This is a genomic window from Deinococcus sp. Arct2-2, from assembly GCF_004801315.1.
GTDB lineage: Bacteria > Deinococcota > Deinococci > Deinococcales > Deinococcaceae > Deinococcus.
The window spans coordinates 1-107656 of the sequence record NZ_SSNW01000010.1; the positions used below are offsets into that span (position 1 = coordinate 1).

98 protein-coding genes and 1 pseudogene are annotated in these 107656 nt (G+C 61.8%); 63 read left to right on the forward strand and 36 right to left on the reverse strand.

Annotation, left to right across the window (positions count from 1 at the left end; all coding sequences use genetic code 11):
• Positions 1 to 275: 275 nt before the first annotated feature.
• On the reverse strand, positions 276 to 1454 hold the full coding sequence (gene lysA, locus E7T06_RS06405) for a diaminopimelate decarboxylase (protein ID WP_240740884.1): 1179 nt from the start codon (positions 1452 to 1454) through the stop codon (positions 276 to 278).
• Between the two features lie 201 nt (positions 1455 to 1655).
• Here lysA and E7T06_RS06410 point away from each other — a divergent pair, with 201 nt between their 5' ends.
• On the forward strand, positions 1656 to 3482 hold the full coding sequence (locus E7T06_RS06410; protein ID WP_136365004.1) for an HD domain-containing phosphohydrolase: 1827 nt from the start codon (positions 1656 to 1658) through the stop codon (positions 3480 to 3482).
• A gap of 148 nt (positions 3483 to 3630) precedes the next feature.
• The gene (mnmA, locus tag E7T06_RS06415; RefSeq protein ID WP_276605560.1) at positions 3631 to 4848 is read left to right on the forward strand and encodes a tRNA 2-thiouridine(34) synthase MnmA; all 1218 of its coding nucleotides are present in this window, start codon (positions 3631 to 3633) and stop codon (positions 4846 to 4848) included.
• 369 nt (positions 4849 to 5217) lie between these two features.
• Here the strand turns inward: mnmA and E7T06_RS06420 are convergent, their stop codons facing one another.
• The 5 genes from E7T06_RS06420 to E7T06_RS06440 form a co-directional block, all read right to left on the reverse strand.
• A complete protein-coding gene (locus tag E7T06_RS06420) occupies positions 5218 to 6141 on the reverse strand; it encodes an NAD(P)-dependent oxidoreductase (RefSeq protein WP_136365005.1) in 924 nt (307 codons plus the stop codon).
• A gap of 35 nt (positions 6142 to 6176) precedes the next feature.
• Positions 6177 to 6785 carry a GNAT family protein gene (locus tag E7T06_RS06425; protein ID WP_240740885.1) on the reverse strand — a complete coding sequence of 203 codons (609 nt, stop codon included), beginning with the start codon at positions 6783 to 6785 and terminating at the stop codon, positions 6177 to 6179.
• 10 nt (positions 6786 to 6795) lie between these two features.
• Positions 6796 to 7878, reverse strand: a complete 1083-nt coding sequence (locus E7T06_RS06430; RefSeq protein ID WP_136365006.1) for a 3'(2'),5'-bisphosphate nucleotidase CysQ — start codon at positions 7876 to 7878, stop codon at positions 6796 to 6798.
• A 192-nt stretch (positions 7879 to 8070) separates the two neighbouring features.
• Complete coding sequence (locus E7T06_RS06435; RefSeq protein WP_240740886.1) at positions 8071 to 9381, reverse strand: MFS transporter; 1311 nt, start codon at positions 9379 to 9381, stop codon at positions 8071 to 8073.
• A complete protein-coding gene (locus E7T06_RS06440) occupies positions 9369 to 9902 on the reverse strand; it encodes a TetR/AcrR family transcriptional regulator (RefSeq protein ID WP_136365007.1) in 534 nt (177 codons plus the stop codon). Before E7T06_RS06440 ends, E7T06_RS06435 begins: the two co-directional genes overlap by 13 nt.
• Positions 9903 to 10192: 290 nt before the next feature.
• Here E7T06_RS06440 and aspS point away from each other — a divergent pair, with 290 nt between their 5' ends.
• The 7 genes and pseudogenes from aspS to E7T06_RS06475 all read left to right on the forward strand — a co-directional run bounded on the left by aspS (position 10193) and on the right by E7T06_RS06475 (position 17291).
• Positions 10193 to 11530 carry an aspartate--tRNA(Asn) ligase gene (aspS, locus tag E7T06_RS06445; protein ID WP_136365008.1) on the forward strand — a complete coding sequence of 446 codons (1338 nt, stop codon included), beginning with the start codon at positions 10193 to 10195 and terminating at the stop codon, positions 11528 to 11530.
• 309 nt (positions 11531 to 11839) lie between these two features.
• On the forward strand, positions 11840 to 13030 hold the full coding sequence (locus tag E7T06_RS06450; RefSeq protein WP_136365009.1) for a sensor domain-containing diguanylate cyclase: 1191 nt from the start codon (positions 11840 to 11842) through the stop codon (positions 13028 to 13030).
• Positions 13031 to 13048: 18 nt separating this feature from the next.
• Positions 13049 to 13549 (forward strand): hypothetical protein, encoded by a 501-nt coding sequence (locus E7T06_RS06455; RefSeq protein ID WP_136365010.1) that lies wholly within the window; start codon positions 13049 to 13051, stop codon positions 13547 to 13549.
• Between the two features lie 50 nt (positions 13550 to 13599).
• Positions 13600 to 14082: a winged helix-turn-helix domain-containing protein gene (locus tag E7T06_RS06460; protein ID WP_136365011.1), complete on the forward strand. Its 483-nt coding sequence runs from the start codon at positions 13600 to 13602 to the stop codon at positions 14080 to 14082.
• 35 nt (positions 14083 to 14117) lie between these two features.
• Positions 14118 to 14645 (forward strand): annotated as a pseudogene (locus E7T06_RS06465) (IS630 family transposase); the annotation flags it as partial.
• A gap of 425 nt (positions 14646 to 15070) precedes the next feature.
• Positions 15071 to 15853 carry an alpha/beta fold hydrolase gene (locus E7T06_RS06470; RefSeq protein ID WP_136365013.1) on the forward strand — a complete coding sequence of 261 codons (783 nt, stop codon included), beginning with the start codon at positions 15071 to 15073 and terminating at the stop codon, positions 15851 to 15853.
• A gap of 85 nt (positions 15854 to 15938) precedes the next feature.
• Positions 15939 to 17291 carry a transposase gene (locus E7T06_RS06475; protein WP_136365014.1) on the forward strand — a complete coding sequence of 451 codons (1353 nt, stop codon included), beginning with the start codon at positions 15939 to 15941 and terminating at the stop codon, positions 17289 to 17291.
• A 222-nt stretch (positions 17292 to 17513) separates the two neighbouring features.
• Here the strand turns inward: E7T06_RS06475 and E7T06_RS06480 are convergent, their stop codons facing one another.
• The 3 genes from E7T06_RS06480 to E7T06_RS06490 form a co-directional block, all read right to left on the reverse strand.
• Positions 17514 to 18191, reverse strand: coding sequence for a hypothetical protein (locus E7T06_RS06480; protein ID WP_136365015.1), 678 nt, complete (start codon positions 18189 to 18191; stop codon positions 17514 to 17516).
• A 153-nt stretch (positions 18192 to 18344) separates the two neighbouring features.
• Positions 18345 to 18869: a chromate transporter gene (locus tag E7T06_RS06485; RefSeq protein ID WP_136365016.1), complete on the reverse strand. Its 525-nt coding sequence runs from the start codon at positions 18867 to 18869 to the stop codon at positions 18345 to 18347.
• Positions 18856 to 19470 carry a chromate transporter gene (locus E7T06_RS06490; RefSeq protein ID WP_240740887.1) on the reverse strand — a complete coding sequence of 205 codons (615 nt, stop codon included), beginning with the start codon at positions 19468 to 19470 and terminating at the stop codon, positions 18856 to 18858. Before E7T06_RS06490 ends, E7T06_RS06485 begins: the two co-directional genes overlap by 14 nt.
• Positions 19471 to 19640: 170 nt before the next feature.
• Between E7T06_RS06490 and E7T06_RS06495 the strand changes: the two genes are divergently transcribed.
• The 3 genes from E7T06_RS06495 (at position 19641) to E7T06_RS06505 (ending at position 22488) form a co-directional block, all read left to right on the forward strand.
• Entirely contained in the window at positions 19641 to 20663 is a 1023-nt protein-coding gene (locus E7T06_RS06495; protein ID WP_136365017.1) for an ATP-binding cassette domain-containing protein, read from the forward strand.
• A gap of 96 nt (positions 20664 to 20759) precedes the next feature.
• Positions 20760 to 21563 (forward strand): ABC-2 family transporter protein, encoded by an 804-nt coding sequence (locus tag E7T06_RS06500; protein WP_136365018.1) that lies wholly within the window; start codon positions 20760 to 20762, stop codon positions 21561 to 21563.
• A 136-nt stretch (positions 21564 to 21699) separates the two neighbouring features.
• Entirely contained in the window at positions 21700 to 22488 is a 789-nt protein-coding gene (locus E7T06_RS06505; RefSeq protein WP_136365019.1) for an ABC transporter permease, read from the forward strand.
• Positions 22489 to 22579: 91 nt separating this feature from the next.
• Here E7T06_RS06505 and E7T06_RS06510 read toward each other — a convergent pair whose 3' ends face one another.
• The 3 genes from E7T06_RS06510 to E7T06_RS06520 form a co-directional block, all read right to left on the reverse strand.
• Positions 22580 to 22852 (reverse strand): hypothetical protein, encoded by a 273-nt coding sequence (locus E7T06_RS06510; protein WP_240740888.1) that lies wholly within the window; start codon positions 22850 to 22852, stop codon positions 22580 to 22582.
• Between the two features lie 7 nt (positions 22853 to 22859).
• The gene (locus E7T06_RS21680; RefSeq protein WP_240740889.1) at positions 22860 to 23843 is read right to left on the reverse strand and encodes an excalibur calcium-binding domain-containing protein; all 984 of its coding nucleotides are present in this window, start codon (positions 23841 to 23843) and stop codon (positions 22860 to 22862) included.
• 116 nt (positions 23844 to 23959) lie between these two features.
• On the reverse strand, positions 23960 to 24358 hold the full coding sequence (locus E7T06_RS06520; RefSeq protein WP_136365020.1) for a GNAT family N-acetyltransferase: 399 nt from the start codon (positions 24356 to 24358) through the stop codon (positions 23960 to 23962).
• Positions 24359 to 24462: 104 nt separating this feature from the next.
• Here E7T06_RS06520 and E7T06_RS06525 point away from each other — a divergent pair, with 104 nt between their 5' ends.
• Positions 24463 to 25545: an NADH:flavin oxidoreductase/NADH oxidase gene (locus tag E7T06_RS06525; RefSeq protein ID WP_136365021.1), complete on the forward strand. Its 1083-nt coding sequence runs from the start codon at positions 24463 to 24465 to the stop codon at positions 25543 to 25545.
• A gap of 149 nt (positions 25546 to 25694) precedes the next feature.
• Here the strand turns inward: E7T06_RS06525 and E7T06_RS06530 are convergent, their stop codons facing one another.
• A complete protein-coding gene (locus E7T06_RS06530; protein WP_136365022.1) occupies positions 25695 to 26402 on the reverse strand; it encodes an ABC transporter ATP-binding protein in 708 nt (235 codons plus the stop codon).
• Positions 26403 to 26549: 147 nt separating this feature from the next.
• Between E7T06_RS06530 and E7T06_RS06535 the strand changes: the two genes are divergently transcribed.
• Complete coding sequence (locus E7T06_RS06535) at positions 26550 to 27242, forward strand: Crp/Fnr family transcriptional regulator (protein ID WP_136365023.1); 693 nt, start codon at positions 26550 to 26552, stop codon at positions 27240 to 27242.
• A 206-nt stretch (positions 27243 to 27448) separates the two neighbouring features.
• Here the strand turns inward: E7T06_RS06535 and E7T06_RS06540 are convergent, their stop codons facing one another.
• Entirely contained in the window at positions 27449 to 28627 is a 1179-nt protein-coding gene (locus tag E7T06_RS06540; protein WP_136365024.1) for a class I SAM-dependent rRNA methyltransferase, read from the reverse strand.
• A gap of 94 nt (positions 28628 to 28721) precedes the next feature.
• On the opposite strand from E7T06_RS06540, the gene E7T06_RS06545 reads away from it, so the two are divergent.
• Positions 28722 to 29255: a hypothetical protein gene (locus E7T06_RS06545; protein WP_136365025.1), complete on the forward strand. Its 534-nt coding sequence runs from the start codon at positions 28722 to 28724 to the stop codon at positions 29253 to 29255.
• Positions 29256 to 29491: 236 nt separating this feature from the next.
• Here the strand turns inward: E7T06_RS06545 and E7T06_RS06550 are convergent, their stop codons facing one another.
• The gene (locus tag E7T06_RS06550; RefSeq protein WP_136365026.1) at positions 29492 to 29986 is read right to left on the reverse strand and encodes a peroxiredoxin; all 495 of its coding nucleotides are present in this window, start codon (positions 29984 to 29986) and stop codon (positions 29492 to 29494) included.
• Positions 29987 to 30020: 34 nt separating this feature from the next.
• Between E7T06_RS06550 and tilS the strand changes: the two genes are divergently transcribed.
• Entirely contained in the window at positions 30021 to 31634 is a 1614-nt protein-coding gene (gene tilS, locus E7T06_RS06555) for a tRNA lysidine(34) synthetase TilS (RefSeq protein ID WP_136365027.1), read from the forward strand.
• Between the two features lie 115 nt (positions 31635 to 31749).
• Here the strand turns inward: tilS and E7T06_RS06560 are convergent, their stop codons facing one another.
• The 5 genes from E7T06_RS06560 to E7T06_RS06580 all read right to left on the reverse strand — a co-directional run bounded on the left by E7T06_RS06560 (position 31750) and on the right by E7T06_RS06580 (position 38769).
• Positions 31750 to 32520: a hypothetical protein gene (locus tag E7T06_RS06560; RefSeq protein ID WP_136365028.1), complete on the reverse strand. Its 771-nt coding sequence runs from the start codon at positions 32518 to 32520 to the stop codon at positions 31750 to 31752.
• A 459-nt stretch (positions 32521 to 32979) separates the two neighbouring features.
• The gene (gene pckA, locus E7T06_RS06565) at positions 32980 to 34614 is read right to left on the reverse strand and encodes a phosphoenolpyruvate carboxykinase (ATP) (RefSeq protein WP_136365029.1); all 1635 of its coding nucleotides are present in this window, start codon (positions 34612 to 34614) and stop codon (positions 32980 to 32982) included.
• Between the two features lie 238 nt (positions 34615 to 34852).
• Positions 34853 to 35956, reverse strand: coding sequence for a protease complex subunit PrcB family protein (locus E7T06_RS06570; RefSeq protein WP_136365030.1), 1104 nt, complete (start codon positions 35954 to 35956; stop codon positions 34853 to 34855).
• Between the two features lie 291 nt (positions 35957 to 36247).
• A complete protein-coding gene (gene recN, locus E7T06_RS06575; protein ID WP_168733414.1) occupies positions 36248 to 37837 on the reverse strand; it encodes a DNA repair protein RecN in 1590 nt (529 codons plus the stop codon).
• A gap of 185 nt (positions 37838 to 38022) precedes the next feature.
• A complete protein-coding gene (locus E7T06_RS06580) occupies positions 38023 to 38769 on the reverse strand; it encodes an SDR family oxidoreductase (RefSeq protein ID WP_136365032.1) in 747 nt (248 codons plus the stop codon).
• A 203-nt stretch (positions 38770 to 38972) separates the two neighbouring features.
• On the opposite strand from E7T06_RS06580, the gene E7T06_RS06585 reads away from it, so the two are divergent.
• Positions 38973 to 40277, forward strand: coding sequence for a hypothetical protein (locus E7T06_RS06585; RefSeq protein ID WP_136365033.1), 1305 nt, complete (start codon positions 38973 to 38975; stop codon positions 40275 to 40277).
• 146 nt (positions 40278 to 40423) lie between these two features.
• On the opposite strand, the gene E7T06_RS06590 is transcribed toward E7T06_RS06585, so the two are convergent.
• A complete protein-coding gene (locus E7T06_RS06590; RefSeq protein WP_136365034.1) occupies positions 40424 to 41218 on the reverse strand; it encodes an alpha/beta family hydrolase in 795 nt (264 codons plus the stop codon).
• Between the two features lie 144 nt (positions 41219 to 41362).
• On the opposite strand from E7T06_RS06590, the gene E7T06_RS06595 reads away from it, so the two are divergent.
• The 11 genes from E7T06_RS06595 (at position 41363) to E7T06_RS21160 (ending at position 57240) form a co-directional block, all read left to right on the forward strand.
• Complete coding sequence (locus E7T06_RS06595; RefSeq protein WP_240740891.1) at positions 41363 to 42052, forward strand: DUF4397 domain-containing protein; 690 nt, start codon at positions 41363 to 41365, stop codon at positions 42050 to 42052.
• Positions 42053 to 42399: 347 nt separating this feature from the next.
• Positions 42400 to 43881, forward strand: coding sequence for a molybdopterin-dependent oxidoreductase (locus E7T06_RS06600; RefSeq protein WP_136365035.1), 1482 nt, complete (start codon positions 42400 to 42402; stop codon positions 43879 to 43881).
• Positions 43882 to 44085: 204 nt separating this feature from the next.
• Entirely contained in the window at positions 44086 to 44913 is an 828-nt protein-coding gene (locus E7T06_RS06605) for an undecaprenyl-diphosphate phosphatase (RefSeq protein ID WP_136365036.1), read from the forward strand.
• Between the two features lie 298 nt (positions 44914 to 45211).
• Complete coding sequence (locus E7T06_RS06610; RefSeq protein WP_136365037.1) at positions 45212 to 46294, forward strand: heme-dependent oxidative N-demethylase subunit alpha family protein; 1083 nt, start codon at positions 45212 to 45214, stop codon at positions 46292 to 46294.
• Between the two features lie 10 nt (positions 46295 to 46304).
• Positions 46305 to 46775: a ribonuclease gene (locus E7T06_RS06615; RefSeq protein ID WP_240740892.1), complete on the forward strand. Its 471-nt coding sequence runs from the start codon at positions 46305 to 46307 to the stop codon at positions 46773 to 46775.
• A complete protein-coding gene (locus E7T06_RS06620) occupies positions 46772 to 47170 on the forward strand; it encodes a barstar family protein (RefSeq protein ID WP_136365039.1) in 399 nt (132 codons plus the stop codon). The genes E7T06_RS06615 and E7T06_RS06620 overlap by 4 nt, the downstream gene beginning before the upstream one ends.
• A gap of 69 nt (positions 47171 to 47239) precedes the next feature.
• On the forward strand, positions 47240 to 48307 hold the full coding sequence (gene tsaD / locus E7T06_RS06625; protein ID WP_168733405.1) for a tRNA (adenosine(37)-N6)-threonylcarbamoyltransferase complex transferase subunit TsaD: 1068 nt from the start codon (positions 47240 to 47242) through the stop codon (positions 48305 to 48307).
• 560 nt (positions 48308 to 48867) lie between these two features.
• Positions 48868 to 51183 (forward strand): Ig-like domain-containing protein, encoded by a 2316-nt coding sequence (locus tag E7T06_RS06630; protein WP_136365040.1) that lies wholly within the window; start codon positions 48868 to 48870, stop codon positions 51181 to 51183.
• A gap of 145 nt (positions 51184 to 51328) precedes the next feature.
• Positions 51329 to 53470, forward strand: coding sequence for a S8 family serine peptidase (locus E7T06_RS06635; protein WP_136365041.1), 2142 nt, complete (start codon positions 51329 to 51331; stop codon positions 53468 to 53470).
• A gap of 469 nt (positions 53471 to 53939) precedes the next feature.
• The gene (secA, locus tag E7T06_RS06640) at positions 53940 to 56549 is read left to right on the forward strand and encodes a preprotein translocase subunit SecA (RefSeq protein ID WP_136365042.1); all 2610 of its coding nucleotides are present in this window, start codon (positions 53940 to 53942) and stop codon (positions 56547 to 56549) included.
• A 532-nt stretch (positions 56550 to 57081) separates the two neighbouring features.
• Complete coding sequence (locus E7T06_RS21160; RefSeq protein WP_168733406.1) at positions 57082 to 57240, forward strand: hypothetical protein; 159 nt, start codon at positions 57082 to 57084, stop codon at positions 57238 to 57240.
• Positions 57241 to 57305: 65 nt separating this feature from the next.
• Here E7T06_RS21160 and E7T06_RS21165 read toward each other — a convergent pair whose 3' ends face one another.
• Positions 57306 to 57521, reverse strand: a complete 216-nt coding sequence (locus E7T06_RS21165; RefSeq protein WP_168733407.1) for a hypothetical protein — start codon at positions 57519 to 57521, stop codon at positions 57306 to 57308.
• Positions 57522 to 57627: 106 nt separating this feature from the next.
• On the opposite strand from E7T06_RS21165, the gene E7T06_RS06650 reads away from it, so the two are divergent.
• The gene (locus E7T06_RS06650; RefSeq protein WP_168733408.1) at positions 57628 to 58068 is read left to right on the forward strand and encodes an META domain-containing protein; all 441 of its coding nucleotides are present in this window, start codon (positions 57628 to 57630) and stop codon (positions 58066 to 58068) included.
• A 45-nt stretch (positions 58069 to 58113) separates the two neighbouring features.
• Positions 58114 to 58398, forward strand: a complete 285-nt coding sequence (locus tag E7T06_RS06655; protein ID WP_136365045.1) for a DUF1905 domain-containing protein — start codon at positions 58114 to 58116, stop codon at positions 58396 to 58398.
• A gap of 123 nt (positions 58399 to 58521) precedes the next feature.
• On the opposite strand, the gene E7T06_RS06660 is transcribed toward E7T06_RS06655, so the two are convergent.
• The 4 genes from E7T06_RS06660 to E7T06_RS06675 all read right to left on the reverse strand — a co-directional run bounded on the left by E7T06_RS06660 (position 58522) and on the right by E7T06_RS06675 (position 63344).
• A complete protein-coding gene (locus E7T06_RS06660; protein WP_240740893.1) occupies positions 58522 to 60051 on the reverse strand; it encodes a hypothetical protein in 1530 nt (509 codons plus the stop codon).
• 1 nt (position 60052) lies between these two features.
• Complete coding sequence (locus tag E7T06_RS06665) at positions 60053 to 60754, reverse strand: VWA domain-containing protein (protein ID WP_136365046.1); 702 nt, start codon at positions 60752 to 60754, stop codon at positions 60053 to 60055.
• Between the two features lie 99 nt (positions 60755 to 60853).
• Positions 60854 to 62941 carry a transglycosylase domain-containing protein gene (locus E7T06_RS06670; RefSeq protein ID WP_136365047.1) on the reverse strand — a complete coding sequence of 696 codons (2088 nt, stop codon included), beginning with the start codon at positions 62939 to 62941 and terminating at the stop codon, positions 60854 to 60856.
• A 79-nt stretch (positions 62942 to 63020) separates the two neighbouring features.
• Entirely contained in the window at positions 63021 to 63344 is a 324-nt protein-coding gene (locus tag E7T06_RS06675) for a hypothetical protein (RefSeq protein WP_136365048.1), read from the reverse strand.
• 99 nt (positions 63345 to 63443) lie between these two features.
• Here E7T06_RS06675 and E7T06_RS06680 point away from each other — a divergent pair, with 99 nt between their 5' ends.
• The 4 genes from E7T06_RS06680 to E7T06_RS06695 all read left to right on the forward strand — a co-directional run bounded on the left by E7T06_RS06680 (position 63444) and on the right by E7T06_RS06695 (position 68097).
• Positions 63444 to 64382, forward strand: coding sequence for a hypothetical protein (locus tag E7T06_RS06680; protein WP_136365049.1), 939 nt, complete (start codon positions 63444 to 63446; stop codon positions 64380 to 64382).
• A gap of 527 nt (positions 64383 to 64909) precedes the next feature.
• Entirely contained in the window at positions 64910 to 66115 is a 1206-nt protein-coding gene (locus E7T06_RS06685; RefSeq protein WP_136365050.1) for an ABC transporter ATP-binding protein, read from the forward strand.
• A 213-nt stretch (positions 66116 to 66328) separates the two neighbouring features.
• Complete coding sequence (locus E7T06_RS06690) at positions 66329 to 67099, forward strand: ABC transporter substrate-binding protein (protein WP_136365051.1); 771 nt, start codon at positions 66329 to 66331, stop codon at positions 67097 to 67099.
• Between the two features lie 203 nt (positions 67100 to 67302).
• On the forward strand, positions 67303 to 68097 hold the full coding sequence (locus E7T06_RS06695; protein WP_168733409.1) for an amino acid ABC transporter permease: 795 nt from the start codon (positions 67303 to 67305) through the stop codon (positions 68095 to 68097).
• 145 nt (positions 68098 to 68242) lie between these two features.
• Here E7T06_RS06695 and E7T06_RS06700 read toward each other — a convergent pair whose 3' ends face one another.
• Positions 68243 to 69343 (reverse strand): BMP family ABC transporter substrate-binding protein, encoded by a 1101-nt coding sequence (locus E7T06_RS06700; protein WP_168733416.1) that lies wholly within the window; start codon positions 69341 to 69343, stop codon positions 68243 to 68245.
• 268 nt (positions 69344 to 69611) lie between these two features.
• Here E7T06_RS06700 and ligA point away from each other — a divergent pair, with 268 nt between their 5' ends.
• From ligA to E7T06_RS06725, 5 genes are all read left to right on the forward strand, one after another.
• Complete coding sequence (gene ligA / locus E7T06_RS06705; RefSeq protein WP_240740894.1) at positions 69612 to 71684, forward strand: NAD-dependent DNA ligase LigA; 2073 nt, start codon at positions 69612 to 69614, stop codon at positions 71682 to 71684.
• 223 nt (positions 71685 to 71907) lie between these two features.
• Entirely contained in the window at positions 71908 to 72282 is a 375-nt protein-coding gene (locus E7T06_RS06710; RefSeq protein ID WP_136365053.1) for an Asp23/Gls24 family envelope stress response protein, read from the forward strand.
• Positions 72279 to 72779: a transcription antitermination factor NusB gene (nusB, locus tag E7T06_RS06715; RefSeq protein WP_136365054.1), complete on the forward strand. Its 501-nt coding sequence runs from the start codon at positions 72279 to 72281 to the stop codon at positions 72777 to 72779. The genes E7T06_RS06710 and nusB overlap by 4 nt, the downstream gene beginning before the upstream one ends.
• Entirely contained in the window at positions 72776 to 73675 is a 900-nt protein-coding gene (locus E7T06_RS06720) for a tetrahydrofolate dehydrogenase/cyclohydrolase catalytic domain-containing protein (RefSeq protein WP_136365055.1), read from the forward strand. Before nusB ends, E7T06_RS06720 begins: the two co-directional genes overlap by 4 nt.
• A gap of 61 nt (positions 73676 to 73736) precedes the next feature.
• Positions 73737 to 74195 (forward strand): divergent PAP2 family protein, encoded by a 459-nt coding sequence (locus E7T06_RS06725; protein ID WP_136365056.1) that lies wholly within the window; start codon positions 73737 to 73739, stop codon positions 74193 to 74195.
• 105 nt (positions 74196 to 74300) lie between these two features.
• Here E7T06_RS06725 and E7T06_RS06730 read toward each other — a convergent pair whose 3' ends face one another.
• The gene (locus E7T06_RS06730; RefSeq protein ID WP_064014232.1) at positions 74301 to 74681 is read right to left on the reverse strand and encodes an NADH-quinone oxidoreductase subunit 15; all 381 of its coding nucleotides are present in this window, start codon (positions 74679 to 74681) and stop codon (positions 74301 to 74303) included.
• A gap of 235 nt (positions 74682 to 74916) precedes the next feature.
• Here E7T06_RS06730 and E7T06_RS06735 point away from each other — a divergent pair, with 235 nt between their 5' ends.
• On the forward strand, positions 74917 to 75507 hold the full coding sequence (locus tag E7T06_RS06735) for an adenylate kinase (RefSeq protein ID WP_240740895.1): 591 nt from the start codon (positions 74917 to 74919) through the stop codon (positions 75505 to 75507).
• Positions 75508 to 75538: 31 nt separating this feature from the next.
• Here the strand turns inward: E7T06_RS06735 and E7T06_RS06740 are convergent, their stop codons facing one another.
• Positions 75539 to 77386 (reverse strand): alpha-amylase family glycosyl hydrolase, encoded by a 1848-nt coding sequence (locus E7T06_RS06740; RefSeq protein WP_136365057.1) that lies wholly within the window; start codon positions 77384 to 77386, stop codon positions 75539 to 75541.
• Positions 77387 to 77698: 312 nt separating this feature from the next.
• Between E7T06_RS06740 and E7T06_RS06745 the strand changes: the two genes are divergently transcribed.
• The 5 genes from E7T06_RS06745 to E7T06_RS06765 all read left to right on the forward strand — a co-directional run bounded on the left by E7T06_RS06745 (position 77699) and on the right by E7T06_RS06765 (position 82840).
• Positions 77699 to 78904 carry a BMP family ABC transporter substrate-binding protein gene (locus E7T06_RS06745; RefSeq protein WP_346763191.1) on the forward strand — a complete coding sequence of 402 codons (1206 nt, stop codon included), beginning with the start codon at positions 77699 to 77701 and terminating at the stop codon, positions 78902 to 78904.
• A 166-nt stretch (positions 78905 to 79070) separates the two neighbouring features.
• A complete protein-coding gene (locus E7T06_RS06750; protein ID WP_136365058.1) occupies positions 79071 to 80183 on the forward strand; it encodes a BMP family ABC transporter substrate-binding protein in 1113 nt (370 codons plus the stop codon).
• 375 nt (positions 80184 to 80558) lie between these two features.
• Positions 80559 to 81788, forward strand: coding sequence for a flavodoxin-dependent (E)-4-hydroxy-3-methylbut-2-enyl-diphosphate synthase (ispG, locus tag E7T06_RS06755; protein WP_136365059.1), 1230 nt, complete (start codon positions 80559 to 80561; stop codon positions 81786 to 81788).
• A gap of 116 nt (positions 81789 to 81904) precedes the next feature.
• Entirely contained in the window at positions 81905 to 82306 is a 402-nt protein-coding gene (locus E7T06_RS06760) for a DUF4259 domain-containing protein (RefSeq protein ID WP_136365060.1), read from the forward strand.
• Between the two features lie 30 nt (positions 82307 to 82336).
• On the forward strand, positions 82337 to 82840 hold the full coding sequence (locus tag E7T06_RS06765; protein ID WP_136365061.1) for a hypothetical protein: 504 nt from the start codon (positions 82337 to 82339) through the stop codon (positions 82838 to 82840).
• A gap of 15 nt (positions 82841 to 82855) precedes the next feature.
• Here the strand turns inward: E7T06_RS06765 and E7T06_RS06770 are convergent, their stop codons facing one another.
• On the reverse strand, positions 82856 to 83281 hold the full coding sequence (locus tag E7T06_RS06770) for a hypothetical protein (protein WP_136365062.1): 426 nt from the start codon (positions 83279 to 83281) through the stop codon (positions 82856 to 82858).
• Positions 83282 to 83346: 65 nt separating this feature from the next.
• Positions 83347 to 84204: a M55 family metallopeptidase gene (locus E7T06_RS06775; protein WP_136365063.1), complete on the reverse strand. Its 858-nt coding sequence runs from the start codon at positions 84202 to 84204 to the stop codon at positions 83347 to 83349.
• A gap of 397 nt (positions 84205 to 84601) precedes the next feature.
• Here E7T06_RS06775 and map point away from each other — a divergent pair, with 397 nt between their 5' ends.
• The 12 genes from map to E7T06_RS06835 all read left to right on the forward strand — a co-directional run bounded on the left by map (position 84602) and on the right by E7T06_RS06835 (position 96103).
• Positions 84602 to 85363 (forward strand): type I methionyl aminopeptidase, encoded by a 762-nt coding sequence (gene map, locus E7T06_RS06780; protein WP_136365064.1) that lies wholly within the window; start codon positions 84602 to 84604, stop codon positions 85361 to 85363.
• A 329-nt stretch (positions 85364 to 85692) separates the two neighbouring features.
• Positions 85693 to 86775, forward strand: a complete 1083-nt coding sequence (locus E7T06_RS06785) for an ABC transporter ATP-binding protein (protein ID WP_136365065.1) — start codon at positions 85693 to 85695, stop codon at positions 86773 to 86775.
• Positions 86776 to 86920: 145 nt separating this feature from the next.
• Complete coding sequence (locus E7T06_RS06790) at positions 86921 to 87748, forward strand: ABC transporter permease (protein WP_136365066.1); 828 nt, start codon at positions 86921 to 86923, stop codon at positions 87746 to 87748.
• Positions 87749 to 87866: 118 nt separating this feature from the next.
• Positions 87867 to 88688 (forward strand): ABC transporter permease, encoded by an 822-nt coding sequence (locus E7T06_RS06795; protein WP_136365067.1) that lies wholly within the window; start codon positions 87867 to 87869, stop codon positions 88686 to 88688.
• The gene (locus E7T06_RS06800) at positions 88685 to 89794 is read left to right on the forward strand and encodes a spermidine/putrescine ABC transporter substrate-binding protein (RefSeq protein WP_136365068.1); all 1110 of its coding nucleotides are present in this window, start codon (positions 88685 to 88687) and stop codon (positions 89792 to 89794) included. The genes E7T06_RS06795 and E7T06_RS06800 overlap by 4 nt, the downstream gene beginning before the upstream one ends.
• 138 nt (positions 89795 to 89932) lie before the next feature.
• On the forward strand, positions 89933 to 91702 hold the full coding sequence (locus tag E7T06_RS06805) for a hypothetical protein (RefSeq protein WP_136365069.1): 1770 nt from the start codon (positions 89933 to 89935) through the stop codon (positions 91700 to 91702).
• 228 nt (positions 91703 to 91930) lie between these two features.
• A complete protein-coding gene (locus tag E7T06_RS06810; protein ID WP_136365070.1) occupies positions 91931 to 93481 on the forward strand; it encodes a 2-isopropylmalate synthase in 1551 nt (516 codons plus the stop codon).
• 136 nt (positions 93482 to 93617) lie between these two features.
• Positions 93618 to 93929, forward strand: coding sequence for an antibiotic biosynthesis monooxygenase (locus E7T06_RS06815; protein WP_136365071.1), 312 nt, complete (start codon positions 93618 to 93620; stop codon positions 93927 to 93929).
• Positions 93930 to 93957: 28 nt separating this feature from the next.
• A complete protein-coding gene (locus tag E7T06_RS06820; protein WP_346763192.1) occupies positions 93958 to 94329 on the forward strand; it encodes a hypothetical protein in 372 nt (123 codons plus the stop codon).
• A gap of 12 nt (positions 94330 to 94341) precedes the next feature.
• Positions 94342 to 95049 carry a metallophosphoesterase family protein gene (locus E7T06_RS06825; RefSeq protein ID WP_136365073.1) on the forward strand — a complete coding sequence of 236 codons (708 nt, stop codon included), beginning with the start codon at positions 94342 to 94344 and terminating at the stop codon, positions 95047 to 95049.
• Positions 95046 to 95411 carry a phosphotyrosine protein phosphatase gene (locus tag E7T06_RS06830; protein ID WP_136365074.1) on the forward strand — a complete coding sequence of 122 codons (366 nt, stop codon included), beginning with the start codon at positions 95046 to 95048 and terminating at the stop codon, positions 95409 to 95411. Before E7T06_RS06825 ends, E7T06_RS06830 begins: the two co-directional genes overlap by 4 nt.
• Complete coding sequence (locus tag E7T06_RS06835; RefSeq protein WP_136365075.1) at positions 95408 to 96103, forward strand: aspartate/glutamate racemase family protein; 696 nt, start codon at positions 95408 to 95410, stop codon at positions 96101 to 96103. The genes E7T06_RS06830 and E7T06_RS06835 overlap by 4 nt, the downstream gene beginning before the upstream one ends.
• A gap of 13 nt (positions 96104 to 96116) precedes the next feature.
• Here E7T06_RS06835 and E7T06_RS06840 read toward each other — a convergent pair whose 3' ends face one another.
• The 3 genes from E7T06_RS06840 to E7T06_RS06850 form a co-directional block, all read right to left on the reverse strand.
• A complete protein-coding gene (locus tag E7T06_RS06840; protein WP_136365076.1) occupies positions 96117 to 96554 on the reverse strand; it encodes an META domain-containing protein in 438 nt (145 codons plus the stop codon).
• Between the two features lie 92 nt (positions 96555 to 96646).
• Positions 96647 to 97789 carry an META domain-containing protein gene (locus E7T06_RS06845; RefSeq protein ID WP_168733410.1) on the reverse strand — a complete coding sequence of 381 codons (1143 nt, stop codon included), beginning with the start codon at positions 97787 to 97789 and terminating at the stop codon, positions 96647 to 96649.
• 237 nt (positions 97790 to 98026) lie between these two features.
• On the reverse strand, positions 98027 to 99724 hold the full coding sequence (locus E7T06_RS06850; protein ID WP_168733411.1) for a VanW family protein: 1698 nt from the start codon (positions 99722 to 99724) through the stop codon (positions 98027 to 98029).
• A 143-nt stretch (positions 99725 to 99867) separates the two neighbouring features.
• On the opposite strand from E7T06_RS06850, the gene E7T06_RS06855 reads away from it, so the two are divergent.
• Complete coding sequence (locus E7T06_RS06855) at positions 99868 to 100284, forward strand: ACT domain-containing protein (protein WP_240740896.1); 417 nt, start codon at positions 99868 to 99870, stop codon at positions 100282 to 100284.
• Between the two features lie 126 nt (positions 100285 to 100410).
• On the opposite strand, the gene E7T06_RS06860 is transcribed toward E7T06_RS06855, so the two are convergent.
• A complete protein-coding gene (locus E7T06_RS06860; RefSeq protein ID WP_168733412.1) occupies positions 100411 to 100839 on the reverse strand; it encodes a TlpA disulfide reductase family protein in 429 nt (142 codons plus the stop codon).
• A gap of 253 nt (positions 100840 to 101092) precedes the next feature.
• Between E7T06_RS06860 and E7T06_RS06865 the strand changes: the two genes are divergently transcribed.
• The 5 genes from E7T06_RS06865 (at position 101093) to E7T06_RS06885 (ending at position 106042) form a co-directional block, all read left to right on the forward strand.
• Positions 101093 to 102835, forward strand: a complete 1743-nt coding sequence (locus E7T06_RS06865) for an alkaline phosphatase (RefSeq protein WP_136365079.1) — start codon at positions 101093 to 101095, stop codon at positions 102833 to 102835.
• A 454-nt stretch (positions 102836 to 103289) separates the two neighbouring features.
• Positions 103290 to 103730 (forward strand): hypothetical protein, encoded by a 441-nt coding sequence (locus E7T06_RS06870; protein WP_136365080.1) that lies wholly within the window; start codon positions 103290 to 103292, stop codon positions 103728 to 103730.
• The gene (locus E7T06_RS06875) at positions 103730 to 104434 is read left to right on the forward strand and encodes an ATP-binding cassette domain-containing protein (RefSeq protein ID WP_136365081.1); all 705 of its coding nucleotides are present in this window, start codon (positions 103730 to 103732) and stop codon (positions 104432 to 104434) included. The genes E7T06_RS06870 and E7T06_RS06875 overlap by 1 nt, the downstream gene beginning before the upstream one ends.
• Entirely contained in the window at positions 104431 to 105639 is a 1209-nt protein-coding gene (locus tag E7T06_RS06880) for an ABC transporter permease (RefSeq protein WP_136365082.1), read from the forward strand. Before E7T06_RS06875 ends, E7T06_RS06880 begins: the two co-directional genes overlap by 4 nt.
• A gap of 55 nt (positions 105640 to 105694) precedes the next feature.
• Positions 105695 to 106042 (forward strand): hypothetical protein, encoded by a 348-nt coding sequence (locus E7T06_RS06885; protein WP_136365083.1) that lies wholly within the window; start codon positions 105695 to 105697, stop codon positions 106040 to 106042.
• A gap of 206 nt (positions 106043 to 106248) precedes the next feature.
• On the opposite strand, the gene E7T06_RS06890 is transcribed toward E7T06_RS06885, so the two are convergent.
• Positions 106249 to 107556, reverse strand: a complete 1308-nt coding sequence (locus E7T06_RS06890) for a DUF11 domain-containing protein (protein WP_168733413.1) — start codon at positions 107554 to 107556, stop codon at positions 106249 to 106251.
• Between the last annotated feature and the right edge of the window lie 100 nt (positions 107557 to 107656).

The window sequence follows — 107656 nt, forward strand, 5'->3', positions numbered from 1 at the left end:
GCCCTCCAGGCCCTTGGAGCCACCATGATCTAAAACTTAACAAGGATGTACTTAGAAGATGAATCGCCAGTTCATTCCCATATGAAATTGGCCCGCGCGTTGCACGCACGACGGCCTCACACGGATGGGGCAGGGACGTGGTGAGGTGGCGGTGTGGTGGTTTTAGCTCCTCACCCTTGAGGGGGGGAGGTTGGGAGGGGGTGAGTGAGCGCAGCGATTGCCCTTCCTCAGACCCTCAAACCCTAGACCCTTAGACGCCTTTGCGACACGAACGCCTAACTCCCCACTTCCTCCGCTGCCCACACCTCTTCCGGAGTCTCGCGCCTTCTCATCAGCTTTAGCTCTCCGCCCTCCCACAGCACCTCGGCGGGGCGGGAGCGGGTCAGGTAATTACTGCTCATGCCCGCGCCATACGCTCCGGCTTCGTGAATCGCCAAGAGGTCGCCGCGCTTGGGGGTGGGCAAAGTCACGTCCCGCGCCAACAGGTCGCCACTTTCGCAGGCTGGCCCGGCAACGTCCCATACCGCGTTTTCTGACCCTTCCCACAAGGCCGACACCGGATGCGCCGCGCCGTACAGCATGGGCCGCAGCAGCTCGGTCATTCCTGCGTCTACCAGCACAAAATTCCGCCCGGTTCGCTTGGTTCCCACCACCCGCGTCAGCAGCGTTCCGGCCTGCGCCGTCAGGTAGCGGCCCGGTTCTACCCACAGTTCTGCGCCAAACACGCCCGCTACCGCCCACGCTTCCCGCGCAATGCCGGGCAAGTCGGCGTTCAGACCCCAGCCGCCGCCCGCGTCCAGCACGGCCAGCGGGCCAGTGTGGGGCCTGAGATCGGCCAGCCGTGCAAACGCCGCCGTAAAATCCTGCGCGTTGCGAATGGCGCTGCCGATATGCACATGCAGCCCCAGCGCCGTGTGGCCCGCGTCCCGCAAGGCTTGCAGCACCGCCGGAGCCTGCGCCAGTGTCACGCCAAATTTGCTATTTGCCGCCCCTGTAGCAAGGTGATCGTGCGTGCTGATCTCCAGCGCCGGATTCACCCGCACCAGCGCCCGCGAGTGGGGCGGCAGCAAGTCCACTTCTTCGGCCCGGTCGACAATAAAAGTGCCTCCCAGCCGCGCTCCTGCCGCGTATTCGGCCTCACTTTTGGCAGGCCCATTGACCAACACATTCTCGCCGCCCGCGCCCACCCGTTCGGCCCGCGCAATCTCGCCTGCGCTGACGCATTCAAAGCCCACGCCCGCTGCGTGCAAGCGCCGCAGCAAGGTCAGATTGGGATTGGCTTTCATGGCGTAGTACACCCGCGCCGCGCCAAACGCAAAGCGCACCCGCTCCAGCGCGGCGTCTAGTTCGGCGGCGTCGTACAGGTACAGCGGCGTACCGTACTGGGCGGCGGCGCGGTGCAGGTGTTCGGGGGCCGGGGCGTGTTGGGGGAACTCGGTGGGGGAGAGGCTCACAGGTTCCCAGTGTAGACCGCCAGTGCAAACCGTGCGTGGGGCGGCCTTCAGCATAAGCCGGAAGGGACAGTCCGGTCAGCTTGGCCCAGCTTCGGGGCTGCTCTGCCACGACAAGCGCACTGCGGCCTTCTTGTGGCATACTGAAGCTAGTAAGACAAATGTTCAGTTAAGTTGGTACGGTACATCAGGAACCTCATTCAGATGCCTAAAGATGCGTTTTCATCTGGCCCCGTGCCACTGCCTGCCACACCCCTCATCGACTTGGCGATTCAGCTGAGCGAGCGGCAACCGGAATCCTCGTTTCAGCTGGCGCAACTGGCCTATGTAGAGGCGCGGAGAACGGCTGACGAGGCGGCGCAGTGGGCGGCACTGGCCCAGCAGATTCCGCTGGCAGGCTTTTTGGGCATGAACACTTGGCTGGCCGAACATGCCCCAGAAGCGGTGCGCTTGGGCCAGATATACGCGCCCCCACGTCAATTGCGGCGCATTCACGGTATTTTGGGCATCGCGTATTTGTGCTTGGGCCAACTGACCCAGTCTGCCGAACAACACGAGCAGGCCTGTGCGCTGGCCCAACACCTCGACGCCGCTGAACTGGCTTTTGCGCTGTACAACTCCAGTATCGGTTTCAATGAATTTCACCGCCCAGAGCGGGTGCTAGAGCTGGGGCGAGACATGTTGGCCCTCGATTTGGCCGGGTTGCCGCCCGATGTTCAGAACAAAGTCTGTTCGTATGGACACCTGACCTATGCGGCAGGCTCGGCGCATTTGGCAGAACACGCCCTCCTAAGCGGCTACGACACGGACGTGAGTGCTCATGCCCGTCTGGGCCTTGTGGCCCTCAGCCGCCTCCTTCAGTTGCCGCCGATTACCGACAATGCCGCTTTTCAGCAGCGCATGTTGCATGTGCATGTGCGCCTGCTGGAATTTATGGAGCCTGTAGGGGTGCAGGTGGGGTATGTGGGCCAAGCAGACCCGCTGCGGCAGGCGCTGGAGCGGTGGCGGGTTTGGACGGACGCCCACGAACTCAGAATCAACCCGCGTACCGAGCACCGCTGGCTGTGTGCGCTGGGCCGCGAGGCCGGACTGCGGGGCAACGCGGCAGGCGTTCATTCCTATTTTCAACAGGCGTTAACCCTGACCCAGTCCATTCCTTTCGAGGACACGGCTTGGTTGCGCCTGCACAGTCAGTACGGCCATGCCGCGCGGCAAGTCGGAGACCTTGAAACGGCGCTGCTTCAGTTGGAAGCGTACAACCGGCTCCTGTTTGCCCGCTTGCAACATGAGGCCAGAAGGACGCTGGAAGAAATGACCGCCCGCTTTCAGGTGGCGCAGGCGCAGCAGACCAGCAAAGTGGCGCGGCGGCGGGCCGACACCCTCAGTCAACTGGTGCAGCAGCAGGAACACGCGCTCCAAAGCGAGCAACTGCATACGCTGGAGCGGCTGGCAACAGTGGCCGAATACCGCGATCAGGATTCGCGGGCGCACATTCATTGGGTCGGAGACGCGGCGGCCTGCATAACGCAGGAATTGGGGCAGACGCCAGAATTCGTGCAGAGCTTGCAGGTGGCCGCCCGCTTGCACGATATCGGCAAAATTGCCCTGCCAGACGCTATTTTGCAGAAGCCCGGACGCCTGACGCCTCTCGAATTCGAGATCGTCAAAACCCATGCCTTGATTGGCGCAGACATCTTGGAAGGCCCGCAGCATCCTTTTTTGCCGTTAGCAGCGGCGGCGGCCCGCACCCACCACGAGCGTTGGGATGGCGGCGGCTATCCGCTGGGCCTGCGTGGCAGAGCCATTCCGCTGGTGGGCCGAATCGTGAGCGTGGTCGACGTGTACGACGCGTTGCGAGCGGCGCGGCCTTACAAAGAAGCGTGGACGGAAGACGACGCCCTGAACTACCTCAAGCACGGCGCGGCCAGTCAGTTTGATCCGCAAGTTATCCATGCATTTTTGATGGCCCACGCTGCCGGGCGCTTGCCTGAGAGGAAAAGCGTGGGCGGCAGCGTGCTGCGGAGTGCCTAGAGCGGTTCCGTTGAAATGTGTCCCTGTCTTCCCCCGATAAAGTGAGGTGTTCGCAGCCTAGAAGTTATTGCCCAGAATTCGCAGCGCATGGCGATTGCTTCCCCCGTTACCGCGCCGCGCCGCGCCCTCTGCTAAGCTCGCGGGCGGTATGACGGCAGCGGCAAATTCCACCCCCACCACCCCCCTGATAGACGCCCCAGCGGTGCAGAACTCCGGGGTTCAACCCTTTGTGGTTCAGAACTATTTGGGCAACAATTCGGGCGTCGCTCCGGCGGGCGAGCGTGTGCTTTGCGCCATGTCGGGCGGCGTAGACAGCAGCGTCACGGCGGCCCTCCTGAAAGACGCGGGCTATTCGGTGGTGGGCGCGATGATGCGCTTTTGGCCCGATGACAAGCGTGTGGATACCTTCGACACCTGTTGCTCGCCCGACGCGGCCTATGAAGCGCGGCGCGTGGCCGAACAAGTGGGCGTGCCATTTTATCTGCTGGATTACCGTGAGCAGTTTCAGCGCCACATCGTCGGCCCTTTTCTGGACGAGTACGCCAAGGGCCGCACGCCCAACCCCTGCGTGAACTGCAACACCAAAGTCAAATTTGACGAACTGGTGAAGAAAGCCAAGATGCTGGGCTGCCGCTACGTTGCCACCGGGCATTACGTGAAGCGCGTGGAACTGGGCAGCGGCGAGGTGCAGTTTCACCGAGGCGACGATCCCCGCAAAGACCAGACCTATTTCCTATGGGGCACGCCCCGCGACGCGTTGCCGTTCATCTTGTTCCCGGTAGGCGAACTGGAAAAACCCCGCGTGCGCGAGATTGCCGAAGAACGCGGCCTGCTTACCGCCCGCAAGCCCGAAAGCCAGAACATCTGCTTTGTGCCCGGTAAGGTGCAAGACTTTGTGGCCGAACACATTCCGCAGGCCACCGGGTTTATCCGCGAAATCAGCAGCGGCGAAGTGGTGGGCGACCACATGGGTACGCAGTTTTATACGCTGGGCCAGAAGAAGGGCATGGGCCTGTATCAGTCTCACCGGGTACGGCACATCGTGCACCTTGACCCGGCTACCAATACCGTCTGGGTGGGCGACTACGAAGATTGCCTGTGGACTGATCTGAAGGCTGAAACGCCCAATTACCTGCTGGATTTGGCCGACTTGCCCACCGAACTTGATGTGCAGGTGCGCTACCGCACCAAGCCAGTCCGGGCCACCGTTATCCGTGCTGATGAAACGGGCTTCGAGCTGCGCTTTGCCGAACCGCAGTTTGCAGTTGCGCCGGGCCAAAGCGCTGTGCTGTACAACGGTTCTCACTTGCTGGGTGGTGGCCTGATTGCTGACCATACGCGGGTGTTGCCTGTACTGCCTGCTTAAAATTGAAGTTTAGGGTTTTCTCCTACTCTTCGCCCCACCCCCCAGCCCCTACCCCACCGGATAAGGGGAGCGACGCTCCGCTCAGGAGGATTGATCTTGTCGTATGTGGACTCGGCGGTCTAGCTCACTTGAAGCGGAATCGCCAGTTGTCTTGACTCTGGAATTGGCCCGCCCACTGCGTGGACGACGGCCTCACACGGACTTGAGCGGGGCCGAGGTGAGGTGGCGGTGTCAGCGCTGCTGTTGCCCTCGCCCCGTGTGGGAGAGGGGCGCTGTGAAACAGCGGGGTGAGGGGGCCACCCAGAAAGCGCCCCCGCCCAAGCACCTTAGTCCCTTGACCCTTAGACCAACCCCCAGAAAACTTAGCCTCTAATACCGCCGCCCCGCCGTAACCTTGCCTTCCGGCTCGCGCCCGTTCAGCATGTCCAGCAAAAAGTCCCGTGTCAGACGTGCGCCGCGTGGCACGAGGTCTTCGGTGGTGCTGGCAATATGCGGCGTGAGAATCAGGTTGGGCTGCCCCCACAGCGGGTGGTCTTTGGGCAGCGGTTCGGGGTCGGTCACGTCCAGCACCGCGCCGCCCAAGTGCCCGGACTGGAGGGCCGCCAGCAAGTCATCCGAGACGATCAGATTGCCGCGCCCTAGATTGTTGATCCATGCCCCAGGTTTTAGGCGGGCCAGCAAGTCGGCGTTCACGATGCCGCGAGTGTCGGGTGTGCTGGGCAGCAAGAGCACCACCCAGTCGGCCTTGGCCAAAGCTGCATCCCGTTCTGCTGGCGGGGTAGCGCTGCGAATCCCTGTCACCTGTGCGCCAAACGGTTCCAGCATTCCTTCCAAAATCCGCCCGATGTGGCCGTGACCCCAGATGGCCACATTCAGGCCATCCAGCGTGGTCAGGCCAGAGTTGTCGGGCAAGGCAGGCGAGGCCCACTCGCGGCGGGCCTGTGCATCGCGGAAACGGTGGAAACCGCGTGCAGCACCCAGCATTCCGGCCACCGCATGCACCGCTACAGCCCGGTCGTGCAGGCGGTTGGCGTTGTACAGTTGCACCCCTTTCGGTAGGTGGGCCTGCACATGTTCGATGCCCGCCGTGAGGGTCAGCGCCCACGCCAGCCCCGGCGTTGCCAGCAAGCGGGCGCGGGTGTGCGGGCCAGTGAGCCACAACACCACGCCGTCAGCATGGCCGTCCGGCACATGGGCGGTGGAATAAAAGTCGAGGTCTATGCCCGGTACGCCGTGTTCATTGTGCAGGGCGAGGGCGCGGAAGGCGGGCAGATCGGGCAAGAGAACGCGCATGGGGCAACCTCAGGGGCAAAGAGAAAGGAAGGCGGTCATTGGGGCAATGGCGGATTTTCGGGCAGATTCAGCCATTCTGGACGGGTAATCTCCATATGAACATCGGTACGCTCCGGGCGTTCGCTGCGGCCTACTTCGCGGAAGCCGCACGCCAAAAAAGCACGCTGGGCGCGGCGGTTGTGCCCAAAAGTGGTGAGGCGAATGCGCGACAGCGGAATGGTGCGTTCCTCGAAAGCCCAGCGCAGGAGCGCCGCCACCGCTTCCCGCCCGTAGCCTTGCCCCCACAGTGCTTGCACGCCGATCATGACGCCCAACGTGGCGACGCTGGGAATGCTGGGCGGGTGCGGGCGCAGATCGTACAGTTCCGCGCTGCCTATAAGTGCGCCGCGTTCGTCCAGCACGCCGAAGCCCGCGCGTTCGCCTGTTTTTTCTTCGTCTTGCATTACTCGCCGAAACAACCATTCGGGCATTTTGATGGGCTTGGCATCGTTCCAGTCGGCCAGTTCCCGGTCTCTGAAAAAGCCGTGCAGCGTGCGCCACTCGCCCGCGCCAAAGTCCAGCAGGGGCCGCAGCGTCACGCGCCTGCTGACGTGCTGCTGCGCCTGCCCGGATTGTTCCGGCTCTGGTGGGTCTTGCTCTGGCATGATCGGTAGTTTAGCCCCCGTGTGGCCCGTGAGGTTGCTCATTCAGTGCGCCGATGGCCCGCACCACGTCCCGCGTCAGGCGCGACAGGTGGAAGGCGTCGCCCTCGGCCCGCTCTACGGTGCGCGTGGCTGGGTCAACCACCAACAGGGCCAAGGTTTGCCCGCCGCCATGCCGCACGTTCACGCCCAGATGCCCCGCCAACGCCGCCTGATCTGCACCCGGCAATGTGGCCCAAGCCAGTGCCGATTCTTCCAGCCCCAGATGCGCGGTGGGCAGGGCGCGGGCGGCCAGTTCTGCCGTGAGCCATGCCAACGCCTCAGGCCGTCCGCCCACGATGCCCTGCTCTATGTGCGGGCTGGGTTGGTTGTAGCGAATCGGGAGGCCGTCGCGCCGCAGCAAGTCTCCACCCGATGCCCGTAGCAGCGCGTGGCCCGCCGCGATGTCCCATTCACTACGCGGCGACATGGTAAACGTGGCGTCTGCCTCGCCCGCCGCGATCCGGGCCAGCTTCAGCGCGATGCTGCCGCTGGGTTTCATGCCGGGAAGATCGTGCAGATGCAGTTCGCGCTTATATTCCGTGCCCGAAATTGCCACGATGAAGGGGTCATTCGTGCCGCCGCTGCGGGTGCTGACGCTGATGCGTTCGCCATTTTTCGTTACACCCGCGCCCACCATGCCCGCAAACAGTTCACCGCTTGCCGGTGCGAACACCACGCCCAATACAGGCTCGCCGCCCACCGCTAGGCCGATGCTGACGCTAAAATCGGCAGTGCCTTTCACAAAGTCGTTGGTGCCGTCTATCGGGTCAACGATCCACACCCGCTCTCGCCCCAGCCGCTCGGCTTTGTTTTCGGGACTGTCTGTTTCTTCTTCACTCAGCAGGCCGTCGCCCGGAAACGCTGCTTTCAGGCCCGCCACGATCAGCGCCGAGGCTTCCCGGTCTGCCGCCGTTACCGTGTCTTCTGCCGAGGTCTTGTATTCCACGATGAGGCCGCGTGCCAGATGCGAAAGCAGCAGTGCCCCCGCTTCCCGCGCCAGTTGGATGGCGGTGTCTAATTCTTGTTGGAGTTTGGCGGGTGGGAGGGGGGGCATGGGGGCAGGATAGCGGGGGGCGGGGTTGAGTTGATGCCGCGTGTAAACCCCCCAGTCTGCTTCGCAGCCAGCCCCCCTTAAAGGGGAGCGCAAAAGCTGTTGTCCTCCCCTCTCCTGCGGAGCTTTTCAAGTCTAAGGGGGGGCGTTGCGGAGCAACGGGGGGGTTCATCCATAACCTCAGATAACAATCCCTCAGTCATCCCCGCCCACCATCTCCCCAGTCCCCGTCCCCTTTCCCCCATCTAGCGGCGTACTTTCCAGCCGCATCAGGGCGGGCGAGAGGAATCCGGCGAGGCTGGCGAGCGTAGCCAACACACCCGCCACCACGAAGACCCAGCGTACGCCGATGGCCGATCCCAGCGGCCCCACCAGCGCGAGGCCCACCGGCGCGGCAAGCCCCATGACCGTAGACAGCAGCGACAGGGCGCGGCCTTGTAGTTGGTTGGGAATGATGGTTTGCAGGGCGGCGGTCATGGGCGCGTTGCCGTACACGAAGGTTGCGCCGCTGATGACCCACCACACGATGGCCAGCCAGAAGGCGTCGGCGGGGGCAAGGGCCGTAAACGCCACCGTAAGGCACGACAGCGCAAAGGCGATCAGCACGGTGGCGATCCGCCGTTTGGGGTTCAGGGCGGCCACCAAGAGTCCGCCCGCGATCATGCCGATGCCCGACAATCCTTCCATCAGGGCCACCTGACCTGCGCCGCCGCCAAAATATTGTTTGACCAGCAGGGGCGTGAGGGTAAACGTGGGCATAATCGCCAGCACGACGACGGCCAGCAGCGCGTACAGGCGGCGCAACCCCGGATGATTCCACACCAACGACACGCCCTCGCGGAATTCCTTCCAGACACCTAACCGCTGATCTTTGGGGGTGCGAATCTGCGGAATCTTGTAAATCAGCAGCGGCACGATGCCCAGCAGGGCGGTGAAGACGTCGATCAAGAGTGCGCCCTGAAGCGGCATCACGCTGATGGCGAGTGCGCCCAGCGGCGCGGCGGCCACCGTCATGATGCCCATGAGCGACTGGTTGAGGCCCGCTGCACGCGGCAAAAAGTCGCCCGGCACCAGCATGGAACTGCTGGCCGCCGAGGCTGGCCCCTGAAACGCCTGCATACTGCTGCGAACAAACATCATGGTGTAGACGTGCCAGAGTTCTATGCGCCCGGTGGCAAACAGAAAAATCAGCACCAGCATGCACAGGGCGCTGACGGTATCGGCGACGATCATGATCAGGCGGCGGCTGTAGCGGTCTGCAAAAGTGCCGCCGAGTGGCCCCAGCAAGGCTTGCGGCAGCAGCGCGGCCATGCCTGCTGTAGCTAGGGCCGACGCGCTGCCGGTGGTATCGGTGATCCACCACAGCAGCACGAACTGGGTCAGGGCCGAGCCGATCATGGAGAGGGCTTGGCCGCCAAAAATGGCCCAGAACCGCCGCTGCCAGCCGGGGCCGGGGTCTGGGTGCTGTGCGGCTGAATTCAGTGCGGCTGAATTCAGCGTGTCCACCGAATCAACTCCTCGCGTACAGCATCAAGGTAGGCGGCGGGCGCGTGGCTGAGGCACAGGCCGTCGCAGGCCAGCCGGATGGCATGGGCGCGGCCCAGTGGCAGTCCATCGGCTTCGGCAGCGGCCATCAACTCGGCTTCGGTGGCCTGCCATGCGGCAAGCACGTCGGCTTGCACCGCCAAGGTCTGCATCACCGCGTAAATGGCCTCTTCTTCGGCGCTGGGGTCAAAGCTGACGGCGATGTAGGCCCGCGCCCATGCTCCCGGTTGTTGCCCATGCGCGGTCAATTCGGCCTCCAGCGCCGCTGCCACACGCCCCCGAAACTGCTCCAGTAGCCTCAGCGCCAGTGCATTCAGCAGCGCCTCACGCGAAGGAAAATGATGCAGCAGCCCGCCTTTGCTGACGCCTGCTTCTTTGGCAACAGCATCGAGCGACAGGCCCGCGCCAAGGTCTTTGAGGGCGGCGGCGGCGGCGTCGAGCAGGGTAACGCGGGTCAGTTCGGGGTTACGTGTCCGGGTCATGTGGAATACCTCTGGACTAGACTAGCATACCGTCTGGACGGTTTGTAGACGTGACCTCTGCCCTCGCCTGCCTAGCCCCCGCATTGACCCCCGGCCCCCGCGCCCGCTATGCTCCCCCCTATGACCCGTGCCCGCTTTGTTCGCCAGAACAACGTGAATGACGATCCCCAGTAGGGGACGCCTCGCCGCACGCCGCGCCCCCGTACTCCCCAGCCGGAGTCGGGGGTTTCTTTTAGAGACACAGCCTTTAGAGCCAGAAGCCAACCAGAACCACTTAAGGAGCCGCGCCCATGACCACCGAATCAGCCCAGTCCACTGCTGCCCCCACCCGTCTGCCCCGCACCCTCACCCGTGACCTGTCCAAATTCGACGGCCAAACGGTGCGGTTGCAGGGCTTCGTTCACGCCCGGCGCGATCTCGGCGGCGTGCAATTCGTGGTGCTGCGCGACGTGTCGGGCATTACGCAGTGCGTGGGCAGCGGCCTGAGCCTGCCCCTCCCCGAAAGTTCGGTGGAAGTGGTGGGCAGGGTGAAGGCGCACCCCAAAGCCCCCGGCGGATTCGAGGTTCAGGTAGAAACGTTCGCGGTCATTACGGCGGCTATAGAAGCCTCGCCGCTGGAAATTCCCAAGATGGAATGGAACGTGAACCCCGAAACGATGCTGGATTACCGCTACGTGTCGGTGCGTGGGCTGCGCGAACGGGCGGCGCTGAAGGTGCAGGCGGAATTGGTGTTCGCCTTTCACAGCCACCTGCGCGAACAGGGCTTTACCGAGATCAGCACGCCCAAAATCGTGTCGGCGGGAGCAGAAGGCGGCGCAAACCTGTTTAAGCTGGACTACTTTGGCGAGCAGGCGTATTTGGCCCAAAGCCCGCAGCTGTATAAGCAGATCATGGTGGGCGTCTTCGAGCGCGTGTACGAGGTTGCGCCCGTGTACCGTGCTGAAGAACATGCCACGAGCCGCCATCTGAACGAGTACCTCAGCCTCGATGTAGAAATGGGCTTCATCGACTCGGAAGAAGACGTGATGAACCTAGAAAACAGCGTGCTGACAGCCATGATGGAGCGCCTGAAAACCACATGCGCCGCTGAATTCGCGCTGTTGGGGGCCACCATTCCCGAAGTGCCTGCCCACATTCCGCGCATTCCCCTGATGGAAGCCCGCGCCCTCGTCACCGAAAAGTACGGCCACGCGGTGGGCGGCAAAGACCTTGACCCCGAAGCCGAGCGCCTGTTGTGCCAGCATTACGCCGAGACGGAAGGCAGCGATTTCGTGTTTGTGACCAAGTACCCCCGCGCCGCCCGTCCCTTTTACGCGCACGCCGAGATCAACCCCGATGGCAGCCTCAGCCCCGACATCACACGCGGCTTCGACTTGCTGTTCCGGGGCATCGAAATCACGTCGGGTGGGCAGCGCATCCACGATCACGCCATGCTGATGGACTCGATTCGCGCCTACAAGATGAACCCCGAAGCCATGACTGGCTATTCCGAGGTGTTCAAATTTGGCATGCCCCCGCACGGCGGCTTTGCGATTGGGGCCGAACGCCTGACCGCCAAACTGCTGGGCATTAGCAACGTGCGCTACGCCCGCGCCTTCCCCCGCGACCGTAACCGCCTGACGCCTTAAGAGCCGACAGTTAAGAAGTGCCAGCCCGGCTACTTGCAATTTGAAATAAAACGAGTGTAAAAGTATTCAAACGTTTCTAAGTCGATCGACTTTTAAACACGCCCCGTTCATATCAGACGAACAGGAAAAGTTGGACAACTGGCTTGCGAAGAAGGACGGGGGTTTTCTTTGCCTCTGTCCTTCTGTTCATTTGCTGATAAAATTAACTGCTGAGCCATCAACATGCAATTTTAGCTACACCAATTGGATACAAAAGCGGTGTGTTTCCATACAGCGGGTCTGGTTTTATGCGTGTAATCTAAATTCTGGATGACCACACCCGGTGAGCGTCGTCAAAACCTGCGTCTGCCTGCCTTGCCAGAGCAGGTACAAGAAAATGGTGTGTCTTGGTCTCAACTCTTGCGGCGGCGGGTCTACTTGGTGGCCTTGGCGTTTGGCGTTCCAGTGTTACTGATGGTCTGGGTGCTGGAATTTGGTCAGCCCACGCCCGATCCATATATCTTGTACGCCCACCCCTTGCTGCTGATCATGTGCGCGTGGGCCACAGGCTGGCTGCTACGCGGAAGGCCGTTGCGGGTGGCCGAGCAGGTGGTCTTTGGGTGCAATGTGGTGGCGGTGCTGGCCCAGTCCCTGATTACGGCGCTGACTCCCGGTGCGCCGATTCTGGATTTGTCCAGCAGCACGTACTGGATGTTGGTGGCCCTCTCTATTTTGGCTTTTTTGATGTTCGGCACGCGCCGCGCCGGAGTCCTGACCGCCGCGAATTACTTGGTATGCGTGGCGCTCCCTTGGGCCGCATTGGTGGCACGTGGAGAAGGCAGCCTGAGTGCCAACACCAGTTTGTTGCGCGTGCAACTGACTTGCGGCGCGATTCTTATCTTGCTGTTTGGGCTGGCATGGTACCGGGCACGCTTTTTGCAGGAGCGCCATGAGCGCCTTACCCTGTTTCATCTGGCACACACCGACCCGCTGACCGGGCTGCCCAACCGCCGCGCCCTCTATCCCGCCGTAGACGCCTTGTTGCTGGCTCTCCCTCAAGGCACTCCCAGCAGCGTCATTTTGCTGGATTTGGACTACTTCAAGCGCATCAACGACACTTACGGCCACAACGTAGGCGACGACGTGCTGATGTACACCGCCGCCCTGCTGCGCTCGGCCCTGCGCGACGGCGAAACGGTGGGCCGCTGGGGGGGCGAGGAGTTTCTGATCACCTTGCCCGATACCGACACGGCAGCCGCCACCAAAGTGGCCGAACGCCTGCGCCGACTGATGCAAAACACGCCCCAACCGCCCGCCGGACAGGTCACCGCCAGCTTGGGCGTAGCCACCTGCGAACCCGGAGACGACCTGCGGGTGCTGACGGCCCGCGCCGACGCCGCCATGTACGAAGCCAAGCAAAAAGGCCGCAACCGCGTTGTCGTCGCGCAGCGGTCTGCTTTGGCCGAACCCGGCACGCTCTCGCCGCCCACCTTGACCTTGTGGGGCGAAGAAGTGGGCTAGGAGGGCATAAGCTGGAGCATGAACAGCGACTGGGCCGCACTTCTAGACTTGCTGCTGGCCCCGCTTTCTGATGAAGATGGCTGGCAGGTACGCCGCGCCTTTGTACAGGCCTTGGAAACGTTGCTCCTAGATTCGGGTTCGCTGCCCTATGCCCCCGAACAACTGCGCTGGGCGCGGGCTGATGCACTGATGGCCGCCCTGACCGCTCATGCCGAAGATCAGGCCATTCCGGCTTGGTGGTTGGTGCTGCAAGTGGACTGGAAGGCCGCCGATGAGGTGGAGTGGCAAGCCCAGTTAATTGCCAAGACACAAGGCCTGACCAAACCGTATGAATGGCAGGCCAACCCCGGTGACGGTGTGCCAGAAGGTTTGGCTGCCTTTGCCGCTTGGCTGGAACCGCAGGGCTTTTGCTACCGCCCTTGGCTGCGTGACGAAGATGCTTACGCTGGATTTGTCGTGCCGCACGCGCTGGCTGAGGCTGTTGAAGTGGTGGCCTTGCGTGTGGGGCTGGATGGGTGATACGGGCTCCGAATAAAAAGCTTTAGAATAGGGGGATCAAACAGACCCTCTTGACGGCCCCCCTGGCACACGATGCCGAAGTCTTCTGGCAGCTCTACACCGCGAGCACCTGTGCCGTGGAACGGCGCAGGGCGCACTTCTTCGCGCTGCTGGCCGAAGGGCGGCGACCGAGCGAGGTCTTGCACGTGACCCGCTACAGTCAGTTCACCGCCTACGAACTCATGGCGCGGTATCGCGAGTTGGGTCTGGCCGGACTGCGCGATGGGCGGCAGAGCAACCGGGGCGCACCCCGCGTGCTCACCGCAGAGGAGCAACAAGCTCTGGCCGCTCAATTGCAGGCAGATGTTGAGCAGGGCATCGTGTGGTCGGGCAAAGACGTGCAGACGTGGGTGCACGAACAGTGTGGCAAGACCGTGTACTTGGGCCGCACCTCTGAATTCATGCGGGCGGCGGGGTTCTCCCCGCAACAACCCCGACCCCGTCACGTCAAAGGTGATGAGGCCGCCAAGACCGACTTCAACACAAAGGGCTAACGGAGGCGCTCCGCACGGCGGAGCGTCTCCATCCTCGGGTGTCGCTGTGGTGTCTGGACGAACACCGGCTGGGGCTCAAACCGATTCGCCGACGGGTCTGGGCGCCCACAGGTCAACCCTTCACTTGTCCAGTGAAGCCCGCCTACGAATGGCTGTATCTGTACGCATTTGTCAATCCAGAAACCGGCGAGAGCCGATTCTGGCTGGTGCCCGTTCTGAACAAACAGGCGTACACCGCCGTCATGACGGCGTTTGCCCACAGTGTCGGCGCGGGTGCCGACCATCACGTGCTGGTGGTCCAGGACGGCGCCGGTTTCCATGTCCCTGCTGGGCAGGGACAGCCTCCGGGGATTCAGACGATCACCCTGCCACCCTATGCTCCAGAGTTGCAGCCCGCTGAGCGGCTCTGGGCGCTCACCGACGCCACCGTGGCTCATCGGGCATTCGACACGCTGGACGATTTCTCTGAGGTGCTGGGCCAACGTTGCGCCTGGCTCGAAACACAGCCCGACCTCCTCACCCAGCACACCCTCTTCCACTGGTGGCTTTTATCAACCAACTAATCGGAGTCCGTATGAGAGGGATGCTTTGGCTTTTGCGCTGAAGGACGGAAAGGATTTGGGTTTCTCGCCTGCTCCCACGCTTTCCCCCACCCCCCAGCCCCCACAGGGGTCAGGGGAGTTTGTCGCTCCGCTGAGGAGGATTGATCTTGTCGCGTTCAGATTGGGCTAGATCGTTCATCTGAAGCGGAATTGCCAGTCGTCTTGGAGATGGGATTGGCCCGCGCGTTGCACGCACGACGGCCTTGTACGGATGGGGTGGGAAGGCTGTGTGTGTTTTGTCCCTCTCCCCTTGCGGGGGAGGGCGCTGCGCAGCAGCGGGAGGGGGGAAATGAGCGATAGGGATTGCCCTTGACCTGCCCTTAAACCCTTAGACTTCCCGCAACCCAGCCGCCCCAGCCCACGCCAAATGCTCTAGCATCTGCCCCATGCTTCCCGCTCAAGAGCAGTTTGCACAGTTTTCGGTCGACGGTCAGCGCCTCTACGGTTTGCTTCATATCCCTAGTGAACACAGTCCCAGTGGCGAGCGGCCCGCGCAGGGGTGGCCCTCGGTGGTGCTGGTTCACGGGTTTACAGGCAATCAGGGCGGCGATCACCGCTTGCTGCCTGTGCTGGCGCGGCATTTGGCGGCGCGGGGCGTGGCCTGCCTGCATTTCGATTGCCGGGGCAGCGGTATCTCTCAGGGCGACTTTTCTGAAATGACTGTGACCCGCGAGGTGCAGGACACGGCGGCGGCCTTCGAGTACATGCGCCACCAACCCGGCCTAGACCCCGAACGGGTGATGCTGCTGGGCTTCAGCATGGGCGGTATCGTGGTTTCCTTGGCCGCCGCGCAAGTTAAGCCGCACCGTTTGGCACTGTGGGCACCCGCCCTGCCCGAACTGTGGCTGCCCCTGCTGCGCGGCGGATTCGTGCCGCCTGTGGTCAGCGATCATGGGGGCTGGCCCGTCAGCCGGGAATTTTTGCTGGAAGTGACGCGCCTGAAGCCCCTAGAGGCAGCGGCAGCATGGGGACAGAGCATGGGCGGCGGCGTGGCCCGCGTGTTTCACGGCGACGCCGACCAGACCTGCCCACCCGAATATGGCGTGCGCTATGCACAGGCTCTAGGCTGCGACGCAGTGGCGATTCCCGGCGGCACGCACACCTTCGAGAGCTTTAGCAGCACCGAAATGTTGTACACGGAAACGGTGCGCTTTTTGACGGGTGGGTGAGGGGGAAGTCTAAAGGTCTAGGGTCTAAGCTCGACTTTGGCCATTAACAGGGGAGCAGCTTGCTGCTCCCCTGTCAGACTTGAGCATGTCACCGCTTCCGGAGTGGTTCACTGGCATCGTCCAAGGCTTCGCTCCTCTCTTTTCGACGAGAATTTGGCCGCAGATCCAACTGCTCGTGGTCGGGGCGCTCCTCTCGCCTGGCAAACGAACCGTGACCGCAGCGCTGCGGGTGCTCGGTCTGGCGGATGATCCAGGGTTCGGCACGTTTCACCGCTTGTTAAATCGAGCGCGCTGGTCGAGTCTTCAGGCGAGTCGGGTGCTGCTTGAGCTGCTCACCGCCTTTGTTCCCTCTGGCCCACTGCTTCTCGGCTTGGACGACACCACCTTCCGACGTACTGGAGCGAAGATCAGTGCCAAAGGGATTTACCCTGACCCGGTGCGGTCGAGCCACGGGCCCTTCGTGAAAGCCAGCGGGCTCCGCTGGCTGAGCCTGATGCTGCTGACCCCCATTCCCTGGGCCCAGCGCACTTGGGCGCTGCCGTTCCTGACGGCACTGGTGCCGTCACAGCCGTATAACGCAGAACGCGGTCACCAGCACAAGAGCCTGATGCACTGGGCCCGGCAGATGCTACGTGTGGTGCAGCGCTGGTGTCCTGGACGGCCGCTGATCGTGGTGGCGGACAGCGCGTATGCCAGTATTGCTTGGCTCCATAACCTCCAGCAGGGCCAGCCGATCACGGTCATCACCCGTCTTCGCCTAGATGCCGCCCTCTACGCCCCCGCACCCGAACGCAGGGCCGGCCAGCTGGGCCGGCCCCGGCTGAAAGGCAACCGCCTCCCGACCCTGGCCTCCTTGGTTCACGACGCAGAGACGCATTGGGAACGCCTCCAGGTAGGCCGCTGGTACGGGGAAACGAACCGCGAGGTCGAGATCGTTTCTCAGACCGCGGTTTGGTATCACAACGGCCTCCCACCCCTTCCGGTGCGCTGGGTGCTGATCCGTGATCCCAAGGGCAAGTTCTCCACTCAGGCCTTGCTCTGTACGGACCTGTTGCAGACCCCCATCCAGATCTTGGAGGACTTCGTGCAGCGTTGGCAGTTCGAGGTCACCTTTGAAGAGGTTCGGGCACATTTGGGCGTGGAAACACAGCGGCAGTGGACTGATCTGGCCATGGCCAGAACAACCCCAGCGTTGCTGGGGCTGTTCTCACTTGTCACCCTGATGGCTCACGAACGCTGGAAGAGCCATGACGTCTGGGTTCGTCGGGCCGCTTGGTACGACAAGACCCTGCCCACCTTCGTTGACGCGCTCGCCGAGGTTCGGCGAGCCTTGTGGAAGGTGCCGACTTTTCGCACATCTGCACCAGAACGCGAAATGGTTCAAGTCCCGCTTGAGTTTATCGACCGTCTCGCAGACGCACTCTGCTACGCCGCCTGATGGTATTCAATGGCCAAAGTCGAGCTAAGAGCCTGTTTATAAGGTTCCGTTGAGCTTTTTCAGCATTGCGAAAACGCCGTATCTATGGTGTGTTGCTCCCTCTCCCCTTGCGGGGGAGGGCTGGGGAGGGGGGAAGTGAGCGCAGCGAATGCTGTTCCACACGCGATTTGCCGAAACTGGCCACCCTTCATAAACACGCTCTAGGAAAAAGGGCACCGCCCTCTATGGCCGCACCGCCAGCCAGATCGTATGTTTCGCGCCTTTGCCGGGGCGTTCGCGGGCTATCCGGGTTTCTACGTTGTAGCCCGCTTTGATTAGGCGGGCGGTGAATTTGGGGTCTGGGTCGACCGACCAAATTGCCAACACGCCGCCGGGGGTCAGGGCAGCCGAAATTGCCTTCAGTCCCTTCATGCTGTACAGCCAGTCGTTTTCCTTGTGGGTCATTCCGTCCGGGCCGTTGTCTACGTCCAGAAGAAGAGCGTCCCACACAGCGCGGCTGCCCCGAATCAGTTCAGCCACATCGCCCACATGCACGCGGGTTCGGGGGTTGTCGAGCGGACGGCCCGCGCACTCGCCCAGCGGCCCCCGGTTCCAGTCCACCACTTGCGGCACCAGTTCGGCCACCGTAACAAGCGCATCTGGCCCAGTAGATCGCAGCGCCGCCGCCAGCGTAAAGCCCATACCGAGGCCGCCCACCAGCACCCGCACGCCTGCCCGCCCCGACACTATTGGGCAGGCATATTCGGCCAGCGCGTCTTCGGAACCGTGCATGCGGCTGTTCATCAGTTCGCTGACGTAGCCGCTGATCCGGATCGTAAATTCGTCGTCCCGCTGATACAAAATCAGGTCTTCGGAACTGCCCGGAATTGGGGCGCGGCTGAGGACGGTGTAACCACTCACGCGGCCAAGTGTAGCTGGGGTTAAGGGCTAAGAGTGGCTCATGAACATTTATTTTTGCTCCCTCACCCTTGAGGGGGGAGGGTTGGGGAGGGGGTGAATGAGCGCAGCGAATGCTTTTCTCAGACCCTTCGACCAAGCCCCAGAAATCGTCCCCTACAGCCCAATCAGCGCCCCCACAACCGCCGCCCCCACCACCACCAACGCCGAATTGAGGCGGCTGCGGCGCAAGATGACGAACGTAATGGCCGCCAACGCCGCCGCTGCCCACGAATGAATGCTGGTTTGGCCCAGCACCAGCACGCCCGCCAGCATCACGCCGCCGCCGAAGGGGAGCAGGGCGTCCCGAAAAGTCAGGCTCCACGGGTGGGCGCTGTGCCGCTTCCAGAGTAGGGCCGCCGCTGCACTGAGTACCGCTGTAGGGCCATAAAACCCGATGGTGGCGGCTGCCGCGCCCCAGCCCCCGGCGATCACGAGGCCGTAATGCGTGACGGCCAACAGGTTCGGCCCCGGCATCAGTTGGCCCAGGGCAAAGCCGTTGGCAAAGGTGCGGGCGTCTATCCAGCCACGTTGTCCCACCAGCAGGCGTTCCATTTCGGCCAAATTGGTGCCACCAAACCCAGTCAGGCCGAGGCGCACGAAAGTCAGAAAGAGGTCTAGGAGAAGTTCAGGCGTTGCCATGCGTTTCCTTGGTTGGACGGTGTGCCACCAAGCCCACCCCCACCAATACCGCCAGCACGGGCAGCAAATCCAGTCGGAGCACGCCCAGCGCCACAAAAGTCAGCACCGTGACCGCCGCGCCAACGGGCAGGCGTCCGGCCTTCACGCTCCAGCCCACGCGCACGATTGGGCCAACCATCGTCAGCATCACGGCCAACGCTGCACAGGCCGCGCCCCGCAGCGCACTTTGCAGCACAGGAGGCAGGCCACCGGGCAGGCCCAGCAGCAGGATGGTGACGGCGGTCATGGCGATCAGCCCCGGCGTCAGCACACCCAACGTACTGGCGAGTGCGCCGCGTTTGCCGCCCAGCCGCGCCCCCACCATCGCCGCCAAATTCACGCCGTTCGGCCCCGGCGTCAGTTGGGCCAGCGTAAAGGCCTCGGCAAATTCGGCGTCGCTGAGCCAGCCCCGGCCCAGCATGGCGCGGCGCGTATGGGCCGGAATGCCCCCGCCGATGCCCGCCAGCGCCACGCCCACAAAAGCGCGGGCCAGTTGGAAGGTCGTGGGTGCGTCTAGCTGGATCGGATCATCCTCCAAAGGGGGCGGCAGAGTGGCAGTCACCCCCGCAGCCTACCCCCGTCAGGCACGCCAAGAGGCCAAAAACAGCGTGACCGTGCAGGGAACACAGGCACACACAATGCACAATATTCATCCCGTGTGAAGTCTGTAAATTCTGCCCCGCCATTTCGCCTATTTGGAACTCTGGCCTCTGGCTTATGCTGTGAGGCAACATGACATCCCCGCCGCCCAACGTTGCCGTGCAGGTGCGCGACCTCCGCAAAAGTTACACCGTCCACGAAAAAGACCCCGGCTTCGTCGGCAGCGTCAAGTCGTTTTTCAACCGCAAATCGCATGAAGTGGGGGCCGTCAAGGGCGTCTCGTTCGACCTTGCACCCGGCGAAGTGGTGGGGTTTTTGGGGCCGAACGGGGCAGGGAAGACCACCACCCTAAAGATGTTGTCGGGCCTGCTGCACCCTACGGGCGGCACGGCGCGGGTGGCAGGCTTCGAGCCACGCAAGCGCGAAACCCCGTTCCTGAAGCAAATTACGCTGGTCATGGGCCAAAAACAACAACTGATCTGGGATTTGCCCGCCCTCGATTCCTTCCTCGTGAATCAAGCCATCTACGAAATTCCCGAGGCGCAGTACCGCGCCACCATGCGTGAATTTACCGAGGTGCTGGGGCTGGAAGGCATCCTGAAAAAGCAGGTACGCAAGCTGAGTTTGGGCGAGCGCATGAAGTGTGAACTGGCCGCCGCGCTGCTGCACCGCCCCAGAGTGTTGTTTCTCGATGAACCGACGATTGGCCTTGACGTGAATATGCAGGAAAGCGTGCGGGCCTTCGTGCGCGACTACAACCAGCGGTTCGAGGCCACCGTGATCCTGACCAGTCACTACATGGCCGATGTAACGGCGCTGGCCCGCCGAATTTTGGTCATCGACGCGGGCGTGCTGGTCTTTGACGGCGACCTTGCCAGCCTTGCTGAACAGAGCAGCGGCGGCAAAACGGTGCGGTTGCAACTGCGTCAGCCAATCTCGCTGGCCGAGTTGTCGCGCTACGGCTTTGACGCCAAAGTGGACGGCCTCAGCGCCGAACTGAGCGTGCCCCGTTCAGAAGTGAGCGCCCGCGCCGCCCGCCTGTTGGCCGATTTGGATGTGGCGGATTTGACGGTAGAAGACCCACCGATTGAAGCGGTGATGGCGGAGTTGTTTGGGGCCGGGAAGGAAAAGGCGGTGGCTGAAGGTGTGGGGTAAAGCGAACGTGGAACGTAGATCGTGGATCGTAGTTTGGTGCTTTTGCCTTTCCCACGATCCACAATTCACACCCCACTTCCCCCGCCGGGGGCGCACATGACTCCCTTCCTCCGCAAGTTCCGCGTCCTCTTTTCTACCCAATTCGCTCTGATGACCGAATACCGGGCCGAAATCGTTATCTGGATGCTGTCTGGCACGCTATCCCTCGTCATGATGCTGGTTTGGATGGGACAGGCCGCCGCCGCGCCGGGGGGCCAGATTCGCGGGTTCTCGGCGTCCGACTTCGCGTCGTACTTCCTTGCCACTTGGTTTGTGGGGCAACTGTTGGTGGTCTGGGTGGCGTGGGAACTGGATTTCGAGGTCAGGCAAGGCACGCTGTCGCCCAAGCTGCTGCGCCCGATGGATCCCATGTGGGGTCACTACAGCGGGCATGTGGCCGAAAAAATCGTGCGTTTTCCGATCATGCTGGTGCTGGTTGGCCTGTTCGCATGGCTGGCCGAGGCGCGGTTCAGCCTCGATTGGCGTGTGTACGCCGCCGTCTTGGGTCTGGTCATCTTGGGCTTCACGGTGCGCTTTTTATGGGAATACTCGCTGGGCCTGCTGGCCTTCTGGACAGAATCCAGCACCAGTTTTCAGGAAGTGGTCTGGCTCGTGTACGCCGCGCTGGGCGGCCTGTTTGCGCCGCTGGCCTTCTATCCACAGTGGGTGCAGGACATCGCCGTCTGGACACCGTTTCCGTACATGCTGGGCCTGCCCGCCAGCCTGATCGCCGGAAAAGCCACGCTGGAACAGGCCGGACAGGGAATGCTGGTGCTGCTGGGCTGGCTAGCCGTGTTCGTGCTGGTGCGCGTGTGGGTGTGGCGCGTGGGTCTGAGGAAATATGGGGCGGTGGGGGCGTGAGCGCCGTTGGCAGGATCGTGGATCGTGGGGGGTGGATCGTAGAAAAATCCCAATCACGTTACACGATCCACGTTCCGCACTCCATTTTTTCCCACACCCGACAACCCACGTTCCACTCCACGCGCAAAGGGCGCACATGACCCGCTACCTGCGCCTCATCCGTATTTTTACTGGGGCCACCATTTCGGCGCAACTGGAATACCGGGCCAACTTTTTGGGCGCGGTACTCGCCAGCCTCGGCGAAGTGGGTGTGGCGTTGCTGGGCATCGCGGTGCTGTTTGGGCAACCGGGAACCGTCAGCGTGGGCGGCTACTCGTTTCATCAGGCCTTGTTAGTAGTCGGGTTTTTCATGCTCACAGAAGGCTTTATCAGTGTGTTCGTGCAGCCCAACATGAGCAAAATCGCCGAAGCCGTTCGCACGGGCAGTATGGATTTCACGTTGCTTAAGCCCATCGACGCGCAGTTCAACGTGTCCACGCGCAACCTGAACGTGTTGCGCGTCACTGACATCCTGATCGGCCTCGGCCTGATCTTCTATGCTGCCTCGTTTCTCACGGTCACGCTGGGGGGCGTGCTGGCCGCCGCCGTCATGTATCTGTCGGCCCTAGTCATCGTGTACTGCATTTGGTTGGCGCTCAGCACCACCGCGTTTTGGTTCGTCAAAACCCAAAACATGTCCGAATTGTTCAACGGCGTGTTCGGCGCAGGCCGTTTTCCGGTCACGGCGTTTCCCGTTCCGGTGCGGGCCTTCCTGACTTTTGTCGTGCCCATCGCGTTTATTACTACCGTGCCCGCACAGGCGCTCACAGGCGGATTGTCCACCCTGCTGGCGCTGGCCTCGCCGCTGGTGGCCGCCGTGCTGTTTGTCGGCAGCCGCCTGTTTTGGAAGAAAGCGGTGGGCAGTTATACGAGTGCGAGCAGTTGAGGGGAAGAGAAGGGTAATCGCTGGCGCTCACTCACCCCCTCCCTGCGGGCTGTACCAGTCAAGGGGGAGGAGCAAAGCCTCTAGCCCTTCGTTAGACCGCCCCGCCCCCTCCCTGTACCCGCGCCCACACGCTTTCCAACGTTTCCTCGCCCCCAGCCCAATAAAACTGCGTCACATAGGCCGTGTCGCCCTCAAAGCGCACGCCAGCCCTGTCCTGAAACTCGGCCAATGTCCAGCCCCACGCGCTGCTCTGGTCAATTAGGCCGCGCAATTCCTCGGTACTGGCAATGGCCTGCTGGCCCGTCACCACACGGTTTTGGGCAAACGACATGAACGTTTCGTAGCCTGAGTCATAGTCCGTCATTCGGAGTCTATTCGCACGCCACGCCGTCCCCGTCACCGTCCATCTCGGGGCGGTAGCCGGGTTGCCCACGCCGAATTGGGGCGGCTCCGGCAGCGCGGGCAGCGGCGCAACTGGCAAAATAGACCGGGCCAGAAGCTGAACCAGAGGCCGAAGCTTCGGCGTCTTCGCGTGCGCCTTCCTTGTCGGTGGGGCAGCCCTTCAGCGGCAAGGTGTATCGGTTTCCGGCGGCCCGATTCACGCGGTAGCCCAAGTCTTCCAGCGCCCCCAGCGTCAGCGGACTCACCGGATTCACGCGGCCCGTGTAGTCTCCAGCGTCGCCCGACAAGATTTCGGAGCAGACCGCGCCGCCCGCCCAGTGCCCCGCGTCGGCGTCCAGCGGAATGCCCGTGCTGACCTTGCCGCCCAAGTTCTGATAGGCCGCCAACGCTTTGGCCCCCGTGTAGAAATACCTCCCGTTTACCTTGCGGATCAGGTTTTGGTCGTCCGAATCGCCGCTGAGAGACACCCGGTAATCGGCTTCCCATAAGGTGCCTACGCCGAGCGCGTGCAGCATTTCGTGAATCATGGTGTCCAGCAGGTCTACTTTGGGCAAGTCGCTGAGGCCATTGGAATTCAGGTCGACGACGCCGTAAATTGGCAGGTAGGAGCCGTCGTGCAGGTCGCAGGGCGCGGCTTCGGCGTATTTGTCTTCGCCCAAATCGCTGACCCGCACAAAAACAAAGAATTGCTGCACCCTTTCCTTGATTTTCGGCAAGTTGGAATCGCAGGAATTGGCGGGCAAATTCAGCGTGACGGGGGCAAACGGAGAGGCGATCAGGGCCGAGACCCGCGCCGCCGCCTCGCGCACGGTGGCCTGCTGCGCGGCGTTCAGGGTCTTGCCCAAAAACCGGAGTTCCACAGCGAAGGGAGCTGCGGCTTGTGCGCTGGCGGCGGGCGCACACATTAGGCCTATGCCGAGGCACAGCAGGCGGAACCAAGGGGATCGTTTCACGGTGGATTGAGATTAAAACATTGACTTGTTCAAAGTTCTGTCAGAGGCCTTGCTTTACGGCGCGGTGCTTAAAGAGGCGCTGTGTTTAAAGAGGCGCGGTGCTTAGAGAACGGTGCCTAAAGACTTGCCCCGCTTTGCCGCGCATAGTTTCGGCGGATCATCGCATTGCCGCGCTGCATTCCCAGCCGCTCGTAAAACGGCACCAATTCATCGTCGCAGCAGAGGTCTACGGCGTACAGGTGGGCCAGTTGCCCAAAGAGGGCGTCCATCAGGCGCGAGGCCAAGCCCTGCCCACGCCATTCCGGGCGTACCTCCAACAGAGGAATAAAGGCGGTGAGCACGCCGTCACTGATGGCCTGTGCAAAGCCCACCACTTGCTCATCCTCTACGGCCAGCGCGATGCGGTAGGAGCCGGAGAGCATCTGGTGCAGCGTTTCGGGCGAGGGCGGAGTGGGCCAGCCTTCAAAAAAGCCGCCGAGTTGGGTGGATGTGATTCCTTCTAACGAGGTGACGATCTGGGGGACATAGCGTCATTTTCGCCCCTCCACAGCACATTAACCCCAGCACCTTAAGCATCTGCCTGCTGGCCTAACCCGCGCCCGCGCCCTAGATTTGGCGCATGACTGACGCCGCCGCGCCCCTGCTGTTTCAACCCTTCAAATTGGCTGGCCTCACGCTGCCCAACCGCGCCGTCGTGTCTCCGATGTGCATGTATTCCTCGCAAAATGGCCTAGCCAACGAGTTCCATCTGGTGCATCTGGGCCAGTTTGCGCTGGCGGGCGCGGGCCTGATTTTTACCGAAGCCGCTGCCGTGTCGCCCGAAGGCCGCATCAGCCCCGAGGATTTGGGCCTGTGGTCTGACCAACACATCGTGCCGCTGGGCCGCGTGACCGATTTTGTTCACGCGCAGGGCGGGCGCATCGGCATTCAGTTGGCGCACGCCGGACGAAAAGCCAGCACCTATGCGCCTTGGCGGGGGCGCGGGGCGGTGCTGCCGGAACAGGGCGGCTGGACAGTGATCGGGCCGGACGATCAGCCGTTCAGCGACACCTTTCCTGTGCCCAGCGCCATGACTGAAGCCGATATTCACCGTGTCACCGCCGATTTTGTGGCCGCCACCAAGCGGGCGGTGATGGCCGGATTCGATGCCGTAGAGGTTCACGCCGCGCACGGCTATTTGCTGCATCAATTCCTCTCGCCGCTCGCCAATTCGCGCACCGACAACTACGGCGGCAGCTTCGAAAACCGCACTCGTTTTCTGTTAGGAGTGGTACGTGGAGTGCGGGCCGCGTGGCCGATCCATCTGCCACTGTTCGTGCGGATCAGCGGCACCGATTGGGCCGATGGCGGCTGGGACACAGCCCAAAGCACGCAACTGGCAAGTTTGCTGGACAAAGAAGGCGTGAACGCGATGGACATCAGCAGTAGCGGCCTGACCACCGCTCAGCAAATCCCCGTCGGCCCCGCCTTTCAAACGCCGATGGCCGCTCAGATCAAGCAGGCCGCTCCCGACTTGGCCGTGATGACAGTGGGCCTGATCGACACGCCCGAATTGGCCGAAAGGATTTTGCAGGCCGGAGACGCCGACCTGATCGCGCTGGGCCGCCCGTTTTTGCGTGACCCGCATTGGGTACATACGGCGGCGGCGGCGCTAAATGTGGCCCCCCAACAGGTGAACCAATATGCCCGCAGTGGGCGTTGATGTGTCTAAGGGTCTAAAAGTCTAGGGTCTAAGGTGCTGGGGCGGTGGGGTTTTGAGGTGGGCAGAGCGTTCAAACAGACCTCTACCACAGCCTTTGCCCTTCTTAGACCCTAGACCCTTAGACGCTTTTCGCCCCTCAGCCCAGTCTCCTAACTCCCCTCCACCATCCGGCCATCCAGCAGATGCAGCGTGCGGTCAGCGCGGGCCGCAAGCCGTTCATCGTGCGTGACCAGCAGCACCCCCGCCTGATTTTCCCGTGCCAGATCAATGAGGAGGGCGGCCACCAAGTCGGCGTTCACGCGGTCTAGGCTGCCGGTGGGTTCGTCGGCCAGCACCACAGCGGGGCGCGAGGCGAGGGCGCGGGCCACCGCTACCCGTTGGCGTTCGCCGCCGCTCAGCACGCCGGGCAAGGCTTTTTCGCGTCCGCCTAGGCCTACGCGGGCCAGCAGTTCGCGGGCGCGTTCTGTGCCGTCTTGCCCCGACAGCAACGCCGGAACCCGCACGTTGTCCAGCACATTCAAATCTTCCAACAAATAATGGTGTTGAAATACCAGCCCGACCCGTCCTGCACGGCGCGTGGCGCGGGCCTGCGTGTCCAGCGTATCGGCCCGCTCGCCTGCCCACCACACCTCGCCCTCCTGCGGCACATCCAGCCCGCCCAGCAGATGCAGCAAGGTGCTTTTGCCGCTGCCACTCGGCCCGGTCACGGCCACCACTTCGCCCGCCCCCACACTGAGCGATACGCCGTGCAGCACGGTCAATTCCCCAAAGCTGTGGCGCACGTTCACGGCAGCGAGGGCCGCAGCCAAAACGGTGGGGATGAGGGCGGTGGGCGCGGGCAAGGTCACGCGGGGCATGCTAGCTCATGTGAGGCCGCTCAAAGCATCTCAAGACGGCACCTCGCCCCGGCTTAACTTTGTTGCAGATCATCAATCATTGTGAAGTTTCTTACTTAAATGTGCGGCTTTCTTGTTGTTGACGGTTGTCACGCTAAACTGCTGCCGATGTCTCGTTTGGAAGTTCTGCGCCGCTCGCCCCTCTTTCAGAATGTGCCCGAAGAAGCCATGCGGGACGCCCTGCAAATTCTGACTCCGCGCACCTTCCGCCCCGGCGAGGTGGTGCTGTCGCAAGACGTCTCGGGCGACGCGCTGCACCTGATTACTGGCGGCGTGGTGCGGGTCAGCCGAGTCAGCCTCGGCCACCGCGAGCGCGTGATGGGTGACATCTACGCTCCCGGCGTGGTGGGAGAAACCTCGGTGCTGTCGCATCAGCAGCGCAGCGCCACCGTCACGGCCCTCACCGATGTGACCACGCTGATACTGTACCGCGAGCATTTCAAGGTGTTGCTGAACCGCCATCCCGAGGTGCTGTGGAACTTGGCGGCCATGCTGGTGCAGCGCGTGACCAACCTCAACGATGAGCTGATCGCCTTTGGCCTGAATACCGAAGCCGCACTCGCCCATGTGTTTACCACCCAGTACCGTCAGCGCCTCGCGGCGGGCGTGCCAGACCCCGAAGTGTTGCCGCTAGGCACGCAAGACATCATGCAGCGCATCAGCGCCAGCCGCGAAACGGTGGCCCGCGTCATGAAAAAACTGGAAGCGCAAGGCCTGCTGGAAATAACGCCCCGCACGGTGCATCTGCTGGACTTGGAAGGGCTGGGAGCCGTGCCGCTTGATGATGAAGACGGGGAGTAGGGGGCGAGAGGCAACAACTGGACAGTCGCGCTGATATACACGCCAACGCTGCTTACACCCTTATCCACAAAAGTAGAGTCCAACTCACCGACATCTTCGGTAAGTTGGACTTGAATAGTTTGGATTTTGCCTAAAGTTTAGCCGCCGTCAGCGTAAGTCCAGCGCCTCAACACTTTTTTGCTTTTCCCCTGCACCATACTGCAGAGCTACCCTTCTTTCCGGAGCAAAATACTCTTCAAGTACAGGCTTTCCGGCACGCTCAGCAAGTGGGGATGGTCGGCGGGCTGATAGGTGATGGCGGTCACTTCGGCGTCGCAGTTGGCCTCGCCACTGGCTACCCGCGCCGCGTCCAGCAGGTCGTCTACGCGGATGTAATGGGCACAGGTACTGATCAGCAGATGCCCGCCGGGAGTCAGCATTCGCAGGGCGCGGGCGGCTCCATCGGTAAAAATCCGTTTGGCGCGGGGCACGTCGTCTTTGCGCTTAGCCAACGTGGGCGGGTCAAGCACAGCGGCGCTGAAGGTGCGTTTTTCCTTTTCCAGCCGGGTCAGTTGCTCTATCGCGTCGCCCCAGCGCACGCCCACGCGCACTTCGTTCAGGCCAGCTTCGCGCTCCAGTACGGCCAGCGCCACATTATCCTTGTCGATGGCTACGGCTTTGGCCCCGGCCCGCGCCGCGTGCAAAGAGAATCCGCCCGTGTAGCTGTACACATCCAAAAAGTTTTCACCGGGTTTCACGAGGCCGCGCATCATGCGGCGGTTGTCGCGTTGATCCAGAAAAAACCCAGTTTTCTGCGCGTCCATCGGCGCAAAGTGCAGGTTCAGATCGTCCTCGAAAAAAGTCACGCGCTCCGGCACGTCGCCCCACAGGATGCTGGTGTGCAGGCCCAGCCCTTCGCGTCGGCGCTCGCCCGTGTCGCTGCGCTCGAAAGCACTGGCCGCGCCCGTTTCTTCACGCAGGGCACGCAAAATCAGGTCGCGGTGACGCTCTACGCCCGCGTTGCGAAACTGCACGCTCAGCACGCTGCCAAACTGGTCGGCAATAATTCCGGGCATGCCATCTGCTTCGGCGTGCAGCACGCGCATGGCGTCGGTGTTCAGAATTCTTCCGGCCCGCCGTGCCAGCGCGGCACGAATCCGGGTGCGGTAAAACTTCTGGTCAATGTCTTCTTTTTGCCACGTCAACATTCGCAGTGGCGTCGCACCTTCGGGGTTAAAGTAACCGCGCCCCACAAACGGCCCGCCGGGGTCGCGCACATCCACCACTTCGCCGGGGGCAATGCCCGCATCGGAGGCCGCAATATCGCCGGAATGCCCGAACGGATAGCGCCCCGCGATGCGCCGAACGGCAGCAGGGCTGAGGGTCACAGACAAACTCTTCTTCATGTGACTAGGCTAGCAGGCAACGGCGGGGCGGCGAGCGTCAGCATAAAAAATTCGCTGTTGCAGGAGGAGAGGAGGGGCGCAAAATAAGGCCACCATGAAACAGACCTTGCTTACTGCTGCGGCTTTGGCTTCGCTGGCGTTCTCGTCCTGCGGCGTCATTCCCACGCCCGCCGTGCCCATTCCCGACGCCGAAATCAGCCTGCCGCCCAGCAGCGCGGTAGCTGGCCGCGTCATCTACATGAAAACCGACGTGCTGGGCGGCGTGACTCTGCCCAGCGTGTTGCAACAGGTCAGCATCACGGGCTTGGCGACCTATTCCAGCGGCGGCGGCAACCTCAGCGGCGCAACCGTCTTTATTCGCAGCTCCATCGACCCCATGCCTGCCGGGTGCGCCACCACCACCCTCGCCCCCGTGCTGCTGTGCGACCCCGCCGGAGAAGTGGCCCGCCAAATTGGAAGCGTCAATTTGACTTCTGGCACAGCCAGCGCCTTTACCCTCAGCGGCCCAGAACTGGACGCGGCGGCCAAAGCGGGTCACGGCTACATCGGTGTGCTGATTACAGGCGGCAGCAGCGTGCTGACCGACAAGTTGAAGCTGACGGGCATGGAAGCGCGGGCCAAGTTTTAAGGCAGGAGTTTTGATTGGCGTGATAAGAATTGAGCGTTGACGATTCCGAGCAACCCCCCAGTCTGCTTTGCAGCCAGCCCCCCTCAAGGGGAGCGCAACAGCTTTTAGTCCCCACCTCTAAGGGGGGGCGTTGCGCCAGCAACGGGGGGTTCACCTTCCAAGCCAGCCAACAACAGCACAGAAAAACGGGCGGCAAGGCAAAACCAAATGCCTCGCCGCCCTCTTCCTGAAAGTCTTTACACTCCCTTCCAGTCGCAACTGCGCTTTTCCACTTCTTTCAGCACGTCTGCCGCGTGGGTGGCTGGGTTCACGGTGCGCCAGTGGCGGGCAATGCTGCCGTCTGGAGCGATCAGGAAGGTTTCGCGGGCGGCCATGCCCAAGAGTCCGCCTAGTCCACCGATGACGCCGTAAGCCTTAGACAGTGTGCGGTCTCCGTCTGGAATCAGGGGGTAGGACAGGCCGCAGGAGTCGCGGAATTTGGCTTGCCGGGCTTCGGTATCGAGGCTCACGCCGATCAGTTGGGCGTTTAGGGCATTGAAATCTTCCACTTTGGCTTCAAACCGACGCGCTTCGATGCTGCATCCGGGCGATCCGGCACGCGGATAGAAGAACAAAATCACCCACCCACCGCGCATTTCCGAGAGGCGCAGGGTGCGGCCATCGTCGCTGCGGGCCGAAAATTCGGGGGCCATGTTGGGTGCTTGGCTGGCAGAAGGCGTGAGGGTGGTCATGCGCCGATTGTACGGGGCCGACTAGAATCGAACGGTGTTGTCGCTGACCTCTCCACTCCTGCCCTACGCTGCCCAAACTGTGATTGTGGGCGTGTCGGGCGGGGCCGACAGTGTGGCGCTGTTGCTGGCGCTGCGGCTGGTGGGGGCGCGGGTGGTGGCGGCCCATCTCGATCATGCCCTGCGCCCCGAATCTGCCGAAGATGCCCGCTGGGTGCAAGAGTTATGCACCGAACTGGGCGTGCCCTGCGAAGTGGCGCGGGTGGATGTAGGGGCGGTGGCCGCCCGCCGAGGCTGGAATCTGGAAGACGCGGCGCGGCGGGTGCGCTACGACTTCCTCTCCAGAGTCGCCAAGAAAGCCGGAGCCTCGGCCATCCTCACGGCCCACACCCGGCGCGATCAGGCCGAAACGGTGCTGATGGCCCTGCTGCGTGGAGAAGCGGTGCTACACGGCATTCCTGCCGTGCGAGGGCGGGTGCGTCGGCCTTGGCTGGCGGTAGCGCGGGCCGACATCGAGGCCTTTTTGGTAGCCCAGAACCAGAGCTGGCGAGAAGACCCCAGCAACGCCAACACGGCTTTTACGCGGGCGTGGTTGCGTCTGGAAGTCCTGCCTGTGCTGACGGCCCGCTTTCCGGGCATAGAACTGGCGCTGGCCCGCATTGCCCGCCTGAGTGCCGAAGATGACATGGCCCTATCAGAATTGGCCGCCCGCCTGACCTTACATGCGTCGTTGCCTTCCCAAACGCCCGCCGTGCTGCGCCGCTGGGTACGACAGGAACTAGTAGGCGCGGGCTTCAGCTTTCATGCCGATCAACTAGAAGCTTTGGCGGCGGCATTGCGGCAGTCGGTCACACTACATCTGACGTTGCCGGGGGCGCGGCAAATCACCACCACCGGGGGCAAGCTGTACACCGTGCCGCAAACGTGGCCCCCGCCCGATTTTGTCATCCCAGACGGCTGGATTCTGCGAACTCGGCGGCCTGCCGACCGTATCCGGTTGTCTGCCGGAACCCGCAAACTCAGTGACCTCCTCACCGATGCTAAGGTGCCGCGTGAAAGCCGGGACGCCGTGCCCGTACTGGTTTCTGTCGCTGGGGTGCAGTGGGTGGGTTTGCGCCCGCCTGTGTGGGCCGAGGGTGCCCGCGCCGCAGCAGGCGCACCAGAAGACGTGCATCACGCGGCAATGGGCGAGGCGTTGGCACTGGCCCACGCCGCAGCCGAGGCCGGAGAGGTTCCGGTGGGCGCGGTGGTATTGCACGGCGGCGAGGTGGTGGGCCGGGGCCGCAACACTTCCCGGCAGGCGGGCGACATGACCCGGCACGCGGAATTGGCCGCCCTCAGGGAAGCCGCCGCCACGCTGGGCACGCCGTATCTCACCGAATGTACGCTGGTGGTTACGCTGGAACCCTGCCCGATGTGCTTGGGTGCGGCGCTGGAAGCAAGAATTGGGGGCATCGTGTACGGCGCGGCCAACCCCAAAGCTGGGGCGCTAGGCGGCGTCATGGATGTGTTGGCAGCCCACTGGGGCCACTCGCCAACGGTGCGGGGCGGCGTGCGTGCGGCAGAGGCGGCGCGACTTTTGAAGGACGCCTTCCGGCAAGTGCGACAAGCAAAATTACCCACCCAAACACACGAACGCGACCCCGTTTGAAGGGTCGCTGCTTGGCTGACATTCGGTTGATCTGCTTAATCTGAATTCAGTGGTCTAAAAATGCCGACGCTTGGCCGAAATGGCTTTCCCCACATCCCACTCCCTACAGCCCAACTCAGCTTCCGCACCCGCCGCCGCAGCCACCCCCGCAACTACTGCCGCCGTCGCTGCCCCCAGAATCGCCCCCGCCCGAATCGCAACTGTCGCCGCCTGCGGAGGCTCCGTAGCTCTCCCCGCCACCCGAACCGCCGTCGCTGTTGCGGTCTTTGCGTGGAGTCTCTGGACTGCCAGACGCCAGTGCTATGCCCACCACCACCAGCACACCCAGCGCGATGATGACCGCAAAACTGCTCCATGCAAAGGTGGCCCAAGCGATCATGGCAGCGGCCAGCGGAATCAGCCAGCGCCACCAGTTCGGGCGGCGTCCGGGTGCGCGGTTCTGGCGTGGGTCAGGCCACAGGTCGGCGGGTGGCTGCGTTCCGAAGGTTTCGGCGTACAGGTTCAGCGTGGAAAGGTATTGGTCGGCGTAGCGAGCCGCGTCGCCGGGTTGCCCGTTGGCGGGTTCGTGGTGCAGCGGCGCGGGTAGCAGCGGCGTCAGGCGCTCCCAGTAATCGCGGGTAAAGGTCAGGTGCAGGTGCCACACTTCATCCACCAGTTTGGACGGCGTGACCGGAGAGCCGCCCGTTGCCGCCAGCACCAGAAAGCGGCGATATTCTTCCAGCGCCCGCAAGGTCAGAGCAGGCGTCCAGCGGTGTTCGGCTTGCAGGCGGTCTATCAGCGCCGCAGGAAAGGTGTAGTCCAGCAGGGCAGAGGTGAGCGGGCTGGGGTCTGAAGTGGCGCTTGGGCTGACCGTTCCGTGACGACTGAAGCTAGGCAAAGTGTGCATCTGCTGTCTCCTGTTGATGCTTGAAAGAGTGGCTGTGACGGTGTTTCTTCCTGCTCCCAGCGTCCGCCTGTGCCGTCAGCCATCTGTCACGCGAAGGTCAAGGCAGGCCAGAGCCTCGGCTTCACTGCGCCCGCTCTAGGTTTGCTACACTTCAGAAGTTGCGAGGCGCACTGGAACCTAGTCCGGTGCGCCTCGCTGTTGTTGGTGGGAATGGGGTGGGGGCGTCGCTGAACTGCCCCCTCTGCTTCGCAGCTCTGCGAGCCACCCCGTTGCTTAGATCAAGCGTTCGATTAATCCTTATTCCCTCGCCCCTTGTGGGAGAGGGCGTTGCAAAGCAACGGGTGAGGGGGCCACCGGGCAACCGTCAAAACTGAAACACACCACCAAGCCCTTCCTTAGACCTCAGACCCTAAACCCTTAGACAAAGCCCCCTTAAACGTTTTCCCTCCGTTCCACACCCTAATTCTGCCCGTCCGGGTCAGGCATACTCGCCGTCACTCCTGCATCCACGCCGCTCTCGAAGCGCTTAAAGTTTTCGCGGAACATGCGGGCCAGTTTGCGGGCCACTGCGTCATAGGCGGCGGCATCGGCCCAAGCGTGGCGCGGGTTCAGCACGCCGTCCGGCACGCCGGGAACCTCTGCCGGAATCTCTAGGTCAAAGTGGGGGTCGCGCTCGAAGGTCACGCCGTCCAGCCCGCCCGACAGCGCCGCATTCAGCATGGCCCGCGTGTGCCGAATGCTCATGCGCTTGCCCTGACCGTACATACCGCCCGTCCAGCCCGTGTTCACCAGCCACACCCGCGCCCCGCTGGCGGCCACTTTTTGGGCCAGCAGCCGCGCATATTCGCCGGGATGCCGGGGCATAAAGGGCGCACCGAAGCAAGTGCTGAAGGTCGGCTGCGGTTCCGTAATGCCGTCTTCGGTGCCGGGAATCTTGGCCGTAAAGCCGCTCAGGAAAAAGTACATGGTCTGTTCGGGCGTCAGGCGGCTAATCGGGGGCAGCACGCCGTAAGCGTCGGCGGTCAGGAACACGATATTGCGCGGGTGTCCGGCGCGGCCCGCTTCCACGATATTGCCGATCTGATGAATCGGGTAGGCGCTGCGGGTGTTCTCGGTGAGGCTGCCGTCGTTCAGGTCGGGCGTGCCATCGCTGCCCAGCACCACGTTTTCCAGCACCGTGCCAAAGGTATGCGTGGTGCGGTAGATATCGGGTTCAGCCTCGGCATTCAGCCCGATCACTTTGGCGTAACAGCCGCCCTCGAAATTAAATACGCCATCGTCTGTCCAGCCGTGTTCATCGTCCCCGATCAGGGCGCGGGCGGGGTCGGCGCTGAGGGTGGTTTTGCCCGTGCCACTCAGCCCGAAAAACAGCGCTACGTCGCCTTCCGGCCCTACGTTGGCCGAACAGTGCATCGGCATCACACCGCGCTCTGGCAAGAGGAAATTCAGTACGCCGAAGATGGCTTTTTTGTTTTCTCCGGCGTATTCAGTGCCGCCGATAAGTACCATTTTCCGGCTGAAGTTGACCAGAATGAACGTATCGCTGCGAACGCCGTCCTGCACAGGGTCGGCGCGGAATCCGGGCAGGTTCAGCACCGTCCAGTCGGGCGCAAAGTCGGCCAATTCCTCGGCACTGGGCCGCACGAACATATTCCGTACAAACAGCGAGTGGTACGCCATTTCCTGCACAAAGCGCACGCCGAGGCGGTGGGCCGGGTCGGTGCCTGCAAAGAGTTGCTGCACGAACAGTTCTTTTCCATCTGCATTCGCGTAGGCCGTCATCTTGTCCAGCAGACGGTCGAACACCACCGGGCTGATCGGCGTGTTGAATCCGCCCCACCACACGGCGTCCCGCGTCAGGTCGTCTTCTACGATAAAGCGGTCTTTGGGGCTGCGGCCCGTTTTGTTGGTGCGAACTGCCAAGGGGCCGCCCGCCGCAATCCGGCCTTCACCGCGCCGTAGCGCTGCCTCGTACAGTTCGGTCACGCTGGGTTGAAGGTGCAGCGTGGCGCTCTGAATGCCCAACTCGTTTAGGATGGTGCTTGGTGCGTCTGGCAACCCCGTCGCCTCTTGGCGTGCGCTGGTCAGGCTCATAAGTCCTCCCTTGAAGGTGAATAAGTGTGAACGGTTACCCCCTGATTGTGGCCTGTGAAGCGGTTCCAGACCAACCTTAGTGTCGTCACCGCAGCAGGGACAACACTTTCGATGTGTACGCAAATGCATGCTGCATAAAGCTTGGGTAAGCCCGGAAGTTCTGGCTTGGACAGGAAAAGGGCCACACAGCTTCCGCATGCGTGGCCCTTCAGGACAACAGGTTTAGATATGTAAAGACTTACTGCCCCAGTTGCAACGGCGTACCGTTCGTATCTACTACGCGCACTTGGCTGTAGCTGCCGCTGAGGCGAACAAGTGTCCAAGGGCTGGTGATGGCCTGCGTGGTAATCGAACCTGCACCGGGAGCCGTGACCGCTACCGTCAGGGTCAGCACGCCGTTTTGGGCGCTGGCGTTCGTGACGCGCACGCTGTAGCCGCCCGTGTTGCGCTGGCCGAGGAAAATCCCCACTGCCGTTTCTCCTGCATTCAGGCGCGGCGCGGCAGGAATTCCGGTTTGGCGGCCATAGGCGGTGGCGTACACGCTGCCGAGCGAGGTCTGGGTATTAGCAATCTGGATTGCCCCGCTAGTCGCGCTGGAATTGGTGCCGCTGGCGACTTCTACAAAGCCCACGCGCCCAGCCGTGGTTCCCGTTCCCGGAGTGGTGGTGACCGTGCCAGTCGTGCCTGTACCGATGCTGCTCACCGTTCGGACTCCCGGCAGCACATACAGCGCGGTTCTTAGGCTTTCTTGGGGGGCGGGTTCTACCGTCAGCGCGGCGTCGGCTACGCTTTGTTCGTTCAGCACAGCCACCGCCAATGGCCCTTGCCCCAGCAAGGCTTGGCCCAACGCCGCACCTTCCTCACTGGTCAGGTTGCCCGCGCCTGCCAGTCCATTCACGCCCACTCCGGTAGCAACGCCGTTGGTGGTGCTCAGCTTTTGCCAGCGCATGCCGTCGGTAAAGTACACGCCGCTCAGGGCCGCGCCGCCTTCTGGCCGCACACTGAACAGGCCTGCCGCGTCACGGGTCACGTTCACTTTTACGTTGCTGGGCGTGCTGGGCAGGCGGTAGGTGGCCTTGCCGTTCACGCTGAGGGTTCCGGCCAATGCCAGCGGGTCTTGCCCGACCTGAGGCTGCAATGTCACTGCCGCGCCGCCAATTTTTAGGCTGCTCTGGGTGCTGCTGCCCAGCGTGCCGTACACCCACACGATGCGCTCCTGCGTGCCGCCGTACAGCGTGGCTTCGTGAACCCGCACATTGCCTGCACCTGTCATGCTGCACCCCGCGAGTAGTCCGGCGCTGAGTGCCAGCAGACCGCCCAGAACGAATTTAGAAGACTTCATACGGGCAGCTTAGGCGGGCTGCCTGATGACCGACTGAACTGGCCTTGAGCAAATGCATACGCAGGGCAGGCGGGGCGGTTTGGAGGTGAGGTGGCTCCCTCTGCTCCGCAGCTCTGCGAGTCCTACAGGGGGCGAGGCCTACAAGGACAGGAATCGTGGGCTTTTCGCTCCTCACCCTTGGCTGGTACAGCTCCGCAGGAGAGGGGGGAGGCTGGGAGGGGGTGAATGAGCGAAGCGATTGCCCTGTCGCCTTTCCTTAGACCAAGCCCCACCAATCCCAGGCCACAACCCTCAGCGGCTCAGCAACTCCCGCGCATGCGTCAGCGCCGCGTCCGACGTATTGCCGCTCATCATGCGGGCAATTTCTTCAAGGCGTTCTTGGGGGTTCAGCAGACGCACCCGGCTGACTGTGCGGCCCCCTTCCACATGCTTTTCTACTTTGTAATGCTGATCGGCGCGGGCAGCAATTTGCGCGAGGTGCGTGACCACCAACACTTGCCGTGATGCGGCCAGTCCCGACAGTTGCGCCGCTACCGCCAACGCCGCCGAACCGCCAATTCCGGCGTCTACTTCATCAAAAATCACGGTGGGCGTATCGGCCCCCAGCACCGTGCTGATTGCCAGCATCACCCGCGACAACTCGCCGCCCGACGCGACATCGGCCAGTGGTGCAAGGTCTTCGCCGGGGTTGGCCGTGAAGTAAAGCAGCACGTCACTGATACCGCTCAGCACAGGCGTGGGCAGAGGCGACAGCCGGAATTCTAGGCGGGCGTGCGGCATCCCCAATTCCCGAATAACGGCCAGCAGCGAGGCGGCCAGCGGGCCAGAGGTGCGGGTGCGGGCGGCGTCCAGCGCCTTGCCTGCGGCCAACGCTGCGGCTTTCAGCGCGTTCACATCGGTTTCCAGCGTTCCGGCGTCGTGTTCGTCGCGTTCCAGCGCGGCCAGTTCTGCATTCACCGACTCCTGAAACGCCAGAACATCTTCCAACGTCGGCCCGTATTTGGCCCGCAGCTTGCCCAGTGCCGACAACCGCGCCTCTACGCGGGCCAGTTCTTCGGGGTCGGGGGCGCTGTCCTCGGCGGTGCCGCGTAGCTCGCCCACGATGGCCTGCACCGCGTCCAAGGCTTCGCGCAAGTCCCGCTGCAACCCGGCGCTCGTCTCGTCGTATTTGGCCCCAGCGTTCAGCGCCCGCACTGCTTCGGCCATCAGCCCGGTCACACTCACTTCTCCATCCGATAAGAGTTCCAGCGCTCCCGCCGCCCCCTGCGCGATGGTGTCCAAGTTTGCCAGCCGGGTCAGGTCAGTTGCCAGCGGTTCTTCCTCGCCGGGCTGGGGGGCAATTTCGGCAATCTCACGGGCCTGAAAGGTCAGTAAGTCCAGTTGCCGCGCCCGCTCTCGCTCGCCCGTTCGCAGGGCTTCCAGCCGCGCCGCCGCTTCCTGCCACGTCCGGTAAGCCACCCGGTACGCGCCCGACTCTGCCGCCACTTGCCGGTCAAGGAGATCACGCTGGTTGGCGGGCGTCAGCAAACTGACCGCGCTGTGCTGCCAGTGGATCGTGAGGTGCGAGGTGGCCCATTCCTGCAATTCGCGCACGCTGACCACTTCGCCGTCCAGCCGCGCCGTGCCGCGTCCCTGCGTGGTCACGCGGCGGCTGGCGCTAAATTCATCTGACTTCTTCTCCCAGAAGCCCGAGACCAGCAGCGCGTCTTCTCCGGTGCGGATCAGGTCGGTGTTGGCCCGCGCCCCCAGCAGCAGCCCCAGCGCGTCTACGATGATGCTTTTGCCCGCGCCCGTTTCGCCCGTAAACGCCGAGAATCCGCCGCGAAGTTCCAGCGTCAGGGCCGGAATCGTCGCCAAATTCCGCACTTCCAGCCGCGCCAGCCCGCCAGTTGAAGGAGAGCCGCCCTGAGAAGAACTGGGCTGGGGCTGGGGCGCTGGTTGGGACACGGCGGGGGGGTGGGGGGTGCGGGCCTTGCGGGTCACGCCCCGGAGTTTAGAGCTTTCGCGGGTGGGGGCATGGAGAGCGGGGCCGCGATTGGGAAACCAGAGGTGAAGGAGTCGCTACTTCAGCGCCCGCCCGACACGTCCAGAATGGCCCCAGTCGTATACGACGCTTCCTCCGATAGAAGCCACAAAATGGCCCGCGCCACGTCCTCCGGTTCCCCGCCCCGGCCCATCGGCACGCCCCCAGACAGCCGCGCCACGCGCCCCGCCTCGCCTCCGCTGGCGTGCATGTCGGTGGTAATCAGGCCGGGGCGCACGCCGTTCACGCGGATGCCTTCGCCCGCGACTTCGTGGGCCAGCCCAATGGTCAGGGTGTCTACGGCTCCTTTCGAGGCCGCGTAGTCTACGTATTCACCCGCCGAACCCAGCACCGCCGCACGCGACGACACGTTCACGATTGCACCGCCCTGCCCGCCGCGCCGAGTGGACATGCAGCGCACGGCTTCGCGGGCACACAGGAAACTGCCGATCACGTTGGTGTCAAATATCCGTCTGAGGCGGGCGGCGTCCAGATGTTCCACGCGGGTCTGCTGCTCCAAAATGCCCGCGTTGTTGACCAATGCGGTCAGTGTGCCCAGCTGCTGCGCGACTTCCCGGAACATTCGTTCTACACCGCTTTCACTGCTCACATCGGCCTGAATGGGGACGGCTCGGCCGCCATTCGCTTCTATGGCAGACACGATGTTTTGGGCGGCGGCAGCGTCTTGCCTGTAATTCACGGCGACTGCGTAGCCTTGTCGGGCGGCCAGAAGTGCGGTGGCCGCGCCGATGCCCCGACTGGCTCCCGTGACCAACAGAACTTGACTCATAGGGTCAATTTAGGGGAATTTACTGCGCTTGGGCGCTAAACCTGTACCCATCTCCCCACGCCGCCCCCGCCGAACATGAACCCCGCGTTACATTCTCCCCATCCTCAGCGAGGGGAAAAGGGTTCACAATGACCGCATTGCCTGCTCTGGACAGTGAACCAAAACAAGCACTGAGTTGCAGAGCAGGTGTGATAAGGAGAACCATGAACAACGACATGAACGGCGGCGCAAGCAAACGCAGCCTGATACTGCTGGGCGGCCTCGCGGCACTCAGCCTGAACCCCGATCTTCGCCGCAAGCTGGTATTGGGCACCCGTGACGCGCTGGGCACGCTAGACGGCACCATCAAGCCCGCACTGGCAGGCGCAGCGGTGCAGGCCGGACACGCGGGGCATGTGGCCCAAGCTGCCGCGCAATCGGCAGTGCAAACCGCGCTTCAGAGCGCCACCCATACGATAGAAACCCTGCGTGAAGAGATGCCGCCCCGCGCCCACGCCTTGCTTGGCAGCGCACAGGAAGCGGCGGGCGTGCTGGCTGCTGGAGCCGCCGCCAAAGCTGTACAACTGCGCCACGATGCAGGCGAGGCCGCGCATGTGGCCCGCGAGGAAGCAGGCAAACGCCTGAGCACGCTGTCGGGCGAAGTGATGGAGGCCACCGCCGAACGCCGCGAAGCCGCTGCCAAAGCGTTGACTGCTGCTCAGGTCACAGGTAAAACCGCAGGCAGTGCCCTGATTGCCGACGTGAGCAGCCGGGTTCAGGGCTTGCTGGGTGACGCGCAGGACACCGTAGAAAGCCGCCGCCATACCGCCGAAAAAGCACTGGCCCGCGCCCGCAAAGACGCCGAGAAAGAACTGCGTGCCGCCCGTAGAGAGTGGAAGCCTGCCAAGTTGGAGAAGGCCGTCGCCAAGCGGATTGCGCCCCTGCACAAGCAGGCCGAGCGCGAGTTGGCCCACTTTGAAAAGGAACTGAATAAGAAGACCAAGCAGGCAGCACGTGGTGGCCGCCAGATCGAGGCTAAAGTGAAGAAAGAAGTGGCTGTGAAAACGGTGAAAGTGAAGGCGGCCAAAGCCAAAGCGATGAAAGAAGCGCGGTCTGAGCGCAGCAGTAGCAGCGGCGTCATCGGCCTCGTGCTATTGGTGACTGGCGCAATCGTGTTGGCCCGGATTCCGGTGGCGCGTCAGGGCATCCTGAACGCTGTGGAGTCCATCAACCCCGGCGCGGCGCAGGGCCTGAGGAATGCAGGCCGCAGCGCTCGCAACCTGATCGGCACAATGTGGCTGGAGCGCATGGAAGAAGAACCCAAACCCGCCACGCCGCCCGCTGCGAGTGCGCCCGCACCCAGCACTGCCGCCGCCGCTGTGGCCCCCGCCGCCGGAGCCGCCGCCGATACGCAGGCCGCCACCACCGGAGCCACGTGGGGCGGAGCCATTGCCCCCGATTCTCCCGCCGCAGGCAACGCGAGCAACACCACTAAGCCCAGTGGCACGGACGCCAGCAAAACAAATTAAGGCAAGTTGTTCTGGGGTTTAGGCTCTAGGGCATGAACAAAAGAGGAGAGGCCGCCGCGTGCGTGCCTCTCCCTTTCTCTGGGTTCTGGTGACTTGTCGGAAAAGCGCGGTGTTCACAGCCTAAAGCTCACGATTTAGGGCCAGAATTACTTCACCTCAATCCCACCCAAAAACTCCTCTGTATCAGCCACGATCTGTGTTTCAGCCTCGGCGCGGGTCACGGTGGGAATGCCGTCGCCCTTTTGCGGGCCGTAGCGTCCGAAGAAGGCGTGATTGGCTCCCTTGATGACGGTTAGGCGGGCGGAAGTAGGCAGCCGCGTCAGGCCGTCCCGAACATCTTTTGCAGTGGCGACTTCATCATGCTCGGCCAGCAGCGACAGCACAGGTAACGGCGCTCCCGGCAAGTCGCGCAGGCTTACATTGCCCGCTGGGTACGCGCCCATCAGGATCAGGCCCGCCAGTTGTGGCCGGTGGTCATGGGCGTATTGGGCCGCCATCGCGCCGCCGAGCGAATGCCCCGCCAGAATCACACGTTTGCCTGCGCCAAATTCTTTAATCAGGGCGTCGGCGCGGCCAATCCCGGTCACGGCCAAATCCAGCGGGAACACTGGGATCACGGTTCGCACGCCCCGCCCCGCCAATGCCGTTCCCAACCATTCATACGCTTGCGGGCGCACCAAGCCGCCGGAATAGAACACCAGCAGCGTGTCGTATTGCCCACCCACAGGCTGAATATCCACAAATCTGCTGGGGCTGGCTTGCAACGTGGTGCGGGCTTCTGCGCCCTGCACGGCGGCATCTTGACCTACCACCAGCGGTGGGCGATTCACTACCCCAATGCTAACGGCCAGCAAGTACCCCAGAAATCCAGCCAAAAAAATAGACAGCCACACTCGCGCACGGGGCGAGAGTCGGGGGCGCTGGGAACGGAGACGGGTCATGGCCCCAGCCTAACCGCCGCCCAAATTCCGGCCTCCTTTACCCCGCCTTCATCTTTCCGGCGCGCCTGATCCAAACAGCTCTGCCGTGCATATAGCTATTCGAAACAAGAGGCTGAACGATCAAAGCCCACAAGGAGAACTACCATGACGAACCTTAAAATTGGACTGACCGCCCTCGCCGCCCTTTCTCTCGCTTCCGCCGCCAGCGCCCAAATGGGCCAAGCCTACGTGCGTGTGGTTCACGCCGTCAGCGACGCGCCCAATGTCGATGTATACGTAGACGGCGTTCGCACGGTTGCCAACGCACCCTTCAAGGCCGTGACCAGCTTCGGTGAAGTGCCTGCTGGCGCACACAAAGTCATGGTCACCGCCGCCGGAATGATGGACACCGTTGTCTTTGAGGCCGACGTGAACCTGACCGCCGGAACGTACTACACCGTCGCCGCTGTCGGCTACCTGAAGAACGTCAAGCCCAAGATCTTCACGGCCACCAGCATGAACATGAACAAGGCCAAGGCCACCGTCAACGTCTACCACCTCTCTCCTGACGGCCCCCGCGTGCAGGCACTTGCTGTGGACATGAGCAACGCTAAGCTGCTGCCTATGGGCCTGAGCTACGGCAACAAGGCCAGCCTGCTCGTCAACCCGATGGGCGTCAACCTGAACGTCGTGCCTTTCGGCAAGATGGCCCCCGTCGTCAAGAACATCAGCGGCATTAGCGTGGCGGGCGGCAAGAGCTACAGCCTGTTCGCAGTGGGCACGCTGGGCGGCAAGACCTTTGATGTCGTCGTGGCCGAAGACAAACTGGTCATGGGGAGCATGAACGAGAAGTAAGTCTGATTCGGATTTCGGGGCGTAGTCTCCGAAATTTGAATAGGGAAAGCAGGCTGGGGGGCGCAGAAATTTGGCCGCCCAGTCTGTTTTTTTGGTCTGAAGGGGGAGGGGACGGTTGCTGGGTGGCCCCCTCTGCTGCGCAACTCTGCGAGCCACCCCGCTGCGGTGCAGCGCCCCTCTCTCTTCGAGCTGTTCCAGTCCCACAAGGGGCGAGGGCAACAGACAGAGTGCAAGAATCTAGGGTTTTTAGCTCCTCCCCCTTGAGGGGGGAGGCTGGGAGGGGGTGAGTGAGCGCCAGCGATTGCCCCCACATTCCATAACCGCACATACACAAAGGAGAAACCAAAATGAAATATCTGCGGGCGTTTATCGCCGTCGCCCTGTTGAGTGTGCTGGGCTTTGTGGGACTGCAACTGTTCGGCTGGGTCAGCCCGGTGGTGGCGCTGTTTGGCCGGGTCACTCAGGCGTTGGGCGTGCCCGCTGTGTTTCAGGTATTGCACCAAATTTTCGGCTTGGGAAGCACCGGCAAAAGCGTGGCCTTTGCAGGCGTGCTGGTGGGCTGGATCGGCGGCCTGACACTGCTGGGGGCGTTGGTCAGGCCGTGGCAGGCGGGCGCGGTGCTGGGGTTGGCGCTGCTGGTCTTTACCCCATTAGAAGTCGCGCTCGGAAGCGGCTTGGTCTTCGGCCTGTTGTTGTGGGCCGCAGAGAAACTTCTGTCTCCCCGCCTTGCCGTGGCTGCGGTTGCGCCGCCTGCATCTGCCGAGTTGGTGCAGCCGCCTCATCTGCCCAATGTGCGGGCTGACCGCACCAATGCCACGCGCCGCACAGTGACGCTGGCGTTGGCGGGCACGGGCGCAGCCGTCCTCACTGCCGGAGCAGGCCGCCTGATCTCCATGAGTGGCGGCGGGAGCGCGTCGGCCTCGGCAGTTCCGGTCACGCCCGGTAGCTTGCCCGCTGGTGTCACGCCCGTCTCCAACTGGTACTACGTCAGCAAGAATCTGGAAGCCCTGGACCCCCGCATCAAGGCCGAGAAGTGGCGCTTGAATGTGGACGGGCTGGTGGGCACGCCCAAAACCCTAACGTTAGAAGACTTGGCCCGCTTTACTGCCGTGACCAGTGAGCGCACGCTGGCCTGCATCAGCAACCCGGTGGGCGGCCCCCTGATCTCCAACGGTATTTGGGAAGGCTTCCGCCTCAGCGACCTGCTGCGCGAGGTGGGCATCGGCAAAGAAGCCCGTTTTGTGCTGTGGGAGGCCGAAGACGGCTACACCGAAAGCCTGCCGCTGGGCGACGCCCTTGACCCCGAAGTGCTGTTGGTGACGCGCCTCAACGGTGCGCCGCTGACGCCCAAGCACGGCTTTCCTCTGCGCGTGCTGATTCCTGACCGCTACGGCATGAAGCAGCCGCGCTGGCTGACCAAAATTACCCTGAGCGCCACCGATAAACCCGGTTACTGGGTGCAAAGGGACTGGAGCCGCACCGCCCGCCTAGAACTGCAAAGCCGCATCGATTTTCCCGAAGAAATCAACCCGCAGGTGAAGGCAGGCCAGCCCATCACGGTGCGTGGCATGGCGTTTTTTGGCAGCAAACCCATTACCCGCGTGGAGGTCAGCACCGACGGCGGCAAAACGTGGGGACAGGCCAAGCTGACGCCGCCGCGCAACACTTCGGTGTGGACGCTGTGGGCCTTCGACTGGACGCCCACCGCCGGAGCCGCCATGCTGATGGCCCGCGCCTACAGCGGCTCAGTCGTACAAAAAACCGCCGAACGTGACGCCCTCCCGGAAGGTGCAACGGGGTATCACCGGTTTATCGTCAACGCGGGCTGATTGTTCCGGCTGGCAAGGCAAGTTGAGTTGCGTGTAAACCCCCCAGTCTGCTTTGCAGCCAGCCCCCCTTAAGGGGAGCGCAACAGCTTGTGGCCTCCCCTTAAGGGGGGCATTGCGCCAGCAACGGGGGGTTCACCTTCCACGCCAGACCCCCACCTTTGGGATGAGGCTCACCTTCCCCCTTAGTGTTAGGCTCACCCAGATATGGATTGGTTCTACGCACTCATTTACGGCATCGTCGAAGGCATCACCGAATTCCTCCCTATTAGCTCTACCGGCCACCTGATCTTGGCCGGAAACCTGATGAACGTGCCGTGGCCCAAAGCCGTCAAAGACACCTTCGAAGTGGTCATTCAGGGCGGCGCGATTCTGGCGGTGCTGGCCTACTACTGGCGCGACTTCATGCAGCAGGGCCGCGATATCGGGCGCGATCAGCCTACGCAGCGGCTGTGGCTGGGCATCATCGTGGCCTGTATTCCCGCCGTCATTCTGGGCCTCGCCTTCGGAGACGTGATCAAGGCTAACCTGTTCCGCCCCAGTGTGGTCGCGTGGGCCTTGATCGTGGGCGGCGTGATTATGTGGTTCATCGAGAGCCGCAAAGTGCAGCCTGTCGTTCACGACATCAAAGACATCGGCATTGCCAAAGCCCTGATGATCGGCGTGCTGCAAACCCTCGCGCTGCTGTGGCCCGGATTTTCGCGCAGTGCCAGTTCTATTTTGGGCGGCATGGTGCTGGGTTTAGACCGCCAAACCGCCACCAAATTCAGCTTTTATCTGGGTGTGCCCACGCTGGGCGGCGCGGCCCTGCTGGACTTCATCAAAAGCCGCGACATTCTCAGTCAGATCGGCCTTGTGAATGTGGCTATCGGTGCCGTGACCAGTTTCGTCGTCGCGTATCTGGCGATTGGCTGGCTGCTGCGCTTCGTCTCCACCAACAACTTCAAGGGATTTGCCGTTTACCGCGTCATCGTGGGAATTATTATCCTGATTCTGATTGCCACCAAAGTCCTCAGCAATACGTCGTTGGCCTAACAACTTAGGTTCAAAAAGCCCCCCAACCCTGCAGTTGTCCTCCCCTTTAAGGGGGGGCGTTGCAGAGCAACGGGGGGTTCGCCTTCCAAGTTCGAGTTGAGTCACGTGTGAACCCCCCAGTCTGCTTCGCAGCCAGCCCCCTTGAGGGGAGCGCAAAAGCTTTTAGTCCCCACCTTTAAGGGGGGGCGTTGCACGGCAATGGGGGGGTTCACCTTCCAATCAAACTGCCCAAACTGCCGCCCGAACCCCCCGCTGACATCCGACGCGGTGGGGTTCGGCTTTGCCCTAAACTACTCTCGTGACCCAGCGTTCAGCCACCCTCTACCGCCCTTTCCTCAGCGGCAGATACACCGTGTCAGCGGGCCTGTTCCGCCTTGGCGTGCAACCTGTGCCGTTTATAGGGCCAGATGCGGCAGAGGTGCTGGAGACCCATACTTTTGCGCTGGACGATACCTACCCAGCCTTTGTAGCCAGCAAAGCGGCGGCCCATGCGCGGGCCTTGCACGAATACGCGGGTGAGGCGGGCCTGACACCTGCGCTGCGTGGGGCGGCCTTGGCGTTCATCGCACACACGTTGGCTGCCGACAGTGACGGTGTTATGACGTGGGACGGAAAGCAGTTCAGCAACGCGGCGTTGGGCTGGACGGCAGCGCTGGATATAGAACGTGGCACGGTGGAGAGTCTGACCAGAGCCGTTGGCCCGCTTTCACATCTCGTGGCCGACCTTCAGCCGATCTCCGCGCTCGATTTTTTGGCACTCAATGCCCCCGAAGACCTCGCCCTCTTGGCCCGCCATCCGGCCACAGGTGTGGATTTTTTGGCTGCCGTGCATGTGATGTCGCCGCAGCACTGGAACCCGCTGGACAAGCTGGGGCGTGATTTTGCCTTTGTCCACACGCCCGTTGCAGGCAGCGGCCCCCTGAACGCCACCGCGCCGCGCCTCGTAGACGCCGTCATTTCACGCGGGCCGTTCGTGCGTTTTGCGTGGGGCGTGGCGATGAGTGACCACCTAGACCATCATCCTGCTGGCCCGCCCGACTCTGACCGTGCCCACGCCACCACCTTCGATCCAGACCGGGCGTTTTTGCGTGTAGAGCGCCAAACCCTGACTGGATTTCCCGGCGCACACGGGGCGCTGTTTACCATCCGGCCCTACATTTATCCGCTGCGGGAGGCGGTGGCTGACCCTGCTCATGCCCGCGCTTTGGCTGCCGCGCACCGCTCTATGACGCCGGAACAGGTGGAATACAAGGGCTTGACGGCGTTGCTGCCCGATCTGCTGGCGTGGCTGGATGGACAGAGTTCGGATCAGCAGGGTTCGGATGGACAGAGTTTGAATTCATGGAGGGAAATGCTGAGCCGGAAGCCGAATGAGGGCTAGACTGCCGGGCGTGAATGTTCGTCGTTGGTGGGTTGGCTTAGGGGGAGTGATCATAGCGGGATTGTCGGCCTGTTCGCCGCAGGATGGCGGCACGCAGGCGCAGACTGGTCAAGCACAGACACAGCAAGTACAAACGCAGACCAGATCAACCCAAACCGCCGTCCCGCGTACCGACCCGCAAAGCGGCCTGCTCTATATCGCAGTGGCCGCCTTGCCCCGCGAAGGCCAGCAAACCCTGCGCCTAATCGCGGCGGGCGGCCCCTTTCCGTACAGCAAAGACGGCGTCAGTTTTGGCAACCGCGAAGGCATTTTGCCCCAGCAGCCGCGCAATTATTACCGGGAATACACCGTCAAAACGCCCGGAGAAAGCGACCGGGGAGCGCGGCGAATCGTGTGCGCGGATGGCGGCAACGGCCCCAAAACAGCCCAGTGTTACTACACCGCCGACCACTACGCTTCGTTCCAGAGGATTCGGCCATGATCAATGTGTTTAATGCCGCCCCAGACGGAATCCAAACGGCTCCACACGATATGCGGATCGTGGCTGCCGGGTATCAGGTATCGGTGCGCGAAGTCGACCTGACCCGTGTGCGAGACAAGGAAAGCCTAATGCTGGCCTTCCTGCGCGGGCTGGCGCTGACCCAAACCTTCGGGCATAACTGGGACGCCTTGTTTGATGTGCTGACCGACCCCGAGGCCCGCCCCGCCCGCTTCGCGTTGGTGCTGTGCGACTACGATCATTTTCGCAAGCGGCACGCCAAACTGAACACCGAACTAGAAGCTGTGCTGTTGGACGCCCAACGCAACGCCGCCGAGGGAGGCCGCCAATTGTGGGTGCTGGCCGAAGAGCCGGAAAGCGATCTGCGCCGCTGGTAGGCTCGCGGTGCAGGCGGTTGGGAGGGCGAGGCCAGTTGTCCGGCCCCGCGTCCTCTACACTTGGCCCCGATGAACGCCGCGCCGCTGCTCCCCCAATCTGCCCCTTCTGACCACTTGCCCCGCTACATTTTGGGCATAGACACGTCCTGCGACGATACGGGCGTGGGCGTGGTGGAACTGTTGCCCAGCGGCGGCATGCAGCTGCGGGCCAACCGGATTTGGTCACAGCAGATTCATGCCCAGTACGGCGGCGTGATGCCCGAACTCGCCAGCCGCGAGCATGTGGAGCGCATAGACGAAATTATGGGTGCGGCGCTTGCAGAAGCGGGCCTGAGCGTGGGCGACATCGGCGCAGTGGCGGCTACGTCTGGGCCGGGTTTGGTGGGGGCGCTCTTGGTAGGGCTGATGTACGGCAAAGGCGTGGCACAGGGGCTCGGCGTGCCGTTTTTTGCCGCCCATCACCTGGAGGGCCATATTTTCGCGGCAGCCTCGGAAGAAGAATTGCAGGCTCCGTATCTGGCATTGGTGGTCAGCGGCGGCCATACCCACCTGTTCGACGTACCCGAAGAAGGCAAGTACGTGTTGGTAGGGGCCACCCGCGACGACGCGGCGGGCGAGGCCTTCGACAAGATTGCGCGGCTAGCAGGCCTCGGCTACCCCGGCGGCCCAGCCATCAGCGAGGCGGCCACGCGGGGCAACCCCGACGCCGTAGCGTTTAAGGAGCCGCTGCAAGGCCAAAAAGGATTCGAGTTCAGCTTCAGCGGCTTAAAAACTGCCGCGCTGCTGGCGCACAAAGCCGGAGCCAAGCCCGAAGATTTGGCCGCCAGTTTCGAGCGGGCCGCCGTGCGCTTTTTGGTCAAAACTACTGTGCGGGCCGCCAATGCTTACGGGCGCGACACTGTTGTCGTCTCAGGCGGCGTGGCGGCCAACCGTGCCCTCCGCGCCGCATTTGCCGCCACCGACCTGCATACCGTGTTTCCCGGTGCGGGCCTGAATACCGACAACGGCGCAATGATCGCGCTGGCCGGAGCCGCCGCCCTGCACGCGGGCCGCCCCAGTCAGTCGCTAGAAGCCGGAGCCGAGGCATATGCACCCTTAGCCAAGCTGATTCCTGAGGCTCCAGCCCTTCACCAGTAAGCAACTAAGTCAGAAAACTAGCAAACTGATGGACTTACTATAGTTTACTTTTCATTTGTTAAGTTTTGGCGAGTCATACTTAGCATTTGTGCAGACATATTAGGTTTGCCTCGCAACGTCGTGCTTTTTCTGATACTGAAACGCAACAGCAGGACACTTTGTGATGTGTGAAAGCTAAAGTTGAGATGAACCCATCTTACTCTTCACCCTGTCTCTTTTTGGCATACAAAAATTCTGTTTTTAAGCTGAGTCTTCTTGAGGTCAGGGCGCGATTTTTCTGCGTCTGTCAGACTTCACCCTACTGCTGATTTGGACTTTGCCTTATCTAATCAAGGCAGAATTCTCATTTAAATGGCTGGCTTGTCATCCCAAAGAGCCTCGGCACATTGACCATTGGCAGATGTACGCCTAATATGCCTTTCACGAGTCATTCAAGATTCGGCAGTTGTTCCTGTTCGCCCCTCACGGCATCAGATCATCCGCTGACCCTTTCCGCGCCTGCGGAACTTGGGCCGTTCTTATCGTTCCCCGCTGCTCTCATAAAGGAGTCACTTTACCTCATGGCCCTGAAACCGATCTCCATTGGCTCGGCACTCCTCCTCGGTACACTTCTCATGGGCTGTGGCCCTACCGATCCTGTGCCCGCTGGCGACACCACGCCGCCTACCATCAGCCTGAGTGCTTCTCCGGCTTCTATCAACATCGGGGGAACGACGACTGTTACGGCAGCGGCGACAGACGATACGGGCGTAACCAAAGTGGAGTTTTACAACGGCACAACCAAGATTTCTGAAGACACCACCGCGCCCTACGAAGCAACGGTGACGCTGAGTGTAAACAGCACAATTACGGCTATTGCTTACGACGCGGCAGACAATAAGGCGACGGCTACCACTTCGGTGACGGTCACCACCCCGCCTGCACCTGTGGGTGATGTGACGGCCCCAACCATTGCGGTGAGTGCCTCTCTGGCAGCAGTCGCTCAAGGCGCAACCATCACCCTGACCGCCACCGCCAGCGACAACGTTGCCGTGACCAAAGTAGAGTTTTACAACGGCGCAACCAAGATTTCTGAGGACACCACCGCGCCTTACGAAGCAGTCGTGACGGTGGGCGCAACCACCACCTACACCGCGACGGCCTACGACGCCGCAGGCAACAAGACTTCGGCCACCACCACCGTGAACGTGGCGGCGGGAACGGGTTCTGTGCAGGGCATGGTCGTCGACCAGAACATCGGCGCTCCGGTGGCGGGCAGCACCATTACGGTCATGCGGGGCGCAACCAACCTCGGTACGTTTACCAGTGGCGCAGACGGCTCGTTTAGCTTGCCTGCTTTGGCCGCAGGCACCTACGACATCAAAGCCCGCAAAGCCGGACACGCAGGCAGTGACCTGTACGGCGTTGTCGTGGCCGATGGAGTGGCCTCGCCTGTGACACTGGTGCAGCGCCCCGCTTTCGACACTAGCGCCACCACCAACCCCGCCAAATTGCTCCTGACCCGCGGCGACGGCAGCACGCCTCTGGCCGGAGTTACGTTCAATGCCAGCACAGGTATAGATTTCAAGATCGTATCGACTCCTGATTCCGACCACGTGGGGCCAGTGCGGATCGTGTATGCGCAGTTGGGCCGTACCCCCGGCAGCGGGGGCATTACCGCCGCCGCCAATGCCAGCAACTACAACTTCTCGCCTCAGCAGAATATGCCCAAAGTCGTGGACTCCGGCCCAGTCACGGTAGGCACGGCAGCCAGCGTTCCTAACTTTACGGCAGGCTTTGGCAGTGCGGCAGGCGAAACCGTGTACCTGACGGTCATGTCTGTGGATTACAACTACAACTACTCGCGCTACGTGGTGCCCATCAAGCTGATCAATACGTCGGCCACAGCGGGCAATACCGTCGAGGCTCCGACGCGGGCCGCCGCCACCGCCTACACCCTCAAGCAAGAAGGCTCTTGGACGACGCCCTACACCACCCCCACGCCCGACGCGGCCCCCAACGGCTCCGGCGTGTTCGTGGAAGTGCGCTGGTGCTACACCAACGTCACCGCTGCGGCCAAGCCGTTTGCCTTTGATGTAGAGCGCTCTAGCGACGGCACCACCTTCACCAAGATCGGCACGGTGGGCGGCAACAGCGTCGCCACTTGCTCGGCCACCAACCAGCAGACCCGGCCCTTCAACTACCGCGACACCAGCTCTGACCTGACGGTGGGCAAGACCTTTACCTACCGCGTGCTGGCGCGTGGAGCCAACAGCGTCGCCAGCAACACCACCCAAACCACGCCGCTGGCTCAGTTCACGCCCACGTTCATCGCGCCCGCCGATGAATCCACCGGAGTTTCTATTACTCCTACCTTCGTGATGGGGCAAAACCAGACGGCAATCGGGGCTGACGGTGCGGGCTACAACTTGCGTCTGCGCGACCTGATGACCCTCAACGGCTCCAACCTGCCCGGCGCGGCCGCCAACGCCCTGATCCGGGTAGAAGAAGGCACAGGCGCAACGGGCAACGCCATTCCCGCCGGACAGTCGTTGGTGTTCCTGAGCGGCAGTTCGGTACTCGGCAAGCCCGCTGCCGGAACGGTACTCACCGACACTTCGGGCACTTACGACGCCACCAAGCCCAATCTGTTCCCTGTAGATACGGCGGCCCACACGGTCAGCATTCCTTTGATCGAACTGACGGGCGCACCTCTGCAAACGCTGCGGCCCTACAAGTGGGAAATGTACTCCGGCTTTGCCTACAAGTACGCCCCCGCCGAGGGTAACCGCATCTCCGCCTACTCGGTGTACACGTGGCCCGACAGCGCGGTGGCCCCGATCAACCAGACTCGCGGCACCAACCTCAACTGGGACTTTATTACGGGCGACAAATAAGGCGCTAGGAAGCGGCGCTGAACTCGCCTGCGCTGAACTTGTCTGCCGCCGCTTCCGTACCCCAGCCCAGTCTAATTTCCCTCGGTCAATCCTAAATCCATCCGACTTCCCGACAGATTCGACTTTCCGATAGAGAGGCAAAACGATGCGTAAGAACATTCCGCACAATCTGCGACGCAACCCGTCCATATCACTCGGCAAATCACTTGGTGTGCTGGCCCTGACGGGATTACTGGCCGCCTGCTCGCAAACCAACCTAGAGGCCAGCGTTCCGGCTCCGGTGGCTTCTGCCCCAGTGGTAGGCGAACTGGCCCAAAACGGCCCCCTGAAATACATCAAGAACGAGCTGGTCGTCGGGTACACCGACGCCGCCAGCCTTCAGGCCGCCGCAACTGCCCTGAAAGGCCAAGTTGTCGCCACCATTCCCGAAATTAAAGTGGCCCTGATCCGCGTCAGTGGCGACGCTCTGAAACTGACCAAAGGGGCTATGCGCCTCAGCGGTGTGCGCTACGCCGCCGTGAACGATGTGGTCACGCCAGAAAAACCGATTTCCGGTGTGCAGCCTGCCAGCCTGACGCCCCTCGCGGCCAGCGCCGACCAGATTTTTGACGAACTGCCCCAATACGCCCTCGATCCCCGGCACCTGAACGCCAAAGTTGCGTGGGATACGGGCATGACCGGGAAAGGCGTGCTGGTGGCCGTCATCGACGATCCCGGCGACGTGTCTCACCCCGACCTGAACCCCAACTGGGCAGGCAAGGCCTTCGATCCGCTGCAAAACAAGACCTACACCAACGCCACCGAATGGGTCAACTACTTCAAGAAGCCTGAAAACTCGCACGGCACCTTCGTGGCGTCCAGCATCGTGGCGGCCAAAGACGGCAAAGGCATCGTGGGCCTCGCTTACGAAGCCAAGTGGATGCCTGTGGTGATGTTCAACCCCGGCGGCTACAGCAGCTTCAACATCGCCCTCGGCGCAATCTGGGCCACCAACAACGGCGCACGGGTCATCAACAACTCGTGGGGCGGCGGCGTGTCCTTCGGGCCAGTCAAGGACGCCTTCGACTACGCCATGAGCAACGGCACCACCGTCGTCGCCTCTATGGGCAACTCTTACCACGACGAATTCCAGTACCCCGCCGCGCTCCCCGGTGTGATGGCCTCGGGCGCACTGGACGGCAGCAACCGCAGAGTGACTTTCTCGACCAGCGGGCGGCATATTTCCAGCAGCGCTCCCGGCCAAGACACCCTGTTGGCGAATCCGACTTGGCTGTGGGGCGACCCCGCCAAGCCCGAAACGCACGAACTGATCTCCGGCACGTCGTTTTCCTCTCCGTACACGGCAGCTGTCGCCGCCCTCGCGCTGCAAAAGTGCCCCGCCGCCACGCCTTACCAAGTGCGCCGGATTTTGGAAACCACTGCTAATGGTGCCATCGGTTCCAACCCCACCGGCTTTGACCGCGATACGGGCTGGGGCGCACTGGACGCAGGCAAGCTGGCCCAGACCCTCACCGACTGCACCAAGCTGCCCGCCAAAGGCGCAAACGTCTATATCAACGTGAAGTATGCCAACGGTGGCGGCACTCAGCCCGGCGAACTCGTTGACGTGATCTTGCGTGGTCAGGGTATGCGGGCCGGAGCCACAGACGACCCCACGCCGCTGTACATCACGCCTACCGACGCCGCTGGCGACGCCCGTTTCTCGGAAATCGCGCCCGGAACCTACGACCTGTACGTGGCTGGAGCCGACCTGAGCATCACGGGCAGCCTCACCGAAGACCGGGGCACGTTCATGGGCACCCTGACCGCCACCAGCGGCAGCACCTATTTCAGCCCTGACCGCAAAAACGTGATGCTGACGGCCAACGCGCCCGACTTCAATCCGGTAGACCCCTACGAGCCGAACGACACGCCCGCCGACGCCAAGACCATCGCCTACGGCCAAACCAGCCAGACGGCCTACATCTTCGGCAAGCCCAAAGACTTGGACTACTTCAAGTTCACGGGTGCGGCAGGCGACCAGATCAAGGCCGAAATGCTGGCTGGCTCTCAACTTGGCGGCTCGCTGGATTCCTACCTGTATCTGCTCGGCCCCGACGGCGTAACCGTGCTGGCCGAAAACGATGATCGTGGCACGCCCCGCATCGACTCGGATTCCGAAGTCAACTTCACCCTGACCGCTGCTGGCACGTATTACCTCGTCGCCACCAGCTTCACCGTGTCTGAGGGACAGGAAGACGACAGCCCCTTCAACAAGTATCAGTTGAAGCTGACCAAGACCAACTAAGCCTCGTTCTTTAGCCCCGGCCCCTGCCTTTGTGCGGGGGCTTTTTGCTAGGAGTGTGGGGCGGCTGTTGTTGTACCGAACGCATTGAATCCTTGAGGCGGGACGGGTTCGCCGCTGAACTGCCCCCTCACCCTGCTGCTATGCAGCGCCCCTCTCTGCTGCGCAGCTCTACGAGTCCCACAAGGGGCGAGGGCAACACATAAGGGCTGGAAGCTGTGTCTAGCTCTTTCCCTCTTTATGGGGGAGGGTTGGGGAGGGGGTGAGTGAGCAACGCGATTGCCCTTTCGCCCTCCCTTAGACCCTCAGACCCTAGACCCTTAGACGCCCTTTTCCACGTCCCACGATCCACACTCCACGATCCCTCCACCCCACCCCCATTCCTGAGCCTCCCCGACTCAGGTTGCTTACGCGCACCTCACTGAAATCAGGCGCTCCGGTCAGGTTGCCGGGGCGTATACTGCGAGGCGTCATGTTCCGTGTCCTGAACAAAGTATTCGATAACAACCAGCGCGACGTACAGCGCATCATCAAAACGGTGGTGCTGCCGGTCAACGCGCTGGAAGAAGAAACGATGAAAGTCGAGAATCTCGCCGAGGCCTTTATGGCCCTTCGGAAGCGTGTGCAGGAGGGCGGGGAATCCCTTGACGACGTCATGATCCCGGCCTTTGCCCTGATCCGCGAAGCAGGCCGCCGCGCCATCGGCAAGCGCCACTACGACGTGCAGCTCATCGGCGGCGCGGCTCTCCATCAGGGCCGCATTGCCGAAATGCGAACTGGAGAAGGCAAGACGCTGGTGGCGACACTGGCGCTGGCGCTGAACGCGCTGGAAGGCAAAGGCTGTCACCTCGTTACGGTCAACGACTATTTGGCGCGGGTGGGCATGGAAGAAATGGGCCTGCTGTACCGCACGCTGGGCCTCACGGTGGGCCTTGCCAACCGCGAACTCCAGCCCGCGCAAAAGCAGGCCGCCTACGCCTGCGACATCACCTACGTCACCAATTCCGAGCTAGGCTTCGACTACCTGCGCGACAACATGGCCCAGAGCCGCGACGCCCTCGCCCTGCGTGCCGATACGCCGCTGCACTTTGCCATCGTGGACGAAGTGGACAGCATTCTGATCGACGAAGCCCGCACGCCGCTGATCATTTCGGGGGCTGCCGAAAAAGCCACCGACCTGTATTACGTGTACGCCAAGCTGATTCGCCGCCTGCAAAAGGGCGAACCCGCCGAACCCGGCAAACGCGCCGAAGCGACAGGCGACTACACCATCGACGAAAAGGGCAAGCAAGTACATATCACCGAGGGCGGCATCGGCAAAATCGAGAGATTGCTGAGTATTCCTGACCTGTACAGCCCCGAAAACATGGACAAAGCTCACATGATCACGCAGGCGATCCGGGCCAAAGAGCTGTATCACCGCGAAAAAGACTACATGGTGAACGCGGAAGGCGAAGTGCTGATCGTGGACGAGTTTACGGGGCGCTCGATGCCCGGACGCCGCTACGGGGAAGGCCTGCACCAAGCCATCGAAGCCAAGGAAAACGTCAAGATCGAGAACGAAAACCAGACGCTCGCCACCATCACGTATCAAAACTTTTTCCGCTTGTACAACAAGTTCGCGGGCATGACCGGTACGGCCAAAACCGAAGAAAAAGAGTTCCTCGACATCTACGGCAGCGATGTGCTTGTGATTCCCACCAACAAGGCGATTCTCCGCAAAGACGCCGAAGACTTGGTGTACCGCTCGCGCATTGGCAAGTACAACGCGGTGGTGCAGGAAGTCGTGGAGATGCACGCCACGGGCCGCCCCGTCCTGATCGGCACGGCCAGCATCGTGACCAGCGAGCAACTCAGCGATCTGCTGAAGGTTGCCAACATTCCGCACACCGTTCTGAACGCCAAATTTGAGGCGCAGGAAGCCAGCATCGTGGCTCAGGCCGGACGCAGCGGCACCGTGACCATCGCTACCAACATGGCTGGACGCGGCACCGACATCAAGTTGGGTGGCGACAGCGAATTCCTGTTGGGCGAGGCCATCGAGCAGAACTTTGGCATCAGCCGATTTGCGCCCGAAGCCGAGAACTTCATCAAAGCGATCAGTCGTCAAGACCCCGCTGCCGCCGAACTCGGCCTGCTGGTTCCCGGCATCACGCCCGAGTTTATTGCACAGGCGCAGCAACTCGAACTCGATACGATTGCCGACCATAGCCGCGTGCAACAAATCGGCGGCCTGCACATCATCGGCACCGAGCGCCACGAATCGCGCCGAATCGACAACCAATTGCGCGGACGGGCGGGGCGTCAGGGCGACCCCGGCAGCAGCCGCTTTTATGTCAGCTTTGAAGACGATCTGATGCGTCTGTTTGCCAACGACCGCGTCGTCGCCATGATGGATCGCCTCGGCATGGATGACAGCCAGCCCATTGAGGCCAAGATGGTCACGGGGGCTATAGAAAAGGCGCAGGCCCGCGTGGAAGACCGCAACTTCAGCACCCGCAAGCAACTGCTGGAATTCGACAACGTGATGAGCGTGCAGCGCGACACCATCTACGGTCAGCGCCGCGAAGTGTTGCTGGGGCCAGACGAAGCGGTGGAAGAAAGCACCGAAGGCATGATTGCCGACTTCGTGGATATGCAGTTGGCGACCCACGCGCCTGCCGACCAAAACCCGGAAGAGTGGGACGTTGAAGGCCTCCAAACTGCGGTGGTAGACGCCGTGCCGCAACTGGAAGGTTTCGACTTCGTAGCTCTGAAAAACGTGTCGCCTGCCGAAGCTCAGGAGCGCCTGCTGACCGCCGTAGCCGACGCTTTCGATGCCCGCAAGGAAGAACTCAGCCCCACTATGCTGAATAGCCTGAGCCGGTACGTGCTGCTGCAAGTGGTAGACCAGCACTGGAAAGAGCATCTGCACGGCATGGACGTCCTGCGCCAAGGCATCGGCCTGCGCGGGTACGGCCAGCGCGACCCCTTTACCGAATACAAGTTTGAAGCCACAAACATGTTCAACGAGATGATCGACAATTTGAAGAATGACGTGACCAAGTTCGTCTTCAGAATGCAGTTTGGTCAGACCGGGTAAGACTCTTAGACTTGTACAACGTCTTAGGCGGCCAGTTTTCTATGGCCGCCTTTTTCGTTGATTGCTTGAGTTGACGACAGCATTCGGTTTGTTCCTGCCCTTCGCCGCTTCCATAACTCGTGAAACTGTGGAGAAACAGGGGCCAGTGAGAGAACCAATCGGCCAACCTTCAAAGACCGTTGTGCTCAGGGTGTTTGCGCTGCCTCATTTGTATTGACCGACTGATCAAGAGAAACAAGTGAGTTCTCCACTGACACGACGAGCGAAATAGTTCACATCATCTAGTATCTGACCTTTTGAACACCAAACACCATTTCGTTTGACATAGGCATTAACTCAGACAAAGAAATGCAGAATACTACTCATCCCCAAGGAAATTGGTTACAATCTAGCTACGGGGGCACTTTTGAATACGTTGACTTCTCTGTCCACACCTGCTCAAGAGCGCAGAAAGTATCTTGTTTCTTGCATTCGTGTTTCGTTGATTAAACGGTGGTACTTGTTGGTCGGGGCCATCGTTTTGGGCGTTGCAATGGGCTTTAGCCTTGGCTTTCCCCGGTTGGAGCAGGGGTTGTTGGGTCTGCTCTGCGCGGTGTCGTGGGCCACTTTGATTGCGGTGCAGTCTTGGCAACGCCACGCCGACGATGTGCCCGCATCACGCCTGACGGTCAATCCAGCACAACTGGAGTAATTCTGTCTGCTTTCACCATTGGCTCCTGCACTGAAGCGGGGGCTTTTTTATGCAGTTGCATTTCCCTAAGAGTTCACCACCAGCACGGTAATAATCAAGGGCACAATCACCAACGCAGAGACGCCGAAGATAAGTTGCAGGCGGCGGGTGCGGGGCAATACTTTGCCTGTGACGCGGCAGTACAGCCACACACCCGCCGTCATGAGCGTCATGACCACCAATGTCAGGATGATCAGCGCAGCGGAAATTGCGAGAGCGCCGAAGAAAGCCACATTCATCATTGTGGGCAGCTTAGTGGGGCGGGTCTTGCCAAAGTGTCAAAGTGTTCATCAAGCGCGTCTCAGCCGCATCAGACCTAGGTCACGCCGCCCCGCCATGATCGTTGGTATGCGCTTTCTCCTGCCAACTTTGGCCCTTGCTGCTGGCCTTGCCACAGCCCAAACCACTCTGTTTCAACCTACTACCGTGCCTGCGCCCCTCAACGGCATCTGGACATTGACACACGTTACGCCGCAGGTAAAGCCAGATCTGAATCTTGCCCCGGTGCAACTGGTCATTGCGGGCGGCCAAGTGCGCGGCGGCATCGGCTGCGGCACCTACGCTGGAACCATTCGGGCGGCCCACAACCGCCTTAGCGTTCAGGTTGCGCCCTTGCCGCCGCGTCCAAACGAACGGTGCTTGTACGCTCAGCCCCTCGCGTTTCATGCGGCCTTAAATGCGTCTTCGGGCTACCTGATCAGCAGCGATACCCAACAACTGGTGCTGTTTTCTAAAACCACGCGGCTCACCTTCAAGCGCATCGGCTACGTGACGCCTGCCAAGCCCTGATCCTGAAGTTGACTCTGACTGGCCCCTTCTCAGAGATACTAAGCCATGACTTTCGAGTTCAGCGGCCCCATCTGGTTCTGGAAGGGGCCAGCCCCGTGGTATTTCATCACTGTTCCCACCGAACAGAGCGCCAAAATCAAAGCCGCGTCTCGGTTCGTCACCTACGGCTGGGGTATGATTCCCGTCCAGGCTCAAATCGGCAACACGGCATGGACTACATCGTTGTTCTTTAAAGATGAGCATTACGTCATTCCCATCCGCGCCAACGTCAGGAAGGCGGAAGGGCTGGAGGAGGGGCAAGACGTAGCCGTGCAAATGACGCTGGGGTGATGAGTTGCTGTTGGGATGATTGTGATCATATAAAATTCAACCGGGCCTTCTCGCTTTGAGGCCCGGTTGAATCGTTTTTGAATTTTGCATCAACTCTCCGTAATCGCCCTCAAGCCGTCCCAACTATAAAAACCGCAATAACCCCCGCCTCTCCTGAGGGTGCTGCGCTCCTTGTAACTGCAAAGAAAAGTCTTCCAGCGCGTCTTGCAGCTGCCGTGCGTCGCGCACGATGCCTGCACTGAGGCTCTGCACCTGCGTTTCCCGTTCCTGCTCCCAGTGGTTCAGCACGCGCTCGTTCAGGCGGGCGTGGTCAGGGCTGGTCACGTCGCGTGGGGGGGCGAGGCGGTCACGGGCGGCCTCCAAGTAAGCCACATGGTCGGTGGCGCGGGCGGCCTCCAGATAGCTGCGGCCCTGCTTGATCTGCGCCACCCGTCCCAGCAGGCGCTCGCGCTCCAGCACAGTGCGGGCGCGTTCGCGGCCTTGCAGCAGCGCGGCTCCTACCGCCATCGCCACCAGCGACATCGTAAACACCAAGAGTGACCAATGCTGAGGCACGGCGTTGGTGTCGGTGGTGCTGCTCAGGTCAGTCAGTTGGCCCTGCTGCGCGGCGTTGGCGGCAATTTGTTGGGTCACGCGCAGAATGCCGTCCCAGTTCAGGTAGCCTTCTACACCCAAATACAGCACACTGACCGCCACGATGCCGCCGATATAAGTGGCGGGGCGGCCCATGCCCGGTGTCCCGCTGGCGGCCATTTTTGCGCGGTAAGCCAACTCGTCTACCAGCCACAGCAGCAGCACACTGAACATCACCCCGGCGGTCAGGGCAATAACGGTCAGGTACAGGCGGCTTTCGGGATTGAACAGCAGGTTGATGCTCACGCCGCTGATGACGCCCACAAAAAACTTGCTGAACACGGCGAACCCGTTGAAGACGCGCTTGCTTCCAGTCTGCTGTTCGGGCGGGCGAATCGGGTGGCCTTCGCGGGCGAGGTCGGCCAACGCCTGCTGCTGATAAAAGCCTTCGGCGCTGAGGGTGTCGGGCTGTGCGCCGTACTCGGCCAGCGCATCAAACCGCTGTTGACGGGCCTGTTCTATGGCCTCGGTGGCGCGGGTGTACTCGTGTTCTACGCCGCTGCTGGCCGCGTTCATAAAGCGCAGATGTTCGTCCTGACGTGTCCAAGATTCGCGCACGCCTACGCCCGTTTCGGCCAGCACCCGTGTCAGTGTTTGGCGGGCGAGGGCGTGGTTTACGCGGTACTGCTCCACGTTCAGCGCCAAAATCCGGACGCGTTTGGTCAGCAGGCCGCGGGCGGCAGGGTCGGCCACCAGCGCCAATTCATCCGTCAGGTCATTCAGGAACGCGCCGTAATGATCCGGCGGCAGCACAGGCATAAACTGCTCGGCGCTGAGGGGATCGGGGTGGGGGAGAGCGGCTTCGTAGAGATTCAGAGTCTGTGGCTCAGGGTTGACCACTGGCACGCTGGAAACAGCGTTTTCCTCAGCCAGAGCATCAGCTTGCGGGTTCGTGTCTTCCCCCGCAAAGCTCATATTCACCGTGCCTAAGTCCGGGCCACTCAGAGTCACGCTTTCCAGTGCAGCAGGTGCGTGAAATGAAGTGTCTTCCGAACCATTTTGGGTCTTCGAGGTGGTCATCTTAGCGCCTCGCTTTTTTGGCGGCGTCGGCAAAGGTGGGGTAGACGTTGTTCAGGTCGTAGGCTCCGGCCATCAGCAACCGCTTGTCGTTCACGCCCGTGCCCAGTGCCTTGGCAAAAGCGTCCCGTACCGAATTTCCATCGGCCCCACGTTCTGGACTGAGGCCCGCAAAAAACAGCAGGCGCGTGCCCGCCGCATTCAAAATGCCCTTCACGGTGCTGCTCAGTGCGGCGCGTTTGGGGTCGTCCAGTGTGGCTCCATCGGTAAACATGATGACCACGTCGCCCACGCCAGCGGTGCGGGCTGCCATCGCTTTGGCCTGTGCCAGCGCCGCCGTAATCGCGCTGCCCTTGCCCGTGCAGGGCTGGGTCAGGGCGTTGGTGTAGCGCAAAATGTCGGCTTTGCCCATCCTCGCCCCATTCTGAGACTGAAACTTGAAGTCGGCCACCGTCTGCACGCCCGCGCACACGCGCAGCAGCGTCACGGTATCGCCGGAGCGCACCTGATTCAGCAGCACGCTTTGGCTGAGCAACCGGGCCTGCCCCGCGTACCCGAAGGCCGGGTTTTTAGAACTGCCTGTCATGTCTGCGGCAATGACCACATGCAGCGGCGGCGTGCTGAGGCCCAGCAGGGTAGAAGCGCTGGCCGCAGCGGGGGCGGGCGTCAGCAGCGGCAGCAGGGAGAGGAGGGGGGAGAGGGACATGGGGGGACTCCTTCGGAGGTCGGTAAGTGGTGAGTGGTCAGTCGTCAGTGGGAAAAACAGGAAAACACAGGGGCGTTGGTGGGGGGTTAAAACGCTTTCTTAGGGTGGCGTCGGATTTTTGGGATTCAGCTCAGGCACAGGCACGGCGATGCCGCCCACGCGGGTCATTCCGGCGGGGACTTCCAAACTCCTGACTTCATGCGGCAGGTCACGCAGCAGGCCCAGTTCCCGGCAAGCGGCCTGACTTTGGTACAAGTCGGCGGGCACGCTTTGCAGACCGTCCGGGTCGCCAATCCAGACACTCATGGCGTACTGCGGCGTCACGCCCGCGCACCACGTATCGCGCACGTCGTCGGTGGTGCCGGACTTGGCCCCCAGCGGCACAGTGCGCCCGGTCAGGCGCTGCACGAAGCTGGGGCGCAGGAATCCCAGATGGCCTGCCGAATCATTTACCGCACCCGTCAGCAGGTCGAAGGCTTCGTAGGCCACCGCCTCATTCCACAGCGGGGCGCAGTCGGCGCGGGGCAGGGGCAGCGGTTTTCCACTGCGGTCATACACTTCGGCCAGCAGGTGTGGGCTGCACAGTTGCCCGCCATTGGCGAAGCTGGCGTAGGCGGCGGCCACCTTCAGCGGCGAGGAACGGTAGGTGCCGAGGGCGGGACTGGAGCGGTTGGCGGTGTCTTCGGTGTAGCCCACGCTGTCCAGTACACGGCGCAGGGTGGTTTCGCGCTCTGTGCCTACCCGCACGGCCACCGTGTTCAGGCTGCGGGCGTTGGCCTCCCGAATACTCACGGAGCGCCCCAAAAACGTGCCGGAATTGTTGCGGATGGCTTGGCCTGCATACGATGTGGCCGCGTCGGGAAAGAGGCTGAGTTGGGTCAGGCCCTCGCCAAACGCGGCGGCGTACAACAACGGCTTGACTGTACTCGCTACCGGACGGCTGGCCGACACCGCCCATTGCCGCCCCGGTTGGCTGCTCTGCTCGCCGCCTGTGCTGCTGCTCAGGGCTACAATGCCGCCGCCGCGCACATCCAGCACCGCTGCGCCCTCGGCTACCCCGTTGGGTCTGTCTGCCAGCCTGCGGTTCAGGGCTTGCTGTGCACCCGCGTCTATGGTCAGCACCACGCGGGCCACCCGGCGCGGATCGAGGCCGCCCGCCCGCAGTTCCCGCCGTACCAGTTCCTGCATGGCCCACACGGGTTCGGGTTCGTTGGTGTAATCGGGATTGCGTGAGGCGCTCACCAAGCGCAACTCGGAGCCGCTGCCCGCGTATTCGGCTCGCCACAGCCGGGGTTGAAGCGGTGTAGACACGGCCTCCAGATGTTCGGCGGCAGAAATCAGGCCACGCGAGCGCAGGATATTCAGCGTCACCAGTTGCTGCATTCTCATGCGGCGAAAGCGGGCGGTGGCGGCTTCGGGCGGCGTGCTGTCCGACACCAGATAGTTGCCGGGGGCAGGCAGCAGCCCCACCAAAAAAGCACTCTGCGCCAGTGTCAGGTCAGCGGGGTCTACGCCAAATACCGCCCGCGACGCATCGTAAATGCCTTTGCGCTGACCTATCCCCAGCCACGGCAGGCTGTTCACACTCATCGCCAGCACCTCGCGCCGCCCGTAGCGCCAAGTGACCAACGGGGCCAGCACGAATTCGGTGGCCTTGCGCGTCAGCACCAGCGGCAGCGTGCGCCGCCCAGTATCGTAATCGAAGTGGCCCGCCAGCACGCTGTTTTTCAGAAGTTGCTGCGTGATGGTGCTGGCCCCCGCCCCGCTCAGGAGGGCACGCGGCAGGCGGCCCAAGTCCACGCCCACATGCGAAAAGAACCGCACGTCTTCTTTGGCGACGTAGGCCAGCAAAAAGGCCCGTGAAACGCCCGTGAGGGGCACGCTCAGCGACTCGCGGCACGGCACGGCGTTCACCACCGCGCCCCCTTCCCGGCAATGGTCGATGACGCCCAGCGGCGCACCCCGGCGGTCTTGCACTTCTATAGGTTGCAACTCGGCCCGAAGGTTCCACGCCCGCCCAAACGCTCCGGTGGCCGCCGCGCCGCCCAAGCCCAACCCGATGACGCCCAGCGTGACTGCGCCCACGCCTGCCAACCCCGCCCTTACGATGCGCCGCAGTGTCCACGGTACGGGCCGGGTCACAAACGGGGTACGCGGCCAAGGCGTGCGCCGCCGCCAGAAGGTCAAGCGGGGTTCCTGTGGTTGGGATTGTTCTGGCTGGCGTTCACATTACTAGTACGTCCTGAAGGGTGGCAACGTTGCGGATTTACCGCACCACATCTGAAATGCCCGCCGCCGCTGCCCGGAACTGCGCCGCCTGCCACACCTGATTGGCGATGCCCGACACGCCCACGATGGAAATCAGCAAGATGCCCAGAATTGCCAGTGTGGTGACGGCTGTGGCCCACGAAGAGCGCGGCTGGCGCGGCGTTGCCCGTGCTTGTTTTTCGCGTTTGAGAGCGCGTTGACGTGCAGGCTTGGGCGTCGGCACAGGCGCGTTTCCCAGTCCAGAAGAACCCAGCCCAGCAGCATTCAATCCAGAAGAATTCAGGCCCGAGGAATAAGGCCGAGGCTTGCGGACAAAGCTCATGCCCACCAGTGTAGGTGGCGCAGATGAGGGAGGAAACCGACTTTTGGTGGAGGCGCAGAACAAAAGTGTTCTTTGTCGGAACTGGCCTATCCTCTTGTTATGCTCGGTAGCGCGTCCCTGACGGTGGCAGACGTTCAGCAAGCACGCCATCTGATTCAGGCGTCGGCACAATCGCTTTGGCCCAAGTTTCAGCCTGCACAGATGCCTTTGGTTGTCTATGACGGCCAAATTACGGTGCTGTGGGGTGCCCAACCTGTTGGAGCAGGATGGCAAGCCAATTCTGACTACCCCACGGAAGACCGCTGGGTCTTTCAGGGCCGTCATCCACAGGTTTGGGCCAACACATCTTGCCAGTTAGAGGAAGGATTGTTGGCGGCCAGCCTGCTCTTACCCAGCTTGCCCACGCCTTGCCGCCCAACTGATCTGGCAGCGTTGGCGGTTCATGAGGCGTTTCATGTGTATCAGCGCGGTCAGGCTGGCGTGACTTGGCAAATCAATGAACTTGACGCCCTGACCTACCCCGCCACCGATTCCGCATTGCTGGTTCACCGGGCGATGGAACTACAGGCACTCCAACGGGCGCTGACTGCTTCCGCTGCAACTTTGCCAGAGGTGGCCGCCGAAGTCCTGCATTGGCGAGAGGCGCAATCTGCACATTTGGCCCCTGAACATATCGAGTACATTCGGGCCGCCGAAAGGGTAGAAGGCTTAGCGCATTACGTAGAACTGGCTTCAAAGAGGTTGAACCAAAATTTCCAACCATTGATTTTCCCGCCTCGGCGGTGCGGTTGCGGGCTTATACGACTGGCGCAGCGTATGGCTTTTTACTGGATCGACTGTTGCCCGACTGGAAAGAACGGGTCGCTGCCGAAGGTGCCGCACTTGATGAACTGTTGGGTTCGGTTGTTGGCCTGCATTATTCCAGCCGGTCAATTCCATCTCATATTCAGCATTGGGCGGGTGCTGCCGCCGAAGAAGAACTGCTGCATCAGCAACGGCTCCTGCAAGCATTCGACACTTGGCCCGGTCAGGAATTGACGTTGAGAAGCGCCGCTCCACTCTGGCCCAAAGCCTTCGACCCTATGAATCTGCAAGTGGTAGGACAGGGGCGAGTGCTGCACCAGCGCTTTTTGCAATTTGCAAACAGTGTCGTAGAGGGCGAAGTGATGGATTGCCTTTGTCTTACGCAGTCCGGCGGCGCCGATCCACTAACTGGCGGCTTTCAGGAACTTCGGCTGAGGGGAGTCATTGGTGTGCAGGCCACATCTGAAGGTTGGATTACATCAGGCGGGGGGATTTGCGTAGGAGGCAGAGCAGGCACCGTCTCTCAGTCCGATCGGGGCTGGCTGATCGAGGTCTAAGACTGTTCGGCGCATTCCCCATCCCGATCTAGACCAAGTTCATACCTCTCCCCCCGTCCGGCGTGTTAAACTTCACGGGTCAGCACGGCAACAATGTAAACCCCGGATTCTCGTTCAGCGTTCCCCGGTTGTCCGACCCCGTTTCTGCTCAAGCGCAGAGGCATCTTTCACGGACAAGAGCAGGGGCGAAAGGTAGGCACACTCATGGCCGAAGTCATTCTGGAGCACATCAACAAGCGGTACGGCAGCAAGCATCACGCGGTAAAGGATTTCAACCTGCACATCGAAGACCGTGAATTCATGGTGTTCGTGGGGCCATCGGGCTGTGGTAAATCCACGACCCTGCGGATGGTAGCGGGCTTGGAAGACATCAGCGACGGCGTGCTGAAGATCGGTGACCGCATCGTGAACGATGTGCCGCCCAAAGACCGCGACATTGCGATGGTGTTCCAAAACTACGCGCTCTACCCGCACATGAACGTCTACGAGAACATGGCCTTTGGTCTGAAACTCCGTAAGACGCCCAAAGAAGAGATCGACCGCCGCGTCCGTGACGCCGCCAAAATTTTGCAGATCGAGCATCTGTTGGGCCGCAAGCCGAAAGAGTTGTCGGGCGGTCAGCGTCAACGTGTCGCGATGGGACGCGCCATCGTGCGTGAACCCAAAGTGTTCCTCATGGACGAGCCGCTGTCTAACCTTGACGCCAAGCTGCGCGTCGAAATGCGCTCGCAGATCTCTCAGCTTCACCGCCGCCTCGGGGCCACCATCATCTACGTGACCCACGATCAGGTAGAAGCGATGACGCTCGGCAACCGTATCGTGGTCATGCGCGACGGCGTGATCATGCAAGTCGATACGCCCATGAACCTCTACGATTTCCCCAAGAACAAGTTCGTAGCAGGCTTTATCGGCAGCCCCAGCATGAATTTGCTGACGGCCAAAGTCACCAACGGCGAATTTGTGTTGGGCGGCAGCCGCGTTTCGGCGATGGGTCTGCTGGCCCGCTCGCTGAAGGCTTACGAAGGCAAAGACGTAGCCATGGGCATTCGCCCCGAGCATATCGGCGTCGTCGGTATGACCGATATTCCACGCGGAAACAACGTGCTGCGCGGTAAAGTCGTGGTTGTGGAGCCTTTGGGCGCACAGACCGATCTCATCATCGAAGTGGCCGGACAGAACCTCACCTGTAAGGTAGAAGGTCAGGCCATCGTGCAGCCCGGCGACGACATCGATCTGCTGATCGACCAGACCCGCCTGCACGCTTTCGACCTCACCAGCGAAGACGCCATCGACCGGGGCACGCCTACGGGCAAGCGCGGTCAGGCCGACACGCTGAACCTCGGTTACGAGTACCCCGGCGTTCCGAGCAGCGCTGCCGCAGCCGTTCCCGTCGGACTCAACAAGATCTAAACTCAGTTGTTCTGAATCTGCTGCTCTGAATCTGCTGCTCTGATCTGCGCCGCCTTCCTGTTGGGGGGCGGCGCAGTTGTTGCGTGCGGGAGCATGTTTCCTAACTTCTCACGCCGCGTGCCTTTACCTGGCTTTCATCTGACGCTAGACTGCCGCATCTCAACACCCACCGCTTTCCCGATTAGGGAAGACGTGACCCATTTAAGGAGAACCATGAAGCGACCCCTACAGACCGCCCTCCTGACCCTCACCGCCCTTGCTATGCTTGCCAGCACCGCACAGGCCCGCACTTGGACTGATATTAAAAAGAGCGGCACCATCAAGATCGCCACCGAAGGAGCCTTTCCTCCTTTTAACGTGCTGAAGGGCAAGGAACTGACAGGCTTTGAAGTCGAACTTGCCAACGAACTTGCCAAAGGTCTCGGCCTCAAGGTGCAGTGGGTCACGCAACCCTTCGACAATCTGCTGATCGGCCTGAAGAGTGACCGCTACGACTTCGTGATTGCCAGCCACGGCATTACGCCGGAGCGGGCCAAAGCCGTCGATTTCGCCAATCCTCACTACTGCACGGGCGGCGCAATCGTAACCAAACCCGGCGGCCCCATGACGGCAGCCACCCTGAACGGCAAAACGGTGGCCGTGCAAGTCGGTACCACTTACCTTGAAAACGTCCGTAAAGTTCCCGGCGTGAAAGACGTGAAGACCTTCCCCAAAGACACCGACGCGCAGGCCGCGCTGATGGCAGGCCGCGCCGACGCGTGGGTGGGCGACAAATTTACCGGCATCGAACTGGTGAAGGCGCAGAAGGGCAAAGTGGTGCAAGGTGCGTTGTTGTTCAATGAGCGCATTGGCATGGCCGTGCAGAAGGGCAACGCCAGCCTGCTGAAAGAACTGAACGCTGCACTGACCAAGTCTCTGAGTGACGGCACCTACGCCAAGCTCAGCGGGCAATACTTTGGTCAGGACGTGCGCTGCAAGAACTGAGGCCTGAAAAACAGATCAACGGGGCGGCGCTTGACAGGCCGCCCTTTCTGGTTGGAGATTGCTTCTCTGGCGCTTGAAACTCCAGTAAACGTTCAGAAGTCGAGCAGTCATCTAGCCCCCCTTTGTGTCGGATGTGACATCATTCAACCAATGCAAAACCTGACTGGATCACGTTTCTGCCCTTGCCTCATGTGGGTGGGCGCATGACCAAACCCGCAACCACGCCCCGTCAGCAACCGATGGGCGGAGGCACGCTGCTGCTGTGGTTCGGTGCTGCCGCCGCCGCTTTTCTCCTCCTGTTCCTCCTCATCACCATTATTTTGCGCCAGTTGCCCGACCCGATTGGCCCCCGCGCCGACCTGTTTGTAGAAGGCGCTCGCATGACGCTGATGCTGACATTGGTCAGCGGCATCATCGGGCTGGTTCTGGGCGTCATCGCGGGCATCCAGAGAACCAGTGCCGTGTGGTGGGTGCGCCTGCCCGCCAGTATCTTTATCTGGTTGGTGCGTGGTACGCCGCTGCTGGTGCAAATTTTGTTCGTCTACAACGCCGTGCCGCCTCTGCTCAAAAGCATCGGCATCAATGTAGAACTCAATGAATTTTGGTCGGCAGTGACGGCTTTGGCCCTCAACGTGGGCGCGTACAACGCCGAAGTGATCCGGGCAGGCATTCTCGCCATTCCCCCCGGACAAGGCGAAGCCGCCCGCAGCCTCGGCCTGAACGGAGCGCAAACCATGTCTACGGTGGTCTTGCCCCAAGCTCTGAGAATAGTCGTGCCGCCGCTGGTCAACAACCTCGTGGCGTTGCTTAAAGATTCGTCGTTGGCGAGTTCTATTGCTCTGCTGGAGCTGACGTTGGCCGGATCACGCGTCAGCAGCGAAAGCTTTGAGCCGATTCCGGTGCTGACCACTGTGGCCGCCGTGTACTTGGCGCTTACCACTGTGATGACGCTGTTCACCGATCAGTTGGAGAAACGGGTAAAAGTGGGCAGCCGCTAAATATCGCTAACCCAAACAAGGCCCGCCAGAGAATGTGGCGGGCCTGCTCTTTGTCTTTTCACACGCTCCACAATCCACGATCTTTCTAAAACCCAAAAAAAGAGGCGACCCCCGAAGAGGCCGCCTCAACTTAATCGGAACGAATTTACTTGTTAGGAACCTTGATCTTGCCGCTGATGATCTGGGCCTTGACGGCTTCGACCTTGGCGACTTGGGTGCTGCTGATCAGGCCTTTGTTGTAGGCGTCCACGGCGTAACCGACGCCGCCTTCCTTCAGACCGAAGCGGCGCTCTCCGCCCTTGAAGCTGCCTGCCTTCACGTCTTTGATCAGGGAGTACACGGCGTTGTCTACGCGCTTAAGCATAGAGGTCAGGCCGTGGTTCATGGTGGCGGGGTTCTTGTCGAAGTCGCCGAGGTAGTTTTGGTTGCTGTCGACGCCGATGAAGAACATGGGGCGGGTGTTGCCAGCGCAGGCCGACTTGTAGCTGGTGCTCTTGCCCACAGCGGCAAAGTTGTTGGTATTGAACTTCACGCCGCTGGGCAGGCTGCCGACCTTCAGGCACTGGGTCTGCTTCACGTAGTCGATGACGCCGTTGCCGCTGCCGCCTGCCGCTGCGAAGATGATGTCAGCGCCGCGAGAGCGCATGCTGGCCGCGATTTCCTTAGCCTTGCCGGGGTTGTTCCAAGCGTCGGGGGTGGTGCCCACGTACTGGGCATACACTTTGACTTTGGGGTTGGCGGCTTTTGCGCCCGCCGTGTAGCCTGCTTCGAACTTGTGAATCAGGGGAATGTCCATGCCGCCCACGAAGCCGAGGACGCCGGTGCTGCTGTTCATGGCGGCGAGGTAGCCCACGAGGTAGCTGCCCTCTTCTTCCTTGAAGACGAGGCTGGCCACGTTCTTGGCGGCGCTCACGTCGTCGATCAGGCCGAAGTAGAGGTCAGGGTTTTCTTTGGCGACTTGGCTGATGCTGGCATTGTTGGCAAAGCCCACGCCGATGGTCAGGTCAAAGCCTTCGGTGGCAAACGAACGGATGCCCTGAATGACTTGGCTGGGATCGCTGGGTTCGAAGTCTTTGACCTGAATGCCGAGGGCTTTGGAGGCCCGCTGGCTGCCCTCGTAGGCGCTTTGGTTAAAGCTCTTGTCGGCTTTTCCGCCTGCGTCGTAGGCCATGCCCACGCGAACGGCTCCCTGCGCGGTGGCAAGGCCAGTGGTGAGGGCAAGGGCAAGCGTCAGGCTTTTCTTCATAGAACTGGTCTTCATGGGTGATCCTCCGGTAATTTAGGTTGAACGGAATGCTTGAATAGAGTATACGCAATCTGCCCGGTGTCTAGACCCTGCCAAAAGTCACCCTGCACCTGACGTGGATGAGCGAAACGGGAAGGGCGTCCTGAGGCGTTCTTTATGTTTCCTTTACCTTGGTCAGCTTCAACGTCTGGCTGGGCTGGCCGTTGCTCAACGCCGCTTTACATTTCTGAGCCGGGGTACTTGAGGCCGGAATGGTAGGCTGCCCCGTATGGACGCTGTGCCCGCCGGGAGTTCCGACCTTGCCCCTTCCGACACCCTGAACGATGTGCTGCACGCCCGTTATTTGGCGCTGCGGGCTGAAGTCGATCACCATAACCGCGCTTACCACGAGCAAGACGAACCCGAAATTGCCGACAGCGACTACGACGCGCTGGCCCGTGAGCTACGGGCACTGGAAGCCGCGCACCCGGAATGGGCCGCTGCCTTTGTGGGGGCTGGCGTCAGTCCGGCGCAGGCGGTAGGCGGTGCACCCAGCACCGCTTTTCAGCCCGTGAATCACCCCACGCCCATGACCAGTTTGGACAACGTGTTCGATGACGCCGAATTGGGGGAATGGCGCGAAAAGCTGGCGCGGTCTTTGAACTTGCCTGCCGACACCGACACGTTTACCTTCACGGGCGAGCTGAAAATAGACGGCCTGAGCGTGAATTTGTACTACAGGGACGGAGAATTGCAATGGGCGGCCACACGCGGCAACGGCGTGACCGGAGAAATTGTGACGGCGCAGGTGCAGACCGTACCGGGCATTCCTACCACCCTGCCCGGCCTGACCGGAGAACTGGAAGTGCGCGGCGAGGTCTACATGAGCCGCGCCGATTTTGCCGCCTACAACGCGCAGGCCGAGGAATTGGGCACGCCCCTGCTGAAAAACCCGCGCAACGGGGCCGCCGGAGCCTTACGCCAAAAAGACCCGGAAATGACGCGCACCCGCAACCTCAAGGCCATTTTCTATTCGCTGGGCAAGCGCGACGGCGTGCAGGCCGACAGCCAATTCGAAGTTTTGGCGTGGCTTTCGGAGCGGGGTTTTCCGGTCAGCCGCTATTCCGAGCGCCTGACGGGAATAGACGCCGCCGCCGAGTACCACCGCCGCATGACCGACAACCGCGCCCAATTCGAGTTCGACGCTGACGGCACCGTGCTGAAGCTCGATCCTCTGAATTTGCAGAACGAGGCCGGATTTACCAGCCGTGCGCCGCGCTGGGCCATTGCCTACAAGTTTCCGGTAGAAGAAGTGGAAACCATTTTGGAAGAGATCGTGGTGAACGTGGGCCGCACCGGGAAACTGGCTCCGCTGGCGCACCTGCAACCGCGCCTGATCGAGGGCAGCACGGTCAGCCGCGCCACGCTGCACAACGAGGATTACATCCGCGATATGGATTTGAGGATCGGGGATACGGTGGTCGTTCGTAAATCGGGCGGCGTGATTCCGCAGATTATGCGTGTGCTGGCAGAGAAACGGCCTGAAGGTGCAGCGGCCTACGCCTTTCCCACCCACTGTCCCCAGTGCGGTCACGCCGCCGTGCGAACCGAGGGCGACGCCAACACCTATTGCCCTAACCCGGCTTGTCCCGCCCAGCAATTCGAGCGGATTCGCTATTTCGTGTCGCGCGGGGCGATGGACATGCGCGGCATCGGGGAAAAGCTGGTGGCCCAACTGATCGAAAGCGGGCTGGTGCGTGACGCCGCCGACCTGTACCGCCTGACCGCCGAGCAGATCAGCGCACTAGATCGCAGCGGTGACAAAAAAGCCCAAAATATTTTGGCGCAGCTAGAGGCCAGCAAAACCCGTCCGCTGTGGCGACTCATCAACGCACTCGGCATGAGCGGCGTGGGCGAGCGCAATGCACAGGCGTTGGCGCGGGCACTGGGCACACTGGACGGCGTGCTGGCCGCCACTCCAGAGCAGATCAACGCGATTTCGGGCATGGGCGATACGCTGGCGCAGAGCGTGACCGCTGCTCTCTCTGACCCCAACATGCAGGACATGATTCGCCGCCTGCGCGACTCTGGCCTGAATCCGGTGGAAGAAGCCACGCTGCGGACGGATCAACTCAAGGGCCTGAACTTTGTGATAACCGGAACCCTCAACCAGCCCCGCGAGGCCATCAAAGCCACGCTGGAAGCCGCCGGGGGCCGCGTGACCGGCAGCGTGACGGGCAAAACCAGTTATCTGATTGCCGGAGCCGATGCCGGAAGCAAGCTGGCCCGCGCTCTGGAACTGGAGATTGCGGTGCTGGATGAAGCGGGGTTGGCGGCGCTGTTGGAGGAGAAGGGGGTGTAAGGGAGTTGGCTTGGAGGGTGAACCCCCCAGTCTGCTTCGCAGCCAGCCCCCCTTAAGGGGGGCGCAAAAGCAGTTGTCCTCCCCTCTAAGGGGGGGCGTTGCAAAGCAACGGGGGGGTTCACCTTCCACCTCAAACTTCCCCAACCCACCCCTATCTTCCCCCACAGGTACACTGTGCCTATTGGCGGCCCCAGTTTGTGCGGGCCGTGTGGAGGCATCAAGCATGGCGAACAACAACACCCCCCAACCGTCTTTCCCCGAAGTCGAAATTAGCCGCAACGTCCTGACCGATATCGCGCAGGCCACGCTGGAAGGCATCGAAGGTATAGAAGTCGCGCACGCCTCGCTGAATGTGGGCGAAGTGTTGCGGAATCAAGGCAACCCGCGCCGTCCCCGCGCCCTGAAAGTGACCCGCGAAGGGCAGGCCGTGACGGTGGATGTGGGCCTGAACATTGAATTTGGCCGCAACCTGACCGGATTGGCCGCGCAAGCTCAGCGGGCCGTGTGCGAGAACGTAGAACTGATGACCGGCCTGAAAGTCAAAGCTGTGAACGTGACCGTGCTAGACGTGACCCTGCCCAAGGGCGGCCACGCTTGACCCGCCGCCGTGAGAAGGCCAACCAACCCGTCGGCACGCGCCGTGCTGCCCGCGAATTTGCGTTCAGGGCGCTGTTTCAGGCCGACCGGGGAGACTTGCCCCTAAACGACGTGTTTATCCGGGCAGAAGGCGATATGCGTGAGGGCGACGACACTTTTCCGCAACTGGCCCCCGATGCTGTCACCTTCGCCCGCGAACTCGTAGACGGTTTGGTCACGCACCGCGATACCATCGACCAAACCTTGCGCCAGACCATTCGTGGCTGGAGCTTCGATCAGATGGCCCAAACTGACCTGAACGTGTTGCGGTTGGCAACCTTTGAGATGATGTACACGGGCACGGCGCACCCGCCCGTCATCGAGAGTGCCGTGCGAATTGCCCGCAAATTCGGCGGCGACGATTCGGGCCGCTTCGTCAACGGTGTGCTGGCGGGCCTCAGCCGCACTCTGCAAACCGCGCCCGCCGTGCCTCAATCTGACGACGGGGCCGACGAGTGACCGATGGTTCTTCGGGGTTGACCGCTCCCGGCCCGCACCTTGCCCGCCCATTGCCGGGGCCGCCCGCTGCCGCCGCGCTGCTGGCCGATGCTGCCGCCCGTGCTGCACGGCTTCAGTCGCCACCTCACCTGTCTATCGTGCGGCTGGGAGAAGACCCCGCCAGCGTCAGCTATGTGCGCGGCAAAGACCGCAAGGCGCGGGAAGTGGGCCTGCACAGCACCGTGTACGCGCTACCCGAAGATACCTCGCAGGCCGACTTGTTGGCGCTGGTGGCCCGCCTGAATGCCGACTCCGATGTGAACGGCATTCTGGTGCAGTTGCCCCTGCCCGCCCATGTGTCCGAACAGGCCGTGCTGCACGCCATCGACCCGCGCAAAGACGTAGACGGGTTTCATCCGGTGAACGTGGGCGAACTGTGGGCAGGCCGCCCGGTACTGGCTCCCTGCACGCCTGCCGGAATCATGTATATGCTGGGCCACTACAGCATTCCGGTAGCTGGGGCGCGGGCTGTCATCGTGGGCCGCAGCCATATCGTGGGGCGACCCCTCGCGGCCATGCTTCTCAACGCACACGCCACCGTGACTGTTGCCCACAGCCGCACACCTGATTTGGGCGCAGTGACGCGGGAAGCCGACCTCCTGTTTGCCGCTGTAGGCCGCGCCCACCTGATTACGCCTGACATGATCAAGCCCGGAGCCACCGTGATCGATGTGGGCATCAACCGGGTCATGGGCGCAGACGGCAAGGGCCACCTGACCGGCGATGTTCACCCCGACGTGGCGGCAGTAGCAGGCGCACTGACGCCTGTGCCGGGGGGCGTGGGGCCGCTGACCATCGCGCAACTGCTGGCAAACACGGTGACAGCTGCAGAGATGCAGCGAGTGGCCCGCCTCTAAATCTGACCCGTGCAAATTGGAACCCGGTGCAAGTCTTTTCAGCGGCTAGAATGAAGGCCGCGTGAATACGTTCGCTGAACTTCTTGGAAACCGCTGGCTGCTGACGGCGGTGCTGGCCTCTACAGGCGCACAGGTCTTCAAAGTCCTCTTGATTTTATTGATAGAGCGGCGCTGGCGGCCCGCTGCATTTATGGAAACAGGCGGCATGCCCAGCAGCCACTCGGCTATGGTGGCCGCGCTGACCACCGGCATTGGCCTGACGCAGGGTGTGGGCAGCCCACTGTTTGCCGCCAGCGCCGTATTTGCCCTGATCGTCATGTATGACGCGACCGGAGTACGCCACAGCAGCGGAATGCAGGCCCGCTTGCTGAACGAACTCGTAGACGAACTGCGGGCCGTAGTGCGCGAAGGCTTTGCGCCGCTGCCGCTACGGGTGCTTTTGGGCCACACCTATTTAGAAGTGGGGATCGGCACGTTATTGGGAGTAGGAGCAGGATTTTTCGCCTTTAAGGTACTTTAAAACCCGTGAGTCGTGAGTGGGTAGTGGAAAGGGCAAAACCCCCGATCAATCCGGGTGCTTTTGCCCTTCTCTTTTCTTACTTCCTACTCACGACTCACGGGTTTTCTACGCTACTCCCTGAACCGCTCCCGTCAGCAGCAACCCCAACCGTTCCCGCGTGAAGGCGCGTTTGCCTTCCCAGAGGCCGCCTTCTGGCCCTGCGTGCAGATGCCAATGCTTGCTGCCGCCCATCAAGCGCAGGCTGATTCCTTTTAGGTCTACATGGCGCGGGCTGACGGCGGCCACCAACAAGGGCTGCCCGCCCGTGCCTACGCTCACGCTCATCACGGTGGTGGGCAAGTCGTAGGGGCGCTCCATCCGGTAGATGTAGTCGGGGAAATCGGCAATTTTGGTGAAGGTCAGGCCACGCGCCGCAGCCTCGGCGTCCAGCCAGCCCAGCAGGTCTATCCAAGCGGAATACAGTTGCCCGTCGGTTGCATGTGCCATGTCGCACAAGTGTAACTCAGGGGGCGGAAGTGGGAAGAACTAAAGCTGTTGCGCTCCCCTCTAAGGGGGGCTGGCTGCGGAGCAGACTGGGGGTTTGCCCGAAATCGTCGACGCTCAACGCTTCCCAAGCTTGGCAATCTTTGGATGCTGCTCAGCTCTACAAAGAATCAATAGGCTGCCGCGCTCCGTCAATCGGCCTATTTCCCCCGACGCCCGCTCATGCTCTCCTATTTCGGTGCAGCGCATCTTGGTCATCGGAACGACGGGCAGCGGCAAAACCACGTTGGCGCGGGCCATTGCTGGGCGTTTGGGCCTGCCACACGGCGAGCAGGATTCTTGGTTTCATCAACCCGGTTGGCAAGCCGCGCCTACACAGCAGTTTCGGGCGCAGGTGGCCGCGTTTACGTCCCAAAGTGCTTGGGTCATGGACGGCAACTACAGCAAAGCGAGGGACATCGGCTGGGCGCGGGCCGATACCTTGGTGTGGCTGGATTATCCGGCCAGAGTAGTGTTTTGGAGGTTGCTGACACGGACGGTGAGGCGAACCTTGTCACAACAAGAACTGTGGAATGGCAACCGCGAAAGCCTGCGCTTGCAGTTGTCACGCGACAGTATTTTTCTGTGGTTTTTCCGCACGCACTGGAAACGGCAGCGGACAACGCCGGAGCAGATCGCCCAATTTCCACACTTGCGGGTCGTTCGGTTGTGTTCGCCGGAAGCGGCTGCGGCTTGGGTGGGGGCGCTGGTGGAAGAGCAATCGCTTCGCTCACTCACACCCTCTGCTGGCGCAGCTCTGCGAGTCCCAACCCTCCCCCCTCAAGAGTGAGGGAGTTCATTCTGTTTATGAATTGGTGCTATCAGCCCTGAAGCAGCAACCGCCCGCCCACTGCATTCAGCGTCACTTCTCCGCCCGTCCACACTTCGCCCGTCAGCGCGTCACGCCATTCTCCAGCAGGGAGCCTCAGAGTGATTTCGTGCGATTCGGTGCGTCGGCTGGCACACACGGCGGCGCGTTCGGTGCGTCCGTCTGCGTGGGTGTATTCGCGTAGGTAAGCGATGGCGTCGGCCTCGGCGTGCAGGAAGCGCAGATTGCCCTCTTGCAAGGTGTGGGTGCTGCGGCGCACCCCAATCAGGGCCTTCACTTTGGTGCGTAAATCGGTGTCCCAGTCGGCTTCATCCCACGGCATCGGCTCGCGGCACCACGGCATATTTCCGGTTCGGCTCTGGGTCACGCCCACTTCGGAGCCGTAGTAGGTGCAGGGCACGCCCGCATAGCCCATCAGCAGCGTAAAGGCCGCCAGAAAGCGCGTGCGGTCATTGCTCACCCGGTACATGGCCCGCCCGATGTCGTGCGATTCCAGCAAATTGACCATGCTGAGGCCCACTTGCGGCGGCAGCGCGTGGTAAGCGTCCCACAAAATCTCGGCCACTTCTGGCCCTGCCAACTGGCTGGGTTCCGAAAAATAGGTAGCCCCACTCAGCCACTGCATCACGGGCAACCCGAACCCGTGATAGTTCATGGCGCTGTCTTCGCCCCGACCGTCTAGGGCGTGTTCGGGGTCAAAAAAGCGTTCTCCGAAAATGAAGGCGTCTGGTTTTTCCTGCCGCGCCGCCGATTTGAGGGCGCGGTGCAGGGGCAAGTTGTCTTCGTCGGTGCCGTCCGTGCCGATCATGTGGGCCACGTCCAGCCGCCAGCCCGCTGCCCCGCGCCGCAGCCAGTGGCGCACCACGCTTTCTTCTCCGCTCAGGAATTCCTGCACCGCCAACTCGTTGCGGTAGTCGATTTTGGGCAGCGTGGGCACATCAAAAAAGGCGTGGTAAGGCGGCTTGCCGGGTGTGTCGCGCCAAGTAAACAAGCCACGTTCGGGGGCCGTTTCGTCTTTCAGGGCTGCCTGAAACAGCGCATTTTCATTACCCATATGATTGAAGACGCCGTCCAGCACCAGCTTTACGCCTGCGGCTTCGGCGGCCTGCGCCAATTCGTCCCACGCCGCGTCGCCGCCCAAATGGGGGTCAACTCGGCGGTAATCGGTGATGTCGTAGCGGTGATTGCTGGGCGAGACAAAAATAGGTGTGAGCCACAGTGCATTGATGCCCAAATCGGTGAGGTAGGGGAGGGCCTGCGTCACGCCGTTCAGGTCGCCGCCGTAATGCGCGTGTATGTCGCCGTGCGCGTCTACGGGCGTGTTCCATTCCACATGCTCCACCGGGCGGCCCTCGTAGATATATTCCCCGGTTTGTACGTCGTTGGCGGGGTCGCCGTTGCGGAAGCGGTCAGGGAAGATTTGATAGAACACGCTGCGCCATGCCCATTCCGGGGCGGTGTGGCCGGCCAAGTACTGAAACCAATTGCGGAAGCCCCGGCGGGTGTGGTGTAGCCCCAGCGCCGTCAAGTTCAGGTGATCGCCGGGCAAATCCAGCGTCCATGCGTAGCGCACCCGGTCACTGTGCAGCGGCAATTCGGCCTCGAACCAGCGGCCTTCGCCGTTCCAATCAACTCCGGCCAAGCCTTCAACCTCCCGCGCCGCAAAACTCTCGATTTCGCCCACTTGCACGACGCGCAACCTGACCGCCGTTACAGGCAAGGTGGTTCTCATCCGCACGGTCACGCTGCCGCCCCGCGCCGCCCCCAACTGCGCTGTGTAGGCGGGCGTGTGGTCGTGCTGGGCACTCAGGATGGACGAAAAAGAGGTGCTGGTGGTCATAGAAAGCCTCCGAACAGGGGAATTGAGAACATAAAAAAGGCGTCTGGCACGGCCCGCCTGCGAGTGCAGAAGAAGGTCGTGCCAAACGGCAAGCGTTGCCTGTGAACTGTAGTGCCCCCAGATTAGCTGGATTCCGGTGTGGATGAAAGGGGGCCGGGGTTGAGGCGGCGGCGGACAGCTCAGGTGGCTCTCTCCGGGCCTTATATTCGGCACTACCCCCAGCGGGTGAGTTGCTGCTTTTTTCACGCACGGGCGCACTGGGAGCGAGAAAACACACGGGCAGCCGGGGCTGGGCGCGGCAGCATGGAGCCGATGAAACGCACTGCCGCCACCGCTGCTCGTACTGCCGCCCCTCGTCCGCTGACGGTTGCCCCAACAGGTGCGCCCGCCCGCCGTTTTTCCGGGCTTGCGTTTTCTAGCCGCGCCCTTACGCTGGCTCTCATAGCCGCGTTGGGTGTGGCTCAGGCCGCGCCTATCCGCACCATCGGCCTCGCGTTCGATGTAGGCGGCGTCAAAGACGGTGGATTTAACCAAGCGGCCTACGAGGGAGCTGTGCGGGCGGCCAAAGAACTCGGCCTGACCATCAAAACAGCTCAACCCAAAAAATCTGCCGAAATTGGCAAGGGAGTGACGCCGCTGGTGCAGGGCGGCGCAGGCTTGGTCATTGGTGTGGGGTACGCCAACAACGAGGCTATTACGGCTTCGGCGGCGGCCTACAGTGGCAACCGGTTTGCCGTTGTGGATGACCTGCCCAAAGGCAAGAACGCTGTGGGCCTGCGCTTCCGCGAGCAAGAAGGCAGCTTTTTGGTGGGCTATTTGGCGGGCAAGCAGAGCAGCACGGGCATCGTGGGCTTTGTAGGCGGCGTAGACGTACCCGTGATTCAGAAGTTCCGGGCCGGATTCGCGGCGGGCGTGAAGTTTGCTTGCCCCAATTGCCGCGTGGTCAGCGCCTTCGTTGCCAAAACCAGCGCCGGGTTCAATGACCCCAAAGCCGCCGCCCTCATTGCGGCGGGCATGACCAAGCAGGGCGTAGACATTATTTTCCCCGCAGCCGGAGCCAGTGGTCAGGGCGTGGTGAACTTCATCAAGGGGCAGCCGTGCCTCAAGGCCAGCAGTTTGCCCGCAGGTGTGAAATTTAAGAGCGATGTGTTTGCAAGCATCGGCAAAAGCGCTGCCTACAAAAAACTGTGTACCACCGCCTCACGCCCCCTGTTCTTTATTGGCGTAGACACCAACCAAAACGCGCTCGGCGACTTCGACAAGCAGGCCGCTACCCTCAATCACGGCCTGACCAGCATGGTGAAACGGGTAGACAACGCCGTGTATACCATCGTCAAGGAGTACGCCGAAGACCGGCCTTGGCGCGGCGGAGACCGTTCGTTCGGCCTCAGCAACGGCGGGGTCAGCGTGGCTATCGATAGTTACAACCGCGCCCTGATTCCGGCCGCCCTAGAAACCAGCCTGAAAAAAGTGGAGCAACTAATTACGGACGGGGTCATTAAGGTACCCACCCAATAAAGTCAGTAAGACGGGCGCACGAACGGGTCGGCTAGGCTACAGGTACAGCTTTCGCTTCAAACTGTGCGCTCCACAATTCGCGCTTCACAATCCACTTCCCTCACTTCTGTCGTCTATGGCGCTTTGACCATCTGGGTCGGCTCATCTATGCCAGCGAAAGGAGCGTATGAAAACATTGCCTTCTGGCCGCCGCGCTGTCCTGAGTTTTTCCCTTCTTCTGTGTACCAGCCTCGCCGTTTCTGCCCCCGCCGTCCCCAGCGTGATGCTGCTGTTCGATCCAGCGGGCCGGGCCGACAACGCTATCAACCAAAGCGCCTCGGACGGCCTAGACCGCGTGGTGCGCGACAGTGGCATCGCCTTCGGCTCGAATGCGGTCACGGGTGCCGACGATGCGTTGGCCCAAATTCGGGACGCAGCCAAGTCCAATTCGGTGGTCATCGCGGTGGGCGGCGTCAGTGTGGGCGCACTCACCAAAATCGCCAAAGAGTTTCCGAACGTCAAATTTATTGGCGTCGACAGCCTGCCCAGCGGCCCGAACACGGCGGGTCTGCGGTTCCGCGAGCATGAGGGCGGCTTTCTGGCAGGCGCGATGGCGGGCAAAGCAAGCAGCACCCAGATTTTGGGTGTGGTGGGCGCGGGCAACGATCCAGTGACCACCAAATACCGCGCAGGCTTTATTGCGGGCGTGAAATTCGTGTGCGGCAACTGCACCGTGCTGACTGCAAATGTGACCAAGCCCAACGATATGTTTGGGGCCACCACCCTCACCAAAGGGTTGTTTGCCAAGGGGGCCGACATCGTGCTGGCCGCTGCCGGAAGCAGTAGCCGGGGCGTGGTCAGTGCGGCCACCTCCGTCGAGTGCCTGACCGCCAAAACCTTGCCCAAAGGCGTGACTTTTAAAAGTGATGTCTTTAAAGCCGTTCCCCGCAGCGGCACCTACAAAGACTCCTGCAAGGGCGACACCCGCCCCGTGTTTGCCATCGGCACCGAAAGCAACATGAACCGCTACGGCGACACCGACATCGACCCCAGCACCCTGAATCACACCCTGACCAGCGTGATCAAGCGGGCCGACAACGCCGTATACGCCATCCTGAGCGACATTGCGGCCAGCAGACCTTGGCGACCCGGCGAGCGCGGCTTTGCCCTCCAAAACGGCGGGATAGAACTGTCGATAGACAAAACCAACCGCTCCCTGATTTCGCCCCAAATGGAAAAAGACCTGACAAAAATCCAGAAGCTGGTCACAGACGGAGTGATTAAGGTTCCGATGCAGTAAGGAAAGCGGCAAGTGGTGATTAGTCAGTGGTGAGTAGGAAAGGCGAAGACGGCGCTGAGGCTGTTTCGCCTTTCCCGTTTTAACTCCCGTACCACTCTGCCACTCTGATTGAGCGTTGACGATTCCGGGCGAACCCCCCAGTCTGCTCCGCAGCCAGCCCTCCTTGAGGGGAGCGCAAAAGCAGTTGTCCTCCCCTCTAAGGGGGGCGTTGCGCCAGCAACGGGGGGGTTCGCCTTCCAACTTTGATTGAAGTCACGTGTAACCCCCCCAGTCTGCTGTGCAGCCAGCCCCCCTTAGAGGGGAGCGCAAAAGCTGTTGTCCCCACGTCCCGCCCGTTTCCCTTTCTTCCCGCCGCCCGCCGCGTAAACTAAGCCTATGAGTCCTGCACGCCGCCAAACCGTCACCGCTTGGGTGGGCCATGTCCCTGTGGGCAGCCAGCATCCGGTGGTGGTGCAGTCGATGACCAACACCGACACCGCCGACGCCGAAGGCACCGCCATTCAGATTGCCCAGTTGGTGCGGGCGGGGTCGGAACTCGTGCGCGTGACCGTGAACACCCGCGAGGCCGCCGCCGCCATTCCCGACATCGTGGCAAGGCTTGCCGAAGTGGGCATCAACGTGCCTATCGTCGGGGACTTTCATTACAACGGCCACATCTTGCTACGCGAATTCCCCGAAACGGCCCGCCTGCTCGCCAAGTACCGCATCAACCCCGGCAACGTGGGCGCGGGCCAGCACCACGACGCCAACTTTGCCACCATGATCGAAGTCGCCAAAGAGTTTGATAAGCCCGTGCGGATCGGTGTGAACTGGGGCAGTTTGGATCAGCAGGTCTTGGCCCGCCTGATGGATCAGAACGCGGCGGCAGGCAGCCCCAAAACCGCCACCGATGTGATGATCGACGCGATGGTGGTGTCGGCGCTGGAAAGTGCCGCGTATGCCGAAGAATTAGGCCTTGCACACGACAAAATCCTGATTTCGGTGAAGGTCAGCAGCGCCCCGGAACTGTGGCAGGTGTACCGACAGTTGGCCGCGCTGTGCGATTATCCGTTGCACCTCGGCCTCACTGAAGCGGGCATGGGCATGAAGGGCATCGTGGCGAGCAGTGTGGCCCTCGCGCCGCTGCTCACGGAAGGCATTGGCGACACGATCCGTGTGAGCCTGACGCCGGAGCCGGGGGCCAGCCGCAAACTAGAGGTAGAAGTGGCGCAGCAGATTTTGCAAAGCCTCGGCATTCGCCAGTTTTTGCCGCAGGTCACGAGTTGCCCCGGTTGCGGGCGCACCACCTCCATCTTTTTTCAGGAACTCGCCCAAAAAATTCAGGACTATATCCGCGACACCATGCCCGACTGGAAGGCGCGGTATCCGGGTGTAGAAGACATGCAGGTGGCGGTCATGGGCTGCATCGTCAACGGCCCCGGCGAGAGCAAGCACGCCAACATCGGCATTTCTCTGCCCGGTACTGGCGAAGACCCCCGCGCCCCGGTGTATCAGGACGGCAAGCTCCTGACCACCCTGCGCGGCCCCCGTATTGCCGAGGACTTTCAGGAACTGATGGAGAAGTACGTGGAACAGCGGTACGGCCAGCAGACGGCTGAGGTGTGAGCGGGCGTTCTGGGTGGGGCGTCTAAGGGTCTAAGGTGCTGGGGCAGTGACAGTGTTGGCTCCCACAGTGGTTGCAACTGCGACTCGCCAGCTTTAGATTCTGGCATGATGGCCCTATGAACGTTTGGGGAACTGGCCCTTTTGAAAACGATGCAGGCGCGGCTTTTGTGCAGGAAGTCGTGCAAGACGGCGAATTTGCCTTGGCCGAAGCCTTCGAGGTGGCCCTAGACCCCGATACGGTGTTCTTGGCGGCCGAAGAAGGCCACCGCGCCTACGCCGCCGCTGCTGTGCTAGCTGCCGTGCTAGGCGGCGAAACGGCGGGAATGACCGACGCGGGCCTGCGCTCGTGGGTGCAAAATGCCGATCAGTCCGACTTGGCCCCCTTGCAAGACATAGCGCGGGACGCCCTAGAGCGAATTGTCGGCCCCGACAGCGAGTTGCCTGACCTGTGGGAAGACACGGCAGATGCCGAAGCATGGCAAGCCGAAATAGAACGGTTGCAGGGCGTACTGGAGTAGGGGAGTGGTGATCAGGTGAATAGGGAGCGGGTGAGCTTCGCCCTCAACATCGATCCGGGTAGCGTGCTTGACCTGTTGGTGTCTGAACGTTACGGCCCGCCCCGCCTCTTACCTGAACAAGTGGAACCGTACTTGAATGAGTTGGCAAGACGCTTGGGGTGGCAGGCCAAATCCGTGCCGCCGATCGGGTACCAGAGCTTTTGGGCTAGGCATTGGCAAGACCGATATGGCTCTGCGCTGGGCGTCTCTCTTCACCGCGAAAGTGTGACCGCCGTTGTGTTGCCGGGCGATCAGGAACCGTTGCTGGATGAGCGCAGCTATCAGGCCAGTGGTGTTCTGTTGGCGGCCCTAAGTGCAGACGGCCAATTGATCTTGCCCGAAGCCGATTGGTTGGCCGCGCCGTTTACAGCGTTTACAGCCGCCGAACGCGAACGCATCCTCGCCTCGCCCTCAGGCACTGGGTGGGAAGCCTATAGCCTGCGCTACTGGAAGCCGACTTCACGTGGGTCAGCCTTGTTCAACGGCTGGGATTGACCTTCTAGCTGAAGCTCAGAATCGAATTTCCAACCCCAGCCCGCCGCCAAATTGCCCGCCCGTATTGCCGCGCACGAAGGCCCGCCATCCCGCTGGCCCCAGCAACGGCCCACGCAGTCCGGCTTCGGCATAGCCCACCACATCGCTGTTGACGCTCGACAGTTCGCCGCCCACCGTACCAAATGCATCTACCCGTGTCAGGGGCAAGTTCACGTCGCGCAGGGTCAGGCCCGCGGCGAGGCGTCTTGGGCCATTGTTCCGCTGTTGCTCGGCGCTGCCCTCTACGCCCAACGTGCCAATAAACGGCACCCGCAGCACCGATACGCCCGCGTGAACGCCGTATCCGGCAGTATTGGCGTTGGCTCCGGCCCACAGAGTCGCGGCAGTGGCCGGGGCAGACAGAGCGGAGAGGGCCAGCAAAGGCAGCAGAAGACGGCGCATGCAGACAGCTTAAGCGGGCCGCATGAGAGCCATTCTGCTTGGCGCTGAGGCAGTTAACGCCGCGCTTAGCCGTTCAGCCGCACCTGTGCCACCGTTGCCAGCAGCCGGAAGGTCTGAAACAGATGGTAGGCGTCCGGGCTTTGCCAAGCGACGGTGACGGCGTCCACCCGCATGATGCCGGGAACACGCTCGCACTGATCGGCGCGGGCTTGATGATCGAAACTGAGTTGAATTTGTGCGGGCCAGCGCGTGGTGTAGGGCGTGGTCTGCGCTGCCGCTCGTACGCCCGCTTCTGCCCCAGCCCGAATGCGGCGCTGGGCCTCGGCGGGGTGCAAATGCACGGCGGCAAAGGTGCTCAAGCCCTCTTTGACAGCCACGCCCACTACCTGTTCTCCCAATTCCGCCTGAATCTCGGCAATGGCTACATCGTCTCCGGCGGCAAAGACCACAGGCACGCCGTATTGTCCGGCCAGCAGTGCATTCAGGCCGTATTCACCCGTAGACAGGCCGTTGATGCGGACATCCCGAATAAAGCCGTTCCAAGTGTGCGCCAATGGGCCGCGTGGACTGCCTGCGCGGGCGTGGTAGCCCACGAATAGCAGCGCCGCCGTCCCCGGTTTTTGTACGCCCTGCACCATACTCAGCGGTTTATCGTTGCCACTCGTAAAAGTCAGGCCCGGCAAGTCAGGCAGCAGTTCGGGCAACAGGTTCCGCATCGTGTCGTGGCTGTCGTTGATCAGGACTTCGGTGGCCCCGCCCGCAAATGCGCCCTCGGCGGCGGCCACCGCTTCCAGCGTCATGCGTTCGCGGGCCGCTTGGTATTCGGTGCCGTTCACCAACCCGCCAAATTCCGGGGGGCTGACCTGTACCCAACTGGCAACGCCGCACACGCCTTCCATATCCACACTGATCAAAACTTTCATGCTCAGAGCCTAGAGCGTTTGGGCCAGCAAAACCGCTGATGGTGGGTTTTAGGGGTGCGAGTGACTGGAAGGGCGGCGATCTTTTACGTACAGCACGGAAGTTTTGACGTGTGGGACAGGTTTAGAGCTTTCTGAAACAGAGTTGAGAAGCTCTGTCCGTCTGCGGCAGAATCGAACAGGCAGGAGGGATGATGTCGCCCACTTGCGCTCTGCGTCGTGGGAGTGACGCCCGTTCCCAAAGCATCGGCTTAGGCGTGCTACCCTCATTCGTTATGATAGGAAATTGCGATGAGTCGAAGACGCATCCGAGCGGAGCGATTGGCAAAAAGGACGGGCTGGCGGAGATGGACGACTCTCCAGTGTTCTTCCGGATAGTCGGGAATCGCAGCAAGTCCGTATGAGTCGAGTGGCCCTGAAATCTGCCCGCGAAATCGAAGCCATGCGCCGTGCGGGGGCGCTGGTGGCCGATACGTTCCGGGTGCTTGACCCCTTCGTGAAGCCCGGCGTAACGCTGGCCGAACTAGACCGGATTGCCGAAGAACACATCCGCAAGGGCGGCGCGACTCCGGCTTACCTCGGCTACGGCCCCAAAACCAATCCCTTTCCGGGCACCATTTGCGCCAGTGTCAACGAGGTGATTTGTCACGGCATTCCTACCGGGCGCGTGCTGGAGGAAGGCGACATTATCGGCGTAGACATAGGCGTGCTGATGAACGGTGTGTACGGCGATGCCTGCTACACCTATACGGTGGGCAACGTGAGCGCCGAGGTGCAGGGCCTCGTAGACACCACCCGTGAAGCCCTCGCCGCTGGCCTAGAAGTGGTGCGCCCCAATGCCCGCGTAGGCGATATCGGCCACGCCATCCAGACCCTCGCGGAAGGCCGGGGCTACGGCGTGGTGCGCGAATACACCGGGCACGGCATCGGCAAACGCCTGCACGAAGAACCCACCATCTACCATCACGGCGCACGCTACACGGGCCTAAAACTGCAACCCGGCATGGTCTTCACCATCGAACCCATGATCAATCTGGGCCGCCCCGAAACCCGCCTGCTCCCTGATGGCTGGACGGTAGTCACCGCCGACAAGAAACCCAGCGCCCAATTCGAGCATACGTTGGTGGTCACGGCGAAAGGGCATGAGATTCTGACGCTGTAAACGTGGGCTGTGGGAGAGCATTGAGCGGTGATGATTCTGGGTGAACCCCCCAGTCTGCTTCACAGCCAGCCCCCTTCGAGGGGAGCGCAACAGCTTTAGTCCTCCCCTTGAGGGGGGGCGTCGTGTCAGCAACGGGGGGGTTGCTCCGCCCAGCCCCTTGACCATTCCCTACCCCGCAGGCCTTACAATTCCCTGCGTATGGGACGTATTTCTATGCAGGTTTCTCCGCGACTCCTCAGGCAGCCCCGCTGCTCCGCACTGAGGGCACGCCCATAACCGCCCCCACCTTCAAGGGCCGCCGCACCCGCGAACTGTCGGCAGACGCGGCGGTGAGCGTCGTGGACGTGTTCAAGAGCTTCCGCAACGCGCAGGGCGCAGAGACGCGGGTGCTGGACGACATCGACCTCGATATTCGCAAGGGCGAGTTTTTTAGTCTGCTGGGGCCGAGTGGCTGCGGCAAAACGACCCTGCTGCGAATTCTGGCGGGCTTCGAGCAACCTGACGCGGGCGCAGTCCTGATCGGCGGGCGCGATATGACGGGTGTGCCGCCCAACTTGCGCCCCGTGAACACTGTGTTCCAAAGTTACGCTCTGTTCCCGCACCTCAGCGTGTACGACAACGTGGCGTTTGGGCTGCGGCAAAAGGGCATCGGCGGCGCGGCCCTGCGTGACCGGGTGGGCCGGGCCATGGAAACCGTGCGGATCGGAGATTTCGGCACACGCAAGCCCGACAACCTCTCCGGTGGGCAGCGGCAGCGGGTGGCGTTGGCCCGCGCCATCGTCAACGAGCCGGAAGTGTTGCTCCTTGACGAACCTCTCTCGGCCCTTGATCTGAAATTGCGGAAGGAATTGCAAGTGGAACTGTCCAACTTGCAAGAAACGCTGGGCATGACTTTTGTGTTCGTCACGCACGACCAAGAAGAAGCGCTGGTCATGAGTGACCGGATTGCCGTGATGAACCGGGGCCGCGTGGAGCAACTCGGCAAGGCGGAAGACCTGTACGAGCGCCCCCGCACGGCATTTGTGGCCAACTTTTTGGGCCAAAGCAACCTGATTCCCGGCAAAGTGCAGGAAGTCAGTCCCGGCGGCGCGGTGGTGCTGACCGAACACGGCCTGCTGCGAACCGTATACGGCGCAGACCTGAGCGTGGGCCGCGAAGTCATGCTGTCTATTCGCCCTGAAAAGCTGCGGATGGAGCGCGACGATGAAACCGAGGGCAACGAGGTACGTGCCCGAGTAGACGACATCGTGTACACCGGGGCCGAAAACCAGTATCTGCTGGAGGCCAACGGTCAGCGGTTGGTGGCCTTCCAACTGAACTCGGACATCGGGGCCGACGAAGATTTCGACTATGAGGAAGAGGTGGCGCTGTATCTGCCGCCCGCCAGTCTCGTGATTCTGGAGGAAGGCTGATGGGGGCGGGTTATGCGGGCATTCTGGGTGCTGGTCTAAGGGTCAAAGGGTCTAAGGGACTAAGAACCCCAACGCCTCTGCACCTTCGACCCTTCGACCCTAGACCCTTAGACGACGCCCCCTCACACGCTGACGGTTCCCCCCTATGCTGACGCTCAGGCGCTTTTTTGCCACCCTTGGCCCCGGTGTGCTGTGGCTGGCCGTCTTCCTGATCGTTCCCGTCGCCATCATGTTCGGCTATTCACTCCTGACCCGCACCGATTTGGCGCAGGTGGGCGGGCCACTCACTCTGGAAAGCTGGGGCCGCGTGTTCGGTTACGACGCCCTGTTCCGCGAATGGGTGCCCGACAACCTGCGCGTGCTGGGGCGCAGTGTCCTGATCGCCGGATTCTCCACGTTGCTGTGCATCCTGATGGGCTACCCGCTGGCCTTTTATATTGCCCGCCAACCCGCACGGCGCAAAAGCTTTTTGCTGCTGCTGCTGATTATTCCGTTCTGGACAAACTTCCTGATCCGCGTGTACGCGTGGATTCTGATCTTGCGCCCTTTCGACTTGGTTCCCAGCCTCACCGCCACCTTCTTGGGCATGGTCTACGCCTTCTTGCCCTTCTTCGTGCTGCCCGTGTATTCCAGCGTGGAAAAGGTGGATTGGCGTTTGTTGGAAGCCGCCCAAGACCTCGGTGCGTCGCCAATAAAAGCGTTCATGGCCGCCGTGTTTCCCCAAACCTTGCCCGGCCTGATCGCGGGAATCCTGCTGACCTTTATTCCGGCCCTCGGCACCTTCGTGGTCAGCGATATTCTGGGCGGCGCAAAAACGGCCCTGATCGGCAACCTCGTGCAAAACCAATTCGGTCAGGCCGGAGACTGGCCCTACGGCTCTGCCCTCAGTTTCCTGCTGATGGGCGCGGTGTTGGTGGGGCTGTGGCTGTATGCACGGTCAGCGGGGCAGAAGGGCTTGGAGGAGCTGATATGAGTTGGCGTGGAGTTGACGGTTTTTGTCTAAGGGTCAAAGGGTCTAAGGGACTAAGAACCCCGGCGGCCCTTCGCCCTAGACTCTTAGACCCCGCCCCTTCACACGCAGGCGGCCAAACATGATGCGGCGCACTCATCCCGCCCTCTCCGCGTGGGCTTGGCTGGTCTACGGTTTCCTGTACCTGCCCATCCTCGTCCTCATCATTTTCTCATTCAACGATTCCAAATTCGGCGGGACTTGGGCGGGCTTTACCACCAAATGGTACGGCGTGCTGCTGGCCCGCGAGGATGTGCGCGAGGCGCTGACCAATACGCTGCTGGTGGCGCTGTCCAGCACGCTCATCAGCACGGTGTTGGGCACGCTGGTGGGGCTGGGGCTGTGGCGCTATTCCACCCGGTTTCGGCTGCCGCTCACGTTCCTGCTGGTGACGCCCATCGTCATTCCCGATGTGGTCATGGGGGTCTCGCTGCTGATGTTCTATTCGCTGGTGCGCGGCGGCCTAGAACTCACGGGCTGGACGTTCGAAAACGGCTTCTGGACAGTCATGTTCGCCCACGTCACCTTCCAGATCAGTTATGTGGCCCTGACCGTGCGCTCCCGCTTGGCAGGCTATGACCGTTCGCTGGAAGAAGCCGCCCGTGATTTGGGCGCAAGTTCGGTGCAGTCCTTCTTGCGCGTGATTTTGCCGCTGGCTTTGCCGGGTGTGTTGGCAGGGGCGCTGTTGGCCTTTACCCTCAGCCTCGACGATTTCGTGGTCACGTATTTTACCAGTGGTTCTGGCTTCCGCACCCTGCCTGTGCTGATTTATACCAGTGTCAAAAAGGGCGTCACACCCGACATCAACGCGTTGAGTACATTACTGGTGCTGGTCACGGTAGTCGCCATAATTGCGGCCAACGCCATCATGCGCCCGCGTCCGGGCCGGAGGGGAGAGGCATGAACCGCACGCTGTTGCTGACGCTGGCGCTGCTGTCCCTAAGCGCCTGCCACCGCATAGAACGCACCGACACCGCCGCCGAAGGGCAAGGGGCCACCACGCCCGCTCCTGTTCAGCGCAACGGCGGGCGGGTGCTGAGAATCATCATGTGGTCTGATTACATCGACCCAGACGTGGTCAAGCAGTTCGAGAAACAGGAAAACGCCCGTGTGATTCTGGATACTTTCGAGAGCAACGAGTACATGCTCGCCAAATTGCAGGGTGGCGGGGCCAGTTATGACCTTGCCACGCCCAGCAACTACTTTATTCAGGTCATGGCGCGGGCCAAGTTGCTGCAACCGCTGGAAGCCCAAAAGCTCTCCAATTTCGGCAACATCGGCGTGGGCTTCCTGAACCCCAATTTTGACCCCGGCAACGTGTACACCGTGCCTTACCAGTACGCAGCCACCGGGTTGGCCTACAACGGCAAGCGGTTCACGCCGTCCTCGGAAAGTTGGAAACTAATTTTTGGAGACACCGACACCGTGCGCTTTTCTTTGCTTGATGATCCCCGTGAAGTGATCGGCGCGGCCCTGAAATATTTGGGGTACTCGGTGAATTCCAGTAATGTCGCGCAGTTGCGAGAAGCCCGCGACTTGCTGCGCCGCACGGTGTCCAAGCGCGGTTTCGAGTCGTTCAGCGGCGGCCCGGAGGTGCGGAACAAACTGCTGGCCGGAACGTTGGATTTGGGCCAAATCTACGTGGGCGACCTGCTGCAAGGCGCTGCCGAAGACCCCAACCTGAAGGTGTACTTGCCCAGCGAGGGCACCACCATCAGCACCGATACGCTGGTGCTGTTGCGCGGTAGCCCGAATCCCGCGCTGGCCCGCAAATTCGTCAATTTTGTGCTGGAGGGCGAAGTGAGCGCGGCCATCAGCAACTACACCTACTACGGCAATCCCAACACCGCCGCCGCGCCCCTACTCGACCCGTTTTTGCGCTCTCAGAAGGCCTTCAACCCTTCGCAAGACGACTTGAAAAGTGGCAAAGTGGAGTTCATCAACGAACTCAAAGCAGGCAATACCACGCGGCTGTATGACCGAATCTGGACGGACTTGAAGGCGCGGTAGGGGAGGGGCAGTCTGACTCGCCCTGTTGCCTTCCCTCTACACCGTGCCAGTCGGGGTTGAGGGAGCTACACCAGTCAACCTACACGGTTTCCGCCTGACACAACGCAAGACCGATTTCGAATTAGGTAGGCTAATCCTATGACCAAGCACACCGTTTCCTTGACCCAAGCGGCGGCGCTGGCGTGGTGCGGCCAAACGAGTTGGAGCCGGGGCCGTGAGTATGTGCGTGGGTTGACGGGCCTGACGGTTCAACCCGCCGCGCCGCCGCCCGGTACAGTCGGCGCACCTCAACCCAGCCTGCGGATTGCCGGGGCGGCCTATGGACAAGAGCGTTATGAGGTATGGGCCACTGTGCAAGGTGGAAAAATAACGGGGGCCAGATGTAACTGCCCGGTGGGAGGCGACGGGCGCTGCAAGCATATGGGGGCGCTGCTCACGCGGGCCACCGAAGATGCCCAAGCGTTTGCCCCGTTGCCTGATCTGTACGAAGTCCTGAGTGCCTTAGACGAAGCGGCCCTCCGAGACCTGATTGTTGGTTTGGTAGATGCCGAACCTCAACTGCTGGCCCTCGTCTTAGCTCGTTCGGTACGCCCACCCACCGCACGAGCCGCCGCAGCCGAAACAGCGGCGGCTTGTGCAGCCATACAAGCCGCTTTTGAAGCGATCCAGCGGATGTTCGATCCTTACGAGGATCAGGAAGACGGCCCGGATGACCGCGCCATTTGGGAGGCGATGCAGGGCGCAGACCGCCTGCTGGCGCAATCCGAGCCTCTCCAACCGGTTCAGGCGGCGTGGGCACTGGCCGTGTACATTGCCGTGCTGGACGGCGTAGAAGAAACCTACAGCAACATGGATTTGGATTGGGGGCTGGATGAGGTACAGGCCCATGCCTTCCACGCCGTTCAGCAGTTGATTCGGGGCGGCCACCTGAGCAGCCACGCGAGGGCCGACGCCACCGAGTCTATCTTCAGCGAAATAGCCTCTGGGCGCGGCCAATTGCAGGACACCGAGCGTCTCCACGACTTTGCACAGGCGCTGGACAGCAGTGAACGGCAAACGCTCTTGAATCTCCTGAAAGATCTGATGACCAGCACGCCGCACGATTTTTACCGCAGCCAGTATGCCCGCGCTCTGGCCTTTCTGACCAAAGACGATGAAGTGAGCGACAAGGAGCGTGAGGCCTTGTTGCGGGCAAGCGGTGATGTGGCTGCACTCGTGGACTTCTTTTTGAAGCGTGGGCAATCCAAAGCGGCAGCGGAAGCCGTGCAGCAGGCCCGTTTGCGTGTCTCCCTCCCTAGTTTAGCCCCCACTTTCGCCGCCCACACTCAACTGCCGCTCCTTGAAGACCTGATGCGGGCCAATGTAGAGGCGTCGGGCGTTCGGGACTGGCTTTTCGAACGCTACGTGGACACCGGACGGCGCACCGAAGCGCACGCTTTGGCTCTGGCTGCCGTACAACACCGCCCGTCTGCCCACTGGCTAGACACCCTCAAGAGCGTTTCTGTCGACTGGAACAAAGAAGGTCCCACAGTCATTGCCAACATCTGGAAGACCGGCCAGCACACCTCCACCCTGATGGCCCTGCTGCTGTCGGAGGGCCTGACCCAAGACGCCGTTCAGTTGGCCGGAGAACGGCAGGATGTGCCTGTTCAGCAATTGGTGCTGCTGGCCGACGCCCTAGCCGAAGAGGGCCAAACCCAGTGGGCCGCCGTCCTGATCAAGCGGGCCGCGCAACGGGGGATAGACCGCAAAAGCAGCACCGGATACGGCGAGGCGGCCAATGTTTTGAAGCGGCTGGACACCTTGCTGGGCAAAGCCGAAAGCCGGGTGCAGGTACGCGAAATCATGAACCGTCACAACCGCCTGAGCAGTCTGCGAAAAGCATTGGAAGGGGCGGGGTTGTTGTAACGGCTTCATTTTGCCGAACCCGTGTAGACGTGTGGGCTTGCCTTCACCGCGCCAGCCCTGTACAGTCTCCCCATGCAAGTATCTGGCCTGCTTCTTCTTAGCGTTCCTCCGGTGGAGTGAGCGGCTAAGAACCGTGTCAGCCCCCCCGGAGGAACGCCCTTCGGGGGGTTTTCTTTGGTTTCTCGCCCTTCTCCAGCTTTCCCTACCGCACCTCAAGGAGCTACCACCATGACCCAGCACACCCCCACCATCCAGCCCATCCGGATTTTTGACACCACCCTGCGCGACGGCGAGCAGAGTCCGGGCGTGGCCCTGAACCACAGCCAAAAGCTGGAGATTGCCCACCAACTGGCGCGGCTGGGCGTAGACGTGATCGAGGCGGGCTTTCCGATTGCCAGCCCCGGCGACCTAGAGGGCGTGAGCCGGATTGCCCGCGAGGTGCGGGGGCCGATTATTGCCGGGCTGGCACGCGCAAACCGGGCCGATATCGAAGCTGCCGCTAAAGCTGTAGAACTGGCCGAGCGGCCCCGCATTCACACTTTTATTGCCACCAGCCCGATCCATATGTCGAAGAAGTTGAATATGGAACCCGACGCGGTAGTGGAGCGGGCCATCGAATCGGTTCGGCTGGCCCGCACCTTTGTCGACGACGTGGAATTTAGCGCCGAGGACGCCACCCGCTCCGAGTGGCCCTTTTTGGCGCGAATTTTTAAGGCCACCGTGGAAGCGGGCGCGACCACCATCAACGTGCCCGATACGGTGGGCTACACCACGCCTGAAGAAATGCGGGCGCTGTTTGCGTTCCTGAAGGGAGAATTGCCCGATCATGTGATCTTGTCGGCGCACTGTCACGACGACCTAGGTATGGCGGTGGCCAACTCCATCGCGGCGGCGCAGGGCGGGGCACGCCAGATCGAATGCACCATCAACGGGATTGGCGAGCGGGCGGGCAACGCGGCGCTGGAAGAAATCGTGATGGCCTTTCATACCCGCAAAGACCATTACGGCTTTGAAACGGGTATCCGTACCCGCGAAATCTACCGGGCCAGCCGGATGGTCAGCCGCCTGAGCGGTATGCCGGTGCAGCCTAATAAGGGCGTAGTGGGCGACAATGCCTTTGCCCACGAATCGGGCATTCACCAAGACGGCGTGATCAAGGCCCGCGAAACCTACGAAATTATGAACGCCGAACTGGTGGGCCGCGAAGCCGCCGTACTGGTGATGGGCAAGCACTCGGGCCGCGCCGCCTTCCGCAAAGCCCTGACCGACTTGGGTTACGACGTGGCCGAAGACCGCATCAAGGAAATGTTCGCCCGCTTCAAGGACTTGGCCGACCGCAAAGGCCAGATATACGCCGACGACTTGCGGGCGCTGGTAGACAGCCGCACCGATATTCCTCAAACCTTCGTGCTGGAAAAGTTCCAGATCACCAGCGGCACCGATATGCAGCCTCTCGCTTATGTGCGCGTGACCACACCAGACGGCCCCCGCGAGGCCACCAGCAGCGGTGACGGGGCAGTGGAAGCTATCTTCCACGCACTGAACGCCGTGACGGGCATTGCCCCCGAACTGGAGGTCTACCGCGTGCAGGCCGTGACCAAAGGCACCGAGGCGCTGGGAGAAGTCAGCGTGAATACCCGTTACGGCGAGATCAGCATTCACGGCACAGGCGTCGCCCCCGACGTGGTGGAAGCCAGCGCCCGTGCGTGGCTGCGCGTGATCAACCAAATTGTGGCAGGCATGGGCAAGAGCCGCCAAGTAAGTCAGACGACGGCGTAAGGGATTGTGGGGGTGGATCGTAGATCGTGGATTGGCTGTCACCACGATCTACCTTCTCCACTCATGACAGCTCAGGCGATTGTGGTTGGCTAGTTTCAACGATCCACATTCCACGATTCAGCCTCTACACTCCCGTATGCCCGAACCGATCCTCGAAGTTGCTGTCCTCAACGTCATTCCCGGCCAGAACGCCGAATTTGAAGCCGCGTTTCGGGAGGCGCAGGGCATTATTTCGGGCATGGACGGCTACCTGCGCCACACCCTGAAACACTGCCTAGAGCGGCCCGGCGAATACGTGTTGCTGGTCTGGTGGGAGTCGTTAGAAGCCCATACGGTGGGCTTTCGGGGCAGCCCGCAATACACACAGTGGCGGGCGCTGCTGCACCATTTCTACGATCCGTTTCCTACTGTGCTGCATTACGGCTCGGTAGAGGGCGTGCCCGCCTGAGTGTCTGCATCACCTGATTCATGACAACATGACGGGCGTGAATCCTCTTCTTCTCCGAACCGTGATCCTGACGGGCGTCCTGATCGGCGGCATCAATATCGCGTTTGCCGGTGTGAAATACGGCTTCGAAGCCTTGCCCATCTGGTTTTACCTCTCGCAACTGCTGATTATTCCGGCCATGTTCATTCCGATGCGGATGTTTGCACAGGCTTCGGTCACGCCCGAATTCCTGCGCCGCGCCTCGCTGTATGCGCTGGGGTGGGCCGTTCCCTACGCCATCTACAAATTCGCGGGCGACGCGCTGAGTCCGGCGTTCAGTCCTGCCTTTTCGTTGATCGGCTACGTCATCACGGTGCTGTTGTTCGCTGGAATCTTTGCCGCCATTCGCAAGCCGAAATAACTTGGAGACGTGATGAGACTTGCCATTCTGTCTGATGTTCACGGCAACGGCTTTGCGCTGCGGGCCGTGCTGGACGATATTCATGCCGCTAACCCGGACGCGCTGTACAACCTAGGCGATACGGTCTGGGGAGCTGCTGACCCAGCTACCGCTTGGGCGCTTCAGGCCGAATTTGCGCCGCCCACCGTGCGCGGCAACACCGATGAACGCATGGCCGGAATGCGGGCAGGCAAAGAGGAAATGCGCGGCTGGGTGACCTCGCAATTGCCCGAGAACATAGGCGCACACTTGGGCCAACTCCCCACTTTTGTAGACGTGGCGGGCGGCGAGGTTCGGCTGGCTCATGGCAGCCCGCGTGACCCTTGGGAAGCCCTGATGCTGTCGGGGGAAGAAGAACGGCCCGCCACGCCGGACGAGATGCGTGAACGGTTGGGCGAGTTTAGCGGCGCGGTGTGCGTCGTCGGCCATACCCACTCCGAAATATTTCGGAGAATTGACGGCCTAAGTTTAGTGAATGTTGGAGCCGTCAGCCAACGTCATAGAGAAGGCCCACCGCTCGCCCGCTGGCTCTTGCTGACCCGCCAAAACGGGCACTGGAACATAGAATTTCGCCGCACTCCGTATGACGTGCAGGCGGCGGCAGCGTGGGCCAGAGCCAACGCCCCCACCGACATTGGCGAGGATGAGGCAGCGTGGTTGTTGGCAGGGCAAGAGCCTTGACAGCCGAACGCCCGCTGCGTGTACTGTTCATCTGCGCCCAAAACAAGCTCAGAAGTCCAACTGCCGAAGCGGTATTCCGCACGGGCCACGACTGGGAAGTGGCTTCGGCGGGCACCAACCGCGACGCCGAAACGCCTGTCTCGCGTGACCTGTTGGAATGGGCAGATGTGGCGGTGTGCATGGAAAAGCGTCACCGCGACATCCTGCGCCAACGCTTCCGGGGCGCACTGCCCGACAACCGAATTCTCACGCTGGGCATTCCCGACGACTACGACTACATGGACGCCGACTTGGTGACGCTGCTGGAACGGCTGATGCCGGGGCGCTTAGCGGGCACACACCCCAAACAGGAGGCTCCATGAAACTGATCGGCATTCTGGGCGGCATGAGTTGGACAAGCAGCGCGGAATACTACCGGTTGCTGAATGAAGAAGTGGCGCGGCGCTTGGGTGGCCTGCATTCGGCGCGGGTACTGCTGCATTCGGTGGACTTTGCGGAAGTGGCGGCCCTGCAACGTGAGGGACGCTGGGACGAAGCGGGAGCCTTATTAGCCGAGGCTGCCAGAGGTCTGGAACGGGCTGGAGCCGGAGCCTTGGTATTGGCAACCAACACCATGCACAAGGTCGCCCCGCAGATAGAGGCCGCCGTCAATATTCCCCTGCTGCACATCATAGACGGCACAGCACGGGCAATCCGGGCAGCGGGCCTCAGCCGAGCTGGGCTGCTGGCGACGGCCTTCACGATGGAGCAAGACTTCTACACAGGGCGGCTGAAAGACAAGTTTGGATTAGAAACGCTGACGCCGCCCGCCGAAGACCGCGCCGAAGTACACCGGATTATCTACGACGAACTGTGCCGCAATGAAATTCGGGAAACCTCACGCGCAACGTACCGGCGGGTGATGGCCGATCTGGTCGCACGCGGCGCACAGGGCATCATTTTGGGCTGCACCGAAATCACGTTGCTGGTGGGAGCCGACGATACCGCCGTTCCTGTGTTCGATACCACCCGGCTGCATGTACAGGCCGCCGTAGACTGGGCGCTGGAGTCTTGACCCTCCTCAGCCTCTATTTGGCCTGAATGGTAGAGCGGCGAATGTTGAGTTCCGAGCCGCTTTCGGTAGTCAGGGTCAGACTGTCGGCCACCCGCAGGGCGGTCAGGGTTTGGCCCGACAAGGCCTTGATCAGTGAGGTTTCTTGCTGACCAACCGCCACCGAACACGCCACACGGGTGCTGACCAACACGCCGAAGGTCAGTTGATCGCCCTTGAGGGTCACCGGGCCGTTGATGATGTTGCAGCCTGCCTTACCCGTCACGCTAAGGCTCTGGCCTGCGCCACTGAACTTGAGCGTGGGCACGTAGCCGCGCACCGGAATCACGTTGGGCAGTGTCCAGCCCACCACTTTCCAGTTGCCCACAACGTCAGGGGTGCCGGAAGGCTGAGCTTGCGCCAATGCAGACGTTGCAGAAACAAGGAGGAGGGCGGCCACAGGCAAGAGATTCATCTTCCCGTTTTACAGAATTCAAGCTGATGGAGTGTGAGATTTCACACAACTGGCTTGAGAAACTGGCTGAGCGCCGGGTGGCCCGCAGTGGATCAGCGTTTGAAGGTCAGGGTCACATCGTCGGTCTTGAGGGTGAGTATTGCGCCCTGCACCGTCAGGGTGGGGCGCTGGCCCAGCACCGATACGAGGGGCGAGTTTTCCCCGTCTGGGCAGGCCATCATGGTGCTTGCCAGCGGGGAGGTCAGCACCAACTGGTTGCCTTCCATCTGGTAAGAACCGCGGTAAGAATTGCAGCCGTCATTGCCACCTACTCGGCCTTCTTCTAGCGTGAGGGTCACGGGTTTGAGGGTGGTGGGGGCCGCTTGTCCGTTGACTTGCCGGAGCGTATAGGGCGTGGTGGCGGCGGGCGGCTGGGTTGTTCCGGCTCCTGCCCCGGCTAAGCGCGAAAGCGTGACCGTTCCGGCGGGGCCAGTCAGCACCACCGTAGACCCACTGAATTGTGCGGCCAGCGTGCCTGATAACGCCTTCAGGAGCGCGGTTTCCTGTGCCATGCGCGGAGCTTCGCAGAGCATCCGGGTGGTGGCGAGTGGCCCGAATGTGACCGCAGAGGCAGAAGCTGTGACCCTGCCTACGGCGCGGTTGCAGCCCGCCGTACCGCTGAGCGCAAATCCTGTTCCTTCCGGCGCAAACGTAAACGAGGCCTGTGCGGGCAAGGCCACGTCACGCCCGCCTGCCACCACCCGCGTCACGAACCAGTTGCCTTTGAGTGTCGTCATGCTTGACCCCAGTGTGCCGGAAGGAACGGTGGGCAGCGTGGCTCCGATTCCCGCCGTAAAGATGAGTTGATCGGTCTTGCCCGAAAACAGCGTCAGTGTTTTGCCCTGCACGTTGAAACGCGAAACGCCGCGCATCAGATTCACAAAGCGTTCTTCTAGTCCGTCAATACGGTCAGGGCAGGCGCGGCGAGTCGTAGACAACGCCGTAAAACGCAGAATGTCGCCGCGAGTGGCAAAGTTGGCGCGGTAGGTGTTGCAAGACGTGCTGCCCGACGCCGCCGTGCCCTCTAAGCGCAAGGTGGGACGCGGCGCAGCTTGTCCGGGCGACACGACTTTGCCGTTGTCGGTGAGTCCCGTCAGTGTCCAGTTGGTGCCGACAAGGGGCAGGGGTTGGGCCGAAGCCGGAGCAGCGAGGGCCACCGTCAGGGCGGCGGCAGTCAGAGCAAAGAGGGAACGCATATGACCAGTTGTACGCTTTTGATCTGACGGGGACGTGAAGTTTGGCTGACGGGCACACATAAACGGAGACGCAGTGGGGACGGCTTCTGCTCTGCCGTCCCCACTGATATTGTCTTTCCGCGATGATTTGGCCTTGAATCCAGTCCACCGCTCTCAAGTTCTCACACCCGATCAGACCCCAAACGCTGCGCCTGACAAGCCTTTCTCACTAGTCCTGACCACTCACCACTGACGGTTTTAACTGCGTGGCCCCATCTCGAACACGGCTTGCCAAGGCTTGTAGATGGTACTGACCTTGTCGCTGCGAACGCCCGCAGCGTCCTTGATGGTGCGCGTGATGTACAGGTTGAACCCATCGGCAGCCCAATCAACTTGCTGCACCGCGCCGGGGCGCAAGTTGGGATTGGTCACGTATTTGGCGGCGGGGTGCGCTGTGCGGGCCGTAATCACGGCGGGGCTGATGGTGACGGTGCGGGCAGGCTTGACGCCCCACACCTGCACTTCCAACATGGATTGATCGTTGTGATTGATGGTCTTGATGAGCAGAGGAGCGCCCGTATCGTTTCTCATCTTCAGGTCGAGACCGGGATCGTACACAGCGGCCTCGAAGCCCACTTGAGGCTCGTAGTAGCCCACGCGGTAGGAGTGCTGGTTGCGCTCCACAACGGGCAATCCGGCCTGATAGAGCGCCCGGAAGGTGGTGGTGCTGACCTGACACACGCCGCCGCCCAACCCGTCTACGGTGCGGCCCCCGCTGATAATTAGGCCGCCCACAAAGCCGTTGTCGGCGCTGATACTGCCCAGCGAATTCAGGAAGCTGAAGTTTTCTCCGGCGGCCACCACAGTACCGTTGATTTTGGCGGCGGCGTTGGCGACATTGGTGCGGCGGGCAGCGCTGGAATGGTAATAGGTGCTGCGCCCGGTGGTGATCAGTTGCAGTTTGGCGGCGTCGGGGAGCTGCGCCAGAGTGAGTGTAGGCCGACTGACTTTGCCGGGCAGCACCACGTTTTTCACAGCGGCGTCGGTAATAGCTTTGCGGAAAGCGGCCAGTGCCAACTTGGGATCGGCCACCTTGCCCGCCTGTTCCTTCACGCGCACCAACTTGCTGCCCTGTAAGGCGTAGCGGGCATTCTGGGCAGGCTGATCGACCAACCCGGTCAGGCGTTTGAAGGCCGAAGTGATGGCGGCGTCATCCAGTACGATGCCCGTTTCGCGCACCCAGTACAGGTTGGCGACTTGCAGCCCCGTGAGGCCCGCCTTGCGCGTGGTGCCCTGCAACTGCACGCTCAGGGGACGAATCAGGGTGTTGCCTGTGGTCACGTAACCCTGCAACTGCTCGGCGGTGTATTTGGCCTTCCAGTCGGTCACGGGAATGCTGAGGGCTGTCAGGGTAGGGGCGGCTACATAGGCGGCTACAGCAGCGTTCACGTCGGCCTTGCGGCCCAGCGTATCGGCGGTGACGGTGTAGTTTTTGGTGGTTTTGTCGAACAGAATCGTCGCGTTTTTGGGCTGGGTATTGAGGCTTCTCGTGAGGGCGCTGAGGCCCGCTTTGGCCTGAGCCGCGTCTACGCCTGCGATCAGGGGAAAATCTTGCGCCGGAGCCTGACCTAAGGCGGCCTGCACACGCTCCAGCACACTGCGGTCACGGGTGGCACGTTCGGCAGCGGCAATGCTGTTTTGGGCATCGGCCCGCCAACCGAGGGTCTCGGCCCCCACCGTCCAGCTTTGGCCGCCTGCCGTGACCGTAACCTGCGGCGCGGTGGCGGCCCGCGTTCCCAGAGCTTCTAGCGCCTGCTCGGACGTCATGCCGCCCACGTTGATTCCCGCAACTCGCAATCCTGCCGCGAGCGTTCCATTGTTTTGTGTCGCCACGCCCATAGCCAACGCTCCACCTAAAAGCGCCGCCGCCGAAACCCCAATCACCCAGACCTTCATCACGTCCTATTGTAAGGAAATTCACGAGGAAAAGAATGATAAATCTGCACAGTCTGGTGAGAACAGCATAGGCAAAAAGGCGCACCCAGACGTGTCAGAAAGCTGTCAGATTGAGGAAAACCTTGCAGTTGTACACTGATTCAGTGACCGACTTTACATCAGATTCCCCCGCGCTGGTGCTGTCTTTACTGACTGGACAGTTTGTGGTGGCGCAGCTTCCGGCGGCCTCGCCCCTTCCGACTTGGGCGATGTCGGGAACCCTATGGGCGGTGGTGGGTGCGCCGGACGAGATGAGCATCGTCACGGCTGAGGAAAACGTGCCTTCGCCGCTGCCGGGTGACCTGAAGCTGGAAGGCGGCTGGGCAGCAATCCGGCTACACGGCCCCTTCCCCTTCCATCTCACCGGGATTTTGGCGGCGGTGCTGAATCCGCTGAAGGCCGTTGGCGTGGGCATTTTCGCCCTGTCTACCTTCGATACCGACTACGTGCTGGTGAAGGCCGAGCAAGTGGCGCAGGCGCGGGCTGCGTTGGAAGGGGCGGGGCATTCGTTCAAGGACTGAGCGGGGAAGGCTGATGACCGCGGTTTGTCAGTGGAGAGCGGTCAGTGGAAAAAACATAGTGGCCGCACTTTCTCCACTTTGAAGAAGTGCCAACCCGCTTAGAACGTTGGACTCACTGCTGCACACTCACTTTGGCACGGGCAACAACAGCGGATCGCCCGGATGCAGGGGGCCGTAGCGCCGCCCGGTGTCGCGCCAGCCAGTGCCGACGCGCACGGTGGTGGGCAGGCCCGGAATGATCCAGCCTCCCACATCGGCGGCGCGGGCAAAGGCGACATTCAGCACCGTGAGGCCTTCGCGCTTCAGGAAGGCCCCAGCCGTTGCGGGCGTTTCTCCGATGTTGACGGCCAAGACCCGCACCCGGCCCGCCCGCTGCGCTGCGAGCAGCAACGGCAATTCGGCGCGGCAGGGCGCACACCAACTGGCCCAAAAGTTAACGACCAATGGTTTTGAATCGCTGGGGGCAGGCATGCGCAGAGGTTGGGCGGCGGCAGTGCTGACCTCCAGCGCGGGCAAGGTTGCTCCGGCGCTGGCTTGCCCTCCGGCAGAAACCAAGCTGATACAGAGCCATATACACAACAAACGCATCTGCTCAGAAGCTTGAGCGGGAGGTGTCAGAGCGGCGTCAGAGGGCGTGGAGTAGGGTGAGATCAGAGGGGAAAACCCGATTCTGTCTTGAATGACAGTAGTACGCCTGACACTCTCTTGACCTAATCTTGAGACTGAATACTCATTATCACTATTTTCTCACGGAAAGCTGACCGAAACGTGATGTTTGGCTGACTTGTGCGGGATGAAATACCTCCGTATGCGTCCCCTTCTGCTGACCGCTGCGCTCCTGATGACCGGAGCCGCTTCTGCCGCCGACCTCAAAGTGTATCCCTACGACGGCTCGCGCCTGCTGGCTGGGCAACGGTTCGACCTAAGGATCGAGGCCGAAAACGTCAAGAACTATAAGTCGGCTACCATTCGGCTGGACGGCAAACTGATTGAAGGTTTGGTGCAGACCAATACCAAAGAAACCAGCACCGAATGGACGCTGCGTGACCAGAGCATCACCCCCGGCGCTCACTCGGTCAGCGTGGTGTTTTCTGACGACGCAGGCGTGCAGACCAAAGTGGCCCGCTGGACGGCGGACGCCCCCGCCACCGCCAAAGCCAAGAAAGTCATCTTGTTCATTGGCGACGGCATGAGCTGGAACGTGATGAACGCGGCCAAAATGGTGGCCTTCCCCTACAACCCGGCCAACGGCATGTCTACCGGCAAACTGGCGATGGAAAGCGACCTGAGCAGTATGGCGAGCGTGACCACCAGCTCTTACGATTCGGCTCTGGCCGATAGTGCCAACACCGCCAGCAGCATTGCCAGCGGCCAAAAGATTCTAGTAAACGCGCTGAACGTGTACCCCGACAACACGGAAAACACGCTGGACAACCCCCGCATCGAGCCGATCACGGGCATCTTGCGCCGCACCACCGGAGCCTCCATCGGCATCGTGTCGGACGCCTTCGGGACGGACGCTACGCCCGCTGCCTTCTCCGCACATACCCGTCGCCGGGGCGATTATCAGTCTATTGCCGACCAGTACTTTCAGGGCGAAGTGAAGCCCGACGTGCTGCTCATCGGCGGCAGCCGCGACTTTATTCCGTCTACGGCAGCAGGCAGCCGCCGCAAAGACACCACCGATTGGATCGCCGACAGCCAGAAACTCGGCTACAACTTTGTCAGCACCCGCACCGAACTGCTGGCGGCCAACAGCAACAAGTTGTTCGGGCTGTTTAATATAGACAACGTTCCCAGCTACCTTGACCGCGTTCAGTATAAGGGCGAAAATACCCTGAAAGACTTTAAGGACATGCCCTACTTGTGGGACAGCACCCAAAAAGCCGTAGAGACGCTGGAGAAGAACCCCGACGGCTTCTTCTTGATGGTGGAATCGGGCATGATCGACAAGTTCGAGCATCCCCTCGATTGGCAGCGGGCCGTGTGGAACGTGCTGGAGCTGGATAAGGCCGTTGCGTGGGCCAAAGACTACGCCAAGAAAAACCCCGATACGCTGGTCTTGGTCACGGCCGATCACGCCCACTCGCTGACCGTCTTCGGTGGCTACGACACCAGCAAAGGCCCCGGCCAGCGCAACGCCGTCGGCATTTACGAGGCCGCAGGCTTCCCCACCTACGGCGACAAGCGCGACGTGAACGGCTTCCCGCTGCCCGAAACTGCCCGCACCTACGCGGTAGGCTTTGGCGCGACGCCCGACTACTGCGAAACCTACCTAGGCCGCGCCGAGTTCCTTGACCCCACCGTGAGCAACGGCAAAACCGGGGCCGAAGCCGGATTCGTGCCCAACCCCAAAATCTGTGCGGAAGGCGCAGTGCAGCGCGTCGGCAACCTGCCCACCAGCGCCAACCAAGGCGTGCATACCGCCGACCCCCTGCCCCTGTTCGCCTTCGGAGCCGGAGCCGAGAACTTCATGGGCGTGATGGATCAGACCGAAATCTTCTTCGGCATTGCCAAGGCGATGGGTCTGGACGGACGCAAGAACAAGTAAGCCAGCGTTAGGGCAGGGGCGGGACACTCTGAATGGGGTGTTCCGCCCTTCGCTTTGGTTGCGTTTTGGTGTTGTTGCGGTGTAGGGGGAAGGGCGTCTGAGGGTCTAAGGAAAGGGTGGGAGGGCAATCGCTGGCGCTCACTCACCCCCTCTGCTTCGCAGCTCTGCGAGTCCCCGGCCCTCCCCCCTCAAGGGTGAGGGAGCAAACAGCCCCAGATTATTGCCCTTGCCGTTAGCCCTCGCCCCTTGTCGGACTGGAACAGCTGCGAAGCAGAGAGGGGCGCTGCACCGCAGCGGGGGGAGGGGTAATGAGCGTAGCGATTGCCTTTCCTTAGACCCTCGACCTTTAAACCCTTAGACCAAGCCCCCTCACCCCGCCGCAAACCGCCGCCCCAATTCCCCACCTGACACACCTCTGACCCGCCTCTGACGTGCTTGCGCTCTCATGTCAGAGATGAACCGCCGCCGCTTCCTCTCCCTATTGGCGCTGCTGCCCGGTGTGGCCGCCGCCCAACGTGCCGCCCCCCCCACTCCCCTTAAATTTACCGAGCTGTACGGCAAAGTTACGGTGCGCGGCGTGGAATTTAGCGACAAGCTGAAGGCGCTGAACGGCAAACGCATCAGCATGAGCGGCTATATGGCCCCGCCGCTAAAGCCCAAACTCGACTTTTTTGTGCTGACGCGGGAGCCGATGAGTACCTGCCCGTTTTGTACCACCGCCGCCGACTGGCCCGCCGATATCGTGCTGGTGCTGATGCCGGACGGCAAGGAACTTGACCCCACCACACGCGGCCTGAACATTACCGGGCGGCTGGAAGTGGGGGCCAAGAAAGACGACGAGACAGGTTTTGTGAGCTTGGTGCGTCTCTACGCCGACGCGGTTGCTGCCCGGTGATGTCCGGCGCAACCACCGTAGCTCTGCCCCCGGACATCAGGACTGGTTCTGCCCTGACCACACACGGCCTGAGCTTTCAGCATGGGCGCGAAGTCACGCTGACCTACCCTGATCTTCACCTGCCAGCGGGCGCACAACTGACCATCACGGGGCCGAGTGGCACGGGCAAAACCACGTTGCTGCACCTGCTGGCCGGACTGCTGCGGCCCACCACCGGGGAAGTCCGGTTTGGCCCCACGTTGGTCAGTGCGCCGCAAGAAGGCCTGCGTGAAGCCTTTCGGCGCACGCAGGTGGGCTACGTATTTCAGGATTTTCACCTGATGCCGGGCCTGAGCGCGCTGGAAAACGTGGAATTGGGATTGCGGGTGGCGGGCACGGCGCAGCCCCACGCAAAGGCTAAAGCCGCGCTGGAACGGCTAGATTTGGGTAAGCGCCTGCATCACGCGCCGCACCAGCTGTCTACGGGCGAGCGGCAACGGGTGGCGCTGGCCCGCGCGGTGGCCCACTCACCGGGCCTGCTGCTGGTAGACGAACCCACCGCGCACCTAGACCGCAGCCGCGCTGGGGCCGCACTGGATTTATTGTGCGAAACAGCTGACCAGTTGGGCGCAACCCTGATCGTGGTGACGCACGACCCGCTGGTAGCGGGCGCTTTTGCACAGCGCATAGAACTGGGTGAGCTGGGACTTGGAGACAAGCAATGAACACGTCCCTATGGATCGCCATTCGTGCGCTGCGGGCGCGGCGGGGAGCTTTGCTGCTCACGGTGCTGGCGGTAGCTTTGGCAACGGCTACAGCCCTCACGGTGCCGCTGGTATCGCGGCAGGTAGAGCGTGGGGCGCAAGACGCCGCCCAAGTCTTCGACCTGCTGATTGCGGCTCCCGGCAGTCCCACGCAGGCGCTGACTTCCAGTCTGTTTTATTTGGACGCGCCCAACGGCAACTTGCCCGCTTCGGTGTATCAAGACCTAAAAACCTCGCCCGGAACGCGCCGCGCCGTGCCGATTGGCTTGGGCGACAACCATCTGGGCTTTCCTGTCGTGGGCACCAGCACCGCCTTTTTCGATCAGCGCATCAAGCCCAAAGACCCACCTTATTTCCGGGTGGCACAGGGCCGCATCTTTGGCACCGAGCATGAAGTGGTGGCAGGCGCACGGGCGGCGCGGGAAGCAGGGCTGCGGCTGGGAACGACATTTAAAGGCGCACACGGCCTAGAAGAAGCCGAACAGCATGAGGATGAAGTAGAACACGAAGGCGTTTACCGCGTGGTGGGCATCTTGCAGCCCACTGGCGGCCCAGTCGACCGCGCCCTGCTCACGCCTATAGAAACCATTTGGGAGGCGCACGGCCAACTGACTCCGGCCTCGCAGCAAGTCACGGCGGTGCTGTATACCTCCGAGCAATTGGCGGGAATCTATACCACCGTGCAGCGCATCAACGCGGGCGGCAAAGCAATGGCGGTGCTGCCCGGACAGGTCTTTGCACAGGCCCGCGACGTGCTGGCGCAGGGGCAGGCGGCCTACGCGGGTCTGTCGTTGTTGGTGCTGGGCATCGCCGCCCTGACCGTGTGGCTGGGCGTTCACGCGGCCACGCTGGAGCGCCAGCGCACGGTGGCCCTTCTGCGGGCGCTGGGAGCCGGACGCCCCACCGTATTTGGGCTGGTGCTCACCGAAACGCTGTTGACCGTGACTCTGGGCGTGCTGCTAGGGCTAGGGCTGGCCCTGCTCGTGAGCGGTACGGGTGGGCAAGTGCTGGGCAGCCGCTTAGGATTCGTGTTGCCCGCCCCGCAACTGACTTGGCCGCTGGCACTGCGGGCGCTGGCTCTGATTCCGCTGGGCCTACTGGCGGCGCTCCCCCCGGCCATCGGCGCAGCACGCCTGAGTCCGTTGCGCTACTTGTCATCCTCCTGACCTTCCCCTGACCTAATGCTTAAAGTCGGCTGACAAGGGAAGCGCAGGCTTGGGCATGACTCATTTTGCGTCTCTATTGCCTGCCGTGCCGCCCCGCCACTCTTCCAAACCAGTGCTTCTCTCCGACGCTGCCGACGCCTTTTTGCATGTGCCTCCGCTTCACAGCTTGGTAGACCGGACACGGCGCGGGGCGTTGCTGGTCGCCTTCGAACGATTTTTGGGTGCGGGCCTCAGCGAGAGCGTGCCGCTGCTGGCCTATACGCGCCTGACGGGTGAGGCATGGCTGCACACGTTGGCTGAGGCCGAACGCGCCGAAGCTGCCGTACTGCTGACCGACTTCCGGGCATATTTGCGCGACTGGGGTTGGCTGGACAGCGCCCGCCCAGTGAACCTGCTGGACTGACGAACGTTCCTACGCTTGTTTCTTTAACCCACCCCTTTGCAAAGCAGGAACGCCTCAAAGGAATGAGGTGGCTCGTAGGGATACATCAGAGTGAAAGCCAAATCTATAAGGCTTTCACTCAACATCCATATCAGTGGCACAGTCGCCACGTTCGGAGACTCTGCGTTCTAGTCAACTCCGTTCAGATTCAAACTACCGCGCAAGCCCTAGCGGATGGTGGCCTGCATACAAATCTGGCCCGTGCTGCCACTGCCCAGCGTGCCCAAGCTCAGCTTCATATTCTGGCCCACCAATTCGCCCCTGTCGCTGTCGGTGGCGGACGTCAGGTCGGTGACAACGCTGCCGAGGGTCAGGCGCAGGCCAAGATCGTTGCCCAAGCTATAGCCGTCCAGCTTGGGCTTGGTTTCGGCGGGCAGGGCGTCCTTCAACACAAAGTTGGGGGCCGTGCCGCCCGTATTGCTAAAGTTGACGCAGTATTCCAAGAGGTTGCCGGGCGATCCAACCACGTTTGTGCCTGTTGCGCTGGCCTGCGTGATGTTGCGTACCGTTTTGGTCAGGGCCACCGCAGGGCGGACTGGCACAACCGTGACATGGTCGCTGGCGCTGTTGTTGGCTGCCGCGCTGTTTTCCTCGCCGCCGCCGCCCACGCTGGCCGTATTGGTAAAACTGCCCGCGTTGGCCGCTACCACCGTCAGCGTTATATCGGGAAAAAACGCGCCTGCGCTGAGGCTGTCAGAGCGTGTGCAGCGCAGCGGCGAGAGGGTGCAAGTCCAGCCCACGCCGCCGATGCTTTGGGCAACCATTCCGGCGGGCAAGGTATCCGTCATCGTCACCGTGCCTGCGCTGGCCGCCCACCCCGCCGTATTCGAGACCCGCACGGTAAAGCTTCCCGGTCGCCCCGCCAAAAAATTCCCCGTATGCGTTTTGGTCAGCGTCAGGTCGGGGCCTCTGACGATCACGGTGGCGGGCTGGTCGCCGGTCAGGGTAGAGTCGCCGTCGCTGGCGTCAGTGATGGTATTGCCCAGTGTTTGCTGGCGGTAGCTCACGTTGCCCGTGTTGTTGATGGCCGTGCCGCCGAGCGTACCCGCGTTCACCTGCACCCGGAATTTAACCCGCGATTCGGCGGTGGGAAGAAGTACGCCGCCCGTCAACGCTGTGGCTCCTGTGCCCAGCCGGAACACCACCCGGTTAGTGGTGCTGTCATACTCCGCCTGATCGTCGCCCGCCGCGTTCGTCTTGGTTCCGGCATTGGCCCCGGTCAGGCTCAGCGAACCTGGCACGAAGCTGGTGTTGGCAGGCAGCACATCGGTCAGAATCACGTTCACTGCGCCGTCGTTGCCCTGATTCTTGATGACCAATTCATATTCCAGTTGGTCTCCGGGCAACACGCGCCCACCGTTGATGTCGGTCACTGTTTTGGTCAGGCTGTCTTTGATATTGGGCAGAAAAATATCGGTGGCGAGAGTGATGATGCCCGGATAGATCACGTCGCCTGAACTCCCGATAACCCGCACCACCGCCGAAGTACTGCCGTTGGGAAGGGGTGTATTTGGTTTAAAACGTGAGTTCGGGTTAAGCCACGAGCTTCAAGGGGCCTGCTTGCGGGATCAGCGA

What these genes read in the sequence shown, in the direction of transcription:
- E7T06_RS06410 (WP_136365004.1), top strand. Translation starts at nt 1,656, where the DNA reads ATGCCTAAAGATGCGTTTTCATCTGGCCCCGTGCCACTGCCTGCCACA.
- mnmA (WP_276605560.1), top strand. Translation starts at nt 3,631, where the DNA reads ATGACGGCAGCGGCAAATTCCACCCCCACCACCCCCCTGATAGACGCC.
- E7T06_RS06420 (WP_136365005.1), bottom strand. Translation starts at nt 6,141, where the DNA reads ATGCGCGTTCTCTTGCCCGATCTGCCCGCCTTCCGCGCCCTCGCCCTG.
- E7T06_RS06425 (WP_240740885.1), bottom strand. Translation starts at nt 6,785, where the DNA reads ATGCCAGAGCAAGACCCACCAGAGCCGGAACAATCCGGGCAGGCGCAG.
- E7T06_RS06430 (WP_136365006.1), bottom strand. Translation starts at nt 7,878, where the DNA reads ATGCCCCCCCTCCCACCCGCCAAACTCCAACAAGAATTAGACACCGCC.
- E7T06_RS06440 (WP_136365007.1), bottom strand. Translation starts at nt 9,902, where the DNA reads ATGACCCGGACACGTAACCCCGAACTGACCCGCGTTACCCTGCTCGAC.
- aspS (WP_136365008.1), top strand. Translation starts at nt 10,193, where the DNA reads ATGACCACCGAATCAGCCCAGTCCACTGCTGCCCCCACCCGTCTGCCC.
- E7T06_RS06450 (WP_136365009.1), top strand. Translation starts at nt 11,840, where the DNA reads ATGACCACACCCGGTGAGCGTCGTCAAAACCTGCGTCTGCCTGCCTTG.
- E7T06_RS06455 (WP_136365010.1), top strand. Translation starts at nt 13,049, where the DNA reads ATGAACAGCGACTGGGCCGCACTTCTAGACTTGCTGCTGGCCCCGCTT.
- E7T06_RS06470 (WP_136365013.1), top strand. Translation starts at nt 15,071, where the DNA reads ATGCTTCCCGCTCAAGAGCAGTTTGCACAGTTTTCGGTCGACGGTCAG.
- E7T06_RS06475 (WP_136365014.1), top strand. Translation starts at nt 15,939, where the DNA reads ATGTCACCGCTTCCGGAGTGGTTCACTGGCATCGTCCAAGGCTTCGCT.
- E7T06_RS06485 (WP_136365016.1), bottom strand. Translation starts at nt 18,869, where the DNA reads ATGGCAACGCCTGAACTTCTCCTAGACCTCTTTCTGACTTTCGTGCGC.
- E7T06_RS06495 (WP_136365017.1), top strand. Translation starts at nt 19,641, where the DNA reads ATGACATCCCCGCCGCCCAACGTTGCCGTGCAGGTGCGCGACCTCCGC.
- E7T06_RS06500 (WP_136365018.1), top strand. Translation starts at nt 20,760, where the DNA reads ATGACTCCCTTCCTCCGCAAGTTCCGCGTCCTCTTTTCTACCCAATTC.
- E7T06_RS06505 (WP_136365019.1), top strand. Translation starts at nt 21,700, where the DNA reads ATGACCCGCTACCTGCGCCTCATCCGTATTTTTACTGGGGCCACCATT.
- E7T06_RS06510 (WP_240740888.1), bottom strand. Translation starts at nt 22,852, where the DNA reads ATGACGGACTATGACTCAGGCTACGAAACGTTCATGTCGTTTGCCCAA.
- E7T06_RS06525 (WP_136365021.1), top strand. Translation starts at nt 24,463, where the DNA reads ATGACTGACGCCGCCGCGCCCCTGCTGTTTCAACCCTTCAAATTGGCT.
- E7T06_RS06530 (WP_136365022.1), bottom strand. Translation starts at nt 26,402, where the DNA reads ATGCCCCGCGTGACCTTGCCCGCGCCCACCGCCCTCATCCCCACCGTT.
- E7T06_RS06535 (WP_136365023.1), top strand. Translation starts at nt 26,550, where the DNA reads ATGTCTCGTTTGGAAGTTCTGCGCCGCTCGCCCCTCTTTCAGAATGTG.
- E7T06_RS06540 (WP_136365024.1), bottom strand. Translation starts at nt 28,627, where the DNA reads ATGAAGAAGAGTTTGTCTGTGACCCTCAGCCCTGCTGCCGTTCGGCGC.
- E7T06_RS06545 (WP_136365025.1), top strand. Translation starts at nt 28,722, where the DNA reads ATGAAACAGACCTTGCTTACTGCTGCGGCTTTGGCTTCGCTGGCGTTC.
- E7T06_RS06550 (WP_136365026.1), bottom strand. Translation starts at nt 29,986, where the DNA reads ATGACCACCCTCACGCCTTCTGCCAGCCAAGCACCCAACATGGCCCCC.
- E7T06_RS06560 (WP_136365028.1), bottom strand. Translation starts at nt 32,520, where the DNA reads ATGCACACTTTGCCTAGCTTCAGTCGTCACGGAACGGTCAGCCCAAGC.
- pckA (WP_136365029.1), bottom strand. Translation starts at nt 34,614, where the DNA reads ATGAGCCTGACCAGCGCACGCCAAGAGGCGACGGGGTTGCCAGACGCA.
- E7T06_RS06570 (WP_136365030.1), bottom strand. Translation starts at nt 35,956, where the DNA reads ATGAAGTCTTCTAAATTCGTTCTGGGCGGTCTGCTGGCACTCAGCGCC.
- E7T06_RS06580 (WP_136365032.1), bottom strand. Translation starts at nt 38,769, where the DNA reads ATGAGTCAAGTTCTGTTGGTCACGGGAGCCAGTCGGGGCATCGGCGCG.
- E7T06_RS06585 (WP_136365033.1), top strand. Translation starts at nt 38,973, where the DNA reads ATGAACAACGACATGAACGGCGGCGCAAGCAAACGCAGCCTGATACTG.
- E7T06_RS06590 (WP_136365034.1), bottom strand. Translation starts at nt 41,218, where the DNA reads ATGACCCGTCTCCGTTCCCAGCGCCCCCGACTCTCGCCCCGTGCGCGA.
- E7T06_RS06595 (WP_240740891.1), top strand. Translation starts at nt 41,363, where the DNA reads ATGACGAACCTTAAAATTGGACTGACCGCCCTCGCCGCCCTTTCTCTC.
- E7T06_RS06600 (WP_136365035.1), top strand. Translation starts at nt 42,400, where the DNA reads ATGAAATATCTGCGGGCGTTTATCGCCGTCGCCCTGTTGAGTGTGCTG.
- E7T06_RS06605 (WP_136365036.1), top strand. Translation starts at nt 44,086, where the DNA reads ATGGATTGGTTCTACGCACTCATTTACGGCATCGTCGAAGGCATCACC.
- E7T06_RS06620 (WP_136365039.1), top strand. Translation starts at nt 46,772, where the DNA reads ATGATCAATGTGTTTAATGCCGCCCCAGACGGAATCCAAACGGCTCCA.
- tsaD (WP_168733405.1), top strand. Translation starts at nt 47,240, where the DNA reads ATGAACGCCGCGCCGCTGCTCCCCCAATCTGCCCCTTCTGACCACTTG.
- E7T06_RS06630 (WP_136365040.1), top strand. Translation starts at nt 48,868, where the DNA reads ATGGCCCTGAAACCGATCTCCATTGGCTCGGCACTCCTCCTCGGTACA.
- E7T06_RS06635 (WP_136365041.1), top strand. Translation starts at nt 51,329, where the DNA reads ATGCGTAAGAACATTCCGCACAATCTGCGACGCAACCCGTCCATATCA.
- secA (WP_136365042.1), top strand. Translation starts at nt 53,940, where the DNA reads ATGTTCCGTGTCCTGAACAAAGTATTCGATAACAACCAGCGCGACGTA.
- E7T06_RS21160 (WP_168733406.1), top strand. Translation starts at nt 57,082, where the DNA reads ATGGGCTTTAGCCTTGGCTTTCCCCGGTTGGAGCAGGGGTTGTTGGGT.
- E7T06_RS21165 (WP_168733407.1), bottom strand. Translation starts at nt 57,521, where the DNA reads ATGATGAATGTGGCTTTCTTCGGCGCTCTCGCAATTTCCGCTGCGCTG.
- E7T06_RS06650 (WP_168733408.1), top strand. Translation starts at nt 57,628, where the DNA reads ATGCGCTTTCTCCTGCCAACTTTGGCCCTTGCTGCTGGCCTTGCCACA.
- E7T06_RS06655 (WP_136365045.1), top strand. Translation starts at nt 58,114, where the DNA reads ATGACTTTCGAGTTCAGCGGCCCCATCTGGTTCTGGAAGGGGCCAGCC.
- E7T06_RS06660 (WP_240740893.1), bottom strand. Translation starts at nt 60,051, where the DNA reads ATGACCACCTCGAAGACCCAAAATGGTTCGGAAGACACTTCATTTCAC.
- E7T06_RS06665 (WP_136365046.1), bottom strand. Translation starts at nt 60,754, where the DNA reads ATGTCCCTCTCCCCCCTCCTCTCCCTGCTGCCGCTGCTGACGCCCGCC.
- E7T06_RS06675 (WP_136365048.1), bottom strand. Translation starts at nt 63,344, where the DNA reads ATGAGCTTTGTCCGCAAGCCTCGGCCTTATTCCTCGGGCCTGAATTCT.
- E7T06_RS06680 (WP_136365049.1), top strand. Translation starts at nt 63,444, where the DNA reads ATGCTCGGTAGCGCGTCCCTGACGGTGGCAGACGTTCAGCAAGCACGC.
- E7T06_RS06685 (WP_136365050.1), top strand. Translation starts at nt 64,910, where the DNA reads ATGGCCGAAGTCATTCTGGAGCACATCAACAAGCGGTACGGCAGCAAG.
- E7T06_RS06690 (WP_136365051.1), top strand. Translation starts at nt 66,329, where the DNA reads ATGAAGCGACCCCTACAGACCGCCCTCCTGACCCTCACCGCCCTTGCT.
- E7T06_RS06695 (WP_168733409.1), top strand. Translation starts at nt 67,303, where the DNA reads ATGACCAAACCCGCAACCACGCCCCGTCAGCAACCGATGGGCGGAGGC.
- E7T06_RS06700 (WP_168733416.1), bottom strand. Translation starts at nt 69,343, where the DNA reads ATGAAGAAAAGCCTGACGCTTGCCCTTGCCCTCACCACTGGCCTTGCC.
- ligA (WP_240740894.1), top strand. Translation starts at nt 69,612, where the DNA reads ATGGACGCTGTGCCCGCCGGGAGTTCCGACCTTGCCCCTTCCGACACC.
- E7T06_RS06710 (WP_136365053.1), top strand. Translation starts at nt 71,908, where the DNA reads ATGGCGAACAACAACACCCCCCAACCGTCTTTCCCCGAAGTCGAAATT.
- E7T06_RS06730 (WP_064014232.1), bottom strand. Translation starts at nt 74,681, where the DNA reads ATGGCACATGCAACCGACGGGCAACTGTATTCCGCTTGGATAGACCTG.
- E7T06_RS06740 (WP_136365057.1), bottom strand. Translation starts at nt 77,386, where the DNA reads ATGACCACCAGCACCTCTTTTTCGTCCATCCTGAGTGCCCAGCACGAC.
- E7T06_RS06745 (WP_346763191.1), top strand. Translation starts at nt 77,699, where the DNA reads ATGAAACGCACTGCCGCCACCGCTGCTCGTACTGCCGCCCCTCGTCCG.
- E7T06_RS06750 (WP_136365058.1), top strand. Translation starts at nt 79,071, where the DNA reads ATGAAAACATTGCCTTCTGGCCGCCGCGCTGTCCTGAGTTTTTCCCTT.
- ispG (WP_136365059.1), top strand. Translation starts at nt 80,559, where the DNA reads ATGAGTCCTGCACGCCGCCAAACCGTCACCGCTTGGGTGGGCCATGTC.
- E7T06_RS06760 (WP_136365060.1), top strand. Translation starts at nt 81,905, where the DNA reads ATGAACGTTTGGGGAACTGGCCCTTTTGAAAACGATGCAGGCGCGGCT.
- E7T06_RS06770 (WP_136365062.1), bottom strand. Translation starts at nt 83,281, where the DNA reads ATGCGCCGTCTTCTGCTGCCTTTGCTGGCCCTCTCCGCTCTGTCTGCC.
- E7T06_RS06775 (WP_136365063.1), bottom strand. Translation starts at nt 84,204, where the DNA reads ATGAAAGTTTTGATCAGTGTGGATATGGAAGGCGTGTGCGGCGTTGCC.
- map (WP_136365064.1), top strand. Translation starts at nt 84,602, where the DNA reads ATGAGTCGAGTGGCCCTGAAATCTGCCCGCGAAATCGAAGCCATGCGC.
- E7T06_RS06790 (WP_136365066.1), top strand. Translation starts at nt 86,921, where the DNA reads ATGCTGACGCTCAGGCGCTTTTTTGCCACCCTTGGCCCCGGTGTGCTG.
- E7T06_RS06795 (WP_136365067.1), top strand. Translation starts at nt 87,867, where the DNA reads ATGATGCGGCGCACTCATCCCGCCCTCTCCGCGTGGGCTTGGCTGGTC.
- E7T06_RS06800 (WP_136365068.1), top strand. Translation starts at nt 88,685, where the DNA reads ATGAACCGCACGCTGTTGCTGACGCTGGCGCTGCTGTCCCTAAGCGCC.
- E7T06_RS06805 (WP_136365069.1), top strand. Translation starts at nt 89,933, where the DNA reads ATGACCAAGCACACCGTTTCCTTGACCCAAGCGGCGGCGCTGGCGTGG.
- E7T06_RS06810 (WP_136365070.1), top strand. Translation starts at nt 91,931, where the DNA reads ATGACCCAGCACACCCCCACCATCCAGCCCATCCGGATTTTTGACACC.
- E7T06_RS06815 (WP_136365071.1), top strand. Translation starts at nt 93,618, where the DNA reads ATGCCCGAACCGATCCTCGAAGTTGCTGTCCTCAACGTCATTCCCGGC.
- E7T06_RS06820 (WP_346763192.1), top strand. Translation starts at nt 93,958, where the DNA reads ATGACGGGCGTGAATCCTCTTCTTCTCCGAACCGTGATCCTGACGGGC.
- E7T06_RS06825 (WP_136365073.1), top strand. Translation starts at nt 94,342, where the DNA reads ATGAGACTTGCCATTCTGTCTGATGTTCACGGCAACGGCTTTGCGCTG.
- E7T06_RS06835 (WP_136365075.1), top strand. Translation starts at nt 95,408, where the DNA reads ATGAAACTGATCGGCATTCTGGGCGGCATGAGTTGGACAAGCAGCGCG.
- E7T06_RS06840 (WP_136365076.1), bottom strand. Translation starts at nt 96,554, where the DNA reads ATGAATCTCTTGCCTGTGGCCGCCCTCCTCCTTGTTTCTGCAACGTCT.
- E7T06_RS06845 (WP_168733410.1), bottom strand. Translation starts at nt 97,789, where the DNA reads ATGCGTTCCCTCTTTGCTCTGACTGCCGCCGCCCTGACGGTGGCCCTC.
- E7T06_RS06850 (WP_168733411.1), bottom strand. Translation starts at nt 99,724, where the DNA reads ATGAAGGTCTGGGTGATTGGGGTTTCGGCGGCGGCGCTTTTAGGTGGA.
- E7T06_RS06865 (WP_136365079.1), top strand. Translation starts at nt 101,093, where the DNA reads ATGCGTCCCCTTCTGCTGACCGCTGCGCTCCTGATGACCGGAGCCGCT.
- E7T06_RS06870 (WP_136365080.1), top strand. Translation starts at nt 103,290, where the DNA reads ATGAACCGCCGCCGCTTCCTCTCCCTATTGGCGCTGCTGCCCGGTGTG.
- E7T06_RS06875 (WP_136365081.1), top strand. Translation starts at nt 103,730, where the DNA reads ATGTCCGGCGCAACCACCGTAGCTCTGCCCCCGGACATCAGGACTGGT.
- E7T06_RS06880 (WP_136365082.1), top strand. Translation starts at nt 104,431, where the DNA reads ATGAACACGTCCCTATGGATCGCCATTCGTGCGCTGCGGGCGCGGCGG.
- E7T06_RS06885 (WP_136365083.1), top strand. Translation starts at nt 105,695, where the DNA reads ATGACTCATTTTGCGTCTCTATTGCCTGCCGTGCCGCCCCGCCACTCT.